Here is a 114741-nt window from a genome sequence, read left to right as displayed (position 1 = left end):
GTGGATGAACTGGTCGCTGCAACCGAAGGTCCAGGGTGACGTGGCCGCCTGGTTCGGCTCCCTGCCGGCCGTGCCTGCGGCGTGCAAGGAAAGCGAACTGCTCGGCGCCGAAGGCTGCAAGACCAACGGTTTCGAGACCTTCGACAAGATCGCCTTCTGGAAGACCCCGCAGGCCGAGGGCGGCAAGTTCGTGCCGTACAGCCGCTGGACCCAGGACTACATCGCGATCATGGGCGGCCGCTGACCGACCAGCCCCAAGTGCCCCGCGCTCCTGTAGGAGCCGGGCTTGCCCGCGAAGCTTTTAGCGTTCTTGAGGGCCCATTCGCGGGCAAGCCCTGCGCCTACAAGGGACGGGGCCAGACTCTCCTGTCGCATTCGTATTCGATTGAGCTTTTTCAGAAGTCCAGGCCGGGCCGCTGCGTCCGTGCCTTCTTGGAGCACCGCATCATGACGCTTGCAGTCCAGTTCACCCACGTTTCCCGTCAATTTGGCGAAGTGAAGGCCGTTGACCGGGTTTCCATCGATATCCAGGACGGCGAGTTCTTCTCCATGCTCGGCCCCTCCGGCTCGGGCAAAACCACCTGCCTGCGCCTGATCGCCGGCTTCGAACAACCCAGCGCCGGTTCGATCCGCATCCACGGCGAGGAAGCCGCCGGGCTGCCGCCGTACCAGCGCGACGTGAACACCGTGTTCCAGGACTACGCGCTGTTCCCCCACATGAACGTGCGCGACAACGTCGCCTACGGCCTCAAGGTCAAGGGCGTCGGCAAGAGTGAACGCCTGGCGCGCGCCGAAGAGGCCCTGGCCATGGTCGCCCTGGGCGGCTACGGCGAGCGCAAGCCGGTGCAACTGTCCGGCGGCCAGCGCCAGCGCGTGGCCCTGGCCCGGGCCCTGGTCAATCGCCCACGGGTGCTGCTGCTCGACGAGCCCCTCGGCGCACTGGACCTCAAGCTGCGCGAACAGATGCAGAGCGAATTGAAAAAACTGCAGCGCCAACTGGGCATCACCTTCATCTTCGTCACCCACGACCAGACCGAGGCGCTGTCGATGTCCGACCGCGTGGCGGTGTTCAACAAGGGCCGCATCGAGCAGGTCGACAGCCCGCGCAACCTCTACATGAAACCGGCCACCGCCTTCGTCGCCGAGTTCGTCGGCACCTCCAACGTGATCCGGGGCGAGCTGGCGCGGCAGTTGGGTGGCAGCGACCTGCCCTTCTCGATCCGTCCCGAGCACGTGCGTTTCGCCGAAGGGCCGGCCCAGGGCAACGAGGTCGAGGTCAGCGGCGTGCTCCACGACATCCAGTACCAGGGCAGCGCCACGCGCTTCGAACTGAAACTGGACAACGGCCAGAGCCTCAATATCAGCCAGCCCAACACCCAGTGGCTGGACACCAGTGCCCGTCACCAGACCGGCCAGCGCATCACCGCCCGCTGGGCGCGCGAAGCCATGATCCAGCTGGCGAGCGAGGTGTGACATGAGCAGCCTGACCCTGAACCCGACGACGGCCGGTCCGTCCCCCCTGCGCAGGTTTTCCAACCTGCTCTACCGCCGCCCCAACGTCTACCTGGCCCTGTTGCTGGTGCCGCCGCTGATCTGGTTCGGCGCGATCTACCTCGGCTCGCTGTTGACCCTGCTCTGGCAGGGCTTCTACACCTTCGACGACTTCACCATGGCGGTGACCCCGGACCTGACCCTGGCGAACTTCGCCGCGCTGTTCAATCCGGCGAACTTCGACATCATCGTGCGCACCCTGTGCATGGCGGTGGTGGTGTCGATCGCCGCCGGCATCGTCGCCTTCCCGATCGCCTACTACATGGCGCGCTACACCAGCGGCAAGACCAAGGCGTTCTTCTACATCGCGGTGATGATGCCGATGTGGGCCAGCTACATCGTCAAGGCCTACGCCTGGACCCTGCTGCTGGCCAAGGGCGGCGTCGCCCAGTGGTTCGTCCAGCACCTGGGCCTGGAGCCGCTGCTGCAGTTCGTGCTGGGCATTCCCGGGGTGGGCGGCAGCACCCTGTCGACCTCGCACCTGGGCCGGTTCCTGGTGTTCGTCTACATCTGGCTGCCGTTCATGATCCTGCCGATCCAGGCCTCGCTGGAACGCCTGCCGCCATCGCTGCTGCAGGCTTCCGCCGACCTCGGGGCGAAGCCGCGCCAGACCTTCATGCAGGTGATCCTGCCGCTGTCGATTCCCGGCATCGCCGCCGGCTCGATCTTCACCTTCTCGCTGACCCTGGGCGACTTCATCGTGCCGCAACTGGTGGGCCCGCCCGGCTACTTCGTCGGCAGCATGGTCTACGCCCAGCAGGGGGCCATCGGCAACATGCCCATGGCGGCCGCCTTCACCCTGGTGCCGATCGTGCTGATCGCCGTCTACCTGTCCATCGTCAAACGCCTGGGGGCCTTCGATGCACTCTAAGTCAGAAAAGCACGGGGAGCGGGCTTCCCTGGGCCTGCGCCTCGCGGCCTGGGGCGGGCTGGTGTTCCTGCACTTCCCGATCCTGATCATCTTCCTGTACGCCTTCAACACCGAGGACGCGGCGTTCAGCTTCCCGCCCCAGGGCTTGACCCTGAAGTGGTTCAGCGTGGCCTTCTCGCGGCCGGACGTGCTGGAGGCGATCAAGCTGTCGCTGCAGGTTGCGGCGATCGCCACGCTGATCGCCATGGTCCTCGGCACCCTGGCCTCGGCCGCCCTGTATCGCCGCGAGTTCTTCGGCAAGCAGGGTATCTCGCTGATGCTGATCCTGCCGATCGCCCTGCCGGGGATCATCACCGGCATCGCCCTGCTGGCGACCTTCAAGTCGCTGGGGATCGAGCCGGGGATGTTCACCATCGTCGTCGGTCACGCGACCTTCTGCGTGGTGATCGTCTACAACAACGTCATCGCCCGGCTGCGGCGCACCTCCCACAGCCTGATCGAGGCGTCGATGGATCTCGGTGCCGACGGCTGGCAGACCTTCCGCTACATCATCCTGCCCAACCTCGGCTCGGCGCTGTTGGCCGGCGGCATGCTGGCCTTCGCCCTGTCGTTCGACGAGATCATCGTCACCACCTTCACCGCCGGGCACGAACGCACCCTGCCGATCTGGCTGCTCAACCAGTTGAGCAGGCCGCGGGACGTACCGGTCACCAACGTGGTGGCGATGCTGGTGATGCTGGTCACCATGCTGCCGATCCTCGGCGCCTACTACCTGACCCGTGGTGGTGAAAGCGTGGCCGGCAGCGGCAAATAACCCCTTTACCAGGATGAACACCCAACCTGTAGGAGCAGGGCTTGCCCGCGAATGCATCCGCAAGATCGCTAAAAGCTTCGCGGGCAAGCCCCGCTCCTACAGGGAACCCGCGTCAACAACACGGTGTTTATCGGAACCTGTGAATGCGTCATGAGGACATCGATATGCAAACCAAACTGCTGATCAACGGCAAACTCGTCACCGGCGAAGGCCCGGCCCAACCCGTGTTCAACCCGGCCCTGGGCCGTGTGCTGGTGGAGATCCAGGAGGCCAGCGAGGCCCAGGTGGATGCCGCCGTACGCGCCGCCGATGCCGCCTTCGACAGCTGGTCGCAAACCGCGCCGAAAGACCGCTCGCTGCTGCTGCTCAAGCTTGCCGACGCCATCGAGGCCCACGGCGCGGAACTGGCGAAGCTGGAGTCGGACAACTGCGGCAAGCCACTGAGCGCGGCGCTCAACGACGAGATCCCGGCGATTGCCGATGTGTTCCGCTTCTTCGCCGGCGCCAGCCGCTGCCTGAACGGTTCGGCCGCCGGTGAATACCTGCCGGGTCACACCTCGATGATCCGTCGCGACCCGGTGGGCGTGATCGCCTCCATCGCGCCGTGGAACTACCCGCTGATGATGGTCGCCTGGAAAATCGCCCCGGCCCTGGCCGCCGGCAACACCGTGGTGCTCAAGCCGTCGGAGCAGACCCCGCTGACCGCCCTGCGCCTGGCCGAACTGGCCGCCGGGATTTTCCCGGCGGGCGTGCTGAACCTGGTATTCGGCCGCGGCCCGAGCGTCGGCAGCCCGCTGGTGACCCATCCGAAAGTGCGCATGGTGTCGCTGACCGGCTCGATCGCCACCGGCTCGAACATCATTTCCAGCACCGCCGACAGCGTCAAGCGCATGCACATGGAACTGGGTGGCAAGGCACCGGTGATCATTTTCGATGACGCCGATATCGATGCCGCCGTCGAGGGCATCCGCACCTTCGGCTTCTACAACGCCGGGCAGGACTGCACCGCCGCCTGCCGGGTGTATGCCCAGGCCGGCATCTACGAGAAGTTCGTCGAAAAGCTCGGCGCGGCCGTGAGCACCATCCAGTACGGCCTGCAGGACGATCCGTCGACCGAACTCGGCCCGCTGATCACCGCCCAGCACCGCGACCGCGTCGCCGGTTTCGTCGAGCGCGCGATCGCCCAGCCGCACATCCGCCTGGTGACCGGTGGCAAGGCGGTGGAAGGCAATGGCTTCTTCTTCGAACCGACCGTGCTGGCGGACGCCCAGCAGGACGACGAGATCGTGCGCCGCGAGGTGTTCGGCCCGGTGGTCTCGGTGACCCGCTTCACCGACGAGGCGCAGGTGCTGCAATGGGCCAACGATTCGGACTACGGCCTGGCGTCATCGGTATGGACCGCCGATGTCGGCCGCGCCCATCGCCTGTCGGCACGCCTGCAGTACGGCTGTACCTGGGTCAACACCCACTTCATGCTGGTCAGCGAAATGCCCCATGGCGGGCAGAAACTGTCCGGCTACGGCAAGGATATGTCGATGTACGGCCTGGAGGACTACACCACCGTACGCCATGTGATGTTCAAGCACTGAAGGATTCGCCGACAGGCCGCTTTCCTGCCGGCCTGTCGGCGCCGGACCGCCCAGCGGTCCCATGGATGCTCCACCCGAAAACCAGAACCGACACGACAACATCGAACCGGGACGGGCCCCATGGCCCGGCCACGGTTTCGGACGGCCAGAATTTGCCGTTTTTCCGGAGCGATACCGCCATGAGTGCACAACCCCATCTCGGCGCCAGCGCCGACAGCGATGCCGAGCAACTGCGGCAACTGGGCTACACCTCGAACTTCAATCGCAGCATGAGCCTGTGGGAAAACTTCGCCCTGGGCTTCACCTACCTGTCGCCGGTGGTCGGCGTCTACACCCTGTTCGGCCTGTGCCTGGCCGCCGGTGGCCCGCCGATGTTCTGGGCCTACCTGCTGGTGGGCTGCGGACAACTGCTGGTGTGCCTGATCTTCGGCGAGGTGGTCTCGCAGTTCCCGATCTCCGGCGGCGTCTATCCGTGGGCCCGGCGCCTGGTCGGCAAGCGCTGGGCGTGGATGGTCGGCTGGATCTACTCCATCGCCCTGTGCGTAACCATCGCCGCCGTCGCCGTCGGTGCCGGCCCGTACCTGGCGGCCATGCTCGGTTTCGAGCCGAGCAACAACACCAACATCGTCATCGCCCTGGTGCTGACGCTGTTCGCCACCCTGATCAACCTCAGCGGCACCAAGACCCTGGCGCGCATCGCCCTGTTCGGCTTTCTCTGCGAACTGGTCGGCGCGGTGGTCGTCGGCGTCTACCTGCTGGTCTTCGAACGCCACCAGCCCCTGAGCGTGCTGTTCAACACCTTCGACATCCGCGTCGATGGCTCCTACCTGCCGGCGTTCCTCACCGCGTCCCTGGCCGGCATGTTCCTCTATTACGGCTTCGAAGCCTGCGGCGACGTGGCCGAGGAAACCCCGAACCCGAGCAAACGCATTCCGGTGGCCATGCGCATGACCATCTACATCGGCGGTGTCGCGGCGATGTTCGCCTGCCTGGCGCTGATCCTCGCCGTACCGGACATGCAGGCGGTGATCAACGGCACCGACAAGGACCCGGTAACGACCATCCTCGACAACGCCTTCGGCAGCGTCGGATCGAAAGTGGTGATGGGCGTGGTGATGATCTCGTTCATCTCCTGTGTGATCAGCCTGCAGGCCGCCGCCAGCCGCCTGTTATACGCCTACGCCCGCGACGAGATGGTGATCGGCAGCCCGTTGCTCAAGCGCCTCTCGCCGACCACCCAGGTGCCGGTCCCGGCGCTGTTCGTCTCCGGCGTGCTGCCGGCACTGATCATCGCCCTAGGCTTCTTCCTGCAGGATGCGGTGGCGACCATCGTCAGCTTCGCCGCCATCGGCATCTACCTGGCCTTCCAGATGATCGTGCTCGCCGCCCTGTTCGCCCGGGCGCGCGGCTGGAAACCCAGTGGCCAGTTCAACCTGGGGGCCTGGGGCCTGCCGGTGAACATCGGCGCCCTGCTCTATGGTGTCAGTGCCATCGTCAACATGGCCTGGCCGCGGACCCCGGATGCGCCCTGGTACACCAACTACGCCATGGTCCTGACCACCGCGATCGTCATCGGCCTCGGCCTGCTCTACCTGTGGCTGGGCAAGCCCCATGACCGCGGCACCGCGCCGGCAGGCGACGCCTGGAAAATCAGCCGGTAACGGCAACTGCCCGGGCAGGCGACCGCTGCCCGGGCCATGACAACAACAAGACAAGGATTCAACATGGACATCACCCGCCGCGACTTCCTCAATGGCGTCGCCATCACCCTCGCCGCCGGCATGACCCCGCTGCAACTGCTCCAGGCCGCACCGGACGGGCGCTACTACCCGCCGACGCTGACCGGCCTGCGCGGCAGCCATGTCGGCGCGTTCGAGGTGGCCCACCAGATGGGCTGGGAGAAGAAGGTCTTCGACACCGACCACCTGCCAATGACCGGCGAGTACGACCTGGTGGTAGTGGGCGGCGGCCTCAGCGGCCTGGCGGCGGCGTGGTTCTATCGGGAGAAACACCCGAAGGCGCGCATCCTGATCCTCGACAACCACGACGACTTCGGCGGCCACGCCAAGCGCAACGAATTCTCCGCCGGCGGCCGCATGATCCTCGGCTACGGCGGCAGCGAAGCCTTCCAGTCGCCGAACCACCTGTACAGCCAGCAGGTCAACGGCCTGCTGAAAAAACTCGGGGTCGATATCAGGCGTTTCGAAACCGCCTTCGACCGTTCGTTCTATCCGGGCCTGGGGCTGTCACGCGGGGTGTTCTTCGACCGGGAGAACTTCGGCGAGGACAAACTGGTGAGCGGCGACCCGACACCGATGGTCGCCGACGACATCGCCCCGCAGCAGTTGAACGCCCGCCCCATCGACGCGTTCATCAACGATTTCCCACTGCCGCCCGCCGACCGCCAGGCACTGATCGAGCTGCACCAGGCGCCCCGCGACTACCTGGGGGGCAAGAGTGCCAAGGAGAAGGCCGCGCACCTGGCCGCCACCAGCTACCGCGATTTCCTGCTCAAGGATGTCGGCCTGTCGGAAACCGCGGTGAAGTACTTCCAGAGCCGCACCAACGACTTCTCGGCCCTGAGCATCGACGCCGTGGCGGCGCTCGACGCCTACAACGTCGGTTTCCCCGGCTTCGGCGCCATGAACCTGGAGCCCATCAGCGAGGAAGCCAAGGCGGAGATGGAAGAGCCGTACATCTACCACTTCCCGGACGGCAACGCCTCCCTCGCCCGCCTGCTGGTGCGCAGCCTGATTCCGGCCGTCGCCCCCGGCCACGGCATGGAGGACATCGTCCTGGCGTCCTTCGACTACACCAGGCTCGACCAGCCCCGCTCGCCGGTCCAACTGCGCCTGAACAGCACCGTGGTCAGCGTGCGCAACGTCGGCAAGGGCGTGAATGTCGGCTACAGCCGGGGCGGCCAGTTGAGCCAGGTACGTGGCAGGCACTGCATCCTCGCCTGCTACAACATGATGATCCCCTACCTGCTGCGCGACCTGCCCCAGCCCCAGGCCCATGCCCTGAGCCAGAACGTGAAGTTCCCGCTGGTTTACACCAAGGTGGTGATCCGCAACTGGCAGGCGTTCCAGAAACTCGGCGTGCACGAGATCTACGCCGCCACCCAGCCCTACAGCCGGATCAAGCTCGACTATCCGGTGAGCCTGGGCGGCTACGAGCACCCGAGGGACCCGAGCCAACCGATCGGCCTGCACATGGTCTATGTGCCCACCAGCCCCAACAGCGGCATGAACGCCCGCGACCAGGCCCGCGCCGGCCGCGGCAAGCTCTACGGGCAGACCTTCGAGCAACTGGAAACGCAACTGCGCGACCAGTTGCAGCGTATGCTCGGCCCCGGTGGTTTCAACCATGAAACCGACATCCTGGCGATCACCGTCAACCGCTGGTCCCACGGCTACGCCTACTTCTCCAACAGCCTGTTCGACGACGCCGCCGAAAGCGAAAAGCTGATGAACCTGGCGCGCCAGCCGGTCGGCCGGGTGAGCATCGCCAACTCCGATGCGGCGTGGAGTGCGTATGCCCATGCGGCGATCGACGAGGCCTGGCGGGCGGTGGGGGAAATAGGCTGAAGCCGGTGTCCGCTCTTGTGACGCAGAGCGTCACCGGCTGCGTGCCCACGCCGAGCGTGGGTACGATCATTCATCGGCGATCAGAACCGCGACACGCTGCCCATCTGGTTCAGCAGGCAGAACAGCGCGTCGCGGTCTGATTCAGAAAGCGTCCGATAACGTTCCACCAGCTCCCGCTCCTGCGGGCTGAGCCGGTGCACCCGGGGCGCGGGCGGTGCCCTGAAACGCCAGAGAAAAAGCATGAAACCGAAGATGCTCCGCTCCTTTGCCATGGACGCCTTCCTTCTGTGACGGGACAGGAACCGCCTGGGCCGAGCGCCTCAGACTTAGCCTAAGGGTAGGAAGTATCGGCCTTTGGCTAAGATCTTTTCGGAATTTGAAGTAGGAAAATCACGCAAATTGCTTGCACCACCACGTGGAGCGCGGCGTCAACGCACGTCGAAATACAGGTGGATATCGTCGGGTTCCAATGCGTATAGGCCAGGATCGGGCCGCTCCAGCAGCCGGCAGCCACGCCGCAGGTAAAACTCCACGGTATTGCGCGAAGGGGTGGCCGAGACATACAGGCCATCGACGCCCTGGCTGCGGGCCTGGGCGGCGGCCTTGGCGAACAGCCGGGTCGCCAGGCCGGTGCCACGATAGTCGTGGCTGACGTGCAGGAACTTGAGTTGCAGCAGGCGCCGCCCGTCGTTGCCGATGAGCTTGCCGTCCAGCACCGCCGCCGCCACCAGCGTCGGGCCGGCGAACACGCCGTGGAACCAGGCGCCCTGGTCGAAGCAGCGGCGCAGGATCACGGCATCCTGCTCCGCCTCGCCCTCCGGCCATCCGGTCATGGCGCAGTATTCATCGTACAGTTCAAGGCTCCCGGCCTGGACGCGGTAGAACTGTTCGATCAGTTCCTTGCGATCGATCAGTGCCAACTGGCCCAGGTCGCTCAACTGCAGGTCTCGCTCAATCAACACCTTATGGCCTTTCTATTCACGCAGATCCGATTCGTGGATGGGTTGGTCGCGATGGGTCGCACGCTGGTACTGCGCCGGCCAGACCGCCTTGCGTCCGCCCAGGTCGTCGTCGGCGTGCAGCGGCCAGTAGGGGTCGCGCAGCAGTTCGCGGGCCAATAGGATGATATCAGCCTGGCAGGTCCGCAGGATGTGTTCGGCCTGGGCCGGTTCGGTGATCAGGCCGACCGTGCCGGTGGCGATACCGGATTCCTTGCGTACACGCTCGGCGAAGCGGGTCTGGTAGCCGGGCCCGGTGGGAATCTCGGCATTGGCGGCGGTGCCTCCCGAGGACACGTCGATCAGGTCGACACCCAGCGCCTTCAGGCGTCGTGCCAGCTCCACGGTTTCATCCGGGTTCCAGCCATCCTCCACCCAGTCGGTGGCCGATACGCGGACGAACAACGGCAGTTCCTCGGGCCAGACCGCCCGCACCGCCTCGCTTACCTGCAGGACCAGGCGGATGCGGTTGTCGAACGAACCGCCATACTGGTCACGACGCTGATTGCTCAGTGGCGAAAGAAACTGATGCAGCAGGTAGCCATGGGCCGCATGCACCTCGACCACCTTGAAACCGGCGACCAGGGCACGCCGGGCCGCCGCGACGAACGCCTGGATCACTTCGGCAATCTGCCCCTCGTCGAGTTGCACGGGCTGAGTGTGCTGCGGGTCGAAGGCGATCGGCGACGGCCCGACCGGTGTCCAGCCGCCCTCTTCCGGCTTGACGCTGCCATGCTTGCCCAGCCATGGCCGGTGGGTGCTGGCCTTGCGTCCGGCATGGGCCAGCTGGATACCGGCGACAGAACCCTGGGCGGCGATGAAGCGGGTGATGCGCTGCAACGGCTCGATCTGTTCGTCGTTCCACAGCCCCAGGTCCCGGGCGGTGATGCGGCCGTCGGCGGTCACCGCCGTGGCTTCGGTGAAAACCAGCCCGGCACCGCCTACCGCGCGGCTGCCGAGGTGAACCAGATGCCAGTCGTTGGCCAGGCCATCGACGCTGGAGTATTGGCACATCGGCGAGACCGCGATGCGGTTCGCCAGGGTCAGTTGACGAAGGGTATAGGGTTCAAGCAGCAGACTCATGGGGCACCTCTCAAATCAAGTGGGCTGGCTCCAGGGTTCTGTGAGAACGTCGGCGAGTGACATGAACGAAGTAGATGACCGCCCCCCGGCGGGTAGAAAAGGAAGACAACGTCACAAGACCATTCAGACAGTGCTTAGAGCCTAGTCGACAATGACGGACACCGGAGGGTTCAGCCGCGGCAAATCTCAGCGCGGCTCGATATGGGCGATCATCAGTTGCACGCTTTCCTTGCCGCGGAATTCGTTGAGATCGAGCTTGTAGGCCAGTTCGACCCAGTCGACCCGGGCATTGGCCCAGACCTCAGGGTCGATACCGAAGGCGATGCCATCGAGCTTCAGCGAACCGCATTCGCTTCTCAGCACCACCTTCAGATGCCGCTCGCCGACGATGCGTTTTTCCACCAGTTGGAAGACGCCATGGAACAGCGGCTCGGGGAAGTGCTGGCCCCACGGGCCGGCATTGCGCAGCGCCCGGGCCAGTTCCAGGTTGAATTCCTCCAGGGCCAGCGTACCGTCGGTCTGCAGGCGTCCGGTGAGGTCATCCTCGCTGAGTTGACGACGCACCTCGGCATCGAAGGCCTCGGCGAACAGCGGGAAATTCTCCTGCGGCAGGCTCAGGCCGGCGGCCATGGCGTGACCGCCGTACTTGCTCATCAGCTCCGGGTGCTGCGCCGCCACCACGCTCAGCGCATCGCGGATATGAAAACCCGCCACCGAACGACCGGAGCCCTTGAGCATGCCATCACCGGCATCGGCGAAAGCGATGGTCGGGCGGTGATAACGCTCCTTCATCCGCGAGGCGAGAATGCCGATCACCCCCTGGTGCCAGTCCGGGTCGAACAGGCACAGGCCGAATGGCATCGAGTCTTCCGGCAGTTCCTTGAGCTGGGCCAGGGCCTCGCGCTGCATGCCCTGCTCGATGGACTTGCGGTCCTTGTTCATCTCGTCGAGTTGCGTCGCCATTTCCAGGGCCAGGGCCGGATCTTCACAGAGCAGACACTCGATCCCCAGGCTCATGTCGTCCAGGCGCCCGGCCGCGTTCAGGCGCGGGCCGAGGATGAACCCCAGGTCGGTGGAGGTCAGCCGCGCCGGGTCGCGCTTGGCCACCTGCAGGATCGCCTTGAGCCCCGGCCGGGCGCGGCCGGCACGAATCCGCTCGAGGCCCTGATGCACTAGGATGCGGTTGTTGGCGTCCAGCGGTACCACGTCGGCGACGCTGCCCAGGGCCACCAGGTCGAGCAGTTCGCCGATGTTCGGCTGCGGCCGGCTGTCGTACCAGCCCAGGCTGCGCAGGCGCGCGCGCAGGGCCATCAGCACGTAGAAGATCACCCCGACCCCGGCCAGGGCCTTGCTCGGGAACTCGCAGCCGGGCTGGTTCGGGTTGACGATGGCATCGGCCGCCGGCAGTTCGCTCCCCGGCAGGTGGTGGTCGGTGACCAGCACGCTCAGCCCCGCGGCCTTGGCCGCCTGCACGCCATCGATGCTGGAGATGCCGTTGTCGACGGTAATCAGCAATTGCGGCTCGCGTTGCAGGGCCACAGCGACGATTTCCGGGGTCAGGCCATAGCCATAGTCGAAGCGGTTCGGCACCAGATAGTCGACATGGGCCGCGCCCAGCAGGCGCAGGCCGAGCACCCCGACGGTGCTGGCGGTGGCGCCATCGGCATCGAAGTCGCCGACGATGAGGATCCGCTGGCGCTGCTCCAACGCCACCACCAGCAGGTCCACCGCCGCCTCGATGCCCTTGAGCTGCTGGAAGGGAATCAGCCGTGCCAGGCTCTTGTCCAGTTCGGCCTGGGAAGCGACGCCCCGCGCGGCGTACAGGCGGGTCAGCAGGGGCGGCAGGTCACCGAGAAACGGCAGGGTGGCGGGCAGGGGGCGGGGTTCGATACGCATAACGCTGGCGGAATTTCTCTTTTCAGTACGCGGGAGTTGAAACGGCGGCCGGACTCAGCCGCGCTCGCCCAGCAGCCACTGGAGCTGGACTTCGTGCTGGCCACGGTCGTCGGTGACGAAGACGGTGCCGTCGCTGATCATCACGTCCCACTTGATCACCCGCGGCATGTCCTGGGCCAGGGTTTCCAGCACATCCTGGGGGATCGCGGCGATATTGACGTTCTTCAGGTTCTTCACCGCCGGCACCACCTTGCCTTCCCAGACCCGCAGGCTGCCATAGGCCAGCAGGCTGGTGCGCTCGGTGCGACGCGAGCACCAGGTCAGGCGTTCGGCGTCCGGCTGGCCGACTTCGATCCAGTGCAATACCCGATCATCCAGGCTTTTTTCCCACAACGCTGGTTCGTCTACCTCTGACAGACCGCGACCAAATGCCAGCAGTTCGTTGTACCACAGGGCGTAGGCCAGCAGCCGTACCGCCATGCGTTCCTCGGTTTCCGAAGGGTGGCGGGCGATGGTCTGCTTGACGCTCTCGTAGACGTTGCGATCCAGGTCGGTGAGGTTGAGTTCGAACTTGTAGGTCGTGGACGGCTGGGCCATGAACAGGGCTTCTAAAGACGGGAAAGGTGGCCAGTCTAACCGATACCCGGGTCAATCAACGACTGTCGATGGTTAGGAAGATGACGCGCGCCATGTTAAAAGGCTCTACAACCCCTATCTTGTCCTACAGGATCGTCCATGTCAGTCGCCGCCAAACCTCTCTCGGGCCTGAAAGTCATCGAACTCGGAACCCTGATCGCCGGCCCTTTCGCCTCGCGGATCTGCGCCGAATTCGGCGCGCAGGTGATCAAGGTCGAGTCGCCGGACGGCGGCGATCCGTTGCGCAAGTGGCGCAAGCTCTACGAGGGCACGTCGCTGTGGTGGTTCGTCCAGGCGCGTAACAAGAAATCCCTGACACTGAACCTGAAAAATCCGGACGCACTGGCGATTCTCAAGCAACTGCTGAGCGAAGCCGACATCCTGATCGAAAACTTCCGTCCCGGCGTCCTGGAAAAACTCGGCCTGGGCTGGGAGACCCTGCATGCGCTGAACCCCAGGCTGGTTATGGTGCGCCTGTCCGGGTTCGGCCAGACCGGGCCGATGAAGGACCAGCCGGGCTTTGGGGCGGTCGGCGAATCCATGGGCGGGCTGCGCTACATAACCGGTTTCGAGGACCGCCCGCCGGTACGCACCGGCATTTCCATCGGCGACTCGATCGCCGCACTGTGGGGCGTGATCGGGGCGCTGATGGCCCTGCGTCATCGCGAAGTGAACGGCGGCCAGGGACAAATGGTGGATGTCGCCCTGTACGAAGCCATCTTCGCGATGATGGAAAGCATGGTGCCGGAATTCGACGTGTTCGGTTTCATCCGCGAACGCACCGGCAATATCATGCCCGGTATCACCCCGTCGTCGATCCACACCACCGCCGATGGCCGGCATGTGCAGATCGGCGCCAACGGCGACGCGATCTTCAGGCGCTTCATGCTGGCCATCGGCCGCGAGGACCTGGCGAACGACCCGCAACTGGCCAGCAACGACGGGCGCGACAGCCGACGTGACGAACTCTATGGCGTGATCGACCGCTGGGCCAACGCCCAGCCGCTGGACACGGTGCTCGCCGTACTGGCGGCGGCCGAAGTCCCCGCCAGCCGCATCTACAGTGCCGAGGACATGTTCGGCGATCCGCAATTCCTCGCCCGGGAAATGTTCCTGCCGGCCAAGCTGCCGGACGGCAAGGACTTCAAGATGCCCGGCATCGTGCCGAAACTCTCGGAAACACCTGGCTCCAGCGAATGGGTCGGGCCGCGGTTGGGCGAACACAACGCCGAGGTGCTGGGCAGCCTTGGCTACGATGCGGCAGGCATTGCCCGACTGCGTGAAAGTGGCGCCATTTGACGTGTGACGCTAACCAACGACTGGTTTCAAGCCGAGGAAGGTATTCACCTCATGACTCCCAGTGCCTTGTGGCGACGCCTCGTTCCCACGCTGTTGGCGATATTGATCGGAGTGCTGTCACCTGGCGCGCAGGCCAGGGAGACCCTGATCTGGCTGCTGCGGGACCTGCCGCCCCTGAGCATTTTCGATGGGCCGCAACAGGGCCAGGGGGCCGTGGACCAGATGCTGCCGCTGCTGATGGAGCGGTTGCCGGAGTACGACCACACCATACTGCGGGTCAACCGGGCACGGGGCATGCAAATGCTCGACAGCCCAGCCTTCACCTGCGACCCGGCGCTGCTGTGGACACCGGCACGGGCGCAGAAAATGCTGTTTTCCATTCGCAGCATGGGTACCACCAGCAACGGGCTGGTGGTTCGACAGAAGGACCGCGGGCTGATCGAACCCTTTCTGGTCGAGGGCCAGGTCGATCTCGCCGCACTGTTGAACAGCCACAGCCTGCAACTGGGGATCATCGCCGAACGCAGCTACGGCCATCCGATCGATGATGTGCTGTCCCACACCAACGAACAGTACCTGGTGCGTCACTACGGCAACGACGCCCTTGGCAGCCTGCTGCAGATGCAGCGCATGGGACGCCTGAAGGCGCTGCTCGGCTACGGTGTGGAGGTTCGCTATCAGGCCCGCCAGCAACAGATCGCCGAAGACGACCTGGCGTTCTATCCGATCAGGGATACAGCCACTTATCAGTTCATCCGGATCGCCTGCTCCAACACGCCGCAAGGTCGCGCGGCGATTCCCCATATCAACGAGATCCTGCGCGAACTGCGCCAGGACAGGCTGGTGGAACTCTATGCGCGCTGGCTGGCGCCGGCCGAGCGGGAAAAATACCGGGAAGATGCCAAGGGATTTTTCCTGGTTCCCGATGACCAGTGACGAATTGCGGGCAAAAGAAACCCCGAGAAGTGGGGAGACGACTCGGGGCTAAACGTGGCCTACAAAGACCAGTACGACAAGCCACAAACACCGGAGCACAATGCCTGCTCTTGCCGTTATAAATTCTGACAGCACCTACGGAAGGAAGGTTCCCAAAAAATCTACCGGCTGGCGCTGCGCGCGCCTCGATGTTCGGCGGCATGACGCAGGGCCGCAATCACGCAGGGCTCCAGGCGCCCTTCGGCAATGCGCAGATCACGATGCAGGCCATCGACCACGTCCGTCAGCAGGCGTTTGTCGGTCAATTGCGCCTGATTGACCTCACGCTCCACCAGAACCGGTCCGGCAACACCCCTCACGCTCAGCACGCACTCGCCGTGCCCGCCCGAAGGCGTCAGGGTTACGGCATACGGACTCAGCGCTTCATTGAGCAACAGGCTGATACTTTCCATCTCGATCACCACTCAATAGTCAAAAGCCTAAAGGTCGAAAACAAAGGTGCCTGGAGTCAGTGACCGCCAGTCGGAGAAGAAAGTTCGCCGGGACCTCCCAGGTCCTGCGAACTGATCGACATCTACCGAACATGAACCAGAAAGATGACAAGGAAAAAACAGCGGGGAAAGCGCGGCTAAAATCAGATCAATGGTTTTTAGACTTTTACTACAAGCCGCGTCGGCTTTACTCACAGACACAGGCCAGAACATCTGTTCTTTTTTGCTTAGTTTTCAGCCACATCGCCACTGCGCCACCGGAGAGTTGTCTTGAGCTCGTCGTCACAGATGCCACTACGGATCGTCCTGGCGGATGATCATCCGATATTCCTGATCGGCCTGCGGGCCGTCCTCGAACGAACACCCGCACTACGTGTCGTTGGCGAAGCGAGTACGCCGGGGGAACTCTTCGATCGGCTCGACAGCACCCCCTGCGATGCGCTCGTGACCGATTTCATGATGCCGACGGCGGACCAGAACGACGGCCTGCGGATGATCGAGGCCCTGCTGCGCAACTACCCGGCCCTGCCGCTCGTGGTCGTCACCATGCTCAACAATGCCGGACTGTTCCGCTACATCCTCGATCAGGGGGTCATGGGGCTGCTGAGCAAGGCCAGCCTGGCGAATGAATTGCCCATGGCCATCCAGCATGTGCGCCAGGGCAAGGTGTTCGTGGCCGACTCCGTGCGCCAGACCCTGGCCCTGGCCGGGGAGGTCGGTACGCACCGGTTGGGTGACCCGGAACTGCTTTCACCGCGGGAACTGGAAGTCACCCGTCTGCTGGCGGCGGGCCGTACGGTGGGTGAGATCGCCGCACGCCTGTGCCGCAGCAAGCAGACCGTCAGTGCCCAGAAAATCAGCGCGATGCGCAAGCTGGGCCTACCCAACGATGCCGCGCTGTTTCTGTATCTGCAGGAACAGGGGTTGTCCTAGCTCTAGCCAGGTTGTCGCTCTCGCTCGGGGACGTTGGCGAGCCCTGCCCATTGCAACCAGGGCAGCAGTTCGGCACGACTCATCGGCGCGGCAATGAATCGCCCCTGAACCAACACGTCGCCCAGTTCCCGGGTCAGCCGATATTCCTCGTCGGTTCCAACCCCAGTGATGACCGCACGCAACCCCATGCCCTTGGCCATGCTCAACACCCCGGCGACGATCGAGCGCCTGCGTGAATCCTCGGCCATGCCGCTGACGAAACGCGGGGCGATCTTCAACTCCGAGAAAGGCAACTCAAGCAACCTCTGCAGCCCGGCACCGGCGACCCCAAAGTCACCGATCGACAGCTGGCAGCCGAGCATCCGCAAACGCAACATGCCTTCGGCCTGGGCCGCCTCGCTGGTGCAGTCGGTGCCGTCGATCATCTCCAGGGTCAAGCATTCGGCGGGCAGTTCGAAACGGGCCAGCAGTTCGCCAAGCTGGCCGGCGAAATCCGCCTGTTCCACCATCAACCCCGGGATATTCACCGTAACCGGCAGATACTGGTCGGTTCCCAGATACACCTCCATCGACAGCCCGATGGCCTGCTCGAGCATGTGCCAGGTCAGGGCCTGGGAAAGCCCGGCATACTCGAGCACCGGGATGAAGGTATCGGGCAGCAGCGTGCCCTGCTCCGGGTGTTGCCAGCGGGCCAGCGCCTCGACTCCCTGCACCCGGCCATCGCCACTGACCTTCGGTTGAAAGAAGGCCTCGCAGTACTTGCGGATCGCGCCAGGCCCGGCCCCCGCCTGCAACTCGTCCAGCGACAGCAGTTCACAGACCTGGGCCAACGGCAGACCGGGCCGCTGGCGGCCGAAACGGCGTTGATAGGTTGCCAGCAGCTCACCGAGTATGGCTGCCGTGGCAGGCTTGAGCAGGCAGCCCAGCACATGCAACCCCTGTTGCCGGGCCATGTGGGCGGCGCCCTCGCGCAGTTCCGTGTCAAGGCTGCTGAGAATGATCAGGGCCTGGGCCTCGCGGGTTTCCGCCAGGTGCCGGATCAGTTCCAGGCCATCACCCTCCTCCAACTGCAGATCGCAGATGGCAATGTCCACCGGCCCGCGATTGGTCAGCGACAGGCGCGCACTCTCGACATTTTCGGCAGTGAGCACATCAAAGACGCCATTGGCATTGAGCATCTGATGCAAGGCCATCAGTTGAAAGGGATTGTCTTCAAGAATCAGGATCCTGAGCGAACGCATCGATGATCTCCGCAGGTGGAAGCGGTGGTTATCCGCATCGGCCTTCCACCTTAGCCAGGCTGCCCGGGGTTCCCCATAGGACAAGTCCTAAAGTGCCGGTTTTTCCTGCAGGTTCGGCTCGATGTCGGCGATCATCCGGTCGATCACGGCCTTGAGCACCTGCCCGGTCGCGGGCAACTGCTCGGGCTGCCTCAGGCGTACGCAGTGATCCATGTCGACGCAGGCCTGCGCCAGGGCAATCGCATCGACGAGACAGGCGATCCCCTTGAGGCGATGCACGCAGGCCGCCACGCCGTCCCAGTCGTCCAGGCCAAGCCGCGATTGCAGTTCGGCACGCTCGTCGCGCAGGTTTCGCCACAATTCCAGCAGCATGTGCTGGAGCACGCCGGCATCGGCGTGGGTCATGTCGATGAGCGTCTGGATGTCGAAGGAGCTTTCCCGGGGCACGATCTGCGTCAACAGCCGAGTCAGGTCGTCAAGAAGAACCGGCTTGACCAGCAGGTCGTTCATGCCGGCCTGCTGGCAGCGTTGGCGCTCGTCGCTCATGGCATTGGCCGTACAACCGACGATCATGCAGGGTGGCCGTTGCGCCTCGGTCTCCAGCTGGCGCAGGGCCCGTGCCAGTTGATAGCCGCTCATGCCGGGCATGTTGCAATCGCTGATGACCAGGTCGAAATGCCGGCCTTGCCAGGCCTGCAACGCCGCCTGCGCGGTCTGGCAGGCCTCGACGTTCTGCCCGAGAAAGCCGAGCTGCTGTTGCAGCACCAGGCGGTTGGCGGACAGGTCATCGATGATCAGCACGTTCAGGCACGGCAGGCGACACCTTGCGCCGTTCGACGGTGCGGGTAGCACAGGTTGCGTTTCGCGCCTGAACGCCAGCTCGATGTGCACGCGGGTACCCAGCCCCGGCTGGCTCTCAAGTTCGATGGAGCCGTCCATCAACTCCACCAGTTGCTTGCAGATGCTCAGCCCCAGGCCGGTGCCCTCATGCCCCGCATCGGCATCGCCGTGAGCCTGGACGAAGGGCGAAAACAGCATCGCCTGCTGCTCGGGGCCGATGCCCCGGCCGGAATCCTCGATATCGATACGCAGGCGGTCAGTGCCCGCCACCTGTGCACAGCGCAGGACCCGCACGCGGACGAATCCCCGGCTGGTGAACTTCAGCGCATTGCCGATCAGATTGTGCAGGATCTGCCGCAAACGCAGCGGATCGAGCCAATACAGGCTCGCCAGCAGCGGATCGATACCCAGGCTCAGGACGACGCCCTTGTCCCGGGCCAATGCCTCGAACAGTTGCACGACTCCCTCAAGCAGGTTTCTCAAGTCGGTCGGCTGCGGCACCAGGCGCATGCCACCGGCCTCGATCTTGGCCAGGTCAAGGCTGTCGCCGATCAGCGCGGTCAATTCCCGGGCCGACTGGTAGGCTACCTGCAACCCCTGCGAGAACACCTGCCCACGGGCCAGTGCCTGCTCCCGCTCGACCTCGAGCAGGCCGATGATCGCCGCCATGGGCGTGCGTATCTCATGGCTCATGGTGGCCAGGAACGCACTCTTGGCCTGGCTGGCACGCTCGGCCTGGCGGCGGGCCTCGGTCAGTTGCACCTCGAGCTGCTTTCGCTCGGTGATGTCGATCCAGCCCCCCAACAGCCCCTGCAACTGCGCCCCCGCCGAGTGGAACGGCACCATCCACAGATAGACATCGATGCTGCAATTGAGGAACTCCAGCGTCCGGTCACTGAACACCGGCTGCTGGTTCTCCAGCAACGACAGGAAGTCGTCATGCAGCGCCTGCGCGACCGCCGGCAGCAGCAGGCCCTCCTCGGTGATTCGACGCCCGCGCACCTGCTCCAGCGTCGTCGCCAGGCGTTGCTCATAGCTACGATTGCAACTGATCAGGCGCCCCTGCAGGTCCCGTACGAAGATCGGATCGGGAATGCCGTCGAGCAATGCGCGCTGGAACGCCAGCCGGTCACTGAGCTGCCGTTCGGCCTGGCGGCGCTGGCGAATCTGGACATTCAGGCGACGGTTCCAGATGAGCGAGACCCCGCCCACCACCAGCAGGGCAACAGCCAGCCCATAGGCCCAACGCGGCACCCGCTTCCAGACCGAGGGCGGCGCAGCCACCGGGACGGCACCCAGCCACTTGATGCGCAAGGCCCGCAGCTCTGCGACCGGAAAGGCCTCCAGGGACTTGTTGAGGATGCCGAGCAACTCAGGAGAGCTCTTGGCGACGGAGAAGCTGTCCGCCGACCAGAGCCCTTCCACGCTACGACCGACCTTCAGCCTGCCGGGAGGGTGCAGATAGGCCAGGGTGTCGCTCTGGATGGTTGCCGCCGCCGCACCGCTTTCGACCAGCGCCCTGGCCTCCTCCTGGGTCCGGACACCACGCAGCACCACATCGGGATACTCGCGGCGGATCATGGCCTGCAGTGCATGTTCCTCGGGCAGTGCCAGCACGCGACCGGCCAGTTGGCTGAGCGAGCTCAGCGGGGGCGCATCGACCGGTACGACAAATACCCAGGAACTGCCGCCAAACGCATAGGTGAAATTCAGGAAGGCCTTGCGCTCGGGGCTTTCAGCCAGCGAGCCATTCATCAGGGCCCGACCATCCTTGAGCATCTCCAGGGTCTGGACCGTGGAGAAACTCTCGTCGAAGACGAACTGCAGGCCGGTCATCCGCGAGATCCGCGCCAGCAGATCGGCATTGAGACCGACCCAACGATTGTGGACATCCTTGTAGATATACGGCGGGTACTGCTGGGAAGCCACGCTCACCCGCGGATGGCTGTCGATCCAGGCCTGCTCCGCCGCAGTCAGCTCGACTCGCGGCTGGGCGATGTCCGAGCCGAAACCGGTGGTCCAGCGCGCGAGGATCTCCCGCCGTACCGCTTCGTCCAGGCTATCCAGCACACGCTGGATCAGGGCGCCGAGCAGAGGCTCCGACTTGCGCGTGGCGAATGCGAAACCGATCGGTGGCAAAGCGCTTTGCCCGCGGATCTGCAAGCCCATGTAGGGGCGCAGGGTCTTGTAGACCCTGACGATGACCTCATTGCCGATGAAGGCGTCGACCTCGCCCTGGAGCAGTGCCTCCAGGGCACTGTAGAGGGTCGGGGCGAGGATGATCCGGCTCTGGGGATAAGTGGCATGCACCACCGCGGCATCGGCGTAGCCTTCGAGCAGGAGTACCTTGCGTCCTCGCAGATCGTCGGGGTTCGGGGTTTCACTGCGACTGACGATCACCGAGCGATCCGGCATGTATTCACTGGAAAAGGCCAGTTCGGGAAAGCCCCGTTCGAAGCCGTTGGCGCTGGTCAGCACATCGATCTGCCCCTCGAGCAGCGCCTCGACGGCCTGGTCCCGCTCGACGAACCCCAGCACTTCCACCTGCACCCCGAGCCGATCGCGGATCAGGGCCACATAGTCGGCACTGATGCCCTGGTAGCGATTGCGGTCGCTGGTGATATCGATGGGTTCATAATCGGCCACCGAGATGCCCACCCGCAGCCTCCGGTCATTGCCCAGCCAGCGCCGCTCATCAGCGCCGAGGGGCAGTCGGGGCAGTTCGACGAACGACGCGGGCAAATTGAAGGGCAAGCCCTGGGCGGCCATCAGCTCGCCCGGCAGACTCGCCAGCATCACCCATGACAGCCACGCCAGAATGGAATAGATCGATCTCCCCGGAAACGCCATGGCGAAGTACCCGCCCCCTTTGATTCGATGGAAATGAAAAACAGGGGGCAAAGTTTGGCATGCAAAAACGATAAAGCCCGCCAAGGGGCGGGCTCTAAAGTGTGACCTTTCTAGTCGGTCAAAGCGGCTTGCCGCGGCTGCCATGCTGGCTGACAAAGGCCTGCATGACTTTAAGGTCATTGGCCAGAACCGTGCAGCGCTCTTCCCTTTCAAACAAATCCGAAAGGTGTGCAGGTAGTTCAAGCGCTTTTCCTACACCCGCTTTCTCAACTGCCTCAGGGAACTTGACCGGATGCGCAGTCCCCAGGATCACCATCGGAGTGTCCAGGCTGCGGCGGCATTCGCGGGCCGCCTTGACGCCGATGGCCGTGTGCGGGTCGAGCACTTCGCCAGTCTGGGCAAAGACTTCGGCAATGGTCTCGCAGGTTTGCGCATCGTCCACCGCCAGGGAGTCGAACAGCTTGCGCGCCTCGGTCCAGCGATCCTGCTCGACACTGAAACCGCCACCCTGCTTGAAGGTGTCCATCAGGCCGGCGATGGCCGCACCATTGCGACCGTGCAGGTCGAACAGCAGGCGCTCGAAGTTCGACGACACCATGATGTCCATGGACGGCGACAGCGTGGCATGCAGGGTTTCCTTGACGTACTGGTTGCCGCTCATGAAGCGGTGCAGGATGTCATTGCGGTTGGTCGCCACGATCAGTTGGTTGATCGGCAGCCCCATGTTGCGCGCCAGGTAGCCGGCGAAGATATCGCCGAAGTTGCCGGTCGGCACCGAGAACGAGACCGAACGCGCCGGGCCGCCCAGTTGCAGCGCCGCGTGGAAGTAGTAGACGATCTGGGCCATGATCCGCGCCCAGTTGATCGAGTTCACCGCCACCAGCCGCGTGCCCTTGAGGAAGCTCTGGTCGGCGAAGCTGTTCTTGACCATCTCCTGGCAGTCGTCGAAGTTGCCTTCGATGGCGATGTTGTGGATGTTCTCACCGAAGATGGTGGTCATCTGCCGGCGCTGCACTTCCGATACCCGGTTGTGCGGGTGCAGGATGAAGATGTCGACGTTCTCGCAATGCTTGCAGCCTTCGATCGCCGCCGAGCCGGTATCGCCGGACGTCGCGCCGATGATCACCACGCGCTCGCCGCGTTTTGCCAGCACGTAGTCCAGCAGGCGCCCCAGCAATTGCAGGGCGAAATCCTTGAAGGCCAGCGTCGGGCCGTGGAACAGTTCGAGCACCCACTCGTTGCCGTTCAGTTGGCGCAGCGGCGCCACGGCGTTATGGGCGAACACCCCGTAGGTGTCCTCAAGGATCTTCTTGAAGTCCGCATCCGGAATGCTGCCAGTGACGAACGGGCGCATCACCCGGAAGGCCAGTTCGTGGTAGGGCAGGCCAGCCCAGGAAGCGATTTCCTCCTGGGTGAAGCGTGGCAGGTTCTCCGGCACGTACAGGCCGCCATCGCTGGCCAGACCGGCCAGCAGCACGTCTTCGAAGTTCAGCGCGGGTGCCTGGCCGCGGGTACTGATGTAACGCATGAAAAATTCCTCTCCAGTCGGCGATGCCAACTCAGTTCAAATGCTCGACGCGGATCCGCACGACAGGGCCGACCACGCCCTGCAGGGCCTCCAGCGCTGCGATGGCGTCGTTGATGCGTTGTTCCACCACGCGATGGGTCAGCAGGATCATCGGCACCAGGCCGTCCTGCTCCTCGACTTCCTTCTGCATGATCGACTCGATGTTGATCCCGCGTTCCGACAGGATGCTCGCCACCTGGGCCAGTACGCCTGGATGGTCCTTGGCCTGGATACGCAGGTAGTAGGCACTCTCGCAAGCGTCAATGGGCAGGATCGGGTGAGCCGACAGCGAGTCCGGCTGGAAGGCCAGGTGCGGTACACGGTTCTCCGGATCGGAGGTCATGGCCCGCACTACATCGACCAGGTCGGCGATCACCGAGGAGGCCGTCGGCTCCATGCCGGCACCGGCGCCGTAGAACAGGGTCGAACCGGCGGCATCGCCATTGACCATGACCGCGTTCATCACGCCGTTGACGTTGGCGATCAGACGATCGGCCGGGATCAGCGTCGGGTGAACCCGCAGCTCGATACCCGCGGCGGTGCTGCGCGCCACACCCAGGTGCTTGATGCGATAGCCCAGCGCTTCGGCGTAGTTCACGTCGGCGGTGGTCAGCTTGGTGATGCCCTCGGTATAGGCCTTGTCGAATTGCAGCGGGATACCGAAGGCGATGGAGGCCAGGATGGTCAGCTTGTGCGCGGCATCGATACCCTCGACGTCGAAGGTCGGATCGGCCTCGGCGTAGCCCAGGGCCTGGGCCTCGGCCAGCACATCCTCGAAGGTACGCCCCTTCTCGCGCATTTCGGTGAGGATGAAGTTGCCCGTACCGTTGATGATACCGGCCACCCAGTTGATCCGGTTGGCCGACAGGCCTTCGCGGATCGCCTTGATCACCGGGATGCCGCCCGCCACCGCGGCCTCGAAGGCCACGATCACGCCGTTCTCACGGGCCTTGGCGAAAATTTCGTTACCGTGCACGGCGATCAGCGCCTTGTTCGCGGTAACCACGTGCTTGCCGTTCTCGATCGCTTTGAGTACCAGCTCACGGGCAACGGTATAGCCGCCCATCAGCTCTACGACGACGTCGATCTCAGGGTTCGTGGCCACTTCGAAGACATCGTTGGTAATCGCAATACCGGTCGTTTGGAACTGAGGCTTTGGCGTGCGAATGGCAATCTGTGCCACTTCGATCCCACGCCCGGCACGACGAGCAATTTCCTCGGCGTTACGCTGAAGTACGTTGAAGGTGCCGCCACCGACGGTACCTAACCCACAGATGCCTACTTTGACCGGTTTCACTCTTGACTCCCCATGAAACGGCCGACACGAGGTCGGCCGTGAAAAACAGCCGCTGATCCACCAGCGGCCTGCTGTTTGAGACCGGCGGGCCAGAGGCTCGCGGTCGTGCTCGTCTGAAGACGGACTGCGACGAGACCGAATTACTTGGCTGCCAGCGCCAGTTTGGCGACTTGTGCGGCCGGCTGATAGCCTGGAATTACCTGACCGTCGGCCAAAACGATGGCCGGTGTACCATTGACACCGATCGACTGGCCCAGGGCGAACTGCCGGGAAACCGGGTTGGTGCATTTGGCCGCCTTGATTTCCTCGCCTTCGACCATCTTGTCCATCGCCGCGCGCTTGTCGGTCGAGCACCAGACCGCCTGCAACTGCTGGTCACCCGGCGAACCCAGCCCTTGGCGCGGGAACGCCACGTAGCGGACCTCGATGCCCATCTTGTTCAACGCCGGCACTTCGGCGTGCAGCTTGTGGCAATAAGGGCAGGTGGTGTCGGTGAACACGGTGATGTGCGACTTGGTTTCGCCGATGGCTGGATAGACCACGGTTTCCGCCACCGGAATACCGTTGATCAGCTTCGAAATCCCCAGGCGCTCGGTCTTCTCGGTCAGGTTGACCGGCTTGCCATCCTTGAGCTGGAACAGATAGCCCTGCATGACGAACTGGCCGTCGGCACTCGCGTACAACACACGGCTGCCCTTGAGCTTGACTTCATAGAGGCCACTCAACGGGCTGGCGGTGATGCTCTCCACCGGGGTCTCCAGCTGGAGGCTGTCGAGGCTCTTGCGGATCGCCTGTTCGGCCGCGTCGTCGGCCAGGGCGAAGGTACTGGCCAACGCCAGGGCGGCGGCGGCGAAAATCTGGATCAAGCGCATGGGAACTCCTGATAGCGGGCACGGGGCCAGGCTGGTCTGTCCATTCTGAAACGGAGCGACTGCAAGCGCCCGCATAGCAAACCGCTAGAGCCTAACACATAAGCCCGGCCGGGCCGAAGCCCGTATGGATCAACCGCGCGGGTGATGCCTGGCATGCATGTCCTGCAGGCGGGCACGGGCGACATGGGTGTAGATCTGGGTCGTCGACAGGTCGCTGTGGCCGAGCAGCATCTGTACCACCCGCAGGTCCGCACCATGGTTGAGCAGGTGGGTGGCAAAGGCGTGCCGCAGGGTATGCGGCGACAACGACTTGCTGATCCCGGCGACCTGGGCCTGGTGCTTGATCCGATGCCAGAAGGTCTGGCGGGTCATCTGTTCGCCACGCTGGCTGGGAAACAGCACGTCGCTGGGTCGCCCGCCGAGCAGTTCGCCACGGGCATCGCGCAGGTAGCGCTCGACCCAGACGATCGCCTCCTCGCCCATCGGCACCAGGCGCTCCTTGCTGCCCTTGCCCATCACCCGCAGCACGCCCTGGCGCAGGTTGACCTGCTCCAGCGTCAGGCTGACCAGTTCGGTCACCCGCAGACCGCAGGCGTACAGCACCTCGAGCATGGCGCGGTCGCGCTGGCCGATGGCTTCGCTCAGATCCGGGGCGTTGAGCAGGGCCTCGACGTCGGCTTCCGACAGGGATTTGGGCAGCGGCCTGCCCAACTGCGGCATCTCGACCTGCAGAGTCGGGTCGACGGCAATCAGCTTTTCCCGCAGCAGGTAACGGTAGAAGCCACGCGCACCGGAGAGAAAACGCGCCGTGGAGCGTGGCTTGTAGGCCTGTTCCACACGCCAGGACAGGTGGTCGAGGATCAGTTCCCGCCCGGCACTGGCCAGTTCCAGGCCCTTTTCCTGCAGCCAGCCATTGAACAGCGCCAGATCGCTCCGATAGGCATCGCGGGTATTGTCCGAGAGGCCTTTTTCCAACCACAGGGCGTCGAGAAACTGGTCGATGAGAGGGTGATCGATGGCTGGCATAAAGACTCGAAACGCGTGACACGGCAAACGAAGTCAGAGTGCCCAAGGATAAAAATCCAGGCAACAAAAAAGCAGCCCGTAGGCTGCTTTTTTCTGCATCGGAAGCTGGACTCAGGCCAGTTTTTCCTTGATGCGAGCTGCTTTACCCGACAGGTCGCGCAGGTAGTACAGCTTGGCTTTACGTACGTCACCGCGACGCTTGACAGCCATGCTGTCGATTTGCGGGCTGTAGGTCTGGAAGGTACGCTCTACGCCAACACCGTTGGAGATTTTACGTACGGTGAACGCGCTGTTCACACCGCGGTTACGCTTGGCAATTACCACGCCTTCGAAGGCCTGCAGACGCGAACGATCGCCTTCCTTCACTTTCACCTGAACGACAATGGTGTCGCCCGGGGCAAAGGCTGGGATCTCTTTGGTCATCTGCTCGGCTTCGAGTTGCAGAATGATTTTGTTGGTCATGCTGTGCTCCTAAGGTAAATCGTCGGATCTACCATCGATACGTTGTTAACTATCGTCCCGCTCGCGGATGTATTCCTCGAGCAGCTTCTTCTCTTCTCCAGAAAGCGAGCGTCTTTCCAGAAGATCGGCGCGTCGTTCCGAGGTCCTGCCAAGGGACTGCTTCAGACGCCAACGCCGGATATGTGCGTGGTTGCCACTGAGCAACACGTCGGGAACACGCTGATCCGCATACACCTCCGGACGGGTGTAGTGCGGGCAATCCAGCAAACCATCCGTGAAGGAATCCTCCTCCGCGGAGTCCGCATGCCCTAAAGCTCCGGGCAGCAGTCGTGTAACCGCATCTATCAGGACCATCGCCGGCAGCTCGCCACCGGACAGGACATAGTCCCCAATCGACCACTCTTCATCGACATGAGCCTCAATGAAACGCTCGTCGATGCCTTCATAACGACCAGCAATGAGGATCAAGGCATCCTCTTTCGCCAGGTCGCGAACCGCCAACTGATTCAGCTGCCGGCCCTGGGGCGACAGGTAGATCACCTTCGCCGCCTCCCCCGCTGCCGCCTTGGCCTGAACCAGGGCATCCTCGAGAGGCTTGATCTTCATCACCATGCCCGGACCACCGCCAAATGGGCGATCATCCACAGTGTGATGTCGATCCGTCGTATAGTCCCGCGGGTTCCAACAGGTCAGTTGCAACAACCCCTGTTTCACCGCACGACTGCTGATGCCGTAGTCGCTGATGGCGGAAAACATCTCGGGAAACAGCGTAATCACTTCTACGCGCAGGCTCGCCATTGCTTAGAAGTCCGCGTCCCAATCCACCTTCATCTCGCCAGCGGCAAGGTCGACAGCCAACACGCATTGCTCGGTATACGGCAACAGGCGTTCGCGATCATCCAGGCTGCCCGGACAAGGCTTGACCACCATGACATCATTCGAGCCGGTTTCGAGCAGGTGATCGATCTTCCCGAGCAGTTGCCCGAGGGTGTCGATGACCTTGAGACCTTCCAGCTGGTACCAGTAGTACTCGCCGTCGGTCAGCTCAGGGAACAGGCTGCTTGGCACGCAGATCTCATAACCGGCCAGAAGACGAGCTTCTTCACGATCATCGAGACCCTTGAGCTTCGCGACCAGGAACTTTTCGTTCCCGCGTCCACTGACCAGCTCCACCTGTTTCACACTGCCCTCGCGCTTGAGCGTCCAGGTCTTGTAGTTCAACAGGTTCTTGATCGGATCCGTAAAGGAATAGACCTTTACTTCGCCGCGAACGCCATGAACAGAGTAGATCTTGCCGATAACGATCAGATCATCGGTAGAAGCAGGCGTCGCGTTCATATCGCTCAGGCCGCAGCCTTGGCGTTTTCCTTCAGCAACTGAGCAACACGCTCAGAAGGTTGTGCACCAACGCTCAACCAGTAGTTGACGCGCTCTTGGTTCACGGACAAACGAACTTCCTGGCCGCGAGCAATCGGGTTGAAGAAACCCACTTGTTCTTTGTGCGAACCGTCACGAGCGTTGCGGCTGTCGGTTACGGTCAGGTGGTAAAACGGGCGCTTCTTGGAGCCGCCAAGGGCAAGACGGATTGTTAGCATGTGAACATCGTTCCTGTAGTCGGTGCTGCAAATCTAAATGCACAGCGGGCATGGGTGCCCGAAAGGCCGCATATTCTAAGGAATATCCGGACTTTTGCCAATGCCTTTTTCCGGCGTCCAGCGCCGTGCAATAGAGACCTGCCATGAAGCCGTTGCGATGAACGGCGGGTCAGCCCCCGCCAATGCGGGTTGGCTGGATTTCCCCGCATCCCTGCGGGGCAACGCCGACACGACGGCCGGCGCAGATTCCTTACATTTTCGGCATGCCACCACCCGGCAGCATGCCACCAAGACCGCGCATCATCTTGGCCATGCCGCCCTTGGCGGTGAATTTCTTCATCATCTTCTGCATCTGCTTGTGCTGCTTGATCAAGCGGCCGATGTCCTGCACCTGGGTACCGGAACCCAACGCGATCCGGCGCTTGCGCGAGCCGCTGATCAGCTCGGGATCGCGGCGCTCGGCCGGGGTCATGGAATTGATGATGGCTTCCATCTGCTTGAATTGCTTCTCCGCCGCATTCTGGGCGTTGCCCATCTGCGCCAGGTTCACGCCGCCGATGTTCGGCAGCTTGTCCATCAGGCCGCCGAGGCCGCCCATGTTCTTCATCTGTTGCAACTGATCGCGGAAGTCTTCGAGGTCGAAGCCCTTGCCCTTCTTCAGTTTCTTGGCCAGCTTGTCGGCCTTTTCCTTGTCGAGGGTCTGTTCGGCCTGCTCGATCAGGCTGAGCACGTCGCCCATGCCGAGGATTCGCGACGCGATCCGGTCCGGGTGGAAGGGATCGAGCGCTTCGCTCTTTTCACCCATACCGATGAACTTGATCGGCTTGCCGGTAATGGCGCGAACCGACAGCGCGGCACCGCCACGGGCATCACCGTCGACCTTGGTCAGGACCACGCCGGTCAGCGGCAGCGCATCGCCGAAGGCCTTGGCCGTATTGGCCGCGTCCTGGCCGGTCATGGCGTCGACGACGAACAGGGTCTCCACCGGTTTGATGGCCGCGTGCAACTGCTGGATCTCGACCATCATCTCGGCGTCGACGTGCAGGCGGCCGGCGGTGTCGACGATCACCACGTCGATGAACTTCAGCCGCGCTTCCCGGATAGCCGCTTCGGCGATGGCCACCGGCTTCTGGCTGATGTCGGACGGGAAAAAGGTCACGCCGATATCGTTGGCCAGGGTTTCCAGCTGCTTGATCGCGGCCGGGCGGTAGACGTCCGCCGACACCACCATCACGCTTTTCTTCTTGCGCTCCTTGAGGAAGCGCGCCAGCTTGCCGGCGGTGGTGGTCTTGCCCGCGCCCTGCAAACCGGCCATCAGGATGACCGCAGGCGGCACGGCGGCGAGGTTCAGGTCCTCGTTGGCCGCGCCCATCAGGCTTTCGAGTTCGGCCTGGACGATCTTCACGAACGCCTGGCCCGGCGTCAGGCTGCGCGAGACTTCGGTACCGACCGCGCGCTCCTTGACCGAATTGACGAAGTCCTTCACCACCGGCAGGGCGACGTCGGCTTCGAGCAACGCCATGCGCACTTCACGCAGGGTGTCTTTGATATTGTCCTCGGTCAGCTTGGCCTTGCCGGTGACATGGCGCAGCGTCTGCGAGAGACGGTCGGTCAGGTTTTCAAACATGCGCGATCCTTTGAAGCCACTGAGGTAATGGGCCGCCGGCGAACGGAAAAATGCGCCTGGCGAGCCTGCAGCGTGGGCAGATCGCGAATTATAACGAGACTGCGTGCGCGGCACTAGCGCCACGGTCTTTCGTGGACTGGCGGTTATATGCCAAACTCAGCCCCTTTCGGGCTTGCTTCACAGGACTTATGTCTCCTCTGTCACCCAGTTTTCTGACCAGCATTGCCGCAGCCTGCCTGTATGCCGCCGCGGCCCTCTATCAAGGCGCGCGTCTGCGCCAGCGCGCCAAGGCCGACAAGCGCCTGCTGGTCGGGCTCGGCGCCTTCGCCGTACTGGCCCACGCCATCGCCTTGTGCGCCCACCTGGCGACCCCGGTCGGCCTGGGCCTGGATTTCTTCAATGCCGCCAGCCTGATCGCCGTCGCGGTGATTGCCCTGACCCTGGTCGCCTGCCTGCGGATTCCCGTGGAGAACCTGCTGCTCCTGCTGTTCCCGCTGGGGCTGCTGACCGTATTGCTCGCGCAGTTCGCGCCATCGGGCACGGTACAGATCATCGACGAGGAGCCGGGCATCCTCGCGCACATCCTGCTGTCGATCCTCGCCTACGGCATGTTCACCATCGCGGTGTTCCAGTCCTTGCTGCTGCTGTTGCAGGACCACCAGTTGAAGAACAAGCACCCCTCGGGCCTGATCCGCAACTTCCCGCCGCTGCAGACCATGGAAAGCCTGCTGTTCGGTTTCCTCTGGGCCGGCTGGACCCTGCTGTCACTGTCGCTGATCTCCGGCTGGCTGTTCGTCGAGAACCTGTTCGCCCAGCACCTGGTGCACAAGACCCTGCTGGCCTGCCTGGCCTGGGTGGTGTTCAGCGTACTGCTGTGGGGGCGCAACCGCCTCGGCTGGCGCGGGCACAAGGCAATCCGCTGGACCCTGGCCGGCTTCTGCCTGCTGATGCTGGCCTATTTCGGCAGCAAGCTGGTTCGCGAATACATCCTGCACATCTGACGGGCCGAGAACATGGACAACCTGCCCGCCGGGCCGATGCTCGCCGTATTGGCCCTGCTGATCCTGTGGTCGGCGCTGTTCACCGCCATCGAGGTCGCCCAGCATCTGCTCACGGCCCAGCGTCCGGCCTCCCGCGCCGGGGACAGGCCAGCGGCCCGCCTGAGTTTCCCGCGTGAAAGCCTGATCCTCTGCAACACTCTGTGCCGCATCGTCGTGGTGATCATCGCCACCCTGCTCTCGCTGCTGCTCTGGGGCAACCACGGCCCCTGGCTGGCCTGCCTGGGCAGTGCCGTCGCCCTGCTGGTGCTGGCCGACTACCTGCCGCGCCTGCTCGCCGCCCGCTACCCCGAAGCCATGCTCGCGGTCGGCAATGCCCTGCTCGGAATCCCCCTGAAGATCGTCTATCCCGCGGCCTGGTTGCTGAACGGCAGCGCCCGCCTGCTGCTCAAGCCCTTCATCAGCAAGGCCGGCGCGGTCAGGCAGAGCGACGAGGACATGCCGCCGGTCGATCTGGAGGAGCCCGGCAAGGAACATTCGACCCGGCCACAGTTGCTGTCCGGGATTCACGCGCTGGACAACATCACGGTCAATGACATCCTGGTGCCGCGCAGCGAAGTGGACGGGATCAACCTGGACGACCCGATCGAAGACATCATCGTGCAGTTGCGCAACAGCAAGCGCACCCGCCTGCCGGTGTTCCACAGTGATATCAACCAGGTCGAAGCGGTGCTCAACACCCGCCAGGTCCGCCATCTGCTGCCCGATGCCAGCCTGACCCTGCCCGCCCTGCTGAGCGCCTGCCATGAGCCCTACTTCGTTCCGGAAAGCACCCCGCTGCAATTGCAGTTGCTGAATTTCCACAAGCAGCAGCGGCGCCTGGGCATGGTCGTGGATGAATACGGCGAAGTGCTGGGCATCGTCACCCTGGAAGACATTCTCGAAGAGATCGTCGGCGAATTCGAAAACGAGCACAGCCTCGACAACCCGCACATCCACCCCCAGGCCGATGGCCGACTGGTGATCGAAGGTGCCGCCTCGATCCGCGAGCTGAACAAGAGCCTGGGCTGGCACCTGCCCTGCGACGGCCCCAAGACCCTCAACGGGCTGGTCACCGAAGCCCTGGAGACCATCCCGGAGAGCGCGGTCTGCCTGAAGATCGGCCGTTATCGCCTGGAGATCCTCGAAACCGAGGACAACAGGGTCAGCCGGGTGCTGGCCTGGCATACCAGCGCGCCCCCCACGCCTCCGTCTCCCTGACGAAGCAGCACCTTCACTTATGGCATTCAGCCCGTCTGCCCATGGTGCCGGCGAGAACGCCCTCGCCAGCAAGCCGGCTCGGGCAGGGGCGGGTGCTACACGGGTGAGCGGTGCTCTTGTTCGATGCATGGGCGGCTTCCTATAATCGAATCGGCTTACCCAGCCTCACCGGACCGCCTGCCCACCCGCAACCCGCCCTCCGGCCCTGCACGCTGCAACTCCCCCGGCGCCGGACAGAACCCCGACCGGCCCGGCACAAGCCCTTATCCCTGGGTGTTCACTACTAACAATTCCTACGAGCAAGACTTTCAGGGAACCGCGTAATGACTGCCAGCACCACCCTCGACGCCCCATCGACCACACCGCTGAACTCCACTGCCCGGGTCGCGACCGCCAGCTTCATCGGTACCGCCATCGAGTTCTACGACTTCTATGTCTACGCCACCGCCGCTGCGCTGGTGATCGGACCGGTGTTCTTCCCCCAGACCGACAGTACCGCACAGATGCTGTCGGCGTTCCTGACCTTCGGCATCGCCTTTCTCGCCCGCCCGTTGGGCTCGATCCTGTTCGGCCACTTCGGTGACCGGATCGGGCGCAAGTCGACCCTGGTCGCCTCGCTGCTGCTGATGGGCGTGTGCACCACGCTGATCGGCGTGCTGCCCGGCTACTCCAGCATTGGCGCGTGGGCACCGCTGCTGCTGTGCCTGCTGCGCTTCGGCCAGGGCCTCGGGCTCGGCGGGGAATGGGGCGGCGCCGCGTTGCTGGCGACCGAGAACGCCCCCGAGGGCAAACGTGCCTGGTTCGGCATGTTCCCGCAGTTGGGCCCTTCGATCGGCTTCCTCGCGGCCAACGGCCTGTTCCTGATCCTCGCCATGAGCCTCAGCGACGAGCAGTTCCGCTCGTGGGGCTGGCGGATTCCGTTCCTGCTCAGCGCCGTGCTGGTGATCGTCGGCCTCTATGTGCGCCTCAAGCTCGAGGAAACGCCGATCTTCGCCAATGCCGTGGCACGTCACGAACGGGTGAAGATGCCGCTGGTCGAGCTGTTCAGCCGCTACTGGGTACCGGTGCTGCTGGGCTCGGTGGCCATGGTGGTGTGTTACGCGCTGTTCTATATCTCGGCGGTATTCTCACTGAGCTACGGTGTCGCCAACCTCGGCTACAGCCGCGAGACCTTCCTCGGCCTGCTGTGCTTTGCCGTGCTGTTCATGGCGGCAGCCACGCCACTGGCGGCCTGGGCCAGCGACCGCTTCGGACGCAAGCCGGTGCTGATCGTCGGTGCGCTGCTGGCACTGCTGTCCGGCTTCAGCATGGAACCGCTGCTGGGCCACGGCTCGACCTGGGGCGTCGCGCTGTTCCTGAGCCTGGAGCTGTTCCTGATGGGGGTGACGTTCGCCCCGATGGGTGCGCTGCTGCCGGAGCTTTTTCCCACTCACGTGCGTTATACCGGTGCTTCGGCGGCCTATAACCTGGGCGGTATCGTCGGGGCCTCGGCCGCGCCGTTCTTTGCGCAGAAGCTGGTGACAATGGGTGGTTTGAGCTGGGTCGGCGGGTATGTGTCGGCGGCGGCGGTGCTGAGCCTGATTGCCATTCTGTGCCTGAGGGAGACACGCTACAGCGATCTGGACAAGGTCGGCTGATAGCGGTGGGGTATGGCCGCCGTTGGCGGTTCGCGGCGGTGCGGCGTCCCGAGAAGCCCGGCGCCTACAGGTACGGCGGTGACCTGTAGGCGCCGGGCTTGTGCGCGAATAGGACGACGCGGTTTTAAAGCTCTACAACCACCGCCTGAGCCGCACGGGTCGCCTTGGCCCGCGCCGCTTCGATCGACTCGTCACGCGCCAGGGCCACGCCCATGCGGCGCTGGCCGTTGACTTCCGGCTTGCCGAACAGGCGCAGGGCTGTATCCGGCTCGCTCAGGGCTGCGCCGAGGTTGGCGAAAGCGGTCTGGGTCGACTGGCCCTCGACCAGGATCACGGCCGAGGCCGATGGACCGAACTGACGGATCAACGGGATCGGCAGGCCGAGAATGGCCCGGGCGTGCAGGGCGAACTGCGACAGATCCTGGGAAATCATGGTGACCATGCCGGTGTCATGCGGGCGCGGCGACACTTCGCTGAACCACACCTGGTCGCCCTTGATGAACAGCTCGACGCCGAACATGCCACGGCCGCCCAGGGCCTCGGTGACCGCCTTGGCGACCCGCTCCGACTCGGCCAGCGCCACCGGACTCATGGCCTGCGGCTGCCAGGACTCCTGGTAGTCGCCCTTTTCCTGACGGTGGCCGACCGGCGCGCAGAACGTGGTGCCGCCGATGTGGCGCACGGTCAGCAGGGTGATTTCGTAGTCGAAATCGATGAAGCCCTCGACGATCACCCGGCCCTTGCCGGCACGCCCGCCTTCCTGGGCATAGTCCCAGGCCTTCTGCACGTCATCGACGCTGCGCAGCAGGCTCTGGCCCTTGCCCGAGGAACTCATCACCGGCTTGACCACGCAGGGGAAGCCGAGGTCCTGGACCGCCTTGCTGTAGTCCTCGAAGGTGTCGGCGAAGTGGTACGGCGAGGTCGGCAGCTTCAGCTCTTCGGCGGCCAGGCGACGGATGCCTTCGCGGTTCATGGTCAGTTGTGCGGCACGGGCGGTCGGCACCACGGTGAACCCTTCGGTCTCCAGTTCCACCAGGGTGGCGGTGGCGATGGCCTCGATCTCCGGCACGATGAAGTGCGGCTTCTCGGCTTCGATCACCGCGCGCAGGGCCGCGCCATCGAGCATGTTGATCACGTGGCTGCGGTGGGCGACCTGCATGGCCGGCGCGCTCGCATAGCGATCGACGGCAATCACCTCGGCACCCAGGCGTTGCAGCTCGATCACCACTTCCTTGCCCAGCTCACCACAGCCACAAAGCAATACGCGAGTCGCGGTCGGCGACAGTGGAGTTCCGATACGGGTCATTTCAGGTCCTCGAGGAAACGGATCATCGAAGGCACCCGCTCACCGGGCACCTGCTGGGAAGAAAGGCGGGCATTTTACATGAACTGCGGCGGTTCGCCTGTATGGCCTGCGCCCCGTTCGGGCTATCCCTTCAGGGCGTCCTGATGAACGGCCTTGCGCTGGCGCCAGGCCATGGCCAGCCAGACCACGGTGACCCCGGCGAACTTGGAGCCCAACGCGGTGAGAATCACCCCGGGCGTCAGGGCATCGATCAGGCCGAAGAAGATGAAGGTATCCAGCGGGATGCTCAGGGCCGAACTGATCCACAGACGGTCGTGCAGAGGGCGTCGGGTGATGGTGAACACCAGCCAGTCGATGCACTCGGACACGGCGAAGGCCGTGGCACTGGCCAGGGCAATGGCCGGGTCGGAGGTGACGTAGGACAACAGCAACGCCACCAGCATGGCGACGATCGCACCATGGCCGAAGCGGGTTTGCACCATGTCCCGGAGCACGAACACCAACCCGCCCCAGGCCGACCAGATGATGTCCAGGTGCGGCGCGCTGGAAAACGCGAAGTTGATCAGCACGACGCTGGCGATGTAGGCGATGAGAAAGAACATGGAATGGACGGATTACCTGTCGATATAGCCGCACAGGGTACTGCAGGAGCCGGCGCCTGGCGATAACCGCGTTGGAGCCGTCGCCGGCATAGGGACACTGCCGCCGGTGCAGATGCTGGACTGGGCGCAAGGCTTACGGGCGTATTCGCGGGCAAGCCCGGCTCCTACAAGGGACGGGCCGCATGCAGAATTGGCGTTTGACGCAAATCCCAGGGACGGGCGTGTGCAGATTTGACGTTTGGCGCAAATCCCGGGGACGGGCGTTTGCAGATTTGACGTTTGGCGCAAATCCCGGGGACGGGCGTGTGCAGATTTGACGTTTGGCGCAAATCCCGGGGACGGGCGTGTGCAGATTTGACGTTTGGCGCAAATCCCGGGGACGGGCGTGTGCAGATTTGACGTTTGGCGCAAATCCCGGGGACGGGCGTGTGCAGATTTGGCGTTTGGCGCAAATCCTGTAGGAGCAGGGCTTGCCCGCGAATACGCCCGTCAGGACACCGCTGGACTGGCTAACGTCCACAGAACGCCGGCCGCCCTGGCCCGCTCATGACAGCGCCCCAGGACCTCGCGTCGCTCGGCGTTGTCCATCCGCCCCCAGCGGCTGATTTCCCCTGCCGTGCGCTGGCAGCCGGTACAGATGTCCTGCTCGTCCAGCGCGCAGATGCTCACGCAGGGCGAGGCCACCGGGCGTTCGGTCGTGCTCATGCCTGGTCTTCCTGCAGGTCGCGGGCATACCGTTGCGCGTTATGCACGTAATGGGCCGCGCTGGCTTCGAGCATCTTCTTCTGCTGCTCGGTCAGTTCGCGCACCACCTTGCCCGGCGAGCCCATGACCAGCGAGCCGTCGGGGATTTCCTTGTTCTCACCGATCAGCGCATTGGCGCCGATGATGCAGTGCCTGCCGATCTTCGCGCCGTTGAGAATCACCGCGTTGATGCCGATCAGACTGTAGTCGCCGACGGTGCAGCCATGCAGCATGGCGTTATGGCCGATGGTCACGCCGGTCCCGATGGTCAGTGGATAGCCCATGTCGGTGTGCATCACCGTGCCATCCTGCACGTTACTGTTGGGGCCGATCAGGATCAGTTCGTTGTCGCCGCGCAATACGGCGTTGAACCAGACGCTGGCGCCCTCTTGCAGCTTGACCTTGCCCACCAGCACGGCATTGGGAGCCACCCAGCTCTGCGGATGGGCTTCGACGCGAAAGTCGCCCAGACGGTATTTCATGCGGTAATCCTCACGGCTCGGGGTACGGCGCCATACTGACGATGGCTTGGATTCAGAGATTGATGAAGCGCTGCGGTGGCTGGTACAGGTCGATCCGGGTGTCATACAGCAGGTTGACCAGCTCGACGATCATGATCGCCGTCAGCCCCCAGATCTTGTACTCGCCATATCGGTAGCTCGGCACATAGCAGCTGCGGCCCTGGTAGTCGATGCGGTGAGTGTGCTCGCGCGGGTCCTCGCGAAAGAACGCCAAGGGCACATTGAACACTGCGGCGATCTCGGCATCGTTGGCCCGGTACTCGACGAAGTCCGGCACCAGGCCGACATACGGCGTGACCTTGAGACCGTACAGCGAGACCAGCGGGCTCAACGGCCCGACGATCTCCACCAGGCCCGGCGCCAGGCCGATCTCCTCCTCGGCCTCGCGCAGGGCGGTGAACACCAGGTCCGGGTCTTCCGGATCGCGCCGACCGCCGGGAAATGCCACCTCGCCGCCATGGGTCGAAAGGCCGCTGGCACGCAGGGTCAATACCAGTTCCGGCTCTTCGCTGCGCGTGATCGGCACCAATACCGCCGCCTCCGGAAAACGTCGGTCCGTTTCCAGGGGCCGGGGGGTATGCTCTCTTACACGTCGAAGTAGCTCATCCTGCATAGCTGATCTCGATGTCTGACTTACCCTGCATCATGCACCAAACCGTCAGACCGCCCAACCCCTCAACTGTTTCGTGAATGCACAACTTGCCGACAGGCAGCGGCACACGCAAAAATAGACGGATCCTCCAGAGAATAGCCCATGAAGTTCTGCAGCCAGTGCGGCAAACCGGTCAGTCAACGTATCCCCGAAGGCGACACGCGCCTGCGCTTTGTCTGCGACCACTGCCAGACCATTCATTACCAGAATCCCAATATCGTCGCCGGCTGCCTGCCGGTCTGGGGCAGCCAGGTGCTGCTGTGCCGACGCGCCATCGAGCCACGGCTGGGCTACTGGACCCTGCCGGCGGGTTTCATGGAGAACGGCGAGACCGTGGAGCAGGCCGCACGCCGGGAAACGCTCGAGGAAGCCTGCGCCCGGGTGAACGACCTGAGGATCTACACCCTGATCGACGTGCCGCACATCAACCAGGTGCATGTGTTCTATCGCGCCGAACTGGCCGACCTGGACTTCGCCGCCGGCCCCGAGAGCCTGGAAGTGCGCCTGTTCGAAGAGCACGAGATCCCCTGGTCAGAGCTGGCTTTCAGGACGGTCGGGCGTACCTTAGAATGCTTCTTCGCCGACCGCCCTACCCAGGAATTCCCGGTACGCAGCGAAGCCGTGCCGCCCATGATGCCGAAGGCGGCCGACCCACAATAAGCCGCTCTGCCACCTTTCCAGGGATATCGTTTCAATGCGTTGGTTGTTAGCCGTCTTCTGCCTGTCGTTCGCCACGCTGTCCCAGGCCTCCGCCGCCGACCCGCTGCAGGGCCGGACCATCGAAAAAGTCCTGGTTCTCAAGTCCGCCCACCAGTTGCAACTGATCAACGACGGCAAGCCGCTGAAGACCTACCGGATCTCCCTGGGCCGCAACCCCAAGGGCCCCAAGCTGATCGAGGGCGACCGCCGCACGCCGGAAGGGTTCTACTGGATCGACTGGCGCAAGACCAGCGAGAAGTTCAACCTGTCGATGCACATCTCCTACCCGAACATCAGCGACGCCGCCCGCGCCCGCCGCGAGGGCGTCAACCCCGGCAGCATGATCATGATCCACGGCACACCGGACTCCGAGGACTACCCGGAGCAATGGCTGCATACCCTGGACTGGACCGACGGCTGCATCGGCATGCGCAACGTCGACATGCGCGAGGTGTGGAACCTGGTCAAGGACGGCACCCTGGTGGAAATCCGCCCCTGAGCCTGCGTGCAACCACCCTGATACCACTCAATCGCGAAAAGCCCGGCATGCCACCCATGCCGGGCTTTTTGTTACGTTCGGGAAAGACCACTGGCATTGACATGGTATTCAAGTGGTATTACTTTCAATACCACTACCGAGCACAAGAACGCCAATAACCGCATCGGAAAACCTGCATGGACAAGATCCTCGCCCTGCGACCTGACGAGTCCCAACCGACACCGCTGTACCTGCAGCTGGCACGCAACCTCGAGGCCGCCATTCATGCCGGCCAATGGAAAGCCGAACAGGCGCTGCCCTCGGAACGCAACCTGAGCGAGTTGCTGGGCATTTCCCGGGTCACCTCGCGCAAGGCCCTGGAGGTACTTCTCGAACAAGGCCTGATCCGTCGCAACCAGGGCTCCGGCACCTTCATCACCCCACGGCTGGAACAGCCGCTGTCACGCCTTTCCAGCTTCAGCGAAATGCTCCGTTCCAAAGGCTTCGTACCCGGTTCCCAATGGCTGGAACGCCATATCACTCTGCCCAGCCATGAAGAGCTGATCCGCCTGGCCCTCTCGCCCAGTGCCGAGGTTGCGCGCCTCAAGCGCCTGCGCAAGGCCGACGACACGGTGATGGCGATCGAGATGAGCACCCTGCCCGCCACGCTGCTCCCCGAACCGGAGAAGATCGGCGATTCGCTCTACGAATACCTGGACGGTATCGGCCGCCCCGTGGTGCGGGCGCTGCAACATATCCGCGCGATCAATGCCTCGCCGGACTTCGCCGCCCTGGTCGGCATCGAGCCCGGTACCGCGATGCTGCTGATGACCCGCGTCGGCTACCTGGAGGACAACACCCCCATCGAACTGACCGACACCTATTGCCGCAACGACTACTACGACTTCGTCGCCGAGTTGCGACGCTAGCCAGCCCGGGGAAGCCGCCATGTCCGAAGACAACATCCTGACCGCCCAAGGCTGGGTTCGCGGTCGCCTGATCCACCGGCAAGGCCGGGTGCTGCGCATCGAAGGCGAGCCCTGCGAGCCGGCCGACAACGACCTGCCCTACCTGCTGCCGGGCTTCATCGACCTGCATGTCCACGGCGGTGGCGGCAGGGACATCATGCAGGGTGGCGATGCCTTCGAGACCATCGCCCGCACCCACCTGCGCTTCGGCACCACCTCCCTGCTGGCGACCACCATGACCGCGCCATCCGAAGAGATCGGCGCGATCCTCGCCCAACTCGGCCCCTGTTGCGAACAACGCCCGCCAGGCACGGCGCGTATCCTCGGCGTGCACCTAGAAGGCCCGTTCATCAACCCCGGCAAGCTCGGCGCCCAGCCGAATTTCGCCCACACCGCGATCGCCGCCGAAGTCGATGAATACCTGCGCCTCGCGCCGATCCGGGTGATCACCATCGCCCCGGAAATCGCCGGCCACGAACACCTGATCCGCAGCCTCAGCCAACGCGGCATTCGCATGCAGATCGGCCACACCCTGGGCAGCTACGAGGAAGGCGTCGCCGCCCTCGCCGCCGGGGCCAGCAGTTTCACCCACCTGTACAACGCCATGAGCCCGCTGCACCACCGCGAACCGGGCATCGTCGGGGCCGCGCTGGCCCACGCGCGCTACGCCGAGCTGATCCCCGATCTGTTGCACGTGCACCCGGGGGCGATGCGCGTAGCACTGCGCTCGATACCCTGCCTCTACTGCGTGACCGACTCGACCGCCGCCGCCGGCATGCCCGATGGCGAGTACCGGCTCGGCAGCCACACCGTGACCAAGTGCCTGGGCGGCGTGCGGTTGGCCGATGGCACCCTGGCCGGCAGCACCCTGACCATGGACCAGGCCCTGCGCAACCTGGTGAAGATCGGCCTGCCCATCGCCGAAGCCTCGCAACGGCTCTCGCAGTTTCCCGCCGACTATCTCGGCCTCACCGAACGCGGGCGCCTGCAGCCGGGGAGCTGGGCCGACTGCGTGCGCCTGGATCGCTCACTGACACTGACCGCGGTAATGGTCGAAGGAGAAGCCGTTGACTTGCAGAATGCTTGAAGAGGCGCTGTCCTCCCATGAGGCGGTCAGCCGCCAGTTGCAGGGGCTCGATGACCAACTGATCGCCATCGGCGCGCGTCTGCGCGAGCGGCCGCCCCAGGTCGCGATGACCGTCGCCCGCGGCAGCTCCGACCATGCCGCCAGCTACTTCGCCTACCTGACCATGCAACAGACCGGCGTGCCGGTGGCCTCGCTGCCGATGTCGGTGGTCACCCTGCGGCACTCGCCACTGCAGGTCCACGGCCAGGCGGTATTCGCCTTTTCCCAGTCCGGGCAGAGTCCCGACCTGGTCGACAGCCTGCACCTGCTGCGCGACCGCGGGGCCCTGAGCGTGGCCATGGTGAACGTCCCCGACTCACCGTTGCAGGCCGCCTGCGAATACACCCTCCCGTTGCTGGCCGGGCCCGAACAGAGCGTCGCCGCGACCAAGAGTTTCATCGCCACCCTCAGTGCCAGCGCCCGGCTGCTGGGTTACTGGCAATACGACCCGGCATTGCTGGAGGCCGGCCGGGCCCTGCCCGAAGGCCTGCAACAGGCGGCGGCACAGGACTGGAGCCCGGCCCTGGAGGTGTTGCGCGCCAGCGAACGGCTGATGGTGATCGGCCGTGGCGCCGGCTTCGCCATCGCCCAGGAAGCCGCGCTGAAATTCAAGGAAACCTCGGCGATCCAGGCGGAAGCCTTCAGCAGCGCGGAGGTCCGTCACGGTCCGATGGCCCTGATCGAGGCCGGTTATCCACTGCTGGTCTTCGCCCCCCGTGGCGCGGAGCAGGCCGGGCTGCTCAAGCTCGCCAGCGACATGCGCCAGCGCGGTGCGCGGGTGCTGCTCGCCGCCCCCACCGACATCGCCGAGCGTGACCTGGACCTGGCCTGCGCGCGCCACCCGGCCCTCGACCCGATCCTGGCGATCCAGAGTTTCTACGTGATGGCCGCGCAACTGGCCGTGGCCCGCGGCATGGACCCCGACCAACCGCGTCACCTGAGCAAAGTCACCCGTACCCACTGACGAGTACCGTGCCATGCATAACAACAATAATGAGCTCACCCTCGGCGCACCGCTGAGCGGTCCCGTAATGCCACTCCCGGCCATCGACGATGCCGTGTTCGCCAGTGGTGCCCTGGGCGAAGGCATCGCCATCGACCCGCTCAACGACAGCCTGCATGCGCCCTGCGCCGGGGTGATCATACACGTCGCACGCACCCGGCACTCCCTGACCCTGCGGGCCGACAACGGCGCCGAGCTGCTGTTGCACCTGGGCCTGGATACCGTCGCCCTGCAGGGCGAAGGCTTTGTCCTGCTGGTCGGTGAAGGGGATCGGGTCGAGGCGGGCCAGGCCCTGCTGCGATTCGACCTGGACCAGGTCGCCCGCCACAGCAGGAGCCTGGTCAGCCCGCTGGTGCTGACCAATGGCGAACGTTACGAGCTGCGAACCCGACCGCTCGACTCGGTCAAGGTCGGCGACCCCGTGTTGCAGGTCGTCCCACGCCAGTCGGCCCAGCCGTCGACGGCCATGGCGGACAACGGCGACGACGAGGTCCGCGGCAGTGTCCGGGTCGCCCACCGTGGCGGTCTGCACGCCCGGCCGGCCGCCCTGCTGCGCCAGACGGCACAGGGCTTCGACTGCAGCGCGCGACTGCATCTGGGCGATCGGTCGGCCTCTCTCGACAGCCTGATCGGCATCATGGGGCTGGGCGTCGAGGAACAGGCCCAGGTGCAAGTCAGTTGCCGGGGCAAGGATCGTGAGGCAGCCATACAGGCCCTGTTGCAGGTGCTGCAAACGCCGTTGGCCGAAGACCACCACCACGCCGTCCCGCCCCAGCCAATCGCCACTCGGCCCGCCGAGGCCGGTGTGCTGCACGGGGTATGCGCCGCGCCAGGATTGGTCAGCGGTCCGTTGGCGCGACTGCAGGCCATCCAGCTGCCACCCGACTGCGGCCCGCATGACGTCGAGGAACAACGGCAGGCCTTGACCGGCGCGCTGGAACAGGTGCGCAGGGAAATCCATACGACCCTGCAGCAAGCCATGGCGCGCGGGGATCATGCCGAACAGGCGATCTTCAATGCCCACCTGGCGCTACTCGAAGACCCGGCCCTGCTCGACATCGCCGCCCAGGCCATTGCCCATGGCCGCGCCGCCAGCCACGCCTGGAGCCAGGCGATCGAGAGCCAGTGCCAGGTCCTGCTGCAACTGGGCAATCCGCTGCTCGCCGAACGCACCAATGACCTGCGCGACCTGCGCCAGCGGGTACTGCGCATCCTGCTCGGCGACACCTGGCACTACGAACTGCCGCCGGGGGCGATCGTCGCCGCCCATGAACTGACACCGTCCGATCTGCTGCTGATCAGCCGGCAGGACGTCGCCGGGCTGTGCATGGCCGAAGGCGGGGCCACCTCCCATGTCGCCATTCTCGCCCGCGCCAAGGGCCTGCCCTGCCTGGTCGCCCTGGGTGCGCCGCTGCTGGAGGTCGCCCCCGGCCAGCAGGTGGTGCTCGATGCCGATCACGGCCGCCTCGAACTGACGCCCGACCAGGCTCGCCTCGACGGCGTCGCCATCGCCCGCGAGCACCATCAACTGCGCCGTCAGCGCCAGCAGGAACTCAGCCTCTCGCCGGCCCATACGCGCGACGGTCTGTCGATCGAGGTGGCAGCCAATGTCGCCTCGGCCGAGGAAGCCCAGCAGGCCCACCAGAGTGGTGCCGACGGTGTCGGCCTGCTGCGCACCGAGTTCCTCTTCGTCGACCGCCAGACCGCCCCCGACGAACGGGAACAGCTGAATGCCTACCAGGCGGTGGTCGACGCCATGGGCGACAAGCCGGTGATCATCCGTACCATCGATGTCGGTGGCGACAAGCAACTCGACTACCTGCCGCTGCCCGTTGAAGCCAACCCGGTGCTCGGCCTGCGCGGCATCCGTCTGGCCCAGGCCCGGCCGGAACTGCTGGAGCAGCAACTGCGGGCGCTGCTGCAGGTCAGCCCCATGCAACGCTGCCGAATTCTGCTGCCCATGGTCAGCGAGGTCGACGAGCTGTTGCCTATTCGCCGCTGCCTGGAGCGCCTGGCCGACGAGTTGGGCCTCAGCGAGCGCCCGCAACTGGGCGTCATGATCGAAGTACCCTGCGCGGCACTGCTGGCCGGGCAACTGGCCGAGCACGCCGACTTCCTCTCCATCGGCACCAACGACCTGTCGCAATACACCCTGGCCATGGACCGTGATCATGCCGGCCTGGCGGCGCGAGTCGATGCCCTGCACCCGGCGGTGCTGCAACTGATCGCCAGCACCTGCGCCGGGGCCGCACGGCACCAACGCTGGGTGGGCGTCTGCGGCGCCCTTGCCTCGGACCCGCTGGCCACGCCGGTACTGGTTGGCCTGGGCGTCACCGAGCTGTCGGTGAGCCCGCCACAGATCGGCGAAATCAAGGAGCGGGTGCGCAGCCTCGATGCCGCCCAATGCCGCCGTATCAGTCAGTCGCTGCTCCAGCTCGGCAGCGCCGCGAGCGTGCGCGAAGCTTGCCACCAGCAGTGGCCACTGGACCGATAACAACAATAAGGAGAGCCAACATGTACCAGCTGTTTATCGAAGGCCTGCAACGTCTCGGCCGGGCCCTGATGCTGCCCATCGCCATCCTGCCGATCGCCGGCCTGCTGCTGCGCCTGGGTGACGCCGACCTGCTGGACATCGCGATCATCCACGATGCCGGCAACGCCATCTTCACCAACCTGGCCCTGATCTTCGCCATCGGCATCGCCGTCGGCTTCGCCCGTGACAACAACGGCACCGCCGGGCTGGCGGGGGTCATCGGCTACCTGGTGCTGGTGGCCACGCTGAAGGTCATCGACGCCGAGATCAACATGGGCATGCTTGCGGGAATCATCAGCGGCCTGCTCGGCGGGGCGCTGTACAACCGCTTCAAGGACATCAAGCTACCCGAATACCTGGCCTTCTTCGGCGGCCGGCGCTTCGTACCGATCGTCACCGGCTTTTCCGCGGTCGGCCTGGGGCTGGTGTTCGGCCTGATCTGGCCGCCGATCCAGCACGGGATCAACAGCCTGGGACTGATGATGGTCGAAAGCGGCAGCATCGGCGCGTTCATCTTCGGCGTGTTCAACCGCCTGCTGATCGTCACCGGCCTGCACCACATCCTCAACAACATGATGTGGTTCGTCTTCGGCAGCTTCACCGACCCGGACACCGGCCGAGTGGTCACCGGCGACCTGGCACGCTACTTCGCCGGCGACCCCAGGGCCGGGCAATTCATGACCGGCATGTTCCCGGTGATGGTCTTCGGCCTGCCCGCCGCCTGCCTGGCGATGTACCGCAACGCCCTGCCCGAACGGCGCAAGCTGATGGGTGGCATCCTGCTGTCGATGGCGCTGACCTCGTTCCTCACCGGCGTGACCGAACCCATCGAGTTCGCCTTCATGTTCCTCGCGCCGCTGCTCTATGTGGTTCATGCACTGTTGACCGGGCTGTCGATGGCGATCACCAACCTGCTCGACATCCATCTCGGCTTCACCTTTTCCGGTGGTGCCATCGACATGGCCCTGGGCTGGGGCAAGTCCACCAATGGCTGGCTGGTGTTGCCGGTTGGCCTGGCCTACGCGGCGATCTACTACGCGGTGTTCGATTTCTGCATCCGGCGTTTCGACCTCAAGACCCCGGGACGCGAGATTATCGCCAATCCGGCGACCAACCAGACACTGGACGACAGCCAGCGGGCCGCAGCCTACATCCGCGCCCTCGGCGGCGCCGACAACCTGCTGACGGTCGGCGCCTGCACCACCCGCCTGCGCCTGGAACTGCGGGACCGGGACAAGGCCATGGACAGCGAACTGAAGGAGCTGGGGGCCCTCGCCGTGGTCCGCCCCGGCCAGGGCGGCAGCCTGCAAGTGGTGGTCGGCCCGCTGGCCGACGGCATCGCCGACGAGATCCGCCTGGCACTGCCCAATACCGCCACGCACCTCCCGGCAGCCAGCGCCCCAGTCGCCGTCGAGGTGAACGCCATCAGTCCCGGCCAACTGCAACAGTGGCTGGACGCGCTGGGAGGCAGGGAGAATGTGCTGGCACTGGACTGTGTCGCCCAGACGCGGCTGCGGGTACAACTGGAGGATGTGGACAAGTTGTCCGAAGCCCAACTGAGTGCGCTCGGCTGCAAGGGTATCAGCCCGTTGACAGGCGGTGCCTGGCACCTGCTGATCGGCGTACAGGCCGCGGGAGTTGGCGAGGCCCTGCGGGCAACGCTCAGAAGTCGGCCAGACGCCAGACCTCATACGCCGGCGTTTCGTAGGGATGGCTCTGCTTGAGCGCCAGCACCACCGCCGCAATCAGTGAATCGTCGACGACCAGCTCGACCTTCCACTCGTCCACCTGCTCGACCACACCGGTCTGCCCGAGGAACGGCTGGCTGCCGTCCAGCGGGCGGAACTGGCCCTGGCCCAGCACCTGCCATGCGCAGTGGTCATAGGCGCCGATCCGTCCGCCACCGGCGGCGAATACGGCGCTCTTGACCTGCTCCACATGGCTGGGTGGAACGAAGAAGGCGAGCTTGTACATCGCCGGCTCAGTTCACCCAGACGCGCGCGTTACGGAACATGCGCATCCACGGTGCATCTTCGCTCCAGTCGTCCGAACGCCAGGAGTTCTGCACGGCACGGAACACACGCTCAGGGTGCGGCATCATGATCATGACGCGACCGTCGCGGCTGGTCAGGCCGGTGATCCCGCGCGGCGAGCCGTTCGGGTTGGCCGGATAGGTCTCGGTGACCTTGCCGTGGTTGTCGACATAACGCATGGCCACGCAACCCGACAGATCGGCCTGCAGCAGCGCTTCCTCGCTTTCGAACTCGGCATAACCTTCGCCGTGGGCGATCGCGATCGGCATGCGCGAACCGGCCATGCCTTGCAGGAAGATCGAGTTCGACTCCTGGATCTGCACCATCGCCACCCGCGCCTCGAACTGCTCGGAACGGTTGCGGACGAAGTGCGGCCAGAACTCGCTGCCCGGGATCAGCTCGTGCAGATTGGACATCATCTGGCAACCGTTGCACACGCCAAGGGCAAAGCTGTCGCTGCGCTCGAAGAAGCCCTGGAAGGCATCGCGGGCACGGCTGTTGAACAGTGCCGACTTGGCCCAGCCTTCGCCGGCGCCCAGCACGTCACCGTAGGAGAAGCCGCCGCAGGCGACCAGGCCCTTGAACGCGTTCAGGTCGACGCGACCGGCGAGGATATCGCTCATGTGCACGTCGATGGCGCTGAAACCGGCACGGTCGAACGCCGCCGCCATCTCCACCTGGCCGTTGACGCCCTGTTCGCGCAGTACCGCCACCTGTGGGCGGATGCCCTTCTTGATGTACGGCGCAGCGACGTCCTGGTTCACGTCGTAGCTGGTCTTGTAGCTCAGGCCCGGGTTGCTCTCGTCGAGCAGGACGTCGAATTCCTGGTCGGCGCAGTTGGCGTTGTCGCGCAGGCGCTGGATGCGGTAGCTGGTTTCCGCCCACTGGCGCTGCAGCAGGCGACGCTCGCCGCTGAACACGGTTTCGCCGTTGAAGCTGATGCTGATCTCGCCGTTGTTCAACGGCTGGCCGATCACCGAGACGCACTCGCCCAGGCCGGCAGCGCTGAACTGCGCCAGCACTTCGGCGGTGGCGTCCTGGCGAACCTGGATCACCGCCCCCAGTTCCTCGTTGAACAGGATGGCCGAGATGTCAGCGGCGGTTTCCGCGACGCCATCGAGGGTCAGGTTCAGGCCGCAGTGGCCGGCGAAGGCCATTTCCACGGCGCTGACCAGCAGACCGCCGTCGGAACGGTCGTGGTAGGCCAGCAGGTGACCATCGGCGTTGAGGCCCTGGATCACCGCGAAGAAGGCCTTCAGGTCTTCGGCGTCATCGACGTCCGGCGCCTGCTTGCCGAGCTTGCCGTGCACCTGGGCGAGAATCGAGGCGCCCATGCGGTTCTGGCCACGACCCAGGTCGATCAGGATCAGGTCGGTGGTGCCCTTGTCCATGCGCAGTTCCGGCGTCAGGGTCTTGCGGATGTCGGTCACGGGGGCGAAGCCGGTCACGATCAGCGACAGCGGCGAGGTCACGCTCTTGTCGACGCCGTCGTCCTTCCAGCGGGTGGCCATGGACATGGAGTCCTTGCCCACCGGAATGGTGATGCCCAGCTCAGGGCACAGTTCCATGCCGACCGCCTTCACGGTGTCGTACAGGCGCGCGTCTTCACCCGGATGGCCGGCAGCGGACATCCAGTTGGCCGACAGCTTGATGTCGGAGATCTTGCCGATACGCGAGGCGGCCAGGTTGGTCAGGGTCTCGCCGATCGCCATGCGGCCGGACGCCGGGGCATCCAGCAGGGCCAGCGGAGTGCGCTCGCCCATGGCCATGGCTTCACCGGTGTAGACGTCGAAGCTGGTGGCGGTGACGGCCACGTCGGCTACCGGCACCTGCCAGGGGCCGACCATCTGGTCACGGGCGACCAGGCCGGTGATGGTGCGGTCGCCGATGGTGATCAGGAAGCTCTTGCTGGCCACGGCCGGGTGGTGCAGGACGCGCTCGATGCTGTCGGCGAGCGCCAGGCTGCTCGGATCGAAATCGTCGCCCAGTTCCTCTTCGCGCTTGACCGAACGGTGCATGCGCGGTGGCTTGCCCAACAGCACTTCGAGCGGCATGTCCACCGGGCTGTTGCCGAAGTGGCTGTCGGTGACGGTCAGTTGCGGCTCGGCAGTGGCTTCGCCGACCACCGCGAACGGGCAACGCTCACGCTCGCAGATCGCCTTGAAACGCTCGAAGTCGGCCGCGTCGACCGCCAGTACGTAGCGCTCCTGGGACTCGTTGCTCCAGATTTCGTGCGGGGCCATGCCCGGCTCGTCGTTGGGCACGTTGCGCAGTTCGAAACGGCCACCGCGGTCGCCGTCGTTGACCAGTTCCGGGAAGGCGTTGGACAGACCGCCCGCACCCACGTCGTGGATGAAGCGGATCGGGTTGTGGTCGCCCAACTGCCAGCAGCGGTCGATCACTTCCTGGCAACGACGCTCCATTTCCGGGTTTTCGCGCTGCACCGAGGCGAAGTCCAGGTCGGCCGAGCTGGTACCGGTGGCCATCGACGAGGCCGCACCGCCGCCCAGGCCGATCAGCATCGCCGGGCCGCCGAGCACGATCAGCTTGGCGCCGACGCTGATTTCACCCTTCTGCACGTGTTCGGCACGGATGTTGCCCATGCCGCCGGCGAGCATGATCGGCTTGTGGTAGCCGCGCACTTCTTCGCCGTGGGGGGTGTTGATGGACTGCTCGAAGGTACGGAAGTAGCCGGTCAGGGCCGGACGGCCGAACTCGTTGTTGAACGCGGCGCCGCCCAGCGGGCCTTCGATCATGATGTCGAGGGCGTTGACGATACGCTCGGGCTTGCCATACGGCACTTCCCAAGGCTGTTCGAAGCCGGGGATCTGCAGGTTGGAGACGGTGAAACCGGTGAGGCCGGCCTTCGGCTTGGCACCGCGACCGGTGGCACCTTCGTCACGGATCTCGCCACCGGAACCGGTGGAGGCGCCAGGGAACGGCGCGATGGCGGTCGGGTGGTTGTGGGTCTCGACCTTCATCAGGATGTGCACCGGCTCCTGCACCGCGCCGTACTGGCGGGTTTCGGGGTCCGGGAAGAAACGGCCGGCGACGTTGCCGACGATCACCGAGGCGTTGTCCTTGTAGGCCGACAGGACACCTTCGCTGTGCATCTGGTAGGTGTTCTTGATCATGCCGAACAGGCTTTTATCCTGGCTCTCGCCGTCGATATCCCAACTGGCGTTGAAGATCTTGTGACGGCAGTGCTCGGAGTTGGCCTGGGCGAACATCATCAGTTCGATGTCATGCGGGTTGCGCGCAAGGCCGGTGAAGGCGTTCATCAGGTAGTCGATTTCGTCTTCGGCCAGGGCCAGGCCCAGCTCGACGTTGGCCTTCTCCAGCGCGGCGCGGCCGCCACCGAGGATATCGACCGCGGTCAGCGGCTTCGGCTCGGCATGGCTGAACAGGCCGGCGGCCTGCTCCAGGCTGCCCAGGACGATCTGGGTCATGCGGTCATGCAGGCTGGCGGCGATCAGTTCGGCCTCGGCCTCGCTGAACTGACCGGCCACGTAGAAGGCGATACCGCGCTCCAGACGCTGGATTTTCCCCAGGCCACAGTTGCGGGCGATGTCGCTGGCCTTGCTCGACCAGGGCGAAATGGTGCCGAAACGCGGCAGCACCAGGAACAGACGACCGCTTGGCTCCTGAACCGGCACGCTCGGGCCGTATTTCAGAAGACGGGCCAGCACTTGCTGTTCGTCGCCGGTCAGGTCGCCGGTCACTTCGGCGAAGTGGGCGAACTCGGCATACAGGCCACTGACAGCCGGAACTTTCTGGCTCAGTTGCTCGAGAAGTTTGCCGTGGCGAAAGGCGGAAAGGGCAGGAGCACCGCGCAGGATCAACATCTTCGGGACAGCCTCGGGAAGGGGGTGTGCTTTGAGGCCGTGCATTCTAGCCTAAACCGCCCGCGACGGCACCCGAAACGGCATCCTCGCGCAGGCCGGATGTCGATTCACGCCTCGCTGCTTATTATTAAAAGGCATCAAAGGCATTCAAGACGGTTATTTTTGCTCTGTCGCGCCATTGCGAGTCCCCATTCCAGAGGCCTGCAGCCCTGCCCGGGATTCGCTAGCAGACCGGCACCCATCTGTCGAGATATGGCGGCCGAGGTCCTTTGCGTATACTGCGCACATGTTTTCCCAAACTGCTTTCCGCCAGCGCTGTGCCAAGTGGCTCATCGCAACCGGACTCTTCCTGATGCTCGGCGCCTGTGTTGAGAAACCCAGCACGCTCGAGCGCGTAAAGGAGGATGGCGTACTGCGCGTGATCACCCGCAACAGTCCGGCCACCTATTTCCAGGATCGCAACGGCGAAACCGGCTTCGAGTACGAGCTGGTCAAACGCTTTGCCGATGACCTGGGGGTCAAGCTCGAGATCGAAACGGCCGACAACCTCGACGATCTGTTCGGCCAACTGGGCAAACCCAACGGCCCGGTCCTGGCGGCCGCCGGCCTGGTGGGCAGCGACGAGCGCCAGCAGCAGGCGCGCTTTTCCCATCCTTACCTGGAAGTCACCCCGCAGATCATCTACCGCAATGGCCAGCCACGCCCCACCACGCCTGCGGACCTGGCCGGCAAACGCATCACGGTTCTGAAGGGCAGCACCCACGCCGAACAGCTGGCCGAACTGAAAAAGCAGAATCCCGCAATAGAATACGAAGAATCCGACGCGGTCGAAGTCGTCGACCTGCTGCGTATGGTCGACGAGGGGCAGATCGACCTGACCCTGGTGGATTCCAACGAAGTGGCGATGAACCAGGTCTACTTCCCCAACGTCAGGGTCGCCTTCGACCTCGGCGATGCCCGCAACCAGCGCTGGGCCGTGGCTCCCGGCGACGACAACAGCCTGCTCAACGAGGTCAACGCCTACCTCGACAAGGTGCAGAAGAACGGCACCCTGCAACGCCTGAAGGACCGCTACTACGGGCACGTCGATGTCCTCGGCTATGTCGGCGCCTACACCTTCGCCCAGCACCTGCAGCAGCGCCTGCCCAAGTACGAGAAGCACTTCCAGGCCGCGGCCAAGGAAGAAAAGATCGACTGGCGCCTGCTGGCGGCCATCGGCTACCAGGAATCGCTGTGGCAGCCGGACGTCACCTCCAAGACCGGCGTGCGCGGCCTGATGATGCTGACCCAGAGCACTGCCCAGGCCATGGGCGTGTCCAACCGCCTGGATGCCAGGCAGAGCATCATCGGCGGCGCCAAGTACCTGGCCTACATGAAGGACCAGCTCGACGAGAAGATCGAGGAGCCGGATCGCACCTGGTTCGCCCTGGCGGCCTACAACGTCGGCAGCGGTCACCTCGACGACGCGCGCAAGCTCGCCGAAAACGAGGGGCTGAACCCGAACAAGTGGCTGGATGTGAAAAAGATGCTGCCACGCCTGTCGCAGAAGCAGTGGTATCGCAAGACCCGCTACGGCTATGCCCGGGGTGGCGAGCCGGTGCATTTCGTCGCCAACATCCGCCGCTACTACGACATCCTGACCTGGGTGACCCAGCCGCAGCTCGAGGGCAGCCAGGTCGCCGAAGGTGCGCTGCACATACCGGGCGTGGACAAGACCAAGCCGACCGAGCAGCCGTCGCAGCTCTGAGTCAGGCCTTGGCCGCAGCCGCCAGGATCAGCGCCTTCATTTCCGCCACGGCCCCCTTGAAGCCGACGAACAGCGCATGAGCCACCAGCGCATGGCCGATGTTCAGCTCGTTGATCCCCGCAATCGCCGCCACCGCCTCGACGTTGTGGTAGTGCAGGCCATGCCCGGCATTGACGATCAGCCCCTGGCCCACGCCAAACGCCACGCCATCGGCGATACGCTTCAGCTCCTCGGCCACCTCGGCCGGGGTTTCGGCATCGGCATAACGCCCGGTGTGCAGTTCAATCGCCGGAGCGCCAACCTGTTTGGCTGCCGCGATCTGCCGCTCGTCGGCATCGATGAACAGCGATACCTCGCTGCCAATCCGGCTCAGGCGCTCGACCGCCGCCCGAATCCGCTCGATCTGGCCGGCCACGTCCAGGCCGCCTTCGGTGGTCAGTTCCTGGCGGGTTTCCGGCACCAGGCAGATGTGGGCCGGACGGATGCGCTCGGCGAACGCCATCATTTCCTCGGTCACACCCATCTCGAAGTTCATGCGGGTTTGCAGCACATCCTTGAGCAGCAACACGTCGCGCTCCTGGATATGCCGGCGGTCTTCGCGCAGGTGCACGGTGATGCCATCGGCTCCGGCTTCCTCGGCGTCCAGCGCGGCCTTGACCGGATCAGGGTAGCGGGTGCCCCGGGCCTGACGCAGGGTGGCAACGTGGTCGATATTCACGCCGAGAAGGATGCGGGTGCTGGTGCTCACGGAAAGGCTCCTGAAGAGTGGAAGATTCGCCCCACAGCATACACGGGACGCAGGCCCGCACGTTCAGTTCCATCGATCAAATTCACGCAGCCGCCCTGCCCGCTCAGGGTTTGCGGAATAACTCGCGACTGACCAGCGGCTTGCCACCCAGATGCACGGCGAGCGCCTGGCGCATCAGCCGCTTGGCCGCAGAAAGAGCGCCGACCGCGCTCCAGTCGGCCTCGGCCATCGCCAGCAGCTCACTGCCCTGGAACAGCCCGGGCTGCAACAGGTAGACCCGTTCCAGGCCGGCGTCGACCTGTAGCCGATACATGCCGTCCGCTGCCAGTGGCTCGCCATGGATGTCCACGCTCAGGGCAAAGCCATAACCGAGATCGTCCAGCAGCCGCCATTCGAATGAACGCAGCAGCGGCTCCAGCGGACGGCCTTCGGCCAGGGCCAGCAGGGTCAGGGCGTAATGCTCGAACAGTGCCGGGTGCGGATCCTCGGCAGGCAGCAGGCGGATCAGCAACTCGTTGAGGTAGAGACCGCTGAACAGCGCGTCGCCGCTCAGCCACACGGCAACCCCGGCGCTCTCCATGCGGCCGACATTCTTCAGTTCGCTACGCCCCCGGAACTCGACCTCCAGCGGCACGAACGGCCGCGCCAGGGTTCCGGCCTTGCCCCGCGCATTGCGCAGCACCGCGCGCAGCCGGCCCTGGGGCGTGATGAAATCCACCAGGGCGCTGTTTTCGCGGTAGGCGCGGGAGTGCAGGACATAGGCCGGTTGGCCGGGTGGAGGATTGGCGGACATGAAGCCTCGCGGGGGAGCTTTTACTTGTGGGAGAGGCCGATCGACATCAGTTGCCCGCGAGACAGGTCGGCGGGACCTGAAAGCTTCGCGGGCAAGCCCTGCTCCTACAGGAAGAGTTAGAGGTCGCCGTAACCCAGCGAACGCAGGGCGCGCTCGTCATCGGACCAGCCGCCCTTCACCTTGACCCACAGGTTGAGCATGACCTTCGAATCGAACAGCAGCTCCATGTCCTTGCGTGCTTCGCTGCCGATGCGCTTGATCCGCTCACCCTTGTCACCAATGATGATCTTCTTCTGACCATCGCGTTCGACGAGGATCAGCGCATGGATGTGCAAGGTGGCGCCCTGCTGCTTGAACTCCTCGATCTCGACGGTGATCTGGTAGGGCAGTTCCGCCCCCAGCTGACGCATGATCTTCTCGCGCACCAGTTCGGCGGCGAGGAAACGGCTGCTGCGGTCAGTGATCTGGTCTTCCGGGAAGAAGTGCTCGTTCTCCGGCAGATGCTGGGCGATCAGGCCTTCCAGGGTATCGAGATTGTGCCCCTGCTGCGCGGAGATCGGCACGATCTGCGCCTTCGGCAACTGCTCCTGCAACCAGCTCAGGTGCGGCATCAGCTCGGCCTTGTCCTCGATCCGGTCGGTCTTGTTCAGGGCAACGATCACCGGGCCCTCGACGTACTGGATACGCTCCAGGACCAGTTGGTCCTCATCGGTCCAGCGGGTACGATCGACGACGAAGATCACCACGTCGACGTCTTTCAAGGCCGCCGAGGCGGTCTTGTTCATGTAGCGATTGAGCGCCTTCTCGTTGCTCTTGTGCATGCCCGGGGTGTCGACGTAGATCGCCTGGATCTCGCCTTCGGTTTTGATCCCGAGCATGTTGTGGCGGGTGGTCTGCGGTTTGCGCGAGGTGATCGCCAGCTTCTGTCCGAGAATGTGGTTCAGCAGCGTGGACTTGCCCACGTTCGGCCGGCCAACGATGGCGACATAGCCGCAGCGTGTTGCAGTTGAATCAGTCATTGCCATTCTCCACGCCCAGGGCGATCAGTGCTGAAGCGGCCGCCACCTGTTCGGCAATACGACGGCTGACGCCCTGCCCACGGCTCTTCTCGTTCAAAAGGGTGACTTCGCACTCGACGAAGAAGGTCCGGCAATGCGGCTCACCCTGGATATCCACCACTTCGTAACGCGGCAGCTCGCAGGCCCGCGATTGCAGGAACTCCTGCAGGCGGGTCTTGGGGTCCTTGTTGGTATCGACCAGCGTCAGGCTGTCGAACTCCGAGGCCAACCAGGCCAGCACGCGCTCACGGGCCACTTCGATGCCGGCATCCAGGTAGATCGCACCGATCAATGCTTCCAGGGCGTCGGCCAGGATCGACTCGCGGCGGAAACCGCCGCTCTTGAGCTCGCCGGAACCCAGGCGCAGGTAGTCGCCCAGTTCGAAACCACGGGCCAGTACGGCCAGTGTTTCACCTTTTACCAGGCGTGCGCGCAAACGCGACAACTGGCCTTCGCGGGCCTGGGGAAAACGCTCGAACAGCGCCTCGCCAGCCACGAAGTTGAGGATCGCATCGCCCAGGAACTCCAGGCGCTCGTTGTTGCGCCCGGCAAAGCTGCGGTGTGTCAGGGCCAGGAGCATCAGCTCCTGGTCCTTGAAGGTATGGCCGAGCTTGCGCTCGAGACGGCTCAGGGACAGGCTCACGGTTTACCCACGCTGAATTCGTGGTCGAATTTCACCACCAGATCGATATTCTGGATCAGCGCGACGCGCTGCTCGTATTTCAGATGGGCAAGAAATCGGCTGCCCTCCACCGTTACGTTTAACGCCTTGTTCAAATCCACATCCTGAATACTGTTGACCTGCATGCCACGGGCAACATGGGTGTAAAAGTCGTTGACGGTGGTCACGTCCGCCGCCTTGTCGGTTTCCACCGACATGATGATTTTCTTCATCGACAGATAGTCGAGGTAAAACGGAACCACCTTGAATGCCGTGCTGCTGACGAAGGCCACCAGCGCGAGGGCCAGCAACCAGCCCACAAACGACAGGCCCTTCTGGGGAGCGGCGGACCGCATAGTCACTCTCATCGTCTTCAAGTACCTGAAAAGCATTCGGCGCTGTATTCAACAGCGCCGTTTGGGCTACTTGATCAAGCCGACCCGCGAAAAGGTCGGCATGCGGCTGAACTTGGGATCAGGCCAGCTCATCCAGACCGCGAAGGCCTTGCCGACGATATTCTCGTCGGGAACCATGCCCAGCAGTTCCTTGGGAATGTTGGGGTCATCCCAGTAGCGGCTGTCGTTGGAGTTGTCGCGGTTGTCGCCCATCATGAAGTAATGGCCGGCCGGTACCTTCCACTCGTGATCCGGCGGCGCGCGATAACGGCCCATTTCCTTGCGGATCAGGTGCTCGACGGCGCCCAGCTTCTCTTTATAGAGTTCGGCACTGCCCAGCATGCCCGGCTCGTTACCCACCAGTTGCTCGGCCACCGACTCACCGTTGACGAACAGCCTCTTGTCGCTGGTGTAGCGCACCGTGTCACCCGGCAGCCCGACTACACGCTTGATGTAGTTGACGTTCGGATCGCTCGGATAGCGGAACACCATGACATCCCCGCGCTGCGGATCACCGACCGGGATCACCTTCTTGTCGATCACCGGCAGGCGAATCCCGTAGGAGAACTTGTTCACCAGGATGAAATCACCCACATCCAGGGTCGGTTTCATCGAGCCGGATGGAATCTGGAACGGCTCGACCAGAAACGAGCGCAGCACCAGCACTATGAACAGCACCGGGAAGAAGGACTTGCCGTACTCGACCAGCAAGGGCTCCTTGTTCAGCTTCTCGACCACGGCCACGTCAGGCTGCGCGACGCTGCCCTGGTAGCTGGCGATCGCCGCCCGCCGCCGTGGAGCCAGAAAGACCAGATCGAGCAACGCCAACAGACCGCAGACAGCGACGGCAATGACCAGCAACAGCGGGAAATTTAGTGACATAGGACCTAACTATCCAACCTGAGCACCGCAAGGAAGGCTTCCTGTGGAACTTCCACGTTACCTACTTGCTTCATGCGTTTCTTACCGGCCTTCTGCTTCTCCAACAGCTTGCGCTTACGGCTCACGTCACCACCGTAGCATTTGGCCAGCACGTTCTTTCTGAGCGCCTTGACGGTTGTCCGCGCCACGATCTGACCGCCGATGGCGGCCTGGATGGCAACGTCGAACATCTGACGAGGAATCAGTTCTTTCATCTTTTCGGTCAACGCACGGCCTTTGTAGTGCGCGTTGTCCCGATGCACGATCAACGCCAGGGCGTCGACCTTCTCACCATTGATCAGCACGTCCAGCTTGACCAGGTTGGCCGACTGGTAGCGATCGAAATGATAGTCCAGCGAAGCATAGCCGCGACTGGTGGATTTGAGACGGTCGAAGAAGTCCAGGACCACTTCGTTCATCGGCAGATCGTAGGTGACTTGCACCTGTGAGCCGAGGAACAGCATGTCGTGCTGGATCCCGCGCTTTTCGATACACAATGTAATGACGTTACCCAGGTGCTCCTGCGGCACAAGGATGTTGGCCCGTACGATCGGCTCACGCATGTCCTCGATGGCGGACAGGTCCGGAAGCTTGGACGGGTTGTCGACGTAAATGGTTTCACCGTTCTTGAGCTTGAGCTCGAAGATTACCGTCGGCGCGGTGGTGATCAGGTCCAGGTCGTATTCGCGCTCCAGGCGCTCCTGGATGATCTCCATGTGCAGCATGCCGAGGAAGCCGCAACGGAAACCGAAGCCCAGTGCATCCGAACTTTCCGGGGTGTACTGCAGCGAGGAATCGTTGAGGGTCAGCTTCTGCAGGGCTTCGCGGAAGTCCTCGAAGTCGTCGGAGCTGACCGGGAACAGGCCGGCATAGACCTGCGGCTGGATACGCTTGAAGCCCGGCAGCACGTCGACGTCAGGCGTCGAGCTGAGGGTCAGGGTGTCACCGACCGGTGCCCCGTGAATGTCCTTGATGCCGGCGATGATGAAGCCCACCTCGCCCGCCTTCAGGTCGGCGGTGGCGGTGTGTTTCGGGTTGAAGACGCCGACGCTGTCCACCAGGTGGATCTTGCCGGTCGACTTGACCAGGATCTTGTCGCCCTTCTTCACGCGGCCGTGGCGCACACGCACCAGGGACACGACGCCCAGGTAGTTGTCGAACCACGAGTCGATGATCAGCGCCTGCAGCGGATCGTCGATATTGCCTTCCGGTGCCGGAATGGTGGTCACCAGGCGCTCGAGCACCTCGTCGACCCCCAGGCCGGTCTTGGCACTGCAGGTGACGGCGTCGGTGGCGTCGATCCCGATGATCTTCTCGATCTCTTCCTTCACCCGCTCCGGCTCGGCCTGCGGCAGGTCGATCTTGTTCAGGACCGGCATGACTTCCAGGCCCTGCTCGATCGCCGTGTAGCAGTTGGCCACGGACTGGGCTTCGACACCCTGGCCGGCGTCGACCACCAGCAAGGCACCTTCACAGGCCGCCAGGGAACGGCTGACTTCGTAGGTGAAGTCGACGTGACCCGGGGTATCGATAAAGTTCAGCTGGTAGGTGATGCCGTCTTTGGCCTTGTAGTACAGGGTAACGCTGTGGGCCTTGATGGTGATCCCGCGCTCGCGCTCGAGGTCCATGGAATCCAGCACCTGCGCTTCCATCTCGCGCTCGGCCAGGCCGCCGCAGATCTGGATGAAGCGATCGGCCAGAGTCGACTTGCCATGGTCAATGTGGGCGATGATGGAGAAATTGCGGATATGACTCAAATCACTCACGGGTCAACACTCAAAAAGGTTGCAGGCAGACTGCCCGCCGAAAAATAGCCGGGAATTGTACCTGATGCGCAAGCAAGGCGTCACGTCAACCGGCGGGGCGACAGGTACAAAAAAGCCCCTGCCGGTCGGCAGAGGCTTTTTTCGGGCTATCCAGAGCGGTGCGAGGCGTCTATCCGGCGCGTCGCAGCAGCCAGAAGCCGGCAATCGCACAGATCCCCGCCGGCACCAGCACCGCGAACAGCGGCGGGAAGCCGAACACCAGGCTCGACGGGCCGAGCAGGTCCTGGGCGATGCGGAAGGTGAAACCGACCAGCACCCCGGTGAACACCCGCTGACCGAGGGTCACCGACCGCAGCGGACCGAAGATGAACGAGATAGCCATCAGCACCAGTGCCGCAGTGACCAAAGGTTGCAGGATCTTGACCCAGAACGCCAGCCAGTAGCGACCGTTGGCCAGCCCCTGGTCCGCCAGGTAGTGGATGTAGCTCCACAGACCACTGATCGAAAGCGCCTCGGGCACCATCACCACGGTGCTCAGCAGGTTCGGCTGGAGGGACACGCCCCAGGTCTCCTGCGGCGTGTTGATGACTTCGGTGTGATCACCACGGAAATGGGTGGTGGTCACGTCCGTCAGGGTCCAGTGATCCTGTTCGAAGCGCGCCAGCTTGGCGAAACTCGAGGATTGCAGACGCCGCTGGTCGTCGAACTGGTAGCGGGTCACCCCGTAGAGCAGGCCATTGGGCTGCACGGCGTTGATATGGATGAACTCGTCACCCTGGCGGTGCCACAAGCCATGCTTGGAACTCTGGGCATCGCCGGAACCCTGGGCCAGCGCCCGGTCGGCCTGGGCCTTGCTTTCGGTGACCGGCGCCACGTACTCGCCTACCAGCACACCGACGAGCATCAGCACCAGCATGGGCTTCATCACCGCCCAGACGATACGCCCGATGGACACGCCCGCCGCGCGCATGATGGTCAGTTCGCTGTTGCTGGCCAGGCTGCCCAGGCCGATCAGGCAACCGATCAGCGCGGCCATCGGCAGCATGTCGTAGACCCGTCGTGGCGCGGTCAGCAGCACGAAGCTGAGCACGTCGCCCCAGGTGTAGGTATCGCTGATGTTGCCCATCTCGTCGATGAAGGCGAACAGCGAGGCCAGGCCGAGGATGATCCCGAGCACGGCCAGGATCGCCATGAACACGGCACTGCCAATGTAGCGGTCGAGCTTAACCACGAGCCATCTCCTTCATGCCGCGACGACTCGCCAGCTTCAAACGCAACGGTTCCCAATACAGCAGTCCCAGGCCGATCGCCAGGAACAGCCCATGCACCCACCACAGGCCGAGCAGCGGCGACAGCTTGCCCTTCTCCAGGGCGCCGCGGGCGGAAATCAGCATGGTCAGGTAGGCCATGTACAGCAGAATCGCCGGCAGCAGCTTGAGGAAGCGCCCCTGACGCGGATTGACCCGCGACAGCGGCACCGCCATCAGTGTGACGATGAACACCAGCAGCGGCAACGACAGGCGCCATTGCAGCTCGGCAATCGACTTGCGCTCACTGCTGCCCCACAGGTCGTGGGTGGCCAGTGCATCGCGGTCGGTCACCTCGTTGCTGATTTCCGGTTTGTCCATCTGTACGCCGTAGGTGTCGTACTTGATCACCCGGTAGTCGGCCTGCCCCGGGCTGCCGTCATAGCGATAGCCATCCTCCAGGACCAGGAAACGATTGCCGTCCGGCTTGACCTCGAGGCGGCCATGGTCGGCAACCAGCACCGAGATACCACGGTCCTTCTTGTCCTGGCCCAGGCGCTTCTCGGAAATGAACACGCCACCCAGATGGGAACGGTCATCGGAGAGCTTTTCGGTGTAGGTGATGCGCGAACCGTCATTCAATGCCTGGAAGCGCCCCGGCTCCAGGACGTCGAACTCGGTCAGGGCATCCTGCTTGTTCAGCACCAGTTGAAACTGGTAGGCGCCCTGGGGGGCCAGGGACAGGCTCAGCCAGGCCACCAGCAGCGCCACCAGCAATGCCGGAGCCATGGTCATGCCGAGCAGCCGCTGCTGGCTCATGCCCGTGGCGGACAACACGGTCATCTCGCTTTCCAGGTACAACCGGCCATAGGCCAGCAGAATCCCGAGGAACAGACCCAGTGGCAGGATCAGTTGCAGGAAGCCGGGCAGGCGAAACCCCATGATCAGGAACAGCGAACCCGGGTCCAGGGCACCCGAAGCGGCCTGGGCGAGAAACTTGACGAAGCGCCCGCTCATGGTGATCACCAGCAGGACGGCGCTGACGGCACTCAATGTAACCAGGACTTCGCGAGACAGATAACGAAAGACGATCAAACCAGACACTCCAGGGTTGTCAGGCTAAGGCGGCCAAACAAGCAAACAGGGCGGCCTGCACTGCGAGCCACCCGAAAGGATGGCGCATTATCCTGTGATTGACCGCCCCTGTCACTGCGCACGCTCAACCGCGCACGCAAAGCTGCAACGCAGGGTTGTCAGCAGCGGTCGGCGAGGTTCAAACTGCCGCCTTTGTCGCTTGCGCGCCACAGTGTCGCCAAGCCACCCAGCGCAGAGCCCCGCTGTGCGCCAACTGACCTTATATTCAGGGACCCAGACATGGAACTGGTTGTAAAAAGCGTTAGCCCGGAAACGTTGAAGACCGCCACCCTGGTAGTCGCCGTCGGCGAAGGCCGCAAGTTCGGCCCTGTCGCACAGAAGCTCGACGAACTGGCGGGTGGCGCCATCGCTGCCATCCTCAAGCGCGGCGACCTGGCCGGCAAGGTCGGCCAGAGCCTGCTGCTGCAGAGCCTGCCGAACCTTAAGGCAGACCGCGTACTGCTGGTGGGCGTGGGCAAGGACGCCGAACTGGGCGACCGGCCGTTCCGCAAGATCGTCTCCAGCATCCTCGGTACCCTCAAGGGCCTGGGCGGCAGCGACGCCGTGCTCGCGCTCGACGAAGTGGTGGTCAAGGGTCGCGACAGCTACGGCAAGACCCGCCTGCTGGCCGAAAGCCTGCTCGATGGCGAGTACAGTTTCGACGCCTACAAGAGCCAGAAGGCCGAACCGCGCGCCCTGAAGAAAATCACCCTGGTCACCATCAAGGCCGCCCTGGCCGAAGTCGAGCGCGCCGTGACCCATGCCAAGGCCATCGCCAGCGGCATGGCCTTCACCCGCGACCTGGGCAACGCGCCACCGAACGTCTGCCACCCGAGCTACCTCGCCGAACAGGCCAAGAGCCTGGGCAAGGCCCACAAGGGCCTGAAGGTGGAGATCTTCGACGAGAAGAAGATCAAGGAAATGGGCATGGGTTCGTTCTATGCGGTCGGCCAGGGCAGCGACCAGCCACCCCGCCTGATCGTCATGCAGTACCACGGCGGCAAGAAATCCGAGAAGCCATTCGCCCTGGTCGGCAAGGGCATCACCTTCGACACCGGCGGCATCAGCCTGAAACCGGGCGCCGGCATGGATGAGATGAAGTTCGACATGGGCGGTGCCGCCAGCGTCTTCGGCACCCTGAAGGCCGTGCTGGAACTCAAGCTGCCGATCAACCTGGTGTGCATCCTGGCCTGCGCCGAGAACATGCCGAGCGGCGGCGCGACCCGTCCGGGCGACATCGTCACCACCCTCAGCGGCCAGACCGTGGAGATCCTCAACACCGACGCCGAAGGCCGCCTGGTGCTGTGCGATGCCCTGACCTACTCCGAGCGCTTCAAGCCGCAGGCGGTGATCGACATCGCCACCCTGACCGGCGCCTGCATCGTCGCCCTCGGCTCGCACACCTCGGGCCTGCTGGGCAACAACGACGAACTGATCGAACAACTGCTGAGCGCCGGCCGCCAGGCCGATGACCGCGCCTGGCAACTGCCGCTGTTCGACGAATATCAGGAGCAGCTGGACAGCCCGTTCGCCGACATTGCCAATATCGGCGGACCGAAGGCCGGCACCATCACTGCCGCCTGCTTCCTGTCGCGCTTCACCAAGAACCTCAACTGGGCCCACCTGGACATCGCCGGCACGGCCTGGATCAGCGGAGGCAAGGACAAGGGCGCCACCGGTCGTCCGGTTCCGCTGCTGACCCAATACCTGCTGGACCGTGCCAAGGCCTGACCCTGAGCCTGCCGGGCGGCGGCGTCCGTGAACGCCGCCGCCCGGCCTGCGGAATTCCCCATGACCCAAGTCGACTTCTATATCCTTCCCAGTGCGGATCCCATGGCGCGCCTGGATTTTGCCTGCAAGCTGACCGAAAAGGCCTGGCGCCTGGGCCACCGGATCTACCTGCATTGCAGCGATGCCGCGCAGCGCGAGGAACTCGACGCCCGGCTGTGGCGTTTCAAGGGCGAAAGCTTCGTGCCTCACGGCCCCGCCGAAAGCGAGCCGCAAGGCAGCGTCGTGCTGGGGCTGGGAGACGATCCCGGCCCCCACCAAGACCTGCTGGTCAACCTGGACAAGCGGGTCCCGCCGTTCGCATCGCGGTTTGCCCGCATCGCGGAAGTGGTGGTGGAAGACCCAACCATCCGCCAGGCGGCGCGGGAGAGTTTCCGCTTCTACCGCGAACAGGGCTATCCTCTGCAAGATCACCGTCTACAGCGACTTTGAGCAACCCGATGGACACTCCAAAACAATCACAAAAGGCCGCTCCCCTGCTGGACGAGCTCGAGTCGATCCGCAAGCTGCTGGGTGACGAAACCCTGCAACCGCCGCTGCTGACCGAAACCGTCCCTGCCGAAGGGCAGATTCCGCTGCTGTTCGACATGGTGGGCAGCAAGAGCAGGACCGAAGTTCAGGTCGAGGCCACCAGGGTCGAGGCTCCAATCGAAGCCGACAGACCGGCCGTCACCCAGCCCGCACCGACGCCCGGGCCGGCGACCGCCGCTCCCGCCGCCGAACCTGCCCGAGGCAGGAACCAGGATGCCCTGCTGCATCTGGACAGCGAACTGCGTGCCGCCGCACAACTGATCATGCAGGATGTGATCGACGATTTCGCGCCGCATATCGAGGCCGAGATCAAGCGCCGCCTGGACGCCCGGATGGAGCGCCTGCTCAGCCAGTACCCTTCCTGAAATGAGGTCTACGCCCCGCGCCATATCCCCGTTATACTTGCCGGCTTTCCTGAATTAATGCCTAAGGGTCCCGCCGCGCATGGATAAGACCTACCAGCCGCACGCCATTGAAACTTCCTGGTACCAGACCTGGGAGTCCGAGAACTACTTCGCCCCGCAGGGAGCGGGTGACTCCTACACCATCATGATCCCGCCGCCGAACGTCACCGGCAGCCTGCACATGGGCCACGGCTTCAACAATGCGATCATGGACGCGCTGATCCGTTTCCGCCGCATGCAGGGCCGCAACACCCTGTGGCAGCCGGGCACCGACCACGCGGGTATCGCCACCCAGATGCTGGTGGAGCGCCAGCTCGAAGCCCAGGGCCAGAACCGCCACGACCTGGGGCGCGAGAAGTTCCTGGAGAAGGTCTGGGAATGGAAGGAGCAGTCCGGCGGCAACATCAGCCGGCAGATCCGGCGCCTGGGTTCGTCGGTGGACTGGAGCCGCGAGCGCTTCACCATGGATGACGGTCTCTCCGAGGCGGTCAAGGAAGCCTTCGTGCGCCTGCACGAGGATGGACTGATCTACCGCGGCAAGCGTCTGGTCAACTGGGACACCAAGCTGCACACGGCCATTTCCGACCTCGAGGTGGAAAACCACGACGAGAAGGGTTTCCTGTGGAACCTGCGCTACCCGCTGGCTGACGGAGCCCGTACCGCCGAAGGCCTGGACCACCTGATCGTCGCCACCACCCGCCCGGAAACCATGCTCGGCGACTCCGCCGTTGCGGTGAACCCGAACGACGAGCGCTACAAGGCCCTGATCGGCAAATTCGTCGAGCTGCCACTGGTTGGCCGTCGCATCCCGATCATCGCCGACGACTACTGCGACCCCGAATTCGGCACCGGTTGCGTGAAGATCACCCCGGCCCACGACTTCAACGACTATGAAGTCGGCAAGCGCCACAACCTGCCGCTGCTGAACATCTTCGACAAGAACGCCAGCGTCCTGCCGGCCTGCCAGGTGTTCAACCTCGACGGCACGCTGAACGAAAGCATCGACGGCAAGATCCCGGCGCAATACGTCGGCCTCGACCGCTTCGAGGCGCGCAAGCAGATCGTCGCCGACTTCGACGCCGCGGGCCTCCTGGTCAGCGTCGACGATCACGCCCTGAAGGTGCCGAAGGGCGACCGTTCCGGCACCGTCATCGAGCCCTGGCTGACCGACCAATGGTACGTGTCGACCAAGCCGCTGGCCGAACCGGCCATTGCCGCCGTGGAGGACGGCCGCATCGCCTTCGTGCCCAAGCAGTACGAAAACATGTACTTCTCCTGGATGCGCGATATCCAGGACTGGTGCATCAGCCGCCAGCTGTGGTGGGGCCACCGGATTCCGGCCTGGTACGACGAGTCGGGCAAGGTCTATGTCGGCCGCGACGAAGCCGAAGTGCGTGCCAAGCACAACCTCGGCGCGGACATCGCCTTGCAGCAGGACAACGACGTTCTCGACACCTGGTTCAGTTCGGGCCTGTGGACCTTCTCCACCCTGGGCTGGCCGGAGCAGACCGAGTTCCTCAAGACCTTCCACCCCACCGACGTGCTGGTGACCGGCTTCGACATCATTTTCTTCTGGGTCGCCCGGATGATCATGCTGACCATGCACCTGGTGAAGAACGAGGACGGCACCCCGCAGGTTCCGTTCAAGACCGTCTACGTCCACGGCCTGGTGCGCGACGGCCAGGGCCAGAAGATGTCCAAGTCCAAGGGCAACGTTCTCGACCCGCTGGACATCATCGACGGTATCGAGCTCGAGGCGCTGGTGCAGAAGCGCACCACCGGCCTGATGCAGCCCAAGCTGCAGAAAGCCATCGAGAAGCAGACCCGCGCCGAGTTCGCCGAGGGCATCGCCAGCTATGGCACCGACGCCCTGCGCTTCACCTTCTGCTCGCTGGCGTCCACCGGTCGCGACATCAAGTTCGACATGGGCCGCGTCGAAGGCTACCGCAACTTCTGCAACAAGATCTGGAACGCCGCCCGCTACGTGCTCGACAAGGGCGAGGACTGCGGCCAGAACGGCGAGGCCTACGAGCTGTCGCTGGCTGATCGCTGGATCATCTCGCAACTGCAGCGTACCGAAGCCGAAGTGACCCGCCAGCTCGACCAGTTCCGTTTCGACCTGGCCGCCCAGGCGCTCTACGAGTTCATCTGGAACCAGTACTGCGACTGGTACCTGGAACTGTCCAAGCCGGTGCTGTGGGACGAGAATGCGCCGGTCGAGCGCCAGCGCGGCACCCGTCGCACCCTGGTGCGCGTACTGGAAGTGGCCCTGCGCCTGGCGCACCCGTTCATGCCGTTCATCACCGAGGAAATCTGGCAGCGCCTGGCGCCGCTGGTCGGTGCCGAAGGCAAGACCATCATGCTGCAACCGTGGCCGGTGGCGAACGAGGAGCGCATCGACCAGGCGGCCGAAGGCGATATCGAATGGCTCAAGGGCCTCATGCTCGGCGTGCGCAACATCCGCGCCGAAATGAACATCGGTCCGGGCAAGCCGCTGGCACTGTTCCTCAACAACGCCGGTGCCGAAGACCAGCGTCGCCTGAAGGAAAACGAGGCACTGCTGAAGAAGCTGGCCAAGCTCGAATCGATCACCGCGCTGGCCGCCGGCGAAGAAGCACCACTGTCCGCCACCGCCCTGGTCGGCGAGATGGAAGTGCTGGTGCCCATGGCCGGGCTGATCGACAAGGGCGCCGAACTGGCTCGCCTGGACAAGGAAATCCAGCGCCTGCAGGGCGAAGTCCAGCGCGTCGGCGGCAAGCTGTCGAACGCCGCATTCGTCGACAAGGCTCCGGCTGAAGTCATCGAGAAGGAGCGCGCCAAGCTCGCCGAAGCCGAACAGGCCCTGGGCAAGCTGGCCGAGCAGCACGCCCGGATCTCCAGCCTGTAAGGGTGTCGGGCAATGGAAAAGGGAGGCCTTCGGGCCTCCTTTTTTGTCTGCGCTGTCCCTCGCGCAGCACACGGCGGAGCGCCTTCAAGGCCGTACAAGGTGGCGAGAAGGATTGCGCCGGTCCAAAATAGTGCGCAATTGTTCTAGACTTTCCGCGCCCGAAGCAGAATAAAATCTCGAAAAAGCCATTTTATCGAGTATTCCTCTCAAATTTTTCTACAGGCTTGCCATCTTTCACCCCACTGGTTAGGGTTGGAAGCATGAAAACGTCCCATACCCTCATTCAGCGTCGTCAACACCGCAGTCTCTGCCTCGTCAGCGCACGACTGCCGGGCTGAATCGCGGTGCCTCATCCCCAGGCTTTTTCCTGACAACGCTACACCGGCTGGCCGCCTCTTTTCGGCCCTGACAAACAAGGAATTCCCCATGAGCATGCTCAAAGATCCGTCTTCGAAATACCGTCCATTCCCGGTGATCAACCTCCCTGACCGCACCTGGCCGTCGAAAACCATCACTGCCGCGCCGATCTGGTGCAGTTCCGACCTGCGCGACGGCAACCAGTCGCTGATCGAGCCGATGGACTCGGCGAAAAAACTGCGTTTCTGGAAAACCCTGGTCAGCGTCGGCGTCAAGGAAATCGAGGCGTCCTTCCCGGCCGCATCGCAGACCGACTTCGACTTCGTGCGTACCCTGATCGAAGACGGCCATATCCCGGACGACACTACCATCCAGGTGCTCACCCAGGCCCGTGAAGACCTGATCGCCCGCACCTTCGAATCCCTGCGCGGCGCCAAGAAGGCCATCGTGCACCTGTACAACGCCACCAGCCCGTCGTTCCGCCGCATCGTCTTCAACCAGGACAAACAGGGCGTGAAAGATATCGCGGTGAACGCGGCCAAACTGTTCGTCAAGTACGCCGCCCAGCAGCCGGAAACCCAGTGGCAGTTCGAATACTCCCCGGAAACCTTCAGCGCCACCGAGCTGGAGTTCGCCAAGGAAGTCTGCGACGCCGTGGTCGAGGTGTGGAACGCGACCCCCGAGAACAAGGTGATCCTCAACCTGCCCGCCACCGTCGAAGTGGCCACTCCGAACGTCTATGCCGACCAGATCGAGTGGTTCCACCGCAACATCAACCGTCGTGACAGCGTGATTATCAGCCTGCACACCCACAATGACCGTGGCACCGGCGTAGCCGCCACCGAGCTGGGCCTGATGGCCGGCGCCGACCGTGTCGAAGGCTGCCTGTTCGGCAACGGCGAGCGTACCGGTAACGTCGACCTGGTGACCGTGGCCCTGAACATGTACACCCAGGGTCTCGACCCGCAACTGGATTTCTCCGACATCGACGGTGTGCGCAAGGTGGTCGAGGAGTGCAACCAGATTCCGGTGCACCCACGTCATCCCTATGTCGGCGACCTGGTTCACACCGCGTTCTCCGGCTCGCACCAGGATGCGATCCGCAAGGGCTTCGCCCAGCAGCAGGCGGACGCCCTGTGGGAAGTACCGTACCTGCCGATCGACCCGGCCGACATCGGCCGCAGCTACGAGGCGGTGATCCGCGTCAACAGCCAGTCGGGCAAGGGCGGTATCGCCTACCTGCTGGAGCAGGAGTACGGCATCAGCCTGCCACGTCGCATGCAGATCGAATTCAGCCAGGTGGTACAGCGCGAAACCGATCGCCTGGGCCTGGAAATGACCGCCCAGCAGATCCACGCCCTGCTCCACAGCGAGTACCTGCAGGCCAACACCCCGTATGCGCTGGTCAGCCATCGCCTGCAGGAAGAGAACGGCAACAGCAGCGTCGAAGTCGAAGTGGCGAGCAAGGGCCAGGGCGAGACTAACCTGCACTGGCGCGGCAAGGGCAATGGCGCCCTGGAAGCCCTGGTGGCCGGCCTGCCGGTCCCGGTGGAGATCATGGACTACAACGAGCACGCCATCGGCGCGGGCACCAACGCCAAGGCTGCGGCCTACATCGAGCTGCGTGTGAACGGTGAACGTGCGGTGCACGGCGTGGGTATCGATGAAAACATCACCACGGCCAGCTTCAAGGCGGTGTTCAGCGCCCTGAACCGCTCGCTGAGCCAGTCGACCGCGAGCAAGGCCGCGTAAGCGTCCGTCGCGATAAAGGAAAGAGGCCCCGGGGTGAACACCTCGGGGCCTCTTTCTTTCTGGAGCTTGTGTTCAGTTCAAGGGCCCATTCGCGGGCAAGCCTGCCGACCACCGAATCAGGTGAACTCGAAGCTGTCGGCATCCAGATTGGCCGGAAACCGCTCGCGATACGCCGCCAGCTCGGCAGCGCTGAGGCTGACCTGGAACACGCCATCGGCCTCCCCCGCTCCCAGCAGCGACTCGCCCTGGAAATCCAGCACCTGGCTGTCGCCGGTGTACGAAAAGCCCTTGCCATCGGTCCCGACCCGGTTCACCGCCGCCACATAGCAGAGGTTCTCGATCGCCCGGGCCGGCAACAGGCGATTCCAGTGCAGACGTCGGGCGCCCGGCCAGTTCGCGGTATAAAGCAGCAGATCGGTGTCATGGGCATCCCGACTCCACACCGGGAAACGCAGGTCGTAGCAGATCAGCGGGCGCACCCGCCAGCCCTTGAGTTCGAACTGCACCTGGCGCTCGCCAGGGGTGTAGTGGTTGTGCTCGCCCGCCATGCGAAACAGGTGGCGCTTGTCGTAGTGCCAGACCTCGCCATCCGGCCGCGCCCACAGTAGCCGGTTGCGATGGCTGCCATCGGCGGCATGCACGATCACGCTGCCGGTGACCACCGCATCGAGCTTTTTCGCCTGGCGACGCAGCCACTGGGTGGTGGGGCCATTCTCCGGCTCGGCCAGGGTCCTGGACTCCATGGAAAAACCGGTGGTGAACATTTCCGGCAGGATGATCAGGTCGGCGCCGCGGGCCTGCTCCAGCAGCACCTCGAAATGCTCCAGGTTGGCCTGACGGTCATGCCAGGCCAGGGACGTCTGTACCAGGGCCAGCTTCAGATCGGGCAACGTACTCAGATCACGCATAATTTCTCCGCAGCTTCACGCAACGTCTCCTCGCGCTTGGCAAAACACAGGCGAACCAGCCGCTGGCCCTCGGGCGGTGTCTGGTAGAACACCGATACCGGGATCGCCGCCACGCCATGCTCGCGGGTCATCCACATCGCCATGTCGACGTCGTTCAGGTCCGGGCGGATCTGCGAGTAATCGACCAGCTGGAAATAGGTACCCGCCACACGCCTGAAGCTGAAACGCGACTGGCTGAGCAGGTCGCAGAACAGGTCGCGCTTTTGCTGGTAGAACGCCGGCAGGCGCTGCACATGGCCGGGGTCTTCTTCCATATAGTCGGCCAGGGCGTACTGCAACGGAGTCACGCCGCAAAAGCTGACGTACTGATGCACCTTGCGCAATTCGGCACTCAGGGCCGGCGGCGCAATCACGTAGCCGGTCTTCCAGCCGGTGACGTGGTAGGTCTTGCCGAACGAACTGACGACGAACGCACGCTGATAGAGTGCCTCATGGGCCAGCACACTGGCATGCGGCACATCGTCGTAGACCAGGTGCTCATAGACCTCGTCGCTGATCAGGTAGATGTCCCGATCGGCGATCAGCGTCGCCAACTGGTCCAGTTCGGCATGACTGATCAGCGAACCACTGGGGTTGTGCGGTGTATTGAGAATGATCATCCGGGTCCGCGGACTGAGCGCATCCTCGAGTTTCTGCCAATCGATGGCGAAGTCGTCGAGGCTCAGTTGCACGTGGATGCAGCGCCCGCCGGCCAGTTCCACCGAGGGCTCGTAGCTGTCGTAGCAGGGGTCGAAGACGATGACCTCATCGCCCGGCCGAATCACCGCCTGGATCGCACAGAAGATACCCTGGGTCGCCCCGGGAGTGATCGTCACTTCCGCATCGGCGTTCACATGGACGCCATAGCTGCTGAAGATCTTCGCCGCCACCTGCTGGCGCAGGGCCGGCAGGCCGGTCATCGGCGCATACTGGTTATGGCCGCTGGCAATGTGCCGGGCCACTGCATCGCGCAAGGCTTGCGGGCCATCGAAATCAGGGAAGCCCTGGGACAGGTTCAGTGCGCCGGTTTCCGCGGCGAGCCGGGACATCCGGGTAAAGATGGTGGTGCCGACATTCGGCAACTTGCTGGTGATCATGGGGCCGTTTTCCCTGCTGAACATCCGGCTCTACACGGCACGGGAGGGTTCGAGGATAACGTATCCACCAGGCATGAAAAAGGGCGCCATGGGCGCCCTCTTCCGAGTCCGGAATCAGCGCTTGTCGCGGCGCTTCTTCTCGGCTTTCTTGTGGTGCGACATGAGGCGACGCTTCTTGTTGACCTGACGGTCGGTCAGCGTGTTCTTCTTGCCTTCGAACGGGTTCTCGCCGCCCTTGAACTCGATACGGATCGGCGTCCCTACCAGTTTCAGCACACGGCGATAGGTGTTTTCCAGGTAGCGCACATAGGAGTTCGGGACCTTCTCCACCTGGTTGCCGTGGATCACGATCAGCGGCGGGTTGGCACCACCGAGGTGGGCATAGCGCAGCTTGACGCGGCGGTTGTTGACCATCGGTGGCGCGTGTTCGGACACCGCGTCCTCGAGGATCTGGGTCAGGCGGCTGGTCGGCCAGCGGGTCACCGCCGACTTGAACGAGTTCTGCACCGACTGGTACAGGTTGCCCACGCCGGTGCCGTGCAGCGCCGAGATGAAGTGGATGTCGGCGAAGTCGACGAAGAACAGCCGGCGCTCCAGCTCGGTCTTCACGTAGTCACGCTCGCCCGGGGTCATGCCGTCCCACTTGTTCAGGGCGATGACCAGCGCGCGACCGGCTTCCAGGGCGAAGCCGAGCAGGTTCAGGTCGTGGTCGACCACACCTTCGCGGGCGTCCATCACGAAGATCACCACGTTGGCGTCCTTGATCGCCTGCAGGGTCTTCACCACCGAGAACTTTTCGACTTCCTCGTGGATCTTGCCGCGCTTGCGCACACCGGCGGTGTCGATCAGCGTGTACTTCTCGTCGTTGCGCTCGAACGGGATGTAGATACTGTCACGGGTGGTACCTGGCTGGTCATAGACGATCACCCGGTCCTCGCCGAGCATACGGTTGACCAGGGTCGACTTGCCGACGTTCGGCCGGCCGATGATGGCGATCTTGATGCCATCCTTCTCGCTCGGGCCCGGAATGCGCGTGGCCTCCTCGCCTTCGGCAACCTCTTCGGCCTCGCCTTCTTCAGGTTCCGCCTCGTCCCGAGGGAAGTCACCCAGGACGATTTCCAGCATCTGGTTGATACCGCGACCGTGGGCGCCGGCGATCGGCAGCGCGTCGCCCAGGCCCATGGGGCTGAACTCGGCACGTGCCATATCCGGATCGATGTTGTCGATCTTGTTGGCGACCACGTAGGAACGCTTGTTGCGCTTGCGCAGGTGCTCGCCGATCATCTGGTCGGCGGCGGTGTAGCCGGCCTTGGCATCCACCAGGAACAGCACGACATCGGCTTCTTCAATGGCCAGCAGCGACTGCTCGGCCATCTTCTCGTCCATGCCGTGCTCGTCGCCGGAGATACCGCCGGTGTCGATCACAATATAGGAACGCCCCTGCCACTTAGCCTCACCGTACTGGCGATCACGGGTCAGACCGGACAGGTCGCCGACGATGGCGTCGCGACTGCGGGTCAGGCGATTGAACAGGGTGGACTTGCCGACGTTCGGTCGGCCCACCAGGGCGATTACGGGAACCATGCGGCTCTCCACTTCGTTATTTCAGAAAATACAAAAGCCGCTGCGTGGCAGCGGCTGGTGCTCGGGGGCGGCGCCGGAAGGTGCCGCAAACCTCGCAGAGCGAGGCCGCTTGGGGATTCCCCCAAGCATAGTCAAAGCCTTACTTGATGGTCAGGGCTTCCAGTTTGCCGCTGTTGCCATACACATAAATCATGTCACCCACCACCAGCGGACGAACCCGCAGGCCATCGCTGTCGATACGCTCGCGACCGACGAAACGACCGTCCACCTGGCTCAGCAGGTGCAGGTAGCCTTCGAAGTCGCCGACCGCCACATAGCTGGAAAACACCTCCGGTGCCGACAGTTGACGGCGGGCCAGGGAGTCGTTGCTCCAGATCGCGGTGGTGGAGCGCTCGTCGACACCTTCGACGGTGCCCGAGGCCAGGGCGACGTAAACGCTGCCGAAGCCCTGGGCGACACCGGCGTAGCTGGAGGCATCACGCTGCCAGAGGATCCGGCCGCTTTCCAGGTCCAGTGCGGCCATGCGGCCCTGGTAGCTGGCGACATACAGGGTGCCGCCGGACAACAGCAGGCCACCGTCGATGTCGACCACACGCTCCAGTTCCGAACGACCCTGTGGAATCGCCACGCGGGTTTCCCAGGCTGGCACGCCGTTCTGGGTATCCAGCGCGACGACCTTGCCGGTCGACAGGCCAGCCACCGCCAGGTGGTTGGTCACCAGCGGCGCACCGGTGCCGCGCAGGGTCAGTACTGCCGGCGAGCTGTCGTACAGCCAGCGCTGGTTGCCGGTGGAGGCGTCGAGACCGATCACGCGGTCATCCTGGGTCTGCACCACCACCACGTCGCCGTTGGTTGCCGGCGGAGCCAGCACCTCGCTGGTGACGCGGGAGCGCCATTTTTCTTCGCCGCTGCCGGAATCCAGGGCAATCACTTCGCCCTTGAGGGTACCCAGCAGCACCAGGCCGTAGCCGACGCCGACACCACCGGAAACCGGCAGCTCCAGGTCCTTCTTCCACTTCACGTCGCCGTTCATGCGGTCCATGGCCACCACGACGCCGCTGTCATCAGCCGCGTAGAGGGTGTCACCGTCAACCGCTGGAACCAGCAGGTTGTAGATCTTGCCCTGGCCATCGCCAATGGAGCGGCTCCACTGCTTCTGCAGAACCACTTCTTCCTTGAAGGAAGTCAGCTCGGCCGGCGGCAATTCTTTCTTGCTGTTGCTGCTGCAACCCGCGGCCAGAATGGCCAGGGCCAGCAATGCTGCATGTTTCCAACGGATCACGTCACGCATCCCCTTTGGCCAGGTCGTCGAGCTTGATTTGTAAGCCACCGACCGCCGCTTCATCGGAAAGCGCCGCCTTGGCCTTTTGGTACGCAGCATGGGCTTCATCGTTACGACCCAGTTGAACCAGCAGGTCCCCCTTGAGTTCTTCGCGACTGGCCAGGAACGCCTTGTCGGTATCGCCGTCGAGCAGCTTGAGTGCCTCGTCGGCCTTGTTCTGGGCAGCCAACACCTGGGCCAGGCGCTGACGCGCGACTTCGCCCAGGGTGGCATTGACCGGCTTGTCGACCACGGCCTTGAGCTCGGTGGCGGCATCGTCCAGCTTGCCGGTGTCGACCGCGACCTTGGCGACGAACAGGCTGCCGTATTGCGCGTAGGCACTGCCGCCATACTGGGTATTGAGCTTGCCGGCCAGGTCGGCGACGCGCGCCGGATCAGGCTTGCCGTCCGGTGTCAGGGTGCTTTCCAGCAGTTCCTGGTAGAGCACCGAGGCACCTTGCGACTGGTTGTTCTGGTACTTGTGCCAGGCCTGCCAGCCGAACACCACCACCAGCGCCAGCAGGCCACCGGTGACCAGGGGTTTGCCGTTGCGCTGCCACCATTCCTTCAACTCGGCTACGTGATCTTCTTCGGAACTCGACACCCCAATACTCCTTATTCTCTAAATCGGCTGTTCTAACAGCTTCAACCCTGCACGACGCAGGTGGACAAGTGCTCGGAAAGAGCATCCCAGGCAATGCTTTGTTGCTCGCCCTGGCCACGCAGGGGTTTGAAACCTACCACTTGCTGAGCCAATTCGTCGTCTCCGAGGATCAAGGCGTACAGCGCACCACTCTTGTCAGCTTTCTTGAACTGGCTCTTGAAGCTACCGGCACCGGCATTGATCTGCAAACGCAGGTTCGGCAACCGGTCGCGGACCTTCTCGCTCAGGGCCAGTGCCGCCAGCTCGGCGGCCTCGCCAAAGGCGCACAGGTACACGTCGACCTGGCGGGAAATCTCTTCAGGCACCTGCTCCAGGGTTTCCAGCAGCAGGATCAGGCGTTCGATACCCATGGCGAAACCGACGCCCGGGGTCGGCTTGCCGCCCATCTGCTCGACCAGGCCGTCGTAGCGGCCGCCGGCACAGACAGTGCCCTGGGCACCCAGTTGGTCGGTGACCCACTCGAACACGGTCTTGCTGTAGTAATCCAGGCCACGGACCAGCTTGGGGTTGATCACGTAGGGGATGCCGGCCGCATCGAGGCGGGCCTTGAGGCCCTCGAAGTGCAGGCGCGACTCTTCGTCGAGGTAGTCGGCCAGCTTCGGCGCGTCCACCAGCACGGCCTGGGTGTCGGCGTTCTTGGTGTCGAGCACGCGCAGCGGGTTGGTCTTGAGACGACGCTGGCTGTCTTCGTCCAGTTGGTCGAAGCGCGCGGACAGGTACTCCACCAGGGCCTCGCGATAGCGGCCACGGGATTCGCTGGTGCCCAGGCTGTTGAGTTCCAGCTTGACCGCGTTGCGGATGCCCAGCAGGCCCCACAGGCGCCAGGTCAGCACGATCAGTTCGGCGTCGATGTCCGGGCCGTCGATGTTGAACACTTCGCAGCCGATCTGGTGGAACTGGCGGTAGCGGCCTTTCTGCGGACGCTCGTGGCGGAACATCGGCCCGATGTACCACAGCTTCTGTTGCTGGCCGCCACCGCTGATGCCGTGCTCCAGCACCGCACGCACGCAGGCCGCGGTGCCTTCCGGACGCAGGGTCAGGGAATCGCCGTTGCGGTCTTCGAAGGTGTACATCTCTTTTTCGACGATGTCGGTCACTTCACCGATGGAGCGCTTGAACAGCTCGGTGAATTCGACGATCGGCGTGCGGATCTGCTTGTAACCGTAGTTATCCAGCAGACGGGCGACGGTGCCCTCGAAATAGCGCCACAGCGCCGTCTGCTCGGGCAGGATGTCATTCATGCCACGAATGGCTTGCAGGGACTTGCTCACAGATATTCCTTAAATTCTTCGATCAGCCGCGGGCGATGAGGGCCGCGTCGGCTTCGACCTTTTCGGCCGCCTTCTGCCGGATGAGCTTTTCCAGCTCCTCCACCAGGTTGTCATTCGTCAGTTTCTGCGACGGCTTGCCGTCGATATAGATCAGGTTCGGTGTACCGCCGGTCAGGCCGATATGGGCTTCCTTGGCTTCACCGGGCCCGTTCACCACACAGCCGATCACCGCGACATCCATCGGCACCAGCAGGTCTTCCAGGCGCCCTTCCAGCTCGTTCATGGTCTTGACCACATCGAAGTTCTGACGCGAGCAGCTCGGGCAGGCGATGAAGTTGATCCCACGGGACCGCAGGTGCAAGGACTTGAGAATGTCGTAGCCGACTTTCACTTCCTCGACCGGGTCGGCCGCCAACGAGATGCGAATAGTATCGCCAATCCCTTCGGCCAGCAGCATACCGAGGCCGACCGCCGATTTCACCGTACCTGAACGCAAACCGCCAGCCTCGGTGATGCCCAGGTGCAACGGCTGGACGATTTCCTTGGCCAGCAGGCGGTAGGCTTCCACCGCCATGAACACGTCGGAGGCCTTCACACTGACCTTGAAGTCCTGGAAGTTCAGGCGCTCCAGATGCTCCACATGGCGCAGCGCGGACTCTACCAGCGCCGCCGGGGTCGGCTCGCCGTACTTCTTCTGCAGGTCCTTTTCCAGCGAACCGGCATTGACACCGATGCGGATCGGGATCCCACGGTCGCGGGCCGCATCGACCACCGCACGCACCCGGTCTTCACGACCGATGTTGCCCGGGTTGATCCGCAGGCAGTCCACACCCAGCTCGGCCACCCGCAAGGCGATCTTGTAGTCGAAGTGGATGTCGGCAACCAGCGGCACCTTGACCTGCTGCTTGATCCGGCCGAAGGCTTCGGCAGCGTCCATGTCCGGCACGGAAACCCGGACGATATCGACGCCCGCCGCTTCCAGACGGTTGATCTGGGCCACCGTGGCAGCCACGTCATTGGTGTCGCTGTTGGTCATGCTCTGCACCGCGATAGGCGCATCACCGCCCACCGGCACCGAGCCGACCCAGATTTTACGCGATTCGCGACGCTTGATTGGGGATTCGCCGTGCATGACTTATTGACCTAGCTTCAGGCGAGCAGTCTCGCCGCTGGTGAACGGGGCGACATCGACCGCCTGCCCGTTGTAGGTGACCTGTGCGCCCTTGGCATAGCCCAGGCGTACCGCGAACGGCGGCTTGCCGCTGACTTCGAGCGAATCGCCCTTGCGCTTGAGGCCGCTGAACAGCACCTTGCCACCGCCGTCGGTGACCTGAGTCCAGCAATCGGCGATGAAGGTCACATGAACCTGCCCGGCGCCGGCCACCGGCACACTGGCCGCGGCGGCCGGTGCGCCCGGAGCGCCATTGACCGGAGCGGTCGGCGACACCGGCGACACCGGGCTCGGCGCCGGCTGTGGCGCAACCACCAGCGATTGCGCCGCATGGGGCACCGGCACCACGGCCTGGGTGGCAGGCGCTGCCGGAGCCGTCGGCGCTGGAGCCGCGGTTTCGGCGGCTGGCGCGGCCGGCTCCGCTTCCGGGCTGGACTGGTTCTGGGCGACCGCCTGGTCTTCCGGCTCGTCGATCGGATGAATCTGCGTGGTGCCGTCGGCGCTTTCGACTTCGACGTGCTCCATGCTGATCGCCGCCTGATCCTTGGTGCGCTGGCTGGTCTGGTCCTGCCACCAGACAAAGCCGCCACCGATCACGGCAATCAGCAGCAACAGGCTGACGATTCGCAAAATGGTGTGGGAAACCCGCACCGGCTCTTCGATGCGACCCAGGGCATGCACATTGCTGCCCTGGGAGTCGGTGCCGGTGCACTGGTCGAACTGCTGGACCAGAACGGTCTGGTCCATGCCCAGCAACTTGGCGTAGGCACGGATATAACCCCGGGCAAAGGTATGCCCTGGCAACTTGTCGAAGGCACCGGCCTCCAGGTTGCTCAGGGAGGTGCTCGTCAGGTTGAGCTTGAGGGCCACTTCGGCCAGCGTCCAGCCATTGCTTTCGCGGGCCTGACGCAGGGTCTCACCGGGATTTACGCGAGTGGCTGCTACAACTTCTGGATGCGCCGCTTTCATCATTGCTCCGACAGGTATTGCTGATATTCCGGCGTACCGGGATAGAGTCGTTTTAATTGCAGGCCGTAACTGGCGACCTTGTCGCGATCTTCGTAAATCTTCGCCAGGCGGATACCGAGCAACAGACTACGGGCATTCTGCTCGCTGAGCTGGCTGAACCGCTCGTAATAATCACGCGCCGGCACATAATGCCTGTCTTCGTAAGACAACTCAGCCATTTCCAGCAAGGCACGTGGCTGCTGGCGGTTGAGTCGCAGGGATTTGTCCATGTTCTGCCGTGCCAACTCCCGATCGCCCAGGGCCAGGGCGGTCAGGCCGAGGTTCTCGTAGACCCGCGAACGCTCGGGATAAAGGCTGTCGGCGGCGGCTTGCTCGAAGCGCTCGTAGGCCTGCTTGTACTGCTTGCGCTCGTACAGGAAACCACCGTAGTTGTTGAGGATCCGCGCATCGTTCGGGCGCGAGGACAACGCCTTGCGAAAATGCTGGTCGGCCAGGTCCCATTCCATCTCGGCCTGGAACACCAGCGCCAGGGCGGCGTTGGCATCGGCATCGGAGCTGTTCAGTTCCAGCGCCTTCTTCAGGGGCACCTTGGCCTGCTCGGTCTGGCCCTGCTGCAGATAGCCGATGCCCAGCTGGACATAAGCCATGCGCGCCTCATCACGCCCCTTGCCGGTACTCATCGGATCGACATTGCCAGTCGAAACGCAGCCGGCCAGCAGGCCGGCGAACAGTACGGAGAGCGCTAGGCGCAGGGTCATGGAGTTCCTCTCTCAAGATCAGCTCAAGATCAGCTCAGGTTCGACTCGAAGCGCTGCGAGGCAGATCGGCATCGGCGCTCAGTTCGCGCACCGCGATATAACGCTCGCTACGACGGGTGCGATCCAGCACCTGCCCGACCAACTGCCCGCAGGCAGCATCGATGTCTTCACCGCGAGTGGTACGCACGGTGACGTTGTAGCCGGCCTGGTGCAACAGATCCTGGAAGCGCCGGATCGCGTTGTTGCTCGGGCGCTCGTAACCGGAGTGCGGGAACGGGTTGAACGGGATCAGATTGATCTTGCACGGCGTGTCCCTGAGCAACTCGATCATCTCGACCGCGTGCTCGGGCTGATCGTTGACATCCTTGAGCAGGGTGTACTCAACCGTCAGCACGCGCTTTTCGCCCAGGCTCGACATGTAGTTGCGGCACGACTCGAGCAGCATCTTGAGCGGGTACTTCTTGTTGATCGGTACCAGCTGGTTGCGCAGCGCATCGTTCGGTGCGTGCAGGGACAACGCCAGGGACACGTCGATGTGCTTGGCCAGCTCATCGATCATCGGTACCACACCGGAGGTCGACAGGGTCACGCGGCGCTTGGAGATGCCGTAGCCCAGGTCGTCCATCATCAGGTGCATGGCGGCGATGACGTTGTCGAAGTTCAGCAGCGGCTCGCCCATGCCCATCATCACCACGTTGGTGATGGCGCGATCGATGGTCGCCGGGACGCTGCCGAAGGATTTGTTGGCAATCCACACCTGGCCGATCACTTCGGCGGCGGTGAGGTTGCTGTTGAAGCCTTGCTTGCCGGTGGAGCAGAAACTGCAGTCCAGGGCACAGCCGGCCTGGGACGAAACGCACAAGGTACCGCGCTTGCCCTGGGGAATGTAGACGGTCTCGACACAGCTGCCGGACGCCACGCGCACCACCCACTTGCGGGTGCCGTCGCTGGAAATGTCCTCGCTGACCACTTCGGGACCGCGAATCTCGGCAACGTTCTTGAGCTTTTCGCGCAAGGCCTTGCCCAGATTGGTCATGGCGTCGAAATCGTCGACGCCAAAGTGGTGAATCCACTTCATGATCTGACCGGCACGGAAACGCTTCTCCCCGATCGAGTCGAAGAATTTCTCCATTTCCGGCTGGGTCAGCCCCAGCAGGTTGGTTTTAACAGCAGATGTAGTCATGGATTCACCTTCACTCGTCAGCCGTGGCTTAGCGAGTGGTTACTTCAGTAGCAGCGAAGAAGTAAGCGATTTCGCGAGCAGCGGCAGCTTCGGAGTCCGAACCGTGAACGGCGTTGGCGTCGATGGACTCGGCGAAGTCGGCACGGATGGTGCCTGGAGCGGCTTCTTTCGGGTTGGTGGCGCCCATCAGTTCGCGGTTGCGCGCGATAGCGTTCTCGCCTTCCAGAACCTGGACGACAACCGGACCGGAAGTCATGAAGGCAACCAGGTCAGGGAAGAAGCCACGAGCGCTGTGCTCGGCGTAGAAGCCTTCGGCTTCGGCTTTCGACAGCTGCTTCAGCTTCGAAGCGACAACGCGCAGGCCGGCTTTTTCGAAACGGGTGGTGATCTCACCGATGACGTTTTTTGCAACAGCGTCAGGCTTGATGATGGAGAAAGTGCGTTGAACAGCCATGGTGTAACTCCAGAAACGATAATTTGCGAAAAATTAAACCCGCGAATTATACGCGGGTTCTTGGGTATTGCCTAACTCGGGTATTGCTTGATCTTACCGCCGGATCAGTCGCGCTCCTCGATCCAGCAGCCTTGGATGGCCTCAAGGACCTTCTCGCCACCACGAGCCGGATCGTCGTCGAAATCCGGCAGGTGAATGACCCAGTTGTGCAGATCGACGAAATTGACCGACATCGGGTCGACTTCCGGTTTGCTTTCAGCCAGCTGGATGGCGATCTCCAGCACATCAGTCCACTTCAAACCCATGATAGATCCTTGAATCAATGCGGTGCTTCGGCAGCATGGTTGAGCGAATACTTGGGAATCTCGACCGTCAGGTCCTCGGTGCCGACGATCGCCTGGCACCCCAGGCGCGACTGCGCCTCCAGCCCCCAGGCGCGATCGAGGAAATCTTCCTCCAACTCATCGGCCTCTTCCAGCGAGTCGAAGCCCTCGCGGATGATGCAGTGACAGGTGGTGCAGGCACACACGCCACCGCAGGCGCTTTCCATCTCGATATGGTGCTCGTGGGCCAGTTCGAGGATCGAGATGCCGGGCTCGGCCTCGACCACCATGCCATCCGGGCAAAACTTCTCGTGGGGCAGAAAAATGACCTGCGGCATCGTTATTCCTCAATCTCGTTCAGGTTGCGTCCGGCCAGCGCGGCTTTCACCGTCGAATCCAGGCGTCGGGCCGCAAAGGCATCGGTCACTTGCGACAGACGCTTGGTCTGCTGCTCGATGGCGTGGCCATCGGTTCCTTTTATCAGTTCGCTCAGTTCCTGCACCTGCAACTCGATGACCAGGCGCTCCTCGGCGTCGAGCAGGCGCTCGCCATCCGCCTCCAGGGCGCCCTGCACCGCCTCGATCAGGCGCTGGGCGTCGACCTGCTGCTCACGCAGCACGCGAGCGACCTTGTCGTCACCGGCGTACTGGAACGAATCCTTGAGCATCCGGGCGATTTCGCCGTCGGTCAGGCCGTAGGACGGCTTGACCTGGATGCTCGCCTCGACGCCCGACCCCAGCTCACGGGCCGAAACACTGAGCAGACCGTCGGCATCGACCTGGAAGGTCACGCGGATCTTCGCCGCGCCGGCGACCATGGCCGGAATGCCACGCAGTTCGAAGCGCGCCAGCGAGCGGCAGTCACTGATCAATTCACGTTCGCCTTGCAGCACGTGGATCGCCATGGCCGTCTGGCCGTCCTTGTAGGTGGTGAAGTCCTGGGCGCGCGCCACGGGAATGGTGGTATTGCGCGGAATCACCTTCTCCATCAGGCCACCCATGGTTTCGAGCCCCAGGGACAGCGGGATGACATCCAGCAGCAGCAATTCGCCGCCGTCGCGCTTGTTGCCGGCCAGGGTATCGGCCTGGATCGCGGCGCCAATGGCGACCACCTGGTCCGGATCGATCTCGGTCAGCGGCTGGCGGCCGAACATCTCGGCCACCGCCTCACGCACACGCGGCACACGGGTCGAACCACCGACCATCACCACGGCATGCACGTCTTCGAGCTCGACGTTCGAGTCACGCACGGCACGGCGGCAGGCCTTGAGGCTGCGGGCGATCATCGGCTCGATCAGCCCGTCGAAGGATTCACGGGTCAGCGGTGCACGCCAGTCGCCATAAACCACTTCGACAGTTGCCGCATCGGTCAGCGCTTCCTTGGCCGCGCAGGCGGCCTGCAACAGGCTGCGCTGCGCGCCCGGATCGAGATCCACCGACAAGCCGGCCTGCTCGATGATCCAGCCGGCGATCGCATGGTCGAAATCGTCGCCACCCAGGGCACTGTCGCCACCGGTGGCCAGTACTTCGAATACCCCGCCAGTCAGGCGCAGGATCGAAATATCGAAAGTGCCGCCCCCCAGGTCATAGATCGCCACCACCCCTTCGGCGTGCTGGTCCAGGCCATAGGCCACCGCCGCGGCGGTCGGCTCGTTGAGCAGGCGCAGCACGTTCAGCCCGGCCAGGCGGGCCGCATCCTTGGTTGCCTGGCGCTGGGCATCGTCGAAGTAGGCCGGCACGGTGATCACCGCCCCGACCAGTTCACCACCCAGGGTCGCCTCGGCGCGCTGGCGCAGCACCCGCAGGATATCGGCGGAAACCTCCACCGGGCTCTTCGGCCCCTGCACGGTGTCGATGAACGGCATGTGCGACTCACCGCCAACGAAGCGGTAGGGCAGTTGCTCGCCCAACTGCTTGACGTCCGACAGGCCACGGCCCATCAGACGCTTGACCGACAACACGGTATTGAGCGGATCACTGGAGGCCGCCAGACGGGCCGACAGGCCTACTTCGACGCGATCGGCGTGATAGCGCACCGCGGACGGCAGGATCACCTGCCCGTCGGCATCGGCCAGGGGCTCGGAAAGACCACTGCGCAATGCAGCGACCAGCGAATTGGTAGTACCCAGGTCAATCCCCACCGCCAGACGACGCTGGTGCGGCTGTGGGCTTTGGCCTGGTTCGGCGATCTGCAGTAGGGCCATGGTTATCTGGACTTATCTGGATATCAGGCGTGCGGCAGCACGGAGTTAATCGTCGAGGCGCTCTTCTAACTGGCGCACTTCGTAGGTGAGCTTGTCGAGGAACTGCATGCGCCGCATCAGGCGTTCGGCCTGTTCGCGTTGCGCAGCATCGCTCCAGCAAGCTGCGAAGCTGTCGTTCAATTCATCCTGGGCGACCTTCAGGCGCCGCTTGAATGCGGCAATGCCCGGCAGATCGGCGTCGTCCTGCAGATCTTCGAGTTCTTCACGCCACTGCATCTGCTGCATGAGGAAATCGGGATCGTGCACGGTGACCTCCACCGGCAGCTCGCCGCCATTGAGCGCCAGCAGGTAACGCGCGCGCTTGGGCGGACTCTTGAGGGTCTGATAGGCCTCGTTGAGGCTGGCGGAACGCTCGAGCGCCAGCCGCTGCTCACGCTCGGAGGCATCGGCGAAACGGTCCGGATGAACGGCGCGCGCCAACTCGCGATAGCGCGCGGCCAACTGATCGAGGTCCAGCGTGAAGCTCGGTTGCAGCTCGAACAAGGCGAAATGACAAGGAGTACCCACGAATAGCCTCAGACGTTGAAGCTTTCGCCGCAGCCACACTCACCGCGCACGTTGGGGTTGTTGAACTTGAAGCCCTCGTTCAACCCTTCCTTGACGAAATCCAGCTCGGTGCCATCGAGGTAGGCCAGACTCTTCGGGTCGATGATCACTTTTTCGCCGTGACTCTCGAACACCTGGTCTTCCGCCACCACCTCGTCGACGAACTCCAGCACGTAGGCAAGGCCGGAACAGCCTGTGGTGCGAACACCCAGGCGAATGCCTTCACCCTTGCCGCGCCCGTCGAGGGAGCGTCGCACGTGTCGAGCAGCCGCTTCTGTCATGCTGATAGCCATCGGGGACTCCTTAGCTTTTCGCTCAAATCTTCAACGCCGGATCGGTCAGATCAGGCCTTTCTTCTGCTTGTAGTCGCGAACGGCGGCCTTGATGGCGTCTTCGGCGAGAACGGAGCAGTGGATCTTCACCGGCGGCAGGGCCAGTTCTTCGGCCAGCTGAGTGTTCTTGATGGTCTCTGCTTCATCCAGAGTCTTGCCCTTCATCCACTCGGTCGCCAGGGAGCTGGAAGCAATAGCCGAGCCGCAACCGTAGGTCTTGAACTTGGCATCTTCGATGATGCCCTGCTCGTTGACCTTGATCTGCAGACGCATCACGTCACCACACGCCGGGGCGCCGACCATGCCGGTACCGACATCCGGGTCCTCGGCATTCATCTTGCCGACGTTGCGCGGGTTTTCGTAGTGGTCGATGACCTTTTCACTGTAAGCCATGGTACTTATTCCTCACTCATCAGGGCCGCTCTCGACCCTGCAGCTACGCCAGACATCATTTGCCGCGTCGCTACAGGATCTGTATGTGGCGGCTTCTTTATTTAGTGTGCCGCCCACTCGATCTTCGAGATATCGACGCCATCCTTGAACATGTCCCACAGCGGCGACAGGGCGCGCAGTTTGGTGACCGCCTCGCAGACCTTCTGCGCGGCGTAGTCGATTTCTTCCTCGGTGGTGAAACGGCCGAAGGTGAAGCGGATCGAGCTGTGCGCCAGTTCGTCGTTGCGGCCCAGGGCACGCAGTACGTACGACGGCTCCAGCGAAGCCGAGGTGCAGGCCGAACCGGAGGAGACCGCCAGGTCCTTGAGTGCCATGATCAGCGACTCGCCTTCGACGTAGTTGAAGCTCAGGTTCAGGTTGTGCGGTACGCGAGCGGTCAGGCTGCCGTTGACGTACAGCTCCTCCAGGTGCTCGACCTGCTTGAAGAAACGGTCGCTCAGGGCCTTGATACGGACATTCTCGGCAGCCATGTCTTCCTTGGCCACACGGAAGGCTTCACCCATGCCGACGATCTGGTGGGTCGCCAGGGTGCCGGAGCGCATGCCGCGCTCGTGACCACCGCCATGCATGGTCGCCTCCAGGCGCACACGCGGCTTGCGGCTGACGTACAGCGCGCCGATGCCTTTCGGACCATAGGTCTTGTGGGCGGAGAAGGACATCAGGTCGACCTTCAGCTTCTGCAGGTCGATCTCGACCTTGCCGGTCGACTGGGCCGCGTCAACGTGGAACAGCACACCGCGCGAGCGGGTCAGCTCGCCAATGGCGGCGATGTCGTTGACGGTGCCGATTTCGTTGTTCACGTGCATCACCGACACCAGGATGGTGTCTTCGCGCAGGGCGGCTTCGACCATGGCGGGGGTGATCAGGCCGTCTTCACCCGGCTCGATGTAGGTGACCTCGAAACCTTCGCGCTCCAGTTGGCGCATGGTGTCGAGGACCGCCTTGTGCTCGATCTTGCTGGTGATCAGGTGCTTGCCCTTGGTGTGGTAGAAATGCGCGACACCCTTGATCGCCAGGTTGTCGGACTCGGTGGCACCGGAAGTCCAGACGATTTCACGCGGGTCGGCGTTGACCAGGTCGGCCACCTGGCGACGGGCGTTTTCCACGGATTCCTCGGCCTTCCAGCCGAACACGTGGGAGCGCGATGCCGGGTTGCCGAAGTTTCCGTCGACCAGCAGGCATTCACTCATCTTTTGCGCGACACGCGGATCAACCGGGGTGGTCGCTGAGTAATCAAGGTAAATCGGCAATTTCATGGACTATCTCCTAAATCAGGCTGGCTGGCGCACCGCTGGCTCTCTGGCTGTCATTCGACGGCGGACGCTTCGATCTTATCCAGGCGCGGCGCCTTGCCATTACAGCGGCGCTGGTCCTGACGCAGGGCAACCTCTTGCACTTCACGGCGAGTGACAAGGTCTGCCAGACTGATGCCACTGAGAAATTCGTGGATCTGCAGGCTGAGGTCGCACCACAGGTGGTGGGTCAGGCAGGTGTCGCCGGAATGGCAATCACCCAGCCCCTGGCATTTGGTGGCGTCGACCGATTCATTCACTGCATCGATCACCTGGGCGACCTGGATTCCCTGCATGTCGCGCGACAGCTGGTAGCCGCCACCCGGACCACGGACGCTGGAAACCAGGTTGCTGCGACGCAGCTTGGCGAACAGCTGTTCGAGGTAGGACAGGGAGATGCCTTGGCGCTCGGAGATATCGGCCAGGGACACCGGCCCGTGTTGCGCGTGCAACGCCAGGTCAAGCATGGCGGTCACGGCGTATCGGCCTTTTGTAGTCAGTCGCATGGACAATTACCACGGAGTTACGGAATGGGTACGAGTATGCGATTCCCGAGTATTTAAGTCAACTATAAGACCTAGTACTTTAGTCAGGTTTACCCGTAAAAGAGCGCGCGTATGATAGCAAAGTCAGCGCGTAATGGCATCGCGCTAGACCGATGGTTTTCGCGGGGGCGTTCAAATGACACTCCTGGCGATCCTGGAGTCATTCGCGGGCAAGCCCGCGAATGGGCCCGAAAGCCCAACACAGGTCAGCCAGCCTTGGCCTCACCCTCGGCCTTCACCTCGGCAAAGCCCTCGCAGTGCAGCTCCGGCAGATCCTTGGCGCAATAGTTGCTGCCCAAATCCTTCAGCGCACCACACATCCCCTCCAGACGCCCATCGACCGCCTGCAGGTGATCGAGCATCTGTCCGATAGCCCGCGCCACCGGGTCCGGCATATCGCCACTCACCCCGTAGGCATCGAAACCGAGCTTCTCGGCCATCGCCTTGCGCTTGGCCTCCTGCTCGTCGTCGGACTTCATGATGATCCGCCCGGGAATACCGACCACCGTGGCACCGGCCGGAACCGCCTTGGTCACCACCGCATTGGAACCGACCTTCGCCCCGGCACCGACCGTGAACGGCCCCAGCACCTTGGCACCGGCACCGACCACCACCCCATCCTCCAGGGTCGGGTGGCGCTTGCCCTTGTTCCAGCTCGTGCCGCCCAGGGTCACGCCCTGATAGATGGTCACGTCATTGCCGATCTCGGCCGTTTCGCCGATCACGATCCCCATGCCGTGGTCGATGAAGAACCGCCGCCCGACCTTGGCACCCGGGTGAATCTCGATGCCGGTCAGCCAACGCCCGAAGTTCGACACCACCCGCGCCAGCAGCTTCCAGTTGCGCACCCACAACCCGTGACTCAGGCGATGCAGCCATATGGCATGCATGCCCGGGTAGCAGGTCAGCACCTCAAAGGCATTGCGCGCCGCCGGGTCACGATGGAATACGCTCTGGATATCTTCACGCAAACGCTCGAACATCATCATTCCTTCCGCTTAAGGAGCTCGCCACGGGCCGCTTTCTGGGTTTCCGTGAGGATGCCACGCAAAATATTCATTTCCACCCGACTGATCGAGCTGCGACCATACAGCCGACGCAGGCGCGCCATCAGGTGCCGGGGCTTCTGCGGATCGAGGAACTCGATAGCCACCAGCGTCTGCTCCAGATGCTCGTAGAAGCGCTCCAGCTCATCCATGGTAACCAGTTCGTCACCCACATCATCCTTCTCGACCCTGTGCGGCTGACCTTCCAGTGCCAGCCAGGCCATGCGCACCTCATAACTCAACACCTGCACCGCGGCCGCCAGGTTCAGCGAGCTGAAGCCGGGGTCCGACGGGATATGCACGTGGTAATGACATCGCTGCAGTTCATCGTTGGTCAGGCCGGAATCCTCGCGACCGAACACCAGGGCGATCTGCGCCCCCTGCGCCGCCTCCTCGACCACCTTCACTCCGCATTCGCGCGGCTCCAGCATCGGCCAGGGCAGGCTGCGGTCACGGGCACTGGTGCCCAGCACCAGGGTGCAGCCGGCCAGGGCCTGCTCCAAGGTAGCGACGACTTCGGCGTTTTCAAGGATATCGGTGGCCCCGGAGGCCCGGGCGTCGGCTTCGGCGGAAGGAAAAACCCGCGGCTCGACCAGCACCAGACGCGACAGCCCCATGTTCTTCATGGCTCGTGCAGCCCCACCGATATTGCCCGGATGACTGGTATTGACCAGGACGATACGAATATTTTGCAGCACGACGAAGCGCTCTCGGACAAGGCAAAGGGGAGCAAATCTTACAGAAGCACTGGGGTTTGCGCCACGAAACCGAATGTCGTCCTTCACCGGCAAGACTTTTCTGTTAGAATGTTCGGCTTTCTTTAACACTCTAGGTGAAATGTCCATGCAGCCCATGCTGAATATCGCGCTGCGCGCCGCCCGCGCCGCCAGTGAATTGATCTTCCGCTCCATCGAGCGCCTGGATAGCATCAAGGTCGACGAAAAAGACGCCAAGGACTACGTGTCCGAGGTCGATCGTGCCGCCGAGCAGAAAATCATCGACGCGCTGCGCAAGGCGTATCCGACCCACGCCATCCGCGGTGAAGAAACCGGCTTCCACGCCGGCAGCGGCGAAGGCGAAGACTACCTGTGGATCATCGACCCACTCGATGGCACCACCAACTTCCTGCGTGGCATTCCACACTTCTCGGTCAGCATTGCCTGCAAATACCGTGGCCGTCTGGAGCACGCCGTGGTCCTGGACCCGGTTCGCCAGGAAGAATTCACCGCCAGCCGTGGCCGTGGCGCCCAACTGAACGGCCGCCGCCTGCGCGTCAGCCCGCGTACCAGCCTCGACGGCGCCCTGCTGGGTACCGGCTTCCCGTTCCGTGACGACCAGATGGACAACCTGGACAACTACCTGGGCATGTTCCGCGCCCTGGTCGGCCAGACCGCCGGCATCCGCCGCGCCGGTTCCGCCGCCCTGGACCTGGCCTACGTGGCCGCCGGCCGTTTCGACGCCTTCTGGGAGTCGGGCCTGTCCGAATGGGACATGGCAGCCGGCGCCCTGCTGATCCAGGAAGCGGGCGGCCTGGTGAGCGACTTCACCGGCGGCCACGACTTCCTCGAGAAAGGCCATATCGTCGCCGGCAACACCAAGTGCTTCAAGGCCGTACTGACGGCGATCCAGCCGCACCTGCCGGCTTCGCTGAAGCGCTAAGACGCCAGAACGAAAAAAGCACCCCGAGGGGTGCTTTTTTTGTGCCTGCGATTACTGACCTGGCTGGGCCGGAGCCTGGCTCAGAATCAGCCGACCGTCCTTGTCCACCGGGATCTGGTTGCCCGGATCACGGTCCATGCGTACCCGACCTTCCTTGCCGTCGAGCTGGTAACGCACGTCGTAGCCGACGATCTTGTCACTGATATCATTGACCGTGTTGCAGCGGGTCTGGGTCGTGGTGTAAGTGTCACGCTCCTGCATGCCCTCCTGCACCTTGTTCCCCGCATAACCGCCACCCACGGCACCGACCACTGTCGCCAGGGTCTTGCCACGACCATTGCCCACCAGACTGCCGAGCAGGCCGCCGCCGACCGCACCGATCGCGGTACCGGCCAGACGGTGCTCGTCCTGCACCGGTTTCTGCCGGGTCACGGCAACATCCTTACAGACTTCGCGTGGCGTCTTCACCTGGGTTTTCACCGGCTCGACCGCCAACACTTGCGCATACTCAGGGCCGCTCTTCACCATGCTGTAGGTCGCAACAGCACCTCCGGCGGTGACACCGACAGCACCCAGCACAGCACCCACCAGCAACGACTTGTTCACGTGAACCTCCTGACCATCACAAGCGGAACCTTTCCGCATCTCTCCTAGCCTTGGAACATGAAAAAAGGCGCGAGTTCAATACTCGCGCCTTTCAGGGTGACAGTCGGAGGGAGGACGGACGTCAAGGACGGTCGTCGATTTCCTTCTGGGTGTTGGCCGGAGGAATCAGGTCCTCGCTGCTCAGGTTCAGCCAGATCAGCACCACGTTGGCGATATAGATCGACGAGTAGGTGCCCGCCAGCACACCGACGAACAGCGCCACGGAGAAGCCGTGCAGGTTGTCGCCACCGAAGAACAGCAGCGCCGCGATCGCCAGCAGGGTGGAGATCGAGGTTGCCATGGTCCGCAGCAGGGTCTGGGTGGTCGAGATATTGATGTTCTCGATCAGGCTGGCCTTGCGCAGTACCCGGAAGTTCTCCCGAACCCGGTCGAATACCACGATGGTATCGTTGAGCGAGTAGCCGATGATCGCCAGTACCGCCGCCAGCACCGTCAGGTCGAAGGTGATCTGGAAGAACGACAGGATACCCACGGTCACCACCACGTCGTGCACCAGCGAGACGATGGCACCGACCGCGAACTTCCACTGGAAGCGGAAGGCCAGGTAGATCAGGATGCCGCCCAGCGCCATCAGCATGCCGAGGCCGCCCTGGTCGCGCAGCTCCTCACCCACCTGCGGACCGACGAACTCGACACGCTTGACCTGTGCCGGGTTGTCGCCGCCGACCTTCTGCAGCGCCTCGGCCACCTGGTGACCCAGTTGCGGGTCTTCACCCGGCATGCGCACCAGCAGGTCGGTAGTCGCACCGAAGCTCTGCACGATCGCCTCGTGATAACCGGCGTCGCCCAGTTGCGCACGGACCTTGGTCACGTCCGCCGGACGCTCGTAGGTCAGCTCGATCAGCGTACCGCCGGTAAAGTCCAGACCGTAGTTCAAGCCCTTGTGGAACCAGCTGAACAACGCCAGGGCGGTGAGGAGCACAGTGACGCCGAACGCAACGTTGCGGACGCCCATGAAATTGATTGTACGTAACATGGCAGCCCCTTAAATCCACAACTTCTTGAAGTCACGACCGCCGAAGATCAGGTTGACCATCGCGCGGGTCACCATGATGGCCGTGAACATCGAGGTAAAGATCCCGAGGGACATGGTTACCGCGAAGCCCTTGACCGGACCGGTGCCCATGGCGAACAGGATACCGCCCACCAGCAGGCTGGTCAGGTTGGCGTCGACGATCGCCGTATAGGCACGGTTGAAGCCTTCGTTGATCGCCCGCTGAACGGTCATGCCCGCGGCGATCTCTTCGCGGATCCGCGAGAAGATCAGCACGTTGGCGTCCACCGCCATACCCATGGTCAACACGATACCGGCGATACCCGGCAGGGTCAGCGTCGCCCCCAGCAGGGACATCAGCGCCAGCAGCACGACCATGTTGAAGGCCAGCGCCACGGTGGCGATGATGCCGAAGAAGCGGTAGATCGCGATGATGAACAGCGAGACGAACAGCATGCCCCACAGCGACGCATCGATACCCTTGGTGATGTTGTCGGCACCCAGGCTCGGGCCGATGGTACGTTCTTCAGCGAAGTACATCGGCGCGGCCAGACCACCGGCACGCAGCAGCAGGGCCAGTTCAGACGACTCGCCCTGGCCGTTCAGGCCGGTGATACGGAACTGCGAGCCCAGCGGCGACTGGATGGTCGCCAGGCTGATGATCTTCTTGTCTTCCTTGAAGCTCTGTACCGCGACTTCCTTCTCGACGCCGTCGACCACCTGCTTGGTGTAGGTGGTGACCGGACGCTGCTCGATGAAGATCACCGCCATCTGGCGACCGACGTTGGTGCGCGTGGCACGACTCATCAGCTCGCCACCATGGCTGTCCAGGTGGATGTTCACTTCCGGGCTGCCGTGCTCGCCGAAACCGGCCTTGGCATCGGTCACCTGGTCACCGGTGATGATCAGGCCACGCTCGATCAGCGCAGGCGGACGCTTGCCCTCACGGAATTCGAATTCCTCGGAGGTCGCCTTCGACGCGCCCGGCTCGGCGGCCAGGCGGAACTCGAGGCTGGCGGTCTTGCCGAGGATCCGCTTGGCTTCCGCGGTGTCCTGCACGCCCGGCAGCTCGACCACGATGCGGTTGGCGCCCTGGCGCTGTACCAGCGGCTCGGCTACGCCCAGCTCGTTGACGCGGTTACGTACCGTGGTCAGGTTCTGCTTGATGGAGTATTCGCGAATTTCCGCCAGCTTGGCCGGGGTCATCGCCAGACGCAGTACCGGCTGGCCATTCAGGTCGGCGGGAACAATGTCGAAATCGTTGAAACCCTTGCGAATCAGGGCACGGGCCTGCTCGCGGGTATCGTTGTCGGTGAAGCCCAGCTGAATGGCACCATTGAGCTGCGGCAGGCTGCGGTAACGGACACGCTCCTTGCGCAGCAGGCTCTTGACGTCGCCTTCATAGACTTTCAGACGGGCGTCGACAGCCTTGTCCATGTCCACTTCCAGCAGGAAGTGCACACCACCGGACAGGTCCAGACCCAGCTTCATCGGGTGCGCGCCGAGGTTGCGCAGCCACTGCGGGGTGGTCTGGGCCAGGTTGAGCGCCACCACGTAATCGTCGCCGAGCGCCTTGCGCACGACATCCTTGGCTGGCAACTGGTCTTCCTGCTTGCTCAGGCGCAGCAGGCCATCCTTGCCGTTGGCGGCCAGGGTAGCGGCCTTGACGTTGATACCGGCATCGGTGAGCGCCTTGCTCGCCCGATCCAGATCGGCCTGGTTGACCTGCAGCGCCGTGCTGGCACCACTGACCTGGATAGCCGGATCGTCAGGGTAGAGATTGGGAGCGGAATAAATAAAACCGATCGCCAGCACCACCACGATCAGTACGTATTTCCACAGAGGGTATTTGTTCAGCATCACGCCGCCCGCTTATGACGCGGGGCGCCTTGCGCGCCCCGTCGATTGTTGAATATTGAAACTCAGATCGCTTTCAGTGTGCCTTTAGGCAGAGTGGCCGCGACGGCCCCCTTCTGGAACTTCATTTCGACGGTATCGGAAATCTCCAGGACCACGAACTCGTCGGTCACCTTGACGATCTTGCCGGCGATACCACCGGTGGTCACCACTTCGTCACCCTTGGCCAGGCTGCTCAGCAGGTTCTTCTGTTCCTTGGCACGCTTGGCCTGCGGGCGCCAGATCATCAGGTAGAAGATGACCAGGAAGCCGACCAGGAAAATCCACTCGAAGCCGCCCGCAGGACCAGCGGCAGCAGCAGGGGCCGCGCCGTCAGCGAACGCGTTAGAGATGAAAAAGCTCATTTAGCACTCCAGTTGCAAGAATACGATTCTGAAAAGTCAGTCCAAGGGCGGTACGGGAAGCCCGCGCTTGGCGTAGAAGGCATCGACAAAGGCGGCCAATGTACCCTGTTGAATAGCCTCGCGCAAACCAGCCATCAGGCGCTGGTAATGCCGCAAGTTGTGGATGGTATTCAACATACTCCCGAGCATTTCGCCGCACTTGTCCAAATGATGCAGATAAGCACGGGAGAAGTTCTGGCAGGTGTAGCAATCGCAGGTCGGATCCAGCGGCGAATCATCATGGCGATGGAACGCGTTACGGATCTTCAGCACACCGGTGTCGACGAACAGATGCCCATTGCGGGCATTACGGGTTGGCATCACGCAATCGAACATGTCCACCCCGCGGCGCACACCCTCCACCAGATCTTCCGGCTTGCCAACGCCCATAAGGTAACGAGGTTTGTCAGCCGGCATCCGCCCTGGCAGGTAGTCCAGCACCCTGATCATCTCGTGCTTGGGCTCGCCCACCGACAGGCCGCCGATGGCCAGGCCGTCAAAGCCGATCTTCTCCAAACCTTCCAGGGAGCGCATGCGCAGGTTCTCATGCATGCCGCCCTGGACGATGCCGAACAGCGCCGCGGTGTTGTCGCCATGGGCGTTCTTCGAACGCTGGGCCCAGCGCAGCGACAGCTCCATCGACACCCGGGCGACGTCCTCATCGGCCGGATACGGCGTGCACTCGTCGAAGATCATCACGATGTCGGAGCCCAGGTCGCGCTGCACCTGCATCGACTCTTCCGGGCCCATGAACACCTTGGCGCCGTCGACCGGCGAGGCGAAGGTCACGCCCTCCTCCTTGATCTTGCGCATGGCGCCCAGGCTGAACACCTGGAAACCACCCGAGTCGGTGAGGATCGGGCCCTTCCACTGCATGAAATCGTGCAGGTCGCCATGCGCCTTGATCACCTCGGTGCCCGGGCGCAGCCACAGGTGGAAGGTGTTGCCGAGGATGATCTCGGCGCCGGTGGCGACGATATCCCGAGGCAGCATGCCCTTGACCGTGCCGTAGGTGCCCACCGGCATGAAGGCCGGGGTCTCGACGGTGCCGCGCGGGAACGTCAGGCGACCGCGGCGGGCCTTGCCATCGGTGGCCAGCAACTCGAACGACATACGACAGGTACGACTCATGCTTGATCCTCGGGTGCCGATGCCTGGGGTCCGGTCGGCGCGGGGTTGCGGGTGATGAACATGGCATCACCGTAACTGAAGAAGCGGTAACCGTTGTCCACGGCGGCCTGGTAGGCGGCCATGGTCTCGGGATAACCGGCGAAGGCCGAAACCAGCATCAGCAGCGTGGATTCGGGCAGATGGAAGTTGGTGACCAGGGCGTCGACCACATAGAACGGCCGACCCGGGTAGATGAAAATGTCGGTATCGCCACTGAACGGCTTGAGCACGCCATCGCGGGCGGCGCTTTCCAGCGAACGTACGCTGGTGGTGCCCACGGCAATCACCCGACCACCACGGGCGCGGCAGGCGGCAACGGCATCCACCACGTCTTGGCCGACTTCCAGCCATTCGCTGTGCATATGGTGGTCTTCGATGCGCTCCACGCGCACCGGCTGGAAGGTCCCGGCACCGACGTGCAGGGTGACGAACGCGGTCTCGACGCCCTTGGCCGCGATCGCCTCCAGCAGCGGCTGGTCGAAGTGCAGGCCGGCCGTCGGCGCGGCGACGGCGCCCAGGCGCTCGGCATAGACCGTCTGGTAGCGCTCGCGGTCGGCGCCCTCGTCAGGACGGTCTATATAAGGAGGCAACGGCATATGGCCGACGCGCTCCAGCAATGGCAGCACTTCCTCGGCGAAGCCCAACTCGAACAGCGCATCATGCCGGGCCAGCATCTCGGCCTCGCCACCGCCCTCGATCAAAATCTTCGAACCGGGCTTGGGCGACTTGCTGGAACGCACGTGGGCCAGCACGCGATGGCTGTCGAGTACCCGCTCCACCAGGATCTCCAGCTTGCCGCCGGAGGCCTTCTGGCCGAACAGACGGGCCGGAATCACCCGGGTGTTGTTGAACACCATCAGGTCGCCCGGGTGCAGATACTCGAGCAGATCGGTGAATTGACGATGAGCCAGGGCACCGCTGGGCCCATCGAGGGTCAGCAGGCGGCTGTGGCGACGCTCGGCCAGCGGATGGCGAGCGATCAGGGAATCGGGGAGTTCGAAAGTAAAGTCAGCGACGCGCATGATGGGGGTTCGTCCAGCAGGGCCGGAAAGTTTAGCGGAATTCGCCAAAATTGACCATGAAAGGCAATTGACCAACGGTAGTCGCGTCTCTATACTTCGCCGCCATTGAGCCCTGATGGCGGAATTGGTAGACGCGGCGGATTCAAAATCCGTTTTCGAGAGGAGTGGGAGTTCGAGTCTCCCTCGGGGCACCAAGATTGAAAAAGACCTTGATTATCAAGGTCTTTTTTTTCGTCTGCAGAAAAGTCACCTGCCATGGCCACAGCGCTCGGCGGAGGAAAACGCCTCATGGAATCGCAACTGGAAACCGTCGCCCTGTTTGCCCTCAAGCTGGCCCACGAACGTGACGGCGGGAGCCCGCTTTTGCGGGATGACGTGGTGATGGGCGAGTACCAGAAGGACGTGTTCGAGCTGCTGGTGCGCCAGGGCGACGTCGAGGCGATCCGGGGCAAGCTCAATGCTTGCGTGGCTGTCGCGATGGACGCCGTGGGCGGGACGGACAAGCCCCTGGGGCGTGAACTGCGGCGACTGGCCGATGACTGCAACCAGGTACGGACCACCGCAGACATGAAAGCACCGCTTGGCTTGCTGAAGGATTACCTGAAAGACATTCAGTGATGAAAAGGCACGTCAGTGCAATAGCTTCATCCAGGATAGCCTCAACTGTGGGAATGAACGTGTCCACGAAGAGGCCCTAGCTGACTGCACGAAACCCAAATCCCCTTCCAACCCGTCAAATCCTGAAATACACCCCTGGCAGCGCCACCCACACCTTCAGAGTAGTCTTGCCCTCCGAGACACCAACCAAGTTGCCAAATAAAAACCTAGTAGGTTAGTATCTAATCTCATGGAAAAAAGCATCCCTCATTGCAAGCTCTCGATCATCAAAGTCTTGGTCGAGGCGGGGAAGGTACGCACCACACACTCTGCTCGAATGGGTGCGAGTGAGCTGGGGCTGGAACCGTCCGATATGCTGAGTATTGTGATGAACCTGACTGCATCGGACTTTTACAAAAGCATGACCACCCACGCCGATCACACGATCTGGCAGGACGTATACCGTCCCAAAACCCAGGTCGGCGATGTGTATCTGAAACTGACGGTTATCGATGACGTGCTGATCGTATCCTTCAAGGAGCTATGAACATGAAATGCCCTGCCTGTGGTGCGGCAGAACTGCTCCACGACACCCGTGACCTACCCTATACCTACAAGGGGGAAAACACCGTAATTACGGCAGTGACGGGGGACTTCTGCCCTGCATGCGCCGAGTCCGTTCTGGATATGATCGAATCAGAACGTGTCATGCGTGAAATGCGCGCGTTCTCGAAACAGGTCAACGCTGCCATTGTCGATCCGGGATTCATTGCCAGCGTGCGCAAAAAACTCTCCCTTGATCAGCGAGAGGCAGCGGAAATATTCGGCGGAGGCATCAATGCCTTTTCTCGATATGAGAATGGCAAAACCAAGCCCTCACTAGCCTTGGTCAAGCTGCTCAAAGTCCTCGACCGGCACCCAGAGCTGCTCGAAGAAATCAGGACAGCCTGAGAAACCTCCAAGCATCAGTAAACACCCAATCCCTGGTAGAAGCAGAGCTTGCTCCGGGCGGCGTTCCGGCGAAGAAGTAAACGCGGCGGACCTGCCGACACCCGCCGCCCAATCCCTATTCGCTGAACCGCGCAGGCCTAAGCCTCAAGCAACATCCCCTGCGTAAGATCATCGATCACCGCCTTCCCCATCTCCCCCAGATAATGCGCCGCCCAGGCATATCGCTCGCCCTCCTTTGCATCCAATGCCGCATCGAGGGACAACGCCTTGGCGCACTGCAGCAACAGGGAAGCATGCTCCATGGCCTCCAGGATCGGCACATCGGCATTGACGCGGAACAGCTCGCGGCCTTGGGAGCCGCAGGTGGAAAAGGTGACGGCACCGAGGGTTTTGATGGGGAATGGGGTCATTGGGCACCTCCGGCGAATGCCTGGGTGCTTGGGATTTGAAACTGAAACTCTTGAGTCGACACGTTCATGCGTTGCTCCTACCTTGATGAAGGAGCTGCACCACTCGTTTCCAGGCGAAGGGTGGCAGCTGTACGCAGGCTGGAAACCGGGAAGATAGGCACCCGGCAGACCCGAAGGCCTCCCGCGCACAGCCGCCATGACACGGACGTGCGGACACAAAAAAGCGCCCACAGTCTAACCATGGTAGCGCCTATGCGCCTATCTTTTGTCTCCCAGGTTTCCAGGCCTGATCGCTGAATTTCCAACGACATTCCGAGCATAGCGGGATACGCGGGGTGCTTCAAAAAGCGTTTGAAGCGAAACATTTCAGGATAAAGAATCGTCACCTCTGCAGTGCCCTTCACCCCGAAACCACCGCAATCATGACGAATCTACAATCGCTCTATAATTCACTGTAATTCGCCCTGAGCAGAAGCATCGTAACGAGCTTTAGCCGAGGAGAGGCACTCTCAAATAGCCATACTTCCTCGATATTGGCTCCAATATGTTTTACAAATTGCGAGCGACTCAGACCTCCGACGAACGACGCTTCTCAGCCCTTGTGCACTCAGGCTCAGGTGATTAGGACGAATGCCGTGTGAAGTGGCTCAATGAGCAACGCAAACCGCTACAACGGCGAGTTTGCAAAAAAACCGCCCTACTAAGGCGGTTTTTTTTCGCCTCGTTTCCAGGTATCAGCCATGAGCATAGCCCGCCGTACACGTCGGCAACCTTCCTGACATTCCGACGCCCACACTGGACCCGATAATGGCGCTTCAGTAGCATGCCCCTCTTCCAATCCGCCAGCCAGGGATGCTCAATGCCGGTTCTTGCCTCCGCCCCTTCACGCCTGTTGACCACCACGACCCTGCTGCTATCAGCCCTGCTGGCCGGCTGCAGTGTCAACGGCACCTACCCGGATGCCACGGAACCGGACGCCGCGAAGCTGCGTTTCGTCGCCAACACCTCGAACGCCACCCTCGACTACTTCGACGCCGAGCACTGCGACGGGCAAACCACCGGAATCCTCAACAACATGCTGATGGGCGACACCAAGCGTCGCGCCGGCATGCTCAGCACACCACCGAAGGACGCCCGGGGCTACCTGGAAATCAAGCTCAAGCCCGGCCAGGAAACCCTGTTGCGGGTCAACACCCACGAGGGCTATTCGGTCTGTGGCAACGGCATCAACTTCAAGCCCGAGGCCAATGCCGAATACGAGCTGACCTTCGACTCCGGCAAGGGTCAATGCCGTACCCGCCTGCAACGGGTCCGGATCATCGACGGCAAGGAACAACGTACGCCTGTGCTGCACCTGGGCAAGGGCCTGCCCGCCTGTGCCGGACGCAATCCGATATTCCCCAAGCCGCCGGTGGCCCTGCCGGACACGCCACACCGCCTGGAACTGATGAACCGGATCATCGACAGCAGCCTGATCCCGAGCATGCTGCCCTCCCCGGAAGATGCCAGCAAGACGCCGCTGGCGATGGCCAAGGTCGACAACCTGATCGCCGAGCGCAAGGCCAAGCTGGGTTTCACCCTGCCGGACGACTACTGGGCCCTGTATCGCCAGAACCTCCAGGCCTTCGACGCCGAATCCGCACAGCGCAAGGCACTGACCCTGCAGCGCTACAAGGATGAGTACCTGTCGCGCCTGCGCCCGTTGAAGGATGCGGAGCTGGAAGAGTGGGCCAAGCCGGAAGACAAGTCGGCCAAACCGACCAACAAGGCCGCGTTCGAACAGTACAAGTCGATGACGCTCTACTACTTCGAGGCCGGCAAGCAAGTGACGCTGGAGATCATCGAGCATCACCTGGACCGGATGGCGCAGATGGACCAGCGTTACGGGGTGTGCGAGCGCTACAGCGAATGCTGGAGAAGCTTCTGACGAGACACGTCGCGGCCCATCCGGACAACGACTGGGTGGGCCATTTCGATCGGCTGACGCCCCCTGGCCAATCCCCGCCCCGGCAACGGTCGATACCGGCGCCGGGCCACGAAGCCCCAACCCATTGCAGGGGCTGCCCGCCCCCTGTGCCCATGACACCCGCCTGAAACGCCCCCTTCTATACTCAATGGCAGTCGCGGAAAGAACCGTGCAAGTCGCTTTGGTGCCGATAAAGCCGGGGCGCCATGGCAATCTGGACTTTATGCCCTGAAGAGGTGCGGCAAAGACCGCACCGGGCCAAAAAGATGCCCGCTCAGGGTGCCTGGCCACCGGACATGCCACGATGCCGTGACGTGGTGTGAATGCCGCAGCCGACACTTTCGGACAGCCGACGACCTCGTGGCATGTCCGTAGCCGTGAGGATTGCCGTATGCCTGATGAGACGTTGCACCTGCCCCTGGTCAACCGCCTGCTGGAACGCCACAAGGGCTCCCCGGGCGCGCTGCTGCCGATTCTTCATGAAATCCAGGAAGGCATCGGCTATATCCCCGATGTCGCCATCCCCAAAATCGCTCATGCCCTGAACCAGAGCCAGGCCGAGATCCGTGGGGTGATCAGCTTCTACCATGACTTCCGTACCTCCCCCCCGGCCCGGCACATACTGCGCCTGTGCCGGGCGGAGTCCTGCCAGAGCCGTGGTGCCGAACAGCTCGCGGCACAGCTGCGCGAGCGCCTGCAACTGGACGACCACGGCAGCAGCGCCGACGGGCGCATCAGCCTGCGTCCGGTGTACTGCCTGGGCGCCTGTGCCTGTTCACCGGCCCTGGAGCTCGATGGCCAGGTGCACGCACGGCTCAACGCCGAGCGCCTGGATGCACTGCTCGATAGCTGCCGGGAGGACGCATGATGCCTAACCTCTATCTACCCGCCGACTCCCTGGCCCGCGCCGTCGGCGCCGATGAAACCGCCGCAGCCATCACGGCCCGGGCCAGTGCAGGCAATCTGCAGTTGGATCTGCAGCGCACCAGCTCGCGCGGCCTTTACTGGCTGGAGCCGCTGCTGGAAATCGACAGCCCGCAGGGCCGCCTCGGCTTCGGCCCCGTGACCGCCGCCGATGTCCCCTCACTGCTCGACGCACTACAGGGCGAACCGTCGGCCCACCCCCTGGCCCTCGGGCTGGTGGAAGAATTGCCTTATCTGAAAAGCCAGCAGCGCCTGCTGTTCGCCCGCGCCGGTATCACCCGTCCTCTGTCGGTGGAAGACTACCGGGCCCACGGTGGCTTCGAAGGGCTGGCCCGGGCCATCGCCATCGGCGGTGAACAGACCGCTACCGCCGTGTTCGATTCAGGCCTGCGCGGCCGCGGTGGCGCAGCCTTCCCCGCCGGGATCAAATGGCGCACGGTCCGCGCTGCCCAGGCGACGCAGAAGTACGTGGTGTGCAACGCCGACGAAGGCGACTCCGGTACCTTCGCCGACCGCATGCTGATGGAAGGCGACCCCTTCCTGTTGATCGAGGGCATGACCATCGCCGGCCTCGCGGTCGGTGCCAGCCAGGGCTACCTCTATGTCCGCTCGGAATATCCACAGGCGGTGTCGACACTGCGCCAGGCGCTGGACATCGCCCGCGAGGCCGGCTACCTCGGTGCCGATGTACTGGGTAGCGGCCAGGCCTTCGACCTCGAGGTCCGGGTCGGCGCCGGCGCCTACATCTGCGGCGAGGAAACCGCCCTGCTCGACTCCCTCGAAGGCAAGCGCGGCATCGTCCGCGCCAAGCCTCCCATCCCGGCGCTGCGCGGACTGTTCGGCCAGCCGACGCTGGTGCACAACGTACTCACCCTGGCGTCGGTCCCGCTGATTCTGGCCAAGGGCGCACAGTTCTACCGCGACTACGGCATGGGTCGTTCCCTGGGCACCCTGCCTTTCCAACTGGCCGGCAATGTCCGTCATGGCGGCCTGGTCGAGCGGGCCTTTGGCCTGACGCTGCGCGAATTGGTGGAAGGCTACGGTGGCGGTACCGCCAGTGGCCGGCCACTGAAGGCGGCCCAGGTAGGCGGCCCCCTTGGCGCCTGGGTCCCCCCGGAGCAGTTCGATACACCGCTGGACTACGAAGCCTTCGCCGCCATCGGCGCAATGCTCGGTCACGGTGGTGTGGTGGTGGCGGACGACAGCCTGGACATGGCCCGCATGGCGCGCTTCGCCCTGCAATTCTGCGCCGAGGAATCCTGTGGCAAGTGCACACCCTGCCGCATCGGCTCGACGCGCGGCGTGGAAGTGATCGATCGGCTGCTGGCAGCCCCCGACCAGGGAGGCCGCGATGAACAGGCGATCATCCTCAAGGACCTGTGCGACACCCTGCAATACGGTTCGCTGTGCGCATTGGGCGGCATGACCTCCTATCCGGTGGCCAGCGCCCTCAAGTATTTCCCCGCCGACTTCGGTCTGCAGCCCTCGGAGGCCGATCAATGATCACTCTCTTCGACCCGAAAACCGATATGGACCTGGGCACCCCGGCCCGCGACAGCCAGGTGCAGGTCACCCTGAACATCGACGGCCAGAGCATCAGCGTGCCCGAAGGCACCTCGGTGATGCGCGCGGCAGCCATGCTCGGCACCAGCATTCCCAAGCTGTGTGCCACCGACAGCCTGGAACCCTTCGGCTCCTGCCGCCTGTGCCTGGTGGAGATCGACGGCATGCGCGGCTACCCGGCGTCCTGCACGACGCCCGTCAGCGAGGGCATGGTGGTCCATACCCAGACGCCGAAACTCGCGACACTGCGCCGCAACGTCATGGAACTGTACATCTCCGACCACCCACTGGACTGCCTGACCTGCTCGGCCAATGGCAACTGCGAACTGCAGACCGTCGCCGGCCAGGTCGGCCTGCGGGAAGTGCGCTACGGCTATGAAGGCGACAATCACCTGGCCGACACGAAGGACACCTCCAACCCCTATTTCGACTACGACCCGAGCAAGTGCATCGTCTGCAACCGTTGTGTACGCGCCTGTGAAGAAACCCAGGGTACCTTCGCCCTGACCATCACCGGGCGCGGCTTCGAATCGCGGGTCGCCGCCGCCGGCGGCGAAAATTTCCTCGACTCGGAATGCGTGTCCTGCGGCGCCTGCGTGCAGGCCTGCCCCACTGCGACCCTGATGGAAAAAAGCGTGGTCGAACTGGGCCAGCCCGAGCATGCCGTCATCACCACCTGCGCCTACTGCGGCGTCGGCTGCTCGTTCCGCGCCGAGATGAAGGGCGACCAACTGGTACGCATGGTTCCCGACAAGAACGGCCAGGCCAACCACGGCCACTCTTGTGTCAAGGGACGCTTTGCCTGGGGCTACGCCACCCACCCGGATCGCATCACCAAACCGATGATCCGCAAGCACATCGACGACCCCTGGCAGGAGGTCAGCTGGGATGAGGCGGTCACCTACGCCGCCAGCGAGTTCCGCCGCCTGCAACACAAATATGGTCGCGACGCCATCGGCGGCATCACCTCCAGCCGCTGCACCAACGAAGAAACCTACCTGGTGCAGAAACTGGTACGGGCCGCCTTCGGCAACAATAACGTCGACACCTGCGCACGCGTCTGCCATTCGCCCACCGGTTATGGTCTGAAGCAGACCCTGGGCGAGTCGGCGGGGACCCAGAGCTTCGACTCGGTGATGCAGGCCGACGTCATCCTCGTGATGGGAGCCAACCCCAGCGACGCCCACCCGGTCTTCGCCTCCCAGCTCAAGCGCAGCCTGCGCCAGGGTGCCCGGCTGATCGTCATCGATCCCCGGCGTATCGATCTGGTGGACTCCGTACATGCGCGTGCCGAACTGCACCTGGCCCTGCGCCCGGGCACCAACGTCGCCATGCTCAACGCGCTGGCCCATGTCATCGTCACCGAGGGCCTGCTCGACCAGGACTTCATCGACGCCCGTTGCGAAGGCGCTGATTTCACCCGCTGGAAAGAGTTCGTCAGCCGCGCGGAAAACTCGCCGGACGTGCTCGGGGTCATCTGCGGCGTAGCTGCCGACGACATCCGCGCCGCCGCCCGCCTCTACGCCAACGCCGACAACGCGGCCATCTACTACGGCCTGGGCGTGACCGAACACAGCCAGGGCAGCACCTCGGTCATGGGCATCGCCAACCTGGCCATGGCCACCGGCAATATCGGCCGCGAGGGCGTCGGCGTGAACCCGCTGCGCGGGCAGAACAACGTGCAGGGTTCCTGCGACATGGGCTCCTTCCCCCATGAGCTGCCCGGTTACCGGCATATCTCCAACGCAGCGGTGCGCAGCCAGTTCGAACAGGCCTGGAACGTCACCTTGCAACCCGATCCGGGCCTGCGCATCCCCAACATGTTCGAGTCCGCCCTGGCCGGCCACTTCAAGGGCCTGTACTGCCAAGGCGAGGACATCGCCCAGAGCGACCCGAATACCCAGCACGTCACCGCAGCGCTGTCGGCCATGGAATGCGTGGTGGTGCAGGACATCTTCCTCAACGAAACCGCCAAGTTCGCCCACGTGTTCCTGCCGGGCAGTTCGTTCCTGGAAAAGGACGGCACCTTCACCAACGCCGAGCGCCGCATCTCGCGGGTGCGCAAGGTCATGGAACCGCTGGGAGGCAAGGCCGACTGGGAAGGCACCGTGGCCCTGGCCAACGCCCTGGGTTACCCGATGAACTATCAGCACCCGTCGCAGATCATGGATGAAATCGCCAGCCTGACGCCGACCTTCACTCACGTCAGCTATGCGGCCCTGGAACGCCACGGCAGCCTGCAATGGCCGTGCAACGACGCGGCACCGAACGGCACACCGACCATGCACATCGAAGAATTCGTGCGTGGCAAGGGGCGCTTCATGATCACCGGCTACGTGCCCACCGAGGAAAAGGTCAACAGCCGCTACCCGCTGCTGCTGACCACCGGCCGCATCCTCAGCCAATACAACGTCGGCGCCCAGACCCGGCGCACCGAAAACGTCGCCTGGCATGATGAGGACCGCCTGGAAATCCACCCCACCGATGCCGAGAGCCGGGGCATCAGCGAAGGCGACTGGGTCGGCATCGGCAGTCGTGCAGGCCAGACCGTGCTGCGGGCACGGGTGACCGAGCGGGTTGCCCCGGGGGTGGTGTACACCACCTTCCACTTCCCGGAGTCGGGGGCCAACGTCATCACCACCGACAACTCCGACTGGGCCACCAACTGCCCGGAATACAAGGTCACTGCCGTCGAGGTCAGCCGCGTCTACCAGCCTTCGGAATGGCAGAAACGCTACCAGGCGTTCAGCGACGAGCAGCAGCGCCTGCTGGAGGAACGCCGCCAGGCACGCGAAACCGGAACCCGAGCGGAGGTCCGCCGATGAGCACCGACAACCTGATCAAGATGGCCAACCAGATCGCCCAGTACTTCTCCAGCGAACCGGATCCGCAACAGGCCGTGCTCGGCGTGCGCAATCACCTGCAGATGTTCTGGACACCCGGCATGCGCAAGGAATTGCTGGCCTGGCAGATCGAGCACCCGGGTGCTGAGCTGCATCCGCTGGCGCGGGCAGCGGTCAGTGGGGCGGGTTGGGAGGCCTAGGAAGGCACTGGCCCCCTGGCCTGTGAGAGCAGGCCAGGGGGCATTCCACAAGATTACATCTCGGCATCAGCCTGCAACGGGCTAGCAGCCTGGACGCGGCGGGCCTCATCGCTGGCGGCATGATCGAGACGAATGCGCGCGGCCTGTCGCGACTCGCGCAACTGCCGTTTCAGCGTTCGCAACGGCGGCGCATAAAGAAAGCCGAACGACACACTGTTCTCACGCCCCTTCACCGCATGATGCAGCAGGTGCGCCTGATACAGGCGCTTGAGGTAACGATTGCGTGGTCGCGGCCGAAACGGCCAGTAGCGATGCACGATGCCGTCATGCACCACCACATAGATGATCCCGAAGGCTGCCACACCGGCACCGATCCACTGCAAGGGATCATGCCCGCTGTTCCCCGCCACGATCAGGCTCACAGCCACCGCCGCCAACACCAGCAGATAGATATCGTTGGTCTCGAAAGCCCCCAGGTGTTCCTCATGGTGCGAGCGGTGCAGGAACCAGCCCCAGCCGTGCATGACGTACCGGTGCGCCAGGTAGCCGACACCTTCCATCGCGACGAGGGTGCAGAGGAACAGGGCAAGGTGGGTCATCATGGAACGCCGTCGACTCGCAGGAACATCGGAATGCAAAGCGGGTGAGAAGCCGCCAGCATACCTTGCCGGAGACGAAAATCGAGCGCTGAAACGACGAGCACTCAGATCTGCGCCTGCACCACCTCGATCCCCAACCGTCGATAGGCCTCGACATCGTCCATCAGATGCTGCTCGGTAATCATCGTCTGCAACCGCGCACAAGGTCCCACTACAAAAGGCTCCACCGCACCGAGCTTGTCCGCCGTGGTGACGGCCACCACATGGGAGGCGCTGTCGAGCAGCGCCTGCTTCACCGCCAGTTCCTCGTAGCGCGCACAGCTGATGCCGACTTGTGGATGAATCGCGCAGACGCCGGTAAACAGCAGGTCCGCCTTGATCCCCTGGATCAGCCGCACCGCCTCATGGCCGTCGACCGCCATGGTGGCGGGGTTCAGCGTGCCACCGGCAAGAATCACCGTGACGCCCTGATGCTCGGCCAGGGTCATGGCAATCATCGGCGAACAGGTGACGGCGGTGATGGACAGGCCCGCCGGCAATGACTGGGCGATCTGCAAGGTGGTACTGCCGGAATCGAACAGGACGATCTGCCCCTCCTCGATCCGGCGCACCGCCAATTGGGCCAGATGCCGTTTCACCTCGTTGGTCTCGGCGATACGGGTGAAGTAGTCCTTGCCGGTGTCCTTGGGCCGGGGCAAGGCACCGCCATGCACCCGTTGCAACAGGCCGGCCTGGGACAGTTCGGCCAAGTCCCGGCGGATGGTGTCTTCCGACACCGCGAAATGCTGGCTCAAGTCCGAAGCCATGACCTTGCCGTCGCGCTCCAGCAACAGCAGGATCTTCTGCCGCCGCACAGGGGGCAATTCGGAGGAGGAATGGTGGTTTTGCATGATTTCGCCTGACTATGCATGTTTATGCCGAATTCAACAGAACTATATATCAGCGCCCCATTCGATCAAGCAAAAACACGACAACGACGGCGCAGGCACTCCCACCAGGAGAAAGCCAATCACATGGCAATCCCTGCAGCATTTACCGGATACGGCAGCCAATATCGTCAATACTTTCAGCATCTGTACCCTTTGGCTGTCGGAAACCTCCGAATCAGTGCCTAATTTGCCCTCGAACCCGCGTAATACTTGAGCCCCCCATCTTCGGGATTTAATATCCACGCCGCTTATGTCGAGCACTCAGTACCGGTTGCAGACCTGATCCACTCAGGGCCCCGCTGAGAAGAAAAACTAGAGAAGGTGAAGCAATGACGGGTGAAAACCTGACACCGGGTTTGCTCAAGCGCGGCCTGAAAAACCGCCATATCCAGCTGATTTCCCTGGGTGGGGCGATTGGTACCGGGCTGTTCCTCGGCTCCGCCGGGGTGCTCAAGTCGGCGGGCCCGGCAATGATCCTGGGCTACGCGATCTGCGGTTTCATCGCTTTCCTGATCATGCGCCAGCTGGGCGAGATGATCGTCGAGGAACCGGTCGCCGGCTCCTTCAGCCACTTCGCCCACAAGTACTGGGGCGGTTACGCGGGCTTTCTCTGTGGCTGGAACTACTGGGTGCTCTACGTGCTGGTGGGCATGGCCGAACTCACCGCAGTGGGCAAGTACGTGCAGTTCTGGTGGCCCGAAATCCCGTCCTGGGTCAGCGCGGCAGTGTTCTTCGTGCTGGTCAACCTGATCAATCTGACCAACGTGAAGACCTTCGGTGAAGCCGAGTTCTGGTTCGCGATCATCAAGGTGGTGGCCATCGTCGGCATGATCGCCCTTGGCGGCTACCTGCTGGTCAGCGGTGCCGGCGGCCCGCAGGCCACGGTCAGCAACCTGTGGAGCCATGGCGGTTTCTTCCCCAACGGCGTCAGCGGCCTGCTGATGGCGCTGTGTTTCATCATGTTCTCCTTCGGTGGCCTGGAGTTGGTGGGCATCACCGCCGCCGAGGCCAGCGAGCCGCGCAAGGTGATCCCCAAGGCGATCAACCAGGTGGTCTTGCGCATCCTGATCTTCTACGTCGGCGCACTGACCGTACTGCTGTCGCTGTATCCGTGGGATCAACTGCTGGTCACCCTCGGCGCTTCCGGCGACGCCTACAGCGGCAGCCCGTTCGTGCAGATCTTCGCCCTGATCGGCAGCGATACCGCGGCGCAGATCCTCAACGTGGTGGTCCTGACCGCCGCCCTGTCGGTGTACAACAGCGGCGTGTACTGCAACAGCCGCATGCTGTTCGGCCTGGCCGAGCAAGGCGATGCGCCGAAGTCGCTGCTGAAGCTGAACAAGCAGGGCGTGCCGGTTCGTGCTATCGGTGTCTCGGCGCTGGTCACCCTGCTCTGCGTGGTGGTCAACTACGTCGCTCCCCATGAAGCGCTGGAGCTGCTGATGGCGCTGGTGGTCGCGTCGCTGATCATCAACTGGATCGTGATCAGCCTGACCCACCTGAAATTCCGCAAGGCCATGGAGCAACAGGGCGTGGTGCCTGGCTTCAAGGCGTTCTGGACGCCGCTGAGCAACTACCTGTGCCTGGCCTTCGTCGCGCTGATCCTCGGCGTGATGCTGATGATCCCGGGCATCGCCGTGTCGGTCTACGTGATGCCGGTGTGGGTACTGTTCATCTACGGGCTGTACCGCCTGCGGGTGGCGAAGGGCTCGCCGCGCACGGCCTGATCATCTGCCTGAAGAACAAGGGGACCACACGGTCCCCTTTTTTGATCGTGCCCAGCCGGCAGCGCAGCCTGTGATAGCCGCCACAACAGCACTCAAGGCGTCCCCGGATGCGGCGGTGGATAATCCCGCGCCACGTCCAGCGGCCAAGCGTAGGGCCCATCCCACAACTGCTCGTGCAAGGCGCCGATGCGCTCGGCCATCGCCTTGTCGTGCATCACCACTTCGAGGTTGCGCGAGTTGTCGAGGTAGCCGCCCAGCCAGTTGCTGGTGCCGACCCAGGCCACCTGCCCGTCGATCTCCAGGGTCTTGCTGTGGATAACCCGCGCGTAGGGAATGAAGCCCTGCGGGGCCTGGGGCAAGGTCACGATCTTGACCTGGACGTTGGGCAGTACCGCCAGGCTCTTGAGGTAGGCGACTTCCGGCGCGCCGGTGTTCCAGTCGGAGACCATCAGCTTGATCGCAACACCCCGGGCCGCCGCAGCGCGCAGCGCGTTATCGATCACTGGATAGTACGGGCGGGTCTTGTCCGGCCCGTAGGACAGCGGCGCATAGTCGAGCAGTTGCACCCGTACCTCATGCTGGGCCTCGGCCAGCAGGCGCGGCAGTTCCTGTTGTGAATCGCCGACACCCGGCGGGTTGTAGCGCTGCGGGCTGGCGACCAGGTAATTGCCGCTGCGCGCCGGCTCCTTGCCGGCCTTGGGCAACGGCACCGGTTTTTTCTCGCTCAGAGCGGCCTGGGCATTCCAGTCCTGGTCGAAGATCGCCTGAACCTGGCCGACGAGGGTTTCATCAGTAATACGCAGGCCGGTTTCATGAATGTGCTCCAGCGAGCGCCAGTCGAAATTCTGGCTGCCGACGAAAGCCTGCCTGCCATCCACCACCATGTATTTGGCGTGGATGATGCCGCCGCCCACGTGGGCATAGGGCAGCACACGGAAGGTCAGGTGGGGGATCTTGCGCAGCCGCTCCAGGGTGGCCTGATCGGAGAGCCTGAGGCCCTTCTCTTCCAGCAGGAAACGGATCTTCACTCCGCGCTTGCCGGCGGCCTCGAGGCTTTCGATGACCTTGTCCATCACCGAGCCGGGGTGGTCGGCGGCATAGAACTGGCCGATATCGATGCGGCTTTTGGCACCGTCGAACAACTCGATCCATACCGGGCCAGGCTGGCGCAGGTCGGGGCTGGCGAGTTCGGTGGCCAAGGGCACGGTGTGCACCAGCTCGATACCGGGAATGGAGAAATCCGCCTGGACCAGCGGACTGAGCAACAGGCCGAGCGTGGCGGCCAAGGCGACGCGCAGGCGCGTCATGGGATAATTCTGAGTGAGTGACATGATGGCCTCGTACAGGAAGATCTGACGCAGCGTGCCTGAGGACTGCAGCCGCCAGTCATTCGATACCTGGCCGGCAGAAGCGCACGCGAGGCATCCGGGCAGGCGTTCCCACGCGGGAGCGCGGGAACGATCGACACCGGATGCCGGGGGCTCAAGCCCTTTGCAGCTGCGCAGGGCTGCTGGCCCGCTGCGGCACTTCATCCTGCACACGGGCACCGGTCGCCGCGCGGATCAGCAGCATCTTGAGCTGGTCGTTGAGGCGCTCCAGGCTGTCCTGGAAGAAGTTGTGGAACACCACGCAGAACAGCGCGATGGCGATCCCCAGCCCGGTGGCGAACAGTGCCGTGCCGATGCCCCCGGAGATCTGCCCCGGGTCGGACACGCCGGCACTGGCCAGCGCCTTGAAGGTATCGATGATGCCGAGGATCGTGCCCAGCAGCCCCAGCAGCGGCGCCGCCGTGGTGATGGTCTCGATGATCCACAGGCTGCGGGCCAGCGGTGCGCGGCTGGCCAGATACTGGGTGTCGATCACATCGTCCAGGTCCTTGCGCGTACCGTGGCTGGCCTTCTGCGCCAGCACGGCGCTGGCCATGTCCAGCGGCAGGCTGTCGCGGCGGGTCAGTTCCGGCGGCAGGTCCTTCTCGCTGTGCACATGGGAGCCCAGGGCCTCCATCAGCCCGCGGGCCTGGCGGCGGACATAGGCGAAGTAGATGGCGCGCTCGATGGCGATGAAGATCGCGATCGCCAGGGCGGCGTACATCACATAGAACGTGATCTCGTGAAGCGTGTTCATGTCCATTGGCGGGTTACCTCTGTAGCGGATGGGACAGACATCAGAAATTCGCCTCCAGCGAGACGGTCACGGTGCGGTCCAGGCCGACGATGTAGGCCGGGTCGCCATCGCGGAAACCGCCGTAGGTCGCCGAGTTGGTCTTGGTGGTGTACACGCCGTCCAGGTACTTCTTGTCGAACAGGTTGTCGACGTTCAGGCGCAGGGTCGCGTCCTTGACCACCTTCTTGTCCACCGGCAGGTAGATACCGGCGCCGAGGTTGAACACGGTGCGCCCGGAGATCGCCTCGTCGTTGGTCAGGTCGCCATACAGCTTGCTGGTGTACTTGCCCCCGAAGGTGCCGTAGAACAGGCCGTCGTCGTAACCGATGTTGGCCGCCAGCATGTTCTTCGGCACGTTGGCGAACTGCTTGCCAGCGGTCGGCAGCAGGATCGCCTTGCCGGCGTTGTAGACGGTCAGATCGTCCTTCTGCTCGGCCCGGGTGTAGGTGTACGAGGTGTAGAAGTTGAAGTGATGGGGCAGCAGGCCGCTCCACTCCAGTTCCAGGCCCTTGTTGTCGACGTTGCCGGCGTTGATGTCGGCGAAGTCGCCGTTGATGTCCTTGGACGACACCTGGCGGTTCTCGAACTGCATGTAGAACAGGGTCGCGGCGACGGTCATGTCGTCCTTGGTGTAGCGCCAGCCCAGTTCGTGGTTCCAGCTGGTTTCCGGCTTGGCGTCGATGGAGCCGGCGCCCTTGTCGTACAGCACGTAGTTCTGCGGTACGCGCATGTTGCGCGACAGGCTGTAGAACAACTGGTCGTACTCATCGAGCTGATATTTCAGGCCGGCGTTGGGCAGCAGCTTGGTATAGGTCTGGTTGCGCTTTTCCGGTTGCTCGGTGAGGCTGCCATGGTTGGTGCCGTCCCGCTTGACGTTCATGTAGGCCAGGCCGGCGACCAGGGTCCAGTCCGGGGTGAAGTACCAGGTGTCCTGGGCCCAGACCTTCTGTGCCGGGGTCACGGTGAAGCGGTCGCGCCCCTGCACGGTGTTGCCGTTGGCATCGACCACGTAGTCGGAATCCGGCCAGATGCTCTCCGGCTTGCCGTTGGACTTGATGCGGATGAACGGCTGGGTCTGGCTCTGGCGGGCGCGCTCGTACCAGTAGCCGAACTGCAGACTGTGGTCGCCCAGGTCCCAGTTCAGCTTGGTGGTGATGCCCGGACGCCAGGTCTGGGTCCGCGACGGCCGGTAGTACACGCCATTGTTCGGTGTACCGTCAGCGTTGTACTGGGCGCCAGTGGGCAGGTTGCTCAGGTCGAACACGCCACCGGCGTTCGAACCGCTGTTGAGGGCATAGGCCGAACTGCCGACACCACTGCCGTTACCCCAGTAGTAGTACGGAATCACCGACAGCGAGAGATTGTCGGCCAGCTTGAACTGGGTGTTGAGCACGCCGGTGAAGGTCTGGAACGGGTTCAGTGCCAGGCCGTAGTAGCTGTTGATCTTGCCGTTGCTGCCCAAGGCCGGCGTCTGCGGATACGGGTCGTAGCTGCGTCCGTACTTCTGGAACTGCGCCTTGGTCAGCTGGCTGTAGCTGGTGTTTTCCTGCTCATGGTACTTGAGGATCAGGTTCGCGGTGTTGCCGCCGCCCATGTCGAAGAAGCTGTTCCACTCGACCTTGTCGGCACGCTCGGCACCTGCGCCGCGCCACTTCTGGCCTTCGGTGTGGGAGACCGACAGCCAGTTGCTCAGGCCGTTGATTTCACCGGTGTTCAGGCGGGCGAAGGTCTTGGTGGTGGCATGGCTGCCGACCACCTGCTTGACGAAGGCGCCGGTTTCCTTGGTCGGGCGAATGGTCACCACGCCGATGTTGCCGCCGCTGGAACCGATGTGCGGGCCGTCGGCCTCGGAAGAGCCCTGGGTGACGAAGATCTGTTCGATGTTCTCCGGGTCGCCCAGCAGGTTGGCGTACAACGCGTAGTTGCCGGAGTCGTTGATCGGCATGCCATCGATGGACATGCCGACCTGGTCGGAGTTGAGGCCGCGCATGGTGAAGCGGAAGCTGCCCAGGCCGGTGGCGTCTTCACTGGAGATGTTCAGGCCCGGGGTGTACTTGAGCTTGTCGATGGCGTTGCCGGTGGCGGTCTGCTTGTCCAGCGCCTCCTTGGTCACGGTGGAGCGCCCCTTGATGCTGTCCTCCTGGACCATGTAACCGCCGCCCGCGGTCGCCTTGCCCTGCACGCCGATCACGCCGACGTCGCTGGCGGTGGTGTCGGCCATGGCCATGCCGTGGCCCATGCTCGCGGCAACGAGTGCCAGATGAATCCTTGTAAACCTCATCACTCTATTCCTGGTTATAGGTGCCTACTGCACGCTGTAATTGAAAGTGGCGGTGAAGCGTTGCTCGTTGCGTCCGCCAAAGGCTTGCTCGGGGAAAGGCTTGACCTGCCTGATGCGGTGCAGGCTGTTGGTCGCGGCCCGGTTGAGCAGCATGCTCGCGGCCGGGGTCTGGATCCCCGAGTCGAGAACGCGGCCCTGCCGGTCCACCAGCAACCAGACCACCACGTCGCCGCTGGGGCGTTCGAGGGAGGCCTGGCGTCCGGTGGGGTACTGCTTGAAGGTGTCCAACTCGTTGCGCAGGCCCTTGAGGTAGCCGCTTTCCAGGGCCTGGCTGTCGACCTTCGGCGGCGCGGGCGGAGCCGGCGGCGTCGGGGTCTTGGCGATGACCGGTTCGGCAGCCGGCTTGGTTTCCACCGGTTTGGCCGGCACCGGAGTCGGCGTCGGCTTGGCCACCGGTTTCGGCGTTGGCCTGGGCTTGGGTTCCAGCTTGGGCAACGGTTTGGGTTGCGGCTTTGGCGGCGGCGGAGGAGGCGCGGGTTCGGCCTCCTCGTCCTCGATCACCGGCGGCGGTGGCGGTTCTTCCACCACCGGCTCGGGAACCCCTTGCGGCTCAGGCTCGACCAGGGCCAGTTCCACCGCCGACTCGTCGTAGACCGGCTGGACCTTCAACGGCTGCGACGCGATCCCCAGGATCACCAGCGCCAGGGCGATCAGGGCCGGGACACTGCCCAGCAGCTGACGTGCACGAAACAGGATGTACATGATCAGGACTTGCGCGTGGCAATGGAGACGGACGTGAAGCCACCCAGACGCAAGGTGTCCATGACTTCCACCAGGCGGGCGACTTCCACGCCCTTGTCGCTGTTGACGATGATCGTCGACTTGCTGTCGGGCTTCTCGGCGGCCTTGAGAGCCGGCACCAGGGCCTCGACGGTCATGTCCTTGCCGTCCAGTTGCAACTGGCCGTCCGCGCCCAGGGTGAGGATGAATTTGTTCTGCGGCTTGAGCTGCTGCGAACTGCTGGCACTCGGCAGTTGGGTCTTCATGCCAAGCGCCGGAATCACGTTCAGGCTGACCAGCACAAAGAACACCAGCAGGAACATCATCACGTCGATCATCGGGATCAGTTCGATGTGCGCCTTGCGCTTTTTAGGTTCGTCCCAGGTTCTCATTCGGCGGCCCCTTGTTGATTAGGGGCGCCAAGCTAGCAACGAAAAATGACCGATCGGTTAACTTTAATTTACGTTTTGAAGGCTCTAGAACGGCCACTACAAACCATTACAGAGCATTTTCGACGCGTAATGAAACTGAAACCCGGGAGGGGCACTCTTGAAAACTTTTCTCAAATGGACTCCCCGATACCTGCCTCGGACAACCTCGTCCGGTGCCTCCGGGATAACGGTGACCGCCGTTTGAAACGGTACATAACCATATGCTTCGGCACGGACTCCTGCGTGACCATTGGCAACCCCTTTGACTGAACCCGCGAGTTTTTTTCATGAGCGATAGTGTTGTGCAACAACAGGACACAGGGCCGATCGACCTGGACCGCCGGCGCCTGCTCGGCGGCATCGCCGGCGCAGCGGCGCTGTCGATCCTCAGCCCGTTCGCCCGCAGTGCCGGGGTCGACTATCCCTTCACCCTCGGTGTTGCCTCGGGCGACCCATTGCCCGACGGCTTCGTCATCTGGACGCGGTTGGCCCCGCGGTTCAATGCCGTCGACGGCCGTGGCGGCCTGGAACGGCCGGTGCCGGTGCGCTGGCAGGTGGCGACGGACGCCGCCATGCGCCAGGTCGTCCGGCGCGGCGAGGTGATGGCCGACAGCCGCTTCGCCCATTCGGTGCATGTCGAGGTCGCCGGATTGGAGTCTGGCCGCCCCTACTGGTATCAGTTCGAAAGCCTCGGCGCCCAGAGCCCGGTAGGCCAGTCGCGCACAGCACCGGCGCTGCAGGCGCTGACCTCGGCGCGGCTGGGCTTCGTCTCCTGTTCCCACTGGGAGCGCGGGTACTTCAGCGCCTACCGCCACCTCGCCGCCGAACAACCGGACCTGGTGTTTTTCCTCGGCGATTACATTTACGACAGTTCCTATACCGATCCCGGAAAGGTCATCCGCTCTCACGGTGCCGGCAACGCCAGGACCCTGGTGGACTACCGCAACCGCTACGCACTGTACCGGACCGACCCGGACCTGCAGGTGCTGCATGCCTGCGCGCCCTGCGCGGCGACCTGGGACGACCACGAGGTACAAAACGACTACGCCAACCAGTGGTCGCAGGACCCGAACATCCCACCACAGGCATTCCTCAGGCAGAGGGCGGCGGCCTACCAGGCGTTCTACGAACACATGCCGCTACGTGCCAGCAGCCTGCCCCGGGGCCCGGGCATGCGCATCTACCGCCGGCTCGACTATGGTCAACTGGCGCAGTTCCACATTCTCGACGGTCGCCAGTACCGCTCCGAGCAACCGTGCATCCCACCCAGCCGCAGCCGCCAGGGGCATGTCGCCGCGCCCGACTGCGTCGACCTGCGCGACCCGAAACGCACCATGCTCGGTTGGGAACAGGAAGCCTGGCTGGACCAGGGCTTCGCCCGCTCGACGGCACGCTGGAACGTGATCGCCCAGGATCTGCTGGTCGCCCCGATCCTGCAGCGCAACCCGGCCACCCAGGAACTGGGGCACTGGACCGATGGTTGGGACGGTTACGCCGCCACCCGTGACCGGGTGCTGCAATCCATCGAACGCACGAAGGTGAACAACCCGGTGTTCTGGGGTGGCGATATCCACTCGTTCTGGACCACCGACCTGCATCTCGACGGCGAGAATCCGGATTCGAAGATCGTCGCCACCGAGTTCATCGGCACGTCGGTGACCTCCGACGGGCCGCCGTTCGAGCTGTTCAACG

Annotated in this window: 105 protein-coding genes and 1 tRNA gene (2 of these 106 only partly in view); 38 read left to right on the top strand and 68 right to left on the bottom strand. The window is 63.5% G+C overall.

Annotated features, from left to right (window positions below):
• The 7 genes from ydcS to ACMGT0_RS06930 all read left to right on the top strand — a co-directional run.
• A protein-coding gene (gene ydcS, locus ACMGT0_RS06960; RefSeq protein WP_054060604.1) for a putative ABC transporter substrate-binding protein YdcS crosses the window boundary here: on the top strand, positions 1-244 show its 3' portion. Its footprint begins 908 nt before the window's first position; 244 of the gene's 1152 nt are visible here — the last part of the coding sequence; the start codon falls outside the window, past its left edge; it ends in the stop codon at positions 242-244.
• Positions 245-447: 203 nt separating this feature from the next.
• Complete coding sequence (locus ACMGT0_RS06955) at positions 448-1473, top strand: ABC transporter ATP-binding protein (protein WP_054061862.1); 1026 nt, start codon at positions 448-450, stop codon at positions 1471-1473.
• A 1-nt stretch (position 1474) separates the two neighbouring features.
• A complete protein-coding gene (locus ACMGT0_RS06950; RefSeq protein ID WP_054059763.1) occupies positions 1475-2422 on the top strand; it encodes an ABC transporter permease in 948 nt (315 codons plus the stop codon).
• Positions 2412-3236 carry an ABC transporter permease gene (locus tag ACMGT0_RS06945; RefSeq protein ID WP_054059762.1) on the top strand — a complete coding sequence of 275 codons (825 nt, stop codon included), beginning with the start codon at positions 2412-2414 and terminating at the stop codon, positions 3234-3236. The genes ACMGT0_RS06950 and ACMGT0_RS06945 overlap by 11 nt, the downstream gene beginning before the upstream one ends.
• A gap of 164 nt (positions 3237-3400) precedes the next feature.
• Entirely contained in the window at positions 3401-4825 is a 1425-nt protein-coding gene (locus ACMGT0_RS06940; RefSeq protein ID WP_054059764.1) for a gamma-aminobutyraldehyde dehydrogenase, read from the top strand.
• A 179-nt stretch (positions 4826-5004) separates the two neighbouring features.
• On the top strand, positions 5005-6486 hold the full coding sequence (locus tag ACMGT0_RS06935; RefSeq protein ID WP_416771970.1) for an APC family permease: 1482 nt from the start codon (positions 5005-5007) through the stop codon (positions 6484-6486).
• 63 nt (positions 6487-6549) lie between these two features.
• A complete protein-coding gene (locus tag ACMGT0_RS06930) occupies positions 6550-8412 on the top strand; it encodes an NAD(P)-binding protein (protein WP_416771968.1) in 1863 nt (620 codons plus the stop codon).
• 80 nt (positions 8413-8492) lie between these two features.
• On the opposite strand, the gene ACMGT0_RS06925 is transcribed toward ACMGT0_RS06930, so the two are convergent.
• The 5 genes from ACMGT0_RS06925 to ACMGT0_RS06905 all read right to left on the bottom strand — a co-directional run bounded on the left by ACMGT0_RS06925 (position 8493) and on the right by ACMGT0_RS06905 (position 12986).
• The gene (locus ACMGT0_RS06925) at positions 8493-8684 is read right to left on the bottom strand and encodes a hypothetical protein (RefSeq protein ID WP_054061866.1); all 192 of its coding nucleotides are present in this window, start codon (positions 8682-8684) and stop codon (positions 8493-8495) included.
• Between the two features lie 156 nt (positions 8685-8840).
• Entirely contained in the window at positions 8841-9374 is a 534-nt protein-coding gene (locus ACMGT0_RS06920) for a GNAT family N-acetyltransferase (protein ID WP_416771966.1), read from the bottom strand.
• Positions 9375-9386: 12 nt separating this feature from the next.
• Positions 9387-10493 carry an NADH:flavin oxidoreductase/NADH oxidase gene (locus tag ACMGT0_RS06915; protein ID WP_416771964.1) on the bottom strand — a complete coding sequence of 369 codons (1107 nt, stop codon included), beginning with the start codon at positions 10491-10493 and terminating at the stop codon, positions 9387-9389.
• Positions 10494-10679: 186 nt separating this feature from the next.
• Positions 10680-12389, bottom strand: a complete 1710-nt coding sequence (gene recJ / locus ACMGT0_RS06910) for a single-stranded-DNA-specific exonuclease RecJ (RefSeq protein ID WP_054061869.1) — start codon at positions 12387-12389, stop codon at positions 10680-10682.
• Positions 12390-12443: 54 nt separating this feature from the next.
• Entirely contained in the window at positions 12444-12986 is a 543-nt protein-coding gene (locus ACMGT0_RS06905; RefSeq protein WP_054059185.1) for a YaeQ family protein, read from the bottom strand.
• Between the two features lie 138 nt (positions 12987-13124).
• Between ACMGT0_RS06905 and ACMGT0_RS06900 the strand changes: the two genes are divergently transcribed.
• Both ACMGT0_RS06900 and ACMGT0_RS06895 read left to right on the top strand, forming a co-directional pair.
• Positions 13125-14324, top strand: a complete 1200-nt coding sequence (locus ACMGT0_RS06900) for a CaiB/BaiF CoA transferase family protein (protein ID WP_416771961.1) — start codon at positions 13125-13127, stop codon at positions 14322-14324.
• A gap of 51 nt (positions 14325-14375) precedes the next feature.
• Positions 14376-15260 (top strand): TIGR02285 family protein, encoded by an 885-nt coding sequence (locus tag ACMGT0_RS06895; RefSeq protein WP_054059187.1) that lies wholly within the window; start codon positions 14376-14378, stop codon positions 15258-15260.
• Positions 15261-15421: 161 nt separating this feature from the next.
• On the opposite strand, the gene ACMGT0_RS06890 is transcribed toward ACMGT0_RS06895, so the two are convergent.
• Positions 15422-15712, bottom strand: coding sequence for a DUF3509 domain-containing protein (locus ACMGT0_RS06890; RefSeq protein ID WP_054059188.1), 291 nt, complete (start codon positions 15710-15712; stop codon positions 15422-15424).
• 327 nt (positions 15713-16039) lie between these two features.
• On the opposite strand from ACMGT0_RS06890, the gene ACMGT0_RS06885 reads away from it, so the two are divergent.
• Complete coding sequence (locus tag ACMGT0_RS06885; protein WP_081006000.1) at positions 16040-16684, top strand: response regulator transcription factor; 645 nt, start codon at positions 16040-16042, stop codon at positions 16682-16684.
• Positions 16685-16686: 2 nt separating this feature from the next.
• On the opposite strand, the gene ACMGT0_RS06880 is transcribed toward ACMGT0_RS06885, so the two are convergent.
• The 11 genes from ACMGT0_RS06880 to ffh all read right to left on the bottom strand — a co-directional run bounded on the left by ACMGT0_RS06880 (position 16687) and on the right by ffh (position 30061).
• On the bottom strand, positions 16687-17925 hold the full coding sequence (locus ACMGT0_RS06880) for an EAL domain-containing protein (protein ID WP_054059190.1): 1239 nt from the start codon (positions 17923-17925) through the stop codon (positions 16687-16689).
• 87 nt (positions 17926-18012) lie between these two features.
• Complete coding sequence (locus tag ACMGT0_RS06875) at positions 18013-21534, bottom strand: ATP-binding protein (protein WP_416773432.1); 3522 nt, start codon at positions 21532-21534, stop codon at positions 18013-18015.
• Between the two features lie 199 nt (positions 21535-21733).
• The gene (gene thrC, locus ACMGT0_RS06870; protein WP_054061874.1) at positions 21734-23143 is read right to left on the bottom strand and encodes a threonine synthase; all 1410 of its coding nucleotides are present in this window, start codon (positions 23141-23143) and stop codon (positions 21734-21736) included.
• A gap of 31 nt (positions 23144-23174) precedes the next feature.
• Complete coding sequence (locus ACMGT0_RS06865; protein WP_054059192.1) at positions 23175-24479, bottom strand: homoserine dehydrogenase; 1305 nt, start codon at positions 24477-24479, stop codon at positions 23175-23177.
• 140 nt (positions 24480-24619) lie between these two features.
• Positions 24620-25351 (bottom strand): DsbC family protein, encoded by a 732-nt coding sequence (locus tag ACMGT0_RS06860; RefSeq protein ID WP_054059193.1) that lies wholly within the window; start codon positions 25349-25351, stop codon positions 24620-24622.
• A 129-nt stretch (positions 25352-25480) separates the two neighbouring features.
• A complete protein-coding gene (xerD, locus tag ACMGT0_RS06855) occupies positions 25481-26377 on the bottom strand; it encodes a site-specific tyrosine recombinase XerD (RefSeq protein WP_054059194.1) in 897 nt (298 codons plus the stop codon).
• Between the two features lie 111 nt (positions 26378-26488).
• Positions 26489-26839: a 50S ribosomal protein L19 gene (rplS, locus tag ACMGT0_RS06850; protein ID WP_017904968.1), complete on the bottom strand. Its 351-nt coding sequence runs from the start codon at positions 26837-26839 to the stop codon at positions 26489-26491.
• A gap of 45 nt (positions 26840-26884) precedes the next feature.
• Positions 26885-27637: a tRNA (guanosine(37)-N1)-methyltransferase TrmD gene (gene trmD, locus ACMGT0_RS06845; RefSeq protein ID WP_054059195.1), complete on the bottom strand. Its 753-nt coding sequence runs from the start codon at positions 27635-27637 to the stop codon at positions 26885-26887.
• Positions 27638-27640: 3 nt separating this feature from the next.
• Complete coding sequence (gene rimM / locus ACMGT0_RS06840) at positions 27641-28177, bottom strand: ribosome maturation factor RimM (protein WP_054059196.1); 537 nt, start codon at positions 28175-28177, stop codon at positions 27641-27643.
• 5 nt (positions 28178-28182) lie between these two features.
• Positions 28183-28434 (bottom strand): 30S ribosomal protein S16, encoded by a 252-nt coding sequence (rpsP, locus tag ACMGT0_RS06835; RefSeq protein WP_017904965.1) that lies wholly within the window; start codon positions 28432-28434, stop codon positions 28183-28185.
• 250 nt (positions 28435-28684) lie between these two features.
• On the bottom strand, positions 28685-30061 hold the full coding sequence (ffh, locus tag ACMGT0_RS06830; RefSeq protein WP_054059197.1) for a signal recognition particle protein: 1377 nt from the start codon (positions 30059-30061) through the stop codon (positions 28685-28687).
• A 188-nt stretch (positions 30062-30249) separates the two neighbouring features.
• Between ffh and ACMGT0_RS06825 the strand changes: the two genes are divergently transcribed.
• The 3 genes from ACMGT0_RS06825 to ACMGT0_RS06815 all read left to right on the top strand — a co-directional run bounded on the left by ACMGT0_RS06825 (position 30250) and on the right by ACMGT0_RS06815 (position 33956).
• Entirely contained in the window at positions 30250-31062 is an 813-nt protein-coding gene (locus ACMGT0_RS06825; RefSeq protein WP_054059198.1) for a cytochrome C assembly family protein, read from the top strand.
• Between the two features lie 12 nt (positions 31063-31074).
• Positions 31075-32319, top strand: a complete 1245-nt coding sequence (locus tag ACMGT0_RS06820; protein ID WP_054059199.1) for a transporter associated domain-containing protein — start codon at positions 31075-31077, stop codon at positions 32317-32319.
• Between the two features lie 323 nt (positions 32320-32642).
• Positions 32643-33956, top strand: coding sequence for an MFS transporter (locus ACMGT0_RS06815; protein ID WP_416771955.1), 1314 nt, complete (start codon positions 32643-32645; stop codon positions 33954-33956).
• Between the two features lie 124 nt (positions 33957-34080).
• Here the strand turns inward: ACMGT0_RS06815 and purT are convergent, their stop codons facing one another.
• The 5 genes from purT to ACMGT0_RS06790 form a co-directional block, all read right to left on the bottom strand.
• Positions 34081-35262, bottom strand: a complete 1182-nt coding sequence (gene purT / locus ACMGT0_RS06810; protein ID WP_416771954.1) for a formate-dependent phosphoribosylglycinamide formyltransferase — start codon at positions 35260-35262, stop codon at positions 34081-34083.
• A gap of 122 nt (positions 35263-35384) precedes the next feature.
• Positions 35385-35864 carry a preQ0 transporter gene (locus tag ACMGT0_RS06805; RefSeq protein ID WP_054059202.1) on the bottom strand — a complete coding sequence of 160 codons (480 nt, stop codon included), beginning with the start codon at positions 35862-35864 and terminating at the stop codon, positions 35385-35387.
• A gap of 489 nt (positions 35865-36353) precedes the next feature.
• Positions 36354-36569 carry a DUF1289 domain-containing protein gene (locus ACMGT0_RS06800; RefSeq protein ID WP_054059203.1) on the bottom strand — a complete coding sequence of 72 codons (216 nt, stop codon included), beginning with the start codon at positions 36567-36569 and terminating at the stop codon, positions 36354-36356.
• Entirely contained in the window at positions 36566-37090 is a 525-nt protein-coding gene (locus ACMGT0_RS06795; protein ID WP_054059204.1) for a gamma carbonic anhydrase family protein, read from the bottom strand. Before ACMGT0_RS06795 ends, ACMGT0_RS06800 begins: the two co-directional genes overlap by 4 nt.
• A gap of 52 nt (positions 37091-37142) precedes the next feature.
• A complete protein-coding gene (locus tag ACMGT0_RS06790) occupies positions 37143-37742 on the bottom strand; it encodes a CoA pyrophosphatase (protein ID WP_054059205.1) in 600 nt (199 codons plus the stop codon).
• Between the two features lie 141 nt (positions 37743-37883).
• Between ACMGT0_RS06790 and ACMGT0_RS06785 the strand changes: the two genes are divergently transcribed.
• The 7 genes from ACMGT0_RS06785 to nagE all read left to right on the top strand — a co-directional run bounded on the left by ACMGT0_RS06785 (position 37884) and on the right by nagE (position 46312).
• A complete protein-coding gene (locus ACMGT0_RS06785) occupies positions 37884-38441 on the top strand; it encodes an NUDIX hydrolase (protein ID WP_054059206.1) in 558 nt (185 codons plus the stop codon).
• A 34-nt stretch (positions 38442-38475) separates the two neighbouring features.
• On the top strand, positions 38476-38979 hold the full coding sequence (locus ACMGT0_RS06780; protein WP_054061877.1) for a L,D-transpeptidase family protein: 504 nt from the start codon (positions 38476-38478) through the stop codon (positions 38977-38979).
• A gap of 176 nt (positions 38980-39155) precedes the next feature.
• Positions 39156-39887, top strand: a complete 732-nt coding sequence (locus tag ACMGT0_RS06775; RefSeq protein ID WP_054059208.1) for a GntR family transcriptional regulator — start codon at positions 39156-39158, stop codon at positions 39885-39887.
• A gap of 19 nt (positions 39888-39906) precedes the next feature.
• The gene (gene nagA / locus ACMGT0_RS06770; RefSeq protein WP_054061878.1) at positions 39907-41013 is read left to right on the top strand and encodes an N-acetylglucosamine-6-phosphate deacetylase; all 1107 of its coding nucleotides are present in this window, start codon (positions 39907-39909) and stop codon (positions 41011-41013) included.
• Positions 40994-42016 (top strand): SIS domain-containing protein, encoded by a 1023-nt coding sequence (locus ACMGT0_RS06765; protein ID WP_152974370.1) that lies wholly within the window; start codon positions 40994-40996, stop codon positions 42014-42016. Before nagA ends, ACMGT0_RS06765 begins: the two co-directional genes overlap by 20 nt.
• A gap of 13 nt (positions 42017-42029) precedes the next feature.
• Positions 42030-44549: a phosphoenolpyruvate--protein phosphotransferase gene (gene ptsP / locus ACMGT0_RS06760; protein WP_416771952.1), complete on the top strand. Its 2520-nt coding sequence runs from the start codon at positions 42030-42032 to the stop codon at positions 44547-44549.
• A 20-nt stretch (positions 44550-44569) separates the two neighbouring features.
• Positions 44570-46312, top strand: coding sequence for an N-acetylglucosamine-specific PTS transporter subunit IIBC (gene nagE / locus ACMGT0_RS06755; RefSeq protein ID WP_416771951.1), 1743 nt, complete (start codon positions 44570-44572; stop codon positions 46310-46312).
• Here the strand turns inward: nagE and ACMGT0_RS06750 are convergent.
• On the bottom strand, positions 46251-46562 hold the full coding sequence (locus ACMGT0_RS06750; RefSeq protein WP_054061882.1) for a YqfO family protein: 312 nt from the start codon (positions 46560-46562) through the stop codon (positions 46251-46253). The two genes, nagE and ACMGT0_RS06750, sit on opposite strands and share 62 nt — an antisense overlap.
• Positions 46563-46569: 7 nt before the next feature.
• Positions 46570-50466, bottom strand: a complete 3897-nt coding sequence (gene purL, locus ACMGT0_RS06745) for a phosphoribosylformylglycinamidine synthase (RefSeq protein WP_416771949.1) — start codon at positions 50464-50466, stop codon at positions 46570-46572.
• A 286-nt stretch (positions 50467-50752) separates the two neighbouring features.
• On the opposite strand from purL, the gene mltF reads away from it, so the two are divergent.
• Complete coding sequence (mltF, locus tag ACMGT0_RS06740; protein WP_054061883.1) at positions 50753-52213, top strand: membrane-bound lytic murein transglycosylase MltF; 1461 nt, start codon at positions 50753-50755, stop codon at positions 52211-52213.
• Between the two features lies 1 nt (position 52214).
• On the opposite strand, the gene pdxJ is transcribed toward mltF, so the two are convergent.
• The 9 genes from pdxJ to lptF form a co-directional block, all read right to left on the bottom strand.
• Entirely contained in the window at positions 52215-52961 is a 747-nt protein-coding gene (gene pdxJ, locus ACMGT0_RS06735) for a pyridoxine 5'-phosphate synthase (RefSeq protein ID WP_054059215.1), read from the bottom strand.
• 103 nt (positions 52962-53064) lie between these two features.
• The gene (gene recO, locus ACMGT0_RS06730) at positions 53065-53754 is read right to left on the bottom strand and encodes a DNA repair protein RecO (RefSeq protein WP_273826373.1); all 690 of its coding nucleotides are present in this window, start codon (positions 53752-53754) and stop codon (positions 53065-53067) included.
• 116 nt (positions 53755-53870) lie between these two features.
• Positions 53871-54773 carry a GTPase Era gene (era, locus tag ACMGT0_RS06725; protein ID WP_017904943.1) on the bottom strand — a complete coding sequence of 301 codons (903 nt, stop codon included), beginning with the start codon at positions 54771-54773 and terminating at the stop codon, positions 53871-53873.
• Complete coding sequence (rnc, locus tag ACMGT0_RS06720) at positions 54766-55455, bottom strand: ribonuclease III (protein ID WP_054059217.1); 690 nt, start codon at positions 55453-55455, stop codon at positions 54766-54768. Before rnc ends, era begins: the two co-directional genes overlap by 8 nt.
• Positions 55452-55829 (bottom strand): DUF4845 domain-containing protein, encoded by a 378-nt coding sequence (locus tag ACMGT0_RS06715; protein WP_054061884.1) that lies wholly within the window; start codon positions 55827-55829, stop codon positions 55452-55454. Before ACMGT0_RS06715 ends, rnc begins: the two co-directional genes overlap by 4 nt.
• A gap of 66 nt (positions 55830-55895) precedes the next feature.
• Positions 55896-56750: a signal peptidase I gene (gene lepB, locus ACMGT0_RS06710; protein WP_054059219.1), complete on the bottom strand. Its 855-nt coding sequence runs from the start codon at positions 56748-56750 to the stop codon at positions 55896-55898.
• 5 nt (positions 56751-56755) lie between these two features.
• Positions 56756-58555: a translation elongation factor 4 gene (lepA, locus tag ACMGT0_RS06705; RefSeq protein ID WP_020481066.1), complete on the bottom strand. Its 1800-nt coding sequence runs from the start codon at positions 58553-58555 to the stop codon at positions 56756-56758.
• Positions 58556-58724: 169 nt separating this feature from the next.
• On the bottom strand, positions 58725-59786 hold the full coding sequence (lptG, locus tag ACMGT0_RS06700; RefSeq protein ID WP_054059220.1) for an LPS export ABC transporter permease LptG: 1062 nt from the start codon (positions 59784-59786) through the stop codon (positions 58725-58727).
• Positions 59779-60897 (bottom strand): LPS export ABC transporter permease LptF, encoded by a 1119-nt coding sequence (gene lptF, locus ACMGT0_RS06695; RefSeq protein ID WP_054059221.1) that lies wholly within the window; start codon positions 60895-60897, stop codon positions 59779-59781. The genes lptG and lptF overlap by 8 nt, the downstream gene beginning before the upstream one ends.
• Positions 60898-61176: 279 nt before the next feature.
• Here lptF and ACMGT0_RS06690 point away from each other — a divergent pair, with 279 nt between their 5' ends.
• The 5 genes from ACMGT0_RS06690 (at position 61177) to leuA (ending at position 68655) form a co-directional block, all read left to right on the top strand.
• Positions 61177-62667 carry a leucyl aminopeptidase gene (locus ACMGT0_RS06690; protein WP_416771944.1) on the top strand — a complete coding sequence of 497 codons (1491 nt, stop codon included), beginning with the start codon at positions 61177-61179 and terminating at the stop codon, positions 62665-62667.
• 60 nt (positions 62668-62727) lie between these two features.
• Positions 62728-63156, top strand: a complete 429-nt coding sequence (locus tag ACMGT0_RS06685; protein WP_054059223.1) for a DNA polymerase III subunit chi — start codon at positions 62728-62730, stop codon at positions 63154-63156.
• A gap of 8 nt (positions 63157-63164) precedes the next feature.
• Entirely contained in the window at positions 63165-63620 is a 456-nt protein-coding gene (locus ACMGT0_RS06680; RefSeq protein WP_416771942.1) for a DNA polymerase III subunit chi, read from the top strand.
• Positions 63621-63699: 79 nt separating this feature from the next.
• Positions 63700-66546: a valine--tRNA ligase gene (locus tag ACMGT0_RS06675; protein WP_416771941.1), complete on the top strand. Its 2847-nt coding sequence runs from the start codon at positions 63700-63702 to the stop codon at positions 66544-66546.
• 426 nt (positions 66547-66972) lie between these two features.
• Positions 66973-68655 carry a 2-isopropylmalate synthase gene (gene leuA / locus ACMGT0_RS06670; RefSeq protein ID WP_054059226.1) on the top strand — a complete coding sequence of 561 codons (1683 nt, stop codon included), beginning with the start codon at positions 66973-66975 and terminating at the stop codon, positions 68653-68655.
• 116 nt (positions 68656-68771) lie between these two features.
• On the opposite strand, the gene ACMGT0_RS06665 is transcribed toward leuA, so the two are convergent.
• From ACMGT0_RS06665 to trmJ, 21 genes are all read right to left on the bottom strand, one after another.
• Positions 68772-69563, bottom strand: a complete 792-nt coding sequence (locus tag ACMGT0_RS06665; protein ID WP_054059227.1) for an amidohydrolase — start codon at positions 69561-69563, stop codon at positions 68772-68774.
• Complete coding sequence (locus tag ACMGT0_RS06660) at positions 69551-70699, bottom strand: pyridoxal phosphate-dependent aminotransferase (RefSeq protein ID WP_416771938.1); 1149 nt, start codon at positions 70697-70699, stop codon at positions 69551-69553. The genes ACMGT0_RS06665 and ACMGT0_RS06660 overlap by 13 nt, the downstream gene beginning before the upstream one ends.
• Before the next feature lie 114 nt (positions 70700-70813).
• A complete protein-coding gene (der, locus tag ACMGT0_RS06655; RefSeq protein ID WP_416771937.1) occupies positions 70814-72283 on the bottom strand; it encodes a ribosome biogenesis GTPase Der in 1470 nt (489 codons plus the stop codon).
• A gap of 139 nt (positions 72284-72422) precedes the next feature.
• On the bottom strand, positions 72423-73574 hold the full coding sequence (gene bamB / locus ACMGT0_RS06650) for an outer membrane protein assembly factor BamB (RefSeq protein ID WP_054061887.1): 1152 nt from the start codon (positions 73572-73574) through the stop codon (positions 72423-72425).
• Entirely contained in the window at positions 73567-74208 is a 642-nt protein-coding gene (locus tag ACMGT0_RS06645) for a tetratricopeptide repeat protein (RefSeq protein WP_017904927.1), read from the bottom strand. Before ACMGT0_RS06645 ends, bamB begins: the two co-directional genes overlap by 8 nt.
• A 41-nt stretch (positions 74209-74249) precedes the next feature.
• Entirely contained in the window at positions 74250-75539 is a 1290-nt protein-coding gene (gene hisS / locus ACMGT0_RS06640) for a histidine--tRNA ligase (RefSeq protein WP_054059231.1), read from the bottom strand.
• Positions 75540-75561: 22 nt separating this feature from the next.
• Positions 75562-76671 (bottom strand): flavodoxin-dependent (E)-4-hydroxy-3-methylbut-2-enyl-diphosphate synthase, encoded by a 1110-nt coding sequence (ispG, locus tag ACMGT0_RS06635; RefSeq protein WP_054059232.1) that lies wholly within the window; start codon positions 76669-76671, stop codon positions 75562-75564.
• A gap of 3 nt (positions 76672-76674) precedes the next feature.
• Positions 76675-77679 (bottom strand): RodZ domain-containing protein, encoded by a 1005-nt coding sequence (locus ACMGT0_RS06630; protein ID WP_054061889.1) that lies wholly within the window; start codon positions 77677-77679, stop codon positions 76675-76677.
• Positions 77679-78437 (bottom strand): type IV pilus biogenesis/stability protein PilW, encoded by a 759-nt coding sequence (gene pilW / locus ACMGT0_RS06625; protein ID WP_054057271.1) that lies wholly within the window; start codon positions 78435-78437, stop codon positions 77679-77681. The genes ACMGT0_RS06630 and pilW overlap by 1 nt, the downstream gene beginning before the upstream one ends.
• A 34-nt stretch (positions 78438-78471) precedes the next feature.
• Positions 78472-79620 (bottom strand): 23S rRNA (adenine(2503)-C(2))-methyltransferase RlmN, encoded by a 1149-nt coding sequence (gene rlmN / locus ACMGT0_RS06620; RefSeq protein WP_416771932.1) that lies wholly within the window; start codon positions 79618-79620, stop codon positions 78472-78474.
• Positions 79621-79648: 28 nt separating this feature from the next.
• Positions 79649-80074: a nucleoside-diphosphate kinase gene (gene ndk, locus ACMGT0_RS06615; protein WP_054057273.1), complete on the bottom strand. Its 426-nt coding sequence runs from the start codon at positions 80072-80074 to the stop codon at positions 79649-79651.
• Positions 80075-80178: 104 nt separating this feature from the next.
• Positions 80179-80379: a Fe-S cluster assembly protein IscX gene (gene iscX / locus ACMGT0_RS06610; protein ID WP_054061891.1), complete on the bottom strand. Its 201-nt coding sequence runs from the start codon at positions 80377-80379 to the stop codon at positions 80179-80181.
• Between the two features lie 14 nt (positions 80380-80393).
• Positions 80394-80735, bottom strand: a complete 342-nt coding sequence (gene fdx, locus ACMGT0_RS06605; RefSeq protein WP_054057275.1) for an ISC system 2Fe-2S type ferredoxin — start codon at positions 80733-80735, stop codon at positions 80394-80396.
• A gap of 2 nt (positions 80736-80737) precedes the next feature.
• Positions 80738-82600, bottom strand: coding sequence for a Fe-S protein assembly chaperone HscA (gene hscA / locus ACMGT0_RS06600; RefSeq protein WP_416771928.1), 1863 nt, complete (start codon positions 82598-82600; stop codon positions 80738-80740).
• A 45-nt stretch (positions 82601-82645) separates the two neighbouring features.
• Positions 82646-83167 carry a co-chaperone HscB gene (hscB, locus tag ACMGT0_RS06595; RefSeq protein ID WP_054057277.1) on the bottom strand — a complete coding sequence of 174 codons (522 nt, stop codon included), beginning with the start codon at positions 83165-83167 and terminating at the stop codon, positions 82646-82648.
• Positions 83168-83175: 8 nt separating this feature from the next.
• Positions 83176-83499, bottom strand: a complete 324-nt coding sequence (iscA, locus tag ACMGT0_RS06590) for an iron-sulfur cluster assembly protein IscA (RefSeq protein ID WP_017904917.1) — start codon at positions 83497-83499, stop codon at positions 83176-83178.
• Between the two features lie 45 nt (positions 83500-83544).
• Positions 83545-83931 carry a Fe-S cluster assembly scaffold IscU gene (gene iscU, locus ACMGT0_RS06585; protein ID WP_007929523.1) on the bottom strand — a complete coding sequence of 129 codons (387 nt, stop codon included), beginning with the start codon at positions 83929-83931 and terminating at the stop codon, positions 83545-83547.
• A gap of 101 nt (positions 83932-84032) precedes the next feature.
• Positions 84033-85247: an IscS subfamily cysteine desulfurase gene (locus tag ACMGT0_RS06580; protein WP_054057278.1), complete on the bottom strand. Its 1215-nt coding sequence runs from the start codon at positions 85245-85247 to the stop codon at positions 84033-84035.
• Between the two features lie 50 nt (positions 85248-85297).
• Complete coding sequence (iscR, locus tag ACMGT0_RS06575; RefSeq protein ID WP_054057279.1) at positions 85298-85789, bottom strand: Fe-S cluster assembly transcriptional regulator IscR; 492 nt, start codon at positions 85787-85789, stop codon at positions 85298-85300.
• A 245-nt stretch (positions 85790-86034) separates the two neighbouring features.
• Positions 86035-86811, bottom strand: coding sequence for a serine O-acetyltransferase (gene cysE, locus ACMGT0_RS06570; RefSeq protein ID WP_054061892.1), 777 nt, complete (start codon positions 86809-86811; stop codon positions 86035-86037).
• Between the two features lie 2 nt (positions 86812-86813).
• Positions 86814-87572, bottom strand: coding sequence for a tRNA (cytosine(32)/uridine(32)-2'-O)-methyltransferase TrmJ (gene trmJ, locus ACMGT0_RS06565; protein ID WP_054057281.1), 759 nt, complete (start codon positions 87570-87572; stop codon positions 86814-86816).
• A 145-nt stretch (positions 87573-87717) separates the two neighbouring features.
• On the opposite strand from trmJ, the gene suhB reads away from it, so the two are divergent.
• Positions 87718-88533 (top strand): inositol-phosphate phosphatase, encoded by an 816-nt coding sequence (gene suhB / locus ACMGT0_RS06560; protein ID WP_017904912.1) that lies wholly within the window; start codon positions 87718-87720, stop codon positions 88531-88533.
• Between the two features lie 51 nt (positions 88534-88584).
• On the opposite strand, the gene ACMGT0_RS06555 is transcribed toward suhB, so the two are convergent.
• The 6 genes from ACMGT0_RS06555 to queA form a co-directional block, all read right to left on the bottom strand.
• Positions 88585-89139, bottom strand: coding sequence for a glycine zipper 2TM domain-containing protein (locus ACMGT0_RS06555; protein WP_054057282.1), 555 nt, complete (start codon positions 89137-89139; stop codon positions 88585-88587).
• Between the two features lie 121 nt (positions 89140-89260).
• On the bottom strand, positions 89261-90175 hold the full coding sequence (gene secF / locus ACMGT0_RS06550; RefSeq protein ID WP_054057283.1) for a protein translocase subunit SecF: 915 nt from the start codon (positions 90173-90175) through the stop codon (positions 89261-89263).
• 9 nt (positions 90176-90184) lie between these two features.
• A complete protein-coding gene (gene secD, locus ACMGT0_RS06545; RefSeq protein ID WP_054057284.1) occupies positions 90185-92053 on the bottom strand; it encodes a protein translocase subunit SecD in 1869 nt (622 codons plus the stop codon).
• Between the two features lie 62 nt (positions 92054-92115).
• Positions 92116-92454, bottom strand: a complete 339-nt coding sequence (gene yajC, locus ACMGT0_RS06540) for a preprotein translocase subunit YajC (protein WP_054057285.1) — start codon at positions 92452-92454, stop codon at positions 92116-92118.
• A 36-nt stretch (positions 92455-92490) separates the two neighbouring features.
• Positions 92491-93606: a tRNA guanosine(34) transglycosylase Tgt gene (gene tgt / locus ACMGT0_RS06535; RefSeq protein WP_162491332.1), complete on the bottom strand. Its 1116-nt coding sequence runs from the start codon at positions 93604-93606 to the stop codon at positions 92491-92493.
• 14 nt (positions 93607-93620) lie between these two features.
• Complete coding sequence (gene queA / locus ACMGT0_RS06530; RefSeq protein WP_416771922.1) at positions 93621-94685, bottom strand: tRNA preQ1(34) S-adenosylmethionine ribosyltransferase-isomerase QueA; 1065 nt, start codon at positions 94683-94685, stop codon at positions 93621-93623.
• A gap of 109 nt (positions 94686-94794) precedes the next feature.
• Between queA and ACMGT0_RS06525 the strand changes: the two genes are divergently transcribed.
• The 4 genes from ACMGT0_RS06525 (at position 94795) to ACMGT0_RS06510 (ending at position 96233) form a co-directional block, all read left to right on the top strand.
• A tRNA-Leu gene (locus ACMGT0_RS06525) sits at positions 94795-94879 on the top strand.
• A gap of 94 nt (positions 94880-94973) precedes the next feature.
• The gene (locus ACMGT0_RS06520; RefSeq protein ID WP_054057288.1) at positions 94974-95303 is read left to right on the top strand and encodes a hypothetical protein; all 330 of its coding nucleotides are present in this window, start codon (positions 94974-94976) and stop codon (positions 95301-95303) included.
• 229 nt (positions 95304-95532) lie between these two features.
• On the top strand, positions 95533-95829 hold the full coding sequence (locus ACMGT0_RS06515) for a type II toxin-antitoxin system MqsR family toxin (RefSeq protein ID WP_054057289.1): 297 nt from the start codon (positions 95533-95535) through the stop codon (positions 95827-95829).
• A gap of 2 nt (positions 95830-95831) precedes the next feature.
• Positions 95832-96233 (top strand): type II toxin-antitoxin system MqsA family antitoxin, encoded by a 402-nt coding sequence (locus tag ACMGT0_RS06510; protein ID WP_054057290.1) that lies wholly within the window; start codon positions 95832-95834, stop codon positions 96231-96233.
• Positions 96234-96370: 137 nt separating this feature from the next.
• On the opposite strand, the gene ACMGT0_RS06505 is transcribed toward ACMGT0_RS06510, so the two are convergent.
• Complete coding sequence (locus tag ACMGT0_RS06505; protein WP_054057291.1) at positions 96371-96643, bottom strand: DUF3077 domain-containing protein; 273 nt, start codon at positions 96641-96643, stop codon at positions 96371-96373.
• Between the two features lie 859 nt (positions 96644-97502).
• Here ACMGT0_RS06505 and ACMGT0_RS06500 point away from each other — a divergent pair.
• The 5 genes from ACMGT0_RS06500 (at position 97503) to ACMGT0_RS06480 (ending at position 104139) form a co-directional block, all read left to right on the top strand.
• The gene (locus ACMGT0_RS06500) at positions 97503-98570 is read left to right on the top strand and encodes a hypothetical protein (protein ID WP_054057292.1); all 1068 of its coding nucleotides are present in this window, start codon (positions 97503-97505) and stop codon (positions 98568-98570) included.
• Between the two features lie 430 nt (positions 98571-99000).
• Positions 99001-99477, top strand: coding sequence for a formate dehydrogenase subunit gamma (locus ACMGT0_RS06495; RefSeq protein WP_416771919.1), 477 nt, complete (start codon positions 99001-99003; stop codon positions 99475-99477).
• The gene (locus ACMGT0_RS06490; protein WP_416771918.1) at positions 99474-101036 is read left to right on the top strand and encodes a formate dehydrogenase beta subunit; all 1563 of its coding nucleotides are present in this window, start codon (positions 99474-99476) and stop codon (positions 101034-101036) included. Before ACMGT0_RS06495 ends, ACMGT0_RS06490 begins: the two co-directional genes overlap by 4 nt.
• Positions 101033-103921 (top strand): formate dehydrogenase subunit alpha, encoded by a 2889-nt coding sequence (gene fdhF / locus ACMGT0_RS06485; protein ID WP_054061904.1) that lies wholly within the window; start codon positions 101033-101035, stop codon positions 103919-103921. Before ACMGT0_RS06490 ends, fdhF begins: the two co-directional genes overlap by 4 nt.
• Positions 103918-104139, top strand: a complete 222-nt coding sequence (locus tag ACMGT0_RS06480; protein ID WP_017904898.1) for a formate dehydrogenase subunit delta — start codon at positions 103918-103920, stop codon at positions 104137-104139. The genes fdhF and ACMGT0_RS06480 overlap by 4 nt, the downstream gene beginning before the upstream one ends.
• Positions 104140-104192: 53 nt before the next feature.
• Here ACMGT0_RS06480 and ACMGT0_RS06475 read toward each other — a convergent pair whose 3' ends face one another.
• Both ACMGT0_RS06475 and ACMGT0_RS06470 read right to left on the bottom strand, forming a co-directional pair.
• Positions 104193-104741 carry a sterol desaturase family protein gene (locus ACMGT0_RS06475; RefSeq protein ID WP_054057295.1) on the bottom strand — a complete coding sequence of 183 codons (549 nt, stop codon included), beginning with the start codon at positions 104739-104741 and terminating at the stop codon, positions 104193-104195.
• Positions 104742-104842: 101 nt separating this feature from the next.
• Positions 104843-105628: a DeoR/GlpR family DNA-binding transcription regulator gene (locus tag ACMGT0_RS06470; protein ID WP_416771916.1), complete on the bottom strand. Its 786-nt coding sequence runs from the start codon at positions 105626-105628 to the stop codon at positions 104843-104845.
• Positions 105629-105996: 368 nt separating this feature from the next.
• On the opposite strand from ACMGT0_RS06470, the gene ACMGT0_RS06465 reads away from it, so the two are divergent.
• Complete coding sequence (locus tag ACMGT0_RS06465) at positions 105997-107394, top strand: amino acid permease (protein WP_054057297.1); 1398 nt, start codon at positions 105997-105999, stop codon at positions 107392-107394.
• Between the two features lie 92 nt (positions 107395-107486).
• On the opposite strand, the gene ACMGT0_RS06460 is transcribed toward ACMGT0_RS06465, so the two are convergent.
• The 5 genes from ACMGT0_RS06460 to ACMGT0_RS06440 form a co-directional block, all read right to left on the bottom strand.
• The gene (locus tag ACMGT0_RS06460) at positions 107487-108701 is read right to left on the bottom strand and encodes a phospholipase D-like domain-containing protein (protein WP_416771914.1); all 1215 of its coding nucleotides are present in this window, start codon (positions 108699-108701) and stop codon (positions 107487-107489) included.
• A gap of 175 nt (positions 108702-108876) precedes the next feature.
• Positions 108877-109524, bottom strand: coding sequence for a MotA/TolQ/ExbB proton channel family protein (locus ACMGT0_RS06455; RefSeq protein ID WP_054057299.1), 648 nt, complete (start codon positions 109522-109524; stop codon positions 108877-108879).
• A gap of 34 nt (positions 109525-109558) precedes the next feature.
• Entirely contained in the window at positions 109559-111838 is a 2280-nt protein-coding gene (locus ACMGT0_RS06450; RefSeq protein WP_054057300.1) for a TonB-dependent receptor, read from the bottom strand.
• A gap of 24 nt (positions 111839-111862) precedes the next feature.
• Positions 111863-112600, bottom strand: a complete 738-nt coding sequence (locus ACMGT0_RS06445) for an energy transducer TonB family protein (protein ID WP_416771911.1) — start codon at positions 112598-112600, stop codon at positions 111863-111865.
• Between the two features lie 2 nt (positions 112601-112602).
• The gene (locus ACMGT0_RS06440) at positions 112603-113010 is read right to left on the bottom strand and encodes an ExbD/TolR family protein (protein ID WP_054057302.1); all 408 of its coding nucleotides are present in this window, start codon (positions 113008-113010) and stop codon (positions 112603-112605) included.
• A 326-nt stretch (positions 113011-113336) separates the two neighbouring features.
• Between ACMGT0_RS06440 and ACMGT0_RS06435 the strand changes: the two genes are divergently transcribed.
• Positions 113337-114741: the 5' portion of an alkaline phosphatase D family protein gene (locus tag ACMGT0_RS06435; protein ID WP_054061908.1), read on the top strand. Its footprint extends 194 nt past the window's final position; 1405 of the gene's 1599 nt are visible here — the first part of the coding sequence; its start codon is at positions 113337-113339; its stop codon lies off the right edge, out of view.

This window comes from Pseudomonas sp. RHF3.3-3, assembly GCF_048069595.1.
Taxonomy (GTDB): domain Bacteria; phylum Pseudomonadota; class Gammaproteobacteria; order Pseudomonadales; family Pseudomonadaceae; genus Aquipseudomonas; species Aquipseudomonas fuscovaginae_B.
Note: the sequence above shows the minus strand (reverse complement) of the source record. Positions and strands in the feature narration are given on the sequence as shown.

What these genes read in the sequence shown, in the direction of transcription:
- ACMGT0_RS06925 (WP_054061866.1), bottom strand. Translation starts at nt 8,684, where the DNA reads ATGGCAAAGGAGCGGAGCATCTTCGGTTTCATGCTTTTTCTCTGGCGT.
- ACMGT0_RS06880 (WP_054059190.1), bottom strand. Translation starts at nt 17,925, where the DNA reads ATGCGTTCGCTCAGGATCCTGATTCTTGAAGACAATCCCTTTCAACTG.
- ffh (WP_054059197.1), bottom strand. Translation starts at nt 30,061, where the DNA reads ATGTTTGAAAACCTGACCGACCGTCTCTCGCAGACGCTGCGCCATGTC.
- secD (WP_054057284.1), bottom strand. Translation starts at nt 92,053, where the DNA reads ATGCTGAACAAATACCCTCTGTGGAAATACGTACTGATCGTGGTGGTG.
- ACMGT0_RS06780 (WP_054061877.1), top strand. Translation starts at nt 38,476, where the DNA reads ATGCGTTGGTTGTTAGCCGTCTTCTGCCTGTCGTTCGCCACGCTGTCC.
- ptsP (WP_416771952.1), top strand. Translation starts at nt 42,030, where the DNA reads ATGCATAACAACAATAATGAGCTCACCCTCGGCGCACCGCTGAGCGGT.
- ACMGT0_RS06895 (WP_054059187.1), top strand. Translation starts at nt 14,376, where the DNA reads ATGACTCCCAGTGCCTTGTGGCGACGCCTCGTTCCCACGCTGTTGGCG.
- ACMGT0_RS06905 (WP_054059185.1), bottom strand. Translation starts at nt 12,986, where the DNA reads ATGGCCCAGCCGTCCACGACCTACAAGTTCGAACTCAACCTCACCGAC.
- fdx (WP_054057275.1), bottom strand. Translation starts at nt 80,735, where the DNA reads ATGCCGCAGGTCATTTTTCTGCCCCACGAGAAGTTTTGCCCGGATGGC.
- suhB (WP_017904912.1), top strand. Translation starts at nt 87,718, where the DNA reads ATGCAGCCCATGCTGAATATCGCGCTGCGCGCCGCCCGCGCCGCCAGT.
- ACMGT0_RS06915 (WP_416771964.1), bottom strand. Translation starts at nt 10,493, where the DNA reads ATGAGTCTGCTGCTTGAACCCTATACCCTTCGTCAACTGACCCTGGCG.
- ACMGT0_RS06825 (WP_054059198.1), top strand. Translation starts at nt 30,250, where the DNA reads ATGTCTCCTCTGTCACCCAGTTTTCTGACCAGCATTGCCGCAGCCTGC.
- hscA (WP_416771928.1), bottom strand. Translation starts at nt 82,600, where the DNA reads ATGGCCCTACTGCAGATCGCCGAACCAGGCCAAAGCCCACAGCCGCAC.
- ACMGT0_RS06500 (WP_054057292.1), top strand. Translation starts at nt 97,503, where the DNA reads ATGCCGGTTCTTGCCTCCGCCCCTTCACGCCTGTTGACCACCACGACC.
- ACMGT0_RS06505 (WP_054057291.1), bottom strand. Translation starts at nt 96,643, where the DNA reads ATGACCCCATTCCCCATCAAAACCCTCGGTGCCGTCACCTTTTCCACC.
- iscU (WP_007929523.1), bottom strand. Translation starts at nt 83,931, where the DNA reads ATGGCTTACAGTGAAAAGGTCATCGACCACTACGAAAACCCGCGCAAC.
- iscA (WP_017904917.1), bottom strand. Translation starts at nt 83,499, where the DNA reads ATGGCTATCAGCATGACAGAAGCGGCTGCTCGACACGTGCGACGCTCC.
- rimM (WP_054059196.1), bottom strand. Translation starts at nt 28,177, where the DNA reads ATGAACGCGACGCCTGCTTCTACCGATGATCTGATCGTTATCGGCAAG.
- ACMGT0_RS06480 (WP_017904898.1), top strand. Translation starts at nt 103,918, where the DNA reads ATGAGCACCGACAACCTGATCAAGATGGCCAACCAGATCGCCCAGTAC.
- ACMGT0_RS06450 (WP_054057300.1), bottom strand. Translation starts at nt 111,838, where the DNA reads ATGAGGTTTACAAGGATTCATCTGGCACTCGTTGCCGCGAGCATGGGC.
- ACMGT0_RS06950 (WP_054059763.1), top strand. Translation starts at nt 1,475, where the DNA reads ATGAGCAGCCTGACCCTGAACCCGACGACGGCCGGTCCGTCCCCCCTG.
- nagA (WP_054061878.1), top strand. Translation starts at nt 39,907, where the DNA reads ATGTCCGAAGACAACATCCTGACCGCCCAAGGCTGGGTTCGCGGTCGC.
- ACMGT0_RS06470 (WP_416771916.1), bottom strand. Translation starts at nt 105,628, where the DNA reads ATGCAAAACCACCATTCCTCCTCCGAATTGCCCCCTGTGCGGCGGCAG.
- iscR (WP_054057279.1), bottom strand. Translation starts at nt 85,789, where the DNA reads ATGCGACTGACTACAAAAGGCCGATACGCCGTGACCGCCATGCTTGAC.
- ACMGT0_RS06465 (WP_054057297.1), top strand. Translation starts at nt 105,997, where the DNA reads ATGACGGGTGAAAACCTGACACCGGGTTTGCTCAAGCGCGGCCTGAAA.
- ACMGT0_RS06890 (WP_054059188.1), bottom strand. Translation starts at nt 15,712, where the DNA reads ATGGAAAGTATCAGCCTGTTGCTCAATGAAGCGCTGAGTCCGTATGCC.
- ACMGT0_RS06815 (WP_416771955.1), top strand. Translation starts at nt 32,643, where the DNA reads ATGACTGCCAGCACCACCCTCGACGCCCCATCGACCACACCGCTGAAC.
- ACMGT0_RS06935 (WP_416771970.1), top strand. Translation starts at nt 5,005, where the DNA reads ATGAGTGCACAACCCCATCTCGGCGCCAGCGCCGACAGCGATGCCGAG.
- recO (WP_273826373.1), bottom strand. Translation starts at nt 53,754, where the DNA reads ATGTCCGCCAATCCTCCACCCGGCCAACCGGCCTATGTCCTGCACTCC.
- ACMGT0_RS06955 (WP_054061862.1), top strand. Translation starts at nt 448, where the DNA reads ATGACGCTTGCAGTCCAGTTCACCCACGTTTCCCGTCAATTTGGCGAA.
- ACMGT0_RS06690 (WP_416771944.1), top strand. Translation starts at nt 61,177, where the DNA reads ATGGAACTGGTTGTAAAAAGCGTTAGCCCGGAAACGTTGAAGACCGCC.
- ACMGT0_RS06900 (WP_416771961.1), top strand. Translation starts at nt 13,125, where the DNA reads ATGTCAGTCGCCGCCAAACCTCTCTCGGGCCTGAAAGTCATCGAACTC.
- ACMGT0_RS06750 (WP_054061882.1), bottom strand. Translation starts at nt 46,562, where the DNA reads ATGTACAAGCTCGCCTTCTTCGTTCCACCCAGCCATGTGGAGCAGGTC.
- iscX (WP_054061891.1), bottom strand. Translation starts at nt 80,379, where the DNA reads ATGGGTTTGAAGTGGACTGATGTGCTGGAGATCGCCATCCAGCTGGCT.
- fdhF (WP_054061904.1), top strand. Translation starts at nt 101,033, where the DNA reads ATGATCACTCTCTTCGACCCGAAAACCGATATGGACCTGGGCACCCCG.
- nagE (WP_416771951.1), top strand. Translation starts at nt 44,570, where the DNA reads ATGTACCAGCTGTTTATCGAAGGCCTGCAACGTCTCGGCCGGGCCCTG.
- ACMGT0_RS06665 (WP_054059227.1), bottom strand. Translation starts at nt 69,563, where the DNA reads ATGCGTGATCTGAGTACGTTGCCCGATCTGAAGCTGGCCCTGGTACAG.
- ACMGT0_RS06785 (WP_054059206.1), top strand. Translation starts at nt 37,884, where the DNA reads ATGAAGTTCTGCAGCCAGTGCGGCAAACCGGTCAGTCAACGTATCCCC.
- ACMGT0_RS06630 (WP_054061889.1), bottom strand. Translation starts at nt 77,679, where the DNA reads ATGAAAGCGGCGCATCCAGAAGTTGTAGCAGCCACTCGCGTAAATCCC.
- ACMGT0_RS06510 (WP_054057290.1), top strand. Translation starts at nt 95,832, where the DNA reads ATGAAATGCCCTGCCTGTGGTGCGGCAGAACTGCTCCACGACACCCGT.
- ACMGT0_RS06940 (WP_054059764.1), top strand. Translation starts at nt 3,401, where the DNA reads ATGCAAACCAAACTGCTGATCAACGGCAAACTCGTCACCGGCGAAGGC.
- ACMGT0_RS06790 (WP_054059205.1), bottom strand. Translation starts at nt 37,742, where the DNA reads ATGCAGGATGAGCTACTTCGACGTGTAAGAGAGCATACCCCCCGGCCC.
- ACMGT0_RS06885 (WP_081006000.1), top strand. Translation starts at nt 16,040, where the DNA reads ATGCCACTACGGATCGTCCTGGCGGATGATCATCCGATATTCCTGATC.
- cysE (WP_054061892.1), bottom strand. Translation starts at nt 86,811, where the DNA reads ATGTTCGAGCGTTTGCGTGAAGATATCCAGAGCGTATTCCATCGTGAC.
- ACMGT0_RS06455 (WP_054057299.1), bottom strand. Translation starts at nt 109,524, where the DNA reads ATGGACATGAACACGCTTCACGAGATCACGTTCTATGTGATGTACGCC.
- pilW (WP_054057271.1), bottom strand. Translation starts at nt 78,437, where the DNA reads ATGACCCTGCGCCTAGCGCTCTCCGTACTGTTCGCCGGCCTGCTGGCC.
- ACMGT0_RS06805 (WP_054059202.1), bottom strand. Translation starts at nt 35,864, where the DNA reads ATGTTCTTTCTCATCGCCTACATCGCCAGCGTCGTGCTGATCAACTTC.
- purT (WP_416771954.1), bottom strand. Translation starts at nt 35,262, where the DNA reads ATGACCCGTATCGGAACTCCACTGTCGCCGACCGCGACTCGCGTATTG.
- ndk (WP_054057273.1), bottom strand. Translation starts at nt 80,074, where the DNA reads ATGGCTGTTCAACGCACTTTCTCCATCATCAAGCCTGACGCTGTTGCA.
- ACMGT0_RS06860 (WP_054059193.1), bottom strand. Translation starts at nt 25,351, where the DNA reads ATGCGCTTGATCCAGATTTTCGCCGCCGCCGCCCTGGCGTTGGCCAGT.
- secF (WP_054057283.1), bottom strand. Translation starts at nt 90,175, where the DNA reads ATGTTACGTACAATCAATTTCATGGGCGTCCGCAACGTTGCGTTCGGC.
- ACMGT0_RS06680 (WP_416771942.1), top strand. Translation starts at nt 63,165, where the DNA reads ATGGACACTCCAAAACAATCACAAAAGGCCGCTCCCCTGCTGGACGAG.
- yajC (WP_054057285.1), bottom strand. Translation starts at nt 92,454, where the DNA reads ATGAGCTTTTTCATCTCTAACGCGTTCGCTGACGGCGCGGCCCCTGCT.
- trmD (WP_054059195.1), bottom strand. Translation starts at nt 27,637, where the DNA reads ATGGCGAGCCTGCGCGTAGAAGTGATTACGCTGTTTCCCGAGATGTTT.
- der (WP_416771937.1), bottom strand. Translation starts at nt 72,283, where the DNA reads ATGGTTCCCGTAATCGCCCTGGTGGGCCGACCGAACGTCGGCAAGTCC.
- ACMGT0_RS06445 (WP_416771911.1), bottom strand. Translation starts at nt 112,600, where the DNA reads ATGTACATCCTGTTTCGTGCACGTCAGCTGCTGGGCAGTGTCCCGGCC.
- thrC (WP_054061874.1), bottom strand. Translation starts at nt 23,143, where the DNA reads ATGCGTTACATCAGTACCCGCGGCCAGGCACCCGCGCTGAACTTCGAA.
- mltF (WP_054061883.1), top strand. Translation starts at nt 50,753, where the DNA reads ATGTTTTCCCAAACTGCTTTCCGCCAGCGCTGTGCCAAGTGGCTCATC.
- ACMGT0_RS06875 (WP_416773432.1), bottom strand. Translation starts at nt 21,534, where the DNA reads ATGGCCGCCCAGGGCTTGCCCTTCAATTTGCCCGCGTCGTTCGTCGAA.
- rlmN (WP_416771932.1), bottom strand. Translation starts at nt 79,620, where the DNA reads ATGACTACATCTGCTGTTAAAACCAACCTGCTGGGGCTGACCCAGCCG.
- ACMGT0_RS06520 (WP_054057288.1), top strand. Translation starts at nt 94,974, where the DNA reads ATGGAATCGCAACTGGAAACCGTCGCCCTGTTTGCCCTCAAGCTGGCC.
- leuA (WP_054059226.1), top strand. Translation starts at nt 66,973, where the DNA reads ATGAGCATGCTCAAAGATCCGTCTTCGAAATACCGTCCATTCCCGGTG.
- ispG (WP_054059232.1), bottom strand. Translation starts at nt 76,671, where the DNA reads ATGCACGGCGAATCCCCAATCAAGCGTCGCGAATCGCGTAAAATCTGG.
- ACMGT0_RS06660 (WP_416771938.1), bottom strand. Translation starts at nt 70,699, where the DNA reads ATGATCACCAGCAAGTTGCCGAATGTCGGCACCACCATCTTTACCCGG.
- lepB (WP_054059219.1), bottom strand. Translation starts at nt 56,750, where the DNA reads ATGTCACTAAATTTCCCGCTGTTGCTGGTCATTGCCGTCGCTGTCTGC.
- recJ (WP_054061869.1), bottom strand. Translation starts at nt 12,389, where the DNA reads ATGCGTATCGAACCCCGCCCCCTGCCCGCCACCCTGCCGTTTCTCGGT.
- ACMGT0_RS06490 (WP_416771918.1), top strand. Translation starts at nt 99,474, where the DNA reads ATGATGCCTAACCTCTATCTACCCGCCGACTCCCTGGCCCGCGCCGTC.
- ACMGT0_RS06475 (WP_054057295.1), bottom strand. Translation starts at nt 104,741, where the DNA reads ATGATGACCCACCTTGCCCTGTTCCTCTGCACCCTCGTCGCGATGGAA.
- xerD (WP_054059194.1), bottom strand. Translation starts at nt 26,377, where the DNA reads ATGCCAGCCATCGATCACCCTCTCATCGACCAGTTTCTCGACGCCCTG.
- ACMGT0_RS06440 (WP_054057302.1), bottom strand. Translation starts at nt 113,010, where the DNA reads ATGAGAACCTGGGACGAACCTAAAAAGCGCAAGGCGCACATCGAACTG.
- ACMGT0_RS06800 (WP_054059203.1), bottom strand. Translation starts at nt 36,569, where the DNA reads ATGAGCACGACCGAACGCCCGGTGGCCTCGCCCTGCGTGAGCATCTGC.
- ACMGT0_RS06460 (WP_416771914.1), bottom strand. Translation starts at nt 108,701, where the DNA reads ATGACGCGCCTGCGCGTCGCCTTGGCCGCCACGCTCGGCCTGTTGCTC.
- ACMGT0_RS06495 (WP_416771919.1), top strand. Translation starts at nt 99,001, where the DNA reads ATGCCTGATGAGACGTTGCACCTGCCCCTGGTCAACCGCCTGCTGGAA.
- queA (WP_416771922.1), bottom strand. Translation starts at nt 94,685, where the DNA reads ATGCGCGTCGCTGACTTTACTTTCGAACTCCCCGATTCCCTGATCGCT.
- tgt (WP_162491332.1), bottom strand. Translation starts at nt 93,606, where the DNA reads ATGTCGTTCGAGTTGCTGGCCACCGATGGCAAGGCCCGCCGCGGTCGC.
- bamB (WP_054061887.1), bottom strand. Translation starts at nt 73,574, where the DNA reads ATGCGTGACGTGATCCGTTGGAAACATGCAGCATTGCTGGCCCTGGCC.
- era (WP_017904943.1), bottom strand. Translation starts at nt 54,773, where the DNA reads ATGACTGATTCAACTGCAACACGCTGCGGCTATGTCGCCATCGTTGGC.
- ACMGT0_RS06775 (WP_054059208.1), top strand. Translation starts at nt 39,156, where the DNA reads ATGGACAAGATCCTCGCCCTGCGACCTGACGAGTCCCAACCGACACCG.
- ACMGT0_RS06515 (WP_054057289.1), top strand. Translation starts at nt 95,533, where the DNA reads ATGGAAAAAAGCATCCCTCATTGCAAGCTCTCGATCATCAAAGTCTTG.
- ACMGT0_RS06945 (WP_054059762.1), top strand. Translation starts at nt 2,412, where the DNA reads ATGCACTCTAAGTCAGAAAAGCACGGGGAGCGGGCTTCCCTGGGCCTG.
- ACMGT0_RS06930 (WP_416771968.1), top strand. Translation starts at nt 6,550, where the DNA reads ATGGACATCACCCGCCGCGACTTCCTCAATGGCGTCGCCATCACCCTC.
- ACMGT0_RS06675 (WP_416771941.1), top strand. Translation starts at nt 63,700, where the DNA reads ATGGATAAGACCTACCAGCCGCACGCCATTGAAACTTCCTGGTACCAG.
- rplS (WP_017904968.1), bottom strand. Translation starts at nt 26,839, where the DNA reads ATGACCAACAAAATCATTCTGCAACTCGAAGCCGAGCAGATGACCAAA.
- ACMGT0_RS06715 (WP_054061884.1), bottom strand. Translation starts at nt 55,829, where the DNA reads ATGCGGTCCGCCGCTCCCCAGAAGGGCCTGTCGTTTGTGGGCTGGTTG.
- rpsP (WP_017904965.1), bottom strand. Translation starts at nt 28,434, where the DNA reads ATGCTAACAATCCGTCTTGCCCTTGGCGGCTCCAAGAAGCGCCCGTTT.
- ACMGT0_RS06820 (WP_054059199.1), top strand. Translation starts at nt 31,075, where the DNA reads ATGGACAACCTGCCCGCCGGGCCGATGCTCGCCGTATTGGCCCTGCTG.
- ACMGT0_RS06580 (WP_054057278.1), bottom strand. Translation starts at nt 85,247, where the DNA reads ATGAAATTGCCGATTTACCTTGATTACTCAGCGACCACCCCGGTTGAT.
- ACMGT0_RS06685 (WP_054059223.1), top strand. Translation starts at nt 62,728, where the DNA reads ATGACCCAAGTCGACTTCTATATCCTTCCCAGTGCGGATCCCATGGCG.
- purL (WP_416771949.1), bottom strand. Translation starts at nt 50,466, where the DNA reads ATGTTGATCCTGCGCGGTGCTCCTGCCCTTTCCGCCTTTCGCCACGGC.
- ACMGT0_RS06795 (WP_054059204.1), bottom strand. Translation starts at nt 37,090, where the DNA reads ATGAAATACCGTCTGGGCGACTTTCGCGTCGAAGCCCATCCGCAGAGC.